Genomic DNA, 115,343 nt, shown 5'->3' on the forward strand with positions numbered 1-115,343 from the left:
GAAGCTCAAGACCACTCTGTCCAGGCATCCGAACATCTAAAATTAAGCACGATGGGCAATCAAAACGGGGCGATGATAAAAAATCATCCGCAGATGCGTACAAAACACTCACAATACCAACTGAATCTAATAAATCCGATAACGCTTCTCGTACCGAAATATCATCATCAACAATATAAACAATACTCTGGGGTAGGTTAGACATTACTGAACTCTTGAAAAAAGTGGCAGACGAAAGAGGAAGGTTGTTCCAGTTTTTTCAGAACAAAAAGCATGAATGTGGCCACCATGTGCTTCAATAATTGAACGACAAATTGCGAGCCCTAACCCAGTCCCGGTTTCGCGCGTTGTATGAAATGGTTCAAAGATATGATTGAGGGCATCTTCTGGGATACCGATGCCATTATCAGAGACACTGAGAGCGACGAAGTTTTTCTCCGACTTTTCTATTATAATAGAAATCTGCCCATTTAAACGGTTAGTTGCTTTAATGGCTGCAATCGCATTTATAATGAGGTTAATAAATACCTGTTGTATTTGAACTTCATCTACTGAGATAAGCGCGTCTTCACACTTATTGTTGATGGACACAGTGATACGATTTCTGAGTAAATCAGTATGAGTAATGTCGACAATTTTTTGAACAAGTGACGTTGGGTGAATAACTTGAAACTCTGGTGTAGAGCGCCGGGACATCTGACGAATGCGTTCAATAATATCAGCAGTGCGTGTGGCATCGGCTGTAATGCGGTTGAGAGCTGAACGAGCCCGTTCAATATTGGGTGGTGTCGTAGAAAGCCAGTTTAAAGCGGCAGTTGTGCTTGATGCGATACCGGTTAGAGGTTGTTTGATTTCATGGGCAATTGATGTGCTTAATTCACCCAGTGTGTTTACACGTGCGAGGTGAATAAGCTGTAAGCGTGCTTCATGTTCTGCCGCTATGGCTTTGAGCATGCGAGTGGCCATTAATGTTGTAGCGAAAATAGCCGTGATGCTCAGGGCCGTATTGATAATGCCTGAATGTAAATTTCCATGAGGCGTGATGCTCAGGCTGATAATGGTCATGGCGGCGCAAAGACCGGCAATCTGCCATAAGTGACGTGATGATAAAAATTGAGCACCAAGTAAAACGACGCTGACGTATAAAACGGCCGTCGCGATTTCAAAATTGGTAAAGCTATCAGCAAGAAAGATGAGGATTGAGAGCACAACGATGAGGCATCCTCGTGTCACGGTTGTGGAGCGTCTTTGCACCTGTGGAGCCTTACGCTGCGTATGGGTATGTCGCGGCAGGTGCAAAGACATGATCTTTCAGGAGTAGGGATTAAAAACGTGTACCAATGGTAAAGAGTGCTTGGCGTGGTGCTGTGCGTTGCATTGTCTGATAGTCGCCAGAGAATGGGAAGCCATCGACACCAAGAGTACCGATCATTTTCCGGTTTAAGACATTATAGACATCAAATCGAAAGGAAAGCGCGGGGACGGAGCCGTGGCGTAGTGTTTCGTAGGAGATGTATGCGCTGGTATTCCAATAATTGAAGCCCATTACGTCGTTTGTATATGAAAAAGGCTGCTCTAAATACACGGTACTCGTCGCACCGGCTTGGAGACGATTATAGTGAAATGTAGCGCCACTGATGAGAGAAATTCCTGGGTATCCTGGCTGTGCTTTTCCTTTGATTGGGAAGATAGTCCCTTCAACATTGAGGTCGGTATCATAAGAAAAGCGGCTTACCGAGAGGCTTTGGCTCAGGGTGATAAAGCGGCCGATAGGGAGACTGATCGAAGCATCACCCCCGACAATATGTGAACGGGAGACAGCACCAACCGTATTTTCAGGATCATGTAGGGTACCGACAGATGCTGAAAGCAGGCGGTTAAAAATGAGGCTGTAATAAGCATCTAAAGCGAGCATAAAACGGCCTGCGCGGTGGTGCCCGCCGACGGTTACGGTCACATCACGCTCGGGTTTAATTCCCTGTGTCGCGGCGTTATATGTGGCTTGGTCTGATGCCGTCCATGGAGAAGCGGAGTAACCAATATTCCCACGTGGGGAGACGCGGAAGCCGCTTTCTGTTTCAGACGCATCAAGGAAAACATCATTATTTGCATCAGGCCGCCAAAAGACTGAGAGATGCGGTAAGAACCAGTTACGAGCCCGGAGTTTGCCGTGTGGGGCATCATCGGCACCGGTGCCTCCTCCATAGGTCATGAAATTAACGGCTTTCATACCAAAGCCAATTGTGAGTGTTGGTAAGATCCGCCAATCATCGTGTAAGAAAATTTGTCGGGATGATGTGGTCCAGCGGGAGAAATTCGCCGTTTGAAATGTTGGGCCGTACACTGTGTAAGGGCCAACAGTTTTAAGTGGCTGTCCTTGTCCGAGGGCAGGCTCATTGTACCAAGAGGTGCCGGCACTTGAATTCGCCATTTCCTGCCAAAGTCCGGCAGAGAGAGTATGTTGGCCAATATGGTAGTCGAACTCTGCGGTGCCACCGAAGCGACGCGTTTGAGGGTGCCAGACTTGCTCAGAGAATGGAGCGCCTGTGAGTGAGGGCGTGGTTGGGTCTGCGAGGGAAGCGTGGGTGTCGCTGCTGGCGCCGTAGAATGTGACTGTGCCGCTCAGAGCATCGGTTGCTTGGAAGTGATGCTGGAGAGAACCGATTAAGTCTTGAGTGGTTTGTCCGCTATCATATGGAACGAGGTTGGCCATTTCGCCACAATTATAGGCACCACAATTTGAGTTGGCATTCTCGGGGAGGGCCATGCGGTAAGCGGCGGCATAGTTGGGGTACATATAATCAGCACGCCAGCCGAGATTTTTGAGCATACCGAAGGATTGGTCATTATAGCCCCAGATCTGCGCGGATGATGCGGAGAAAAATGCCGTTATATTGCCCCAGCCGAGGTCTTGAGTGGCTTTGATGTTGCCACGCATCATGTTTTGCGAGCCGCCGCCTTCATATTTATCTTTGGAAATGCGTTGAAAGCCCATCAAAATAGCGGGGCCATGCTCACCCAATTGGCCTGTATTGGCCGTTGCGGTGGTCACAAAGGTTTGGTTACTGCCGTAGGATTGGTGGATGGAGGCATTCGCCTTATCGGTGGGGTTGCTGAGCATATAACGGAGCTCTCCGCCATTATTGCTACTGGAGAATGTGCTCTCTCGGGATGTGCCGGGAGAGACGTAAATGGAGCCGATATTATCGGGGACCCCAATATTCAAAACAGTTGTACCAGTAAGGGTGCCAAACCCTGTGTCATTCAGAGGGATGTTTTCGAAGGTGATTCCAAGTTCGTTCATGTGGAAGCCCCGCATGAAGAGGCTCGCATCAGATTCATCGAGTCCATAAGAATCAGAGGATGTGTAAGAAACGCCTGGAGTGTTGGACAGTAAGGCGAGCGGGTTAGAGCCGGTGAGGACGTTCTTCCAGTTAGCAGATGTTAATAGGGTGCCATTGGCCCGGGTAGGGCGGTTGGTCGTGCGTTTGACCACGATGCTTTCTGGTGTTGAGGCAATATCATGATGTTTTGTGTTGTGGCTCTCTTTATGTGCTGCCAGAGCTTGTTGGCTTATGGCGGGTGCGGAGAGAACAAGAGAGGCCGCAATATGTGTGTAGAGGCGTTTTCGAAAAGAGAGAGGCTTCCATGCGCTCGAAAGGGCAGAGAGAGCATTCTGAGTGATGGAATAGAATGTATGATGTGTAAATGAGATAAGCATGTGGTGGTCTCCTCTTGGGGAGGGAAACACCACATCTCATGATATTCGATCAATCATGCATAAGTATAAGCACATATACTTTGGTATATGTGCTTTGTTGGCGGTGATTTATTCGAAGATATCTTTCAACGTTTTGGTCATAACGTCAAAATCGAGTGTCTTACCGAGCCAAATTTCAACACCGATTTGCCCTTGATTGACCAGCATGCCGAGGCCATCCAGCGTTGTGCAGCCTTTCTTATCGGCTTCACGCAGGAGGTGGGTTTTGGGAGGGTTAGGAATAACATCTGCGACGATCAGTTCTTTACGCAGGCTGTCTAGGTTAATAGGAGGCAGGGCTTCTGCATCGCCTAGGCCGATCGGGGTGGCATTAATGGCGATATCGATATCATTACCGATTGTATAATCGCCCTCCCACTTGCCTGCCGTCGCTTTGCAATCGGTGTTCTCATTAACGATTTTAGCGATTGTTTCGGCTTTTTTCGGGTCACGATTGATGATGGTGAGTGTTTTTGCACCAGCAAGTGCTGTTTCTACGGCGATAGCACGTGCTGCACCGCCTGCACCAAGCAAAAGAAGGTTTTTCCCTTTTGGATCCGTGACGGTTTTGAGGGATGCAAGAAAGCCTTTACCATCAGTATTATGGCCTGTTAGGCGGCCATCTTTGATGGATGTACAGTTTACAGCACCAATGATGCGGGCAGATTCAGCTACTTCATCCAAATGCTCTAAAATGGCGACTTTGTGTGGGATAGAGCAGTTGAAGCCTGCCCACCCCATAGCAACAGCGCCTTTAATGGCATCTTTGAGGTTTTCTGCCGGGACATCACAGTTGATGTAACGTGCGTTGAGGCCAGCCTTTTTATATCCGGCTTCAATCATCGCAACGGTAGGATTGTCGCCGCAGGGGGTAGAGAAAGAGCCCGTGAGAATGCTCAGAAAATCTTGATCACTCATGTGAACGACGTCCTTTAGGTTGCGTGTTGAAGAGGGATCACTGGGGGTTAGAACCCCACAGTGAATTGTCCACCCAGTACGAGTGCATTTTTAAAACGCGTTGTCGCGCCGGGATGTTCCAAATATTGTAGGTCAGCTTGAAGCGCAGCAGCTTTGTGAAGATGGATGCTGTAGAATGCTTCGTAGCTGTTTTCCCAGTTCTGTACGCCCCATACTTGCCCCCATTGGTTGGATAGGAAGGCGCGGTTTAGAGCGAGAGACGATTCTTGTTGTAGGGTTACACTCCGGCTCATTTGCATGTGTTGCATCATGATACCAACTTGATCACCGGGGCGGTGCCATGGGGTACCGCTCTCAATGAGAGCGAGCCATTCATGATCACGCATGGCGGTAATGGCACCAGATGAGTAACCAACGCCTCCGATGACAATGAGGCCGTTCGCGATGCCGGGGCCGTTGCGTACCAGCATTTGGTCAAACATAAACCATGCTGTTTTCATGCCCGCTAATTGGCGTGGGGCAAGACCTGACGCTTGGAACGAATTGCCGTATCGGTCTTCAAACAGTGCGGGGTAGGTTGAGTTATCGTACCATGCACCAATTTTATAGTTGCCGCGCAGCTTGTCAGGGCCAAATTCGGGCATCCACCCGATTTCAACTTGTGAGGTGACGTGGTTTAAGCCCATTCCATCTTGCAGCATGGCCCAGCCTGAAATGCCGCCATTGTAGCTATGGGGAGAAACGGCAAAAACGCCGCCTTCAATATAAGTTTGCTCTGTGGGGCGTACGCGAAGTACTCCACCGAGGTTACCTGATGGCCAGTCACGGCCGCCCGGATTGTATTTTCCTGGGGCAAAGTTACTACAGACGGAGACGTTCATGAAAGAACAGGCAAGGTAATCATACGCGAAGAAGCTGCCTGTTGGGATATCACCCAGAGACAGAATAATACGGTCGTTGAGAAAAGCTTTATCGGCGTAGAGCTCAACAAGGTGAGCGATGACGTTACCGCGTGCGCCGTAAATTTGTTCGGGGTTTGTGACAGAATCACCCAATGTGTGGCTGAAGCTATGGCCGTTACCATTGACGACGAGCAGATGTGTCCAAAACCCTGGGATGCCAGCCAGTTGCTGCCAGTCAATATCGACTTCACCGGCGACTTGCCCTGAGGGCACAGCTGATCGCGTACGGCCGCCTGTGACATTGCCCATGAACTCTTGGTTGAAAGTCAGGCTAGTGAAGATACCGTGCTTGACCATCCACGGTTGTGCCCCACCCCAATCACCGAATAGGTGAGGGTTCCCGTATAAGCTCGGGATGAGCGGTCCGACATTATAAGTGCCGGTCCCGTCCATAGCAAAAGCTCGGGCTTGGTAGAGGGAGGGGGTGTAGAGGTTATGTGCGGTTTCTGTTTGCGCGTGTGCTGTGGAGGGCAACGCGTAAGCACAGCCAAGGGCCATCATAGAAATGATGGCCGTAGAATAACGTCTGTGCTGAAGTTTTTTGTTCATTCGTTATGCCTGTTATGGCTTGGTTTTGAGGGCTTCTTGTACTGCCGCTTGTGCTAGGCGGGCATCGGTTTCCCCTTCGCCGCCGCTGAGGCCGAGGGCGCCGATGATGTGACCGTTGACGGTAATCGGGTAACCGCCGCCAGCAGGTAAAGCATTTGGCAGTGTTGCGATCATGAAGTTCCCTTTATTTAGGGCGTGTTCCATATCTACCGTAGGGCGGGAAAAGGAAAGAGCTGTTTTGGCTTTACGGATAGCAAGCTCGGTGCTGCCGAGCTGTGTGCCGTCCATACGTTGGAAAGCGACGAGGTTTCCACCTTCATCGACCACGGCAATGGCAACGCGTGCATGATCGTTTGTTGCTTCGGTATGTGCTTGGTTAATGAAGTGGAGGGCATTTTGAAGGTTCACGGCAGGCTCCTGTGCCATGGCCATTGGGCTGAGCATAAAAGCGCCAGCGAGACCAAGGGCGGCGGTTAAGTTGCGGGTGAAAGAAAGCGTCATCGTCATTATCCGTTCTTGTGGTCGGCAAGGATGGCATCGCCAGCGCGCAGGGAGAGCGCAGCCATGGTCAGGGTTGAGTTGACTGTGCCAGAAGCGGCCATAGTCGCGCCAGTTGCAAGGAACAGATTGGCGTGATCATGGGTGCGGAGCCATGAGTCGACGACGGAATCACGGGGGTCATGGCCCATTATTGTGCCGCCGGTGATGTGGTTGTTGGGCGTGAAATAAGGTGCAATTTCGATTTCAGTGCCGCCCATGGCTTTAGCAATATCGAGCAAGCGTTGACGCGAAATGGCGGCAGATTTGCGGACATATTCACCCACATCGTAGGTCACCTCTGGGTGTGGAATCCCCAGAGCGTCACGGTGGTCTTTCGACAAAACGAGGCGGTTTTCTGGGTTCGGCAGAACTTCATGGTTGGCGTAAAGGTCGACGCCATGTGCTGTGCGGCGGCGAATTTCTTCATCCAGCTTTTTACCAACGAGCCCCATGGAGAGGGCTTTCATACCCGCACGTGAGTTTTGCGCTGTGTTGTTATAGCCGATTTGGGTTGCGGCATATTCGGAGCGGAAATCACCATCACGGAAATTGGTGATGGAGCTCATTTGTACAGAGCCGCCACCGGCCCAGATGGGTTCAGCCGCTTGCAGGCTCATGCCCAAACCGGGGTGATCCATCATGTTCCGGCCAACTTGGTCGGACGAGTTGGCGATACCGTTCGGGTTGCGGCTATTGGCGGCCAGCAGGAGAAGTTTGGGGGTTTCGATACCATTGGCCGCGATGACAAATGTTTTTGCCGTTACGCGGTAGGAGTGTTTGTCTGGGTCATAGAAACGTAGTGCTGTGATCTTGTTCGCGGCATCTGTTTCAAAGGCATAAACAACAGCATTTGGGATGATGCGTGCGCCGTGTTTTTCAGCCTTCATGGCAGCATAGACGCCGTTATACATGGCCCCAATAGGGCAGATCGGCATGCAGTTATTATTGCCACAGCATTGTGGGCGGCCATCATAGGGGCGGCTGTTACGCCCTTGCGGCACGGGGGTGTTGTCAAAGCCCAGCTTTTTGACGATTTCCGTGAAGGTGCGGTCCCCATAACCATAAGGCATGGAGGTCATTGGCCAAGGTTGCTGACGAGGGGCGGAGGGAACGATCGTTTGATCATTCGGTCCCATGACGCCCATTTCGCACTCAGCGGCGTAATAATATGGCTCTAGATCGTCATAGCTTAAGGCATAATCACGGCCGACGCCGAATTGGCTGTGTAGGCGGAAATCATTAGGAAGGTAGCGCCAGCTTGAAGCTGCCCAGTGCCATGTCGTCCCGCCAACGCCTTTGATGATGCCTTGCTTATAGGCCGTACGATCGGGGCCTTTGACGATCAGGTATCCGTTATCCGGGAAGAAGTTGGTGTGTGGTGCCCATGGTACGCTTGGATATGGTGTTGCGTAATCATACTGGGATTTGTTGTCAGGCGGCATAGCGCGCCAGTTTTCAACAATTTGGTCACGGTCACGGCGTGGGCCAGCATCAAGTAGCAATACAGAGAGGCCGTTACGAGCCAGTTTGTGAGCCAGCATGGAGCCGCAAATACCTGCGCCAGCAATGACGACGTCTGCGGAAAGGTTTTGTTCAGTCATGGTAGTAGTTCCTTAAGTTCCGTTCAGACGCGGCGGCGGCGAAGGATTGTGCGCAGGGCGAAGACAACAATGATCAAGCCAATTAATCCGGCTGCTGCGAGGCTGATCATCACTTTCGGGTTTGCAAGCTGTGCAACCAGAACAGGTTTGCCACCTGAGCGGATCTGACGGACGAACTCTGGAGAGACGGTTGCTTGTGTGTTGCCAAAATGGCTGAGGACATAGTCGGCAATGTCCGCCACTTGAGCATCCGTTAGAGGTTGGACGAGTGAGTTATCGCCGAAGGCTGGCATGAGCACTTCATGGCTATCAATAGTGCGGTCAACGCCGAAGAGAATGCTGGCGACAAGGTCATTCGGGTTGAGTTGACCCGTTGTCGTATTGCCGACGAGGGAAGGGTATTGCCCGTCTGGTGTGCCACGGCCATTCGTTTGGTGGCAGCTGGCACAGGTTGATTCATACAGCGTGGCACCGTCGGTAATGCCGGCGAGTGTGCTGGTATTCCGCCGGGCATCGGCTGATGTAATGTCATACCCTGATGGGTGGCCGCCATGATTGAAGTTTGCGGCTGTTACACCGTTTTCATGGATGGGCGGGACCGAGCGAAGATAGGTGATAATCGCTGAGATGTCGCTATCAGGCAGATGCTGTAAGCTGTGCTCAACGGCTTCAGCCATAGGGCCAGCGGCGCGCGCGTGTGCTGTTTTGCCGGTTTTGAGGTATGTGAAGAGGTCTTCATCAGACCAGCCACCAATGCCGCTAATGGGGTCGCTTGTGATGTTTGGGGCACGCCATGGTCCAATATCAGCACCGGCGAGATACTGAGATTGTGTAGGAACCAGTAGCATGTTGCGGGGTGTATGACATTCCCCGCAATGCGCGAGTTGATCTACGAGGTAGCGGCCTCGGTTCCAGTCATCGCTGCGTGAGTGATTGAACACATAGGGTTTGTCACTGATGCTGGCGACGAGTTTCCAAAGGCTGAGAGACGCACGAATATTGAATGGGAAGGGCAGCTGTGTTTTTGGTGCGGGAGCATCAACAGCCGGGACTTCCGTCATGATGTAGGAATACAGAGATTTTATGTCTGCATCTGTCAGTTGGCTATACGCATCATAGGGCATCGCTGGGTACACATTGGCACCATCGGGACGTACGCCGTGGCGCATTAACGTGGTGAATTGTTCCAGCGTATAATTGCCGATGCCGTATTTTTTGGATGGGGTAATGTTGGTGGAGTAGATATTCCCCATTGGTGAGGCGATTGCATAGCCGCCAGCAAGGAATTTTCCATCTCGGCCATTTGTATGACACGCGGCGCAGTCTGCTGCGATGGCGAGATAGTGGCCGCGGCTGATGGAAGGATGTTTGGCTGACTCGGGTACCGGGGCTGCGGGCTGTGCGTATGCAACGGCCGTGGAGGCAAGCAAGGCCGCGCAGAATGCTACTGGCGCGATGGAGCGGAATGAGAAAGAGAACATGCTGGGTGAGCCCTTGCTTAAAATTTCGGCATAACGTCGACGGGGTTGGGCTCGGCCAGCCAGTAATTGGGGCCGTTATGCGCGTAGGTTGGGATCACCACGTTATCCCGTGAGGTTTGGTACATCAGGGCGCTACCAAATGCGTATACTTTGGCATTGGTGCCGCTCTCTAAAACGCCTGCGTACCAGCCTTTGATGATTTGCAAGACAAGTGGGCGCAGCGGGTCATTGGTGAATTGTGCATCGAAGGTTTCGATGTCTGGCGCATGGCTTTGAGCGATGCGGTTGTTCAGCGTGGTGATGTCTTGCTGGACGTGAGGGTGCAGTGCCTGCAGGCCACTTAAGAGTGCGGTGCCTGTTGCGAGGTTGAGATTGCTATGGCCTGTGACAAAGCGCGACAATGTCATGAATGCGTCAACGCCTGTTTGGTCTGTTGTTACCAACTCTTGGGCTATGGAGGTGCCTGATGCCCACCCATAGGCGGTGATAAGGGCTGCTCCGGAAGCGAGAGCAAGGCGCCGCCGCGTAAGTGTAAGTGCAGTATCAAGAGGTGATGGGCCAGACATGACGGCATTCCTTGTAGTAAGGCGTCGTTTTCAGAAGCATCACGTCGCGTAGCAAGAAGCTTTGTTGAGTGATGCAGGTTTTATGGTCGAGTAAATTTCATTTCTTTTTCTCTGTGAGAAATAAAAACAATGTGATGAGACGTTTGTCTTCAAAAAAATGTGTTTAATTTTATTTTATATTTGGAAATATTAGTGATTACCTGCACTTGTTTTTATTAATTACTATTCTCAACAAAAGCGATGTTGTTTTTATGAAAAAAAATTCAAAAATTGAAAGAAAATATTAATATGACATTTTTCAGTAAAATTACTTATAAAGTTAATATAAATTACTATTGAATGTATGTGTTTGTAACTATACCAATCCGATCCTGTTAAAAATTCGTACTATGTTCGCATAGTAATATAAAACATATAATGTTTTTGCGGTGGGGTCTTTATGGTTCGGTGTACTGCGCGTAATATTTCATGGAAAATATGGTCATATTCTTTGCCGTTGATGACTGCTTGTGCTGTGTCGGGCGGTGCGATGGCACAAACTGTTCCGCAAGAGGGGCACGTTAAGAAGCATGCAGCAGCGCGTTTAAAGCATCATACGGCTTTATCTTCAGGGAATGTACGTGCAGTTTCAGTTCAGCCCGCTGAGCGTACAGTACCGATTCAGGCTCTTCCGGTTGCGATGCGTGCGCCGGTCAAGTCTGTTGATCCTGAAATTGAGCAGATTCAGGTGCATGCGCAGCGCCAAGCGAGTGGTGCTGCGGCGCTTGATGAGCAGCGTCATAGTGTCGGTGTCTCAACGGTTATGTCACGCCAGCAGATTGAGCAGGCTCCGCAAACCAACTTATCCGATATTTTGACGCGTATGCCGGGGATCTCGGCGTATAGTAATATGAGTGGTGGTCAGGCTGCGACGGGTGAGACGCAGTACATGAGTATTCGTGGTTTGGATTCCAGTTATAACGCTTACACGTTGAATGGTGAACGTGTGGCGGCATCTGACCCTGCAACGCGCGCCGTGTCTTTTGATATGTTGGCGCCGTACGGCATCACATCCGTGAAGGTTTCAAAAAGTACCTCAGCGGATATGGATGGTGATGCGATTGGTGGTGCGATTGATATTCGTACACCAACGGCTTTTGATTTTACGGGCTCACTTACTCGGATTTCTCTGCAGGGCCAGATTAATGACCGTGCCTCTCAAATTGGGGTGCCGTTTGGTGGTGGTACTGGGCAGGTCGAGTTGGCGCGGCGTTTTGGTCATGACGGGCGCTTTGGCGTGTATATGACGGGCTATTATTCGGATAAAAGCGTTGCAGCGAGTGCAGTCGCGCCGAATAAAAGCTTGAAGGCAACCGCGCTGGGGGAGAACGGCCTGCCGCTTACGCAGGTTTCTGCAGTGTCCACCTCTCAGATGAAGTATGACATTTATACCAGCCGTTTGCGCCGTTACGGTGGTTCTTTGTCTTTGAATTACGCTGGCGATCATCAAGATTTTTACGCGCTTGGGACGTATGGCGCGTATAATACTAAGCAAGAAGACAATCAGGTCTCTTTGCGAGGTAATACGGGTCTTTATGGCGCTGATGGGCAATATCAAAGCCCGACGGCAACGCGCGGTCAGTATTTTGAGACGAATGATTCCAATCAGATGATGACTACACAAAAAATTGGTGGTGAGACACGGTTGGATCGTTGGACGATCGATTATGATTTGTTCAATAGCTACAGCGTTTTGGCGAGCCCTGACCAGGTAGAAGGCAGCATGTACGGGCCTTTCTATGCGACGGGTCCTTTCAAGTTCAATGTGTCCAACACGACGCTGCCGCGTGTGTCCGGCCCGGCGACGGGTGTTTCACAGCTTCTAAACCAAGATATTGATAAGTTTTATAAGACGCAGGGCCGTGACGCTCAGAGCATTGCGGATATGTATGGCGTTCATGCCGATGCGAATTATCGTTTTAAGAGTGATATCCTGAAGTCTATCGCTTTCGGGGTGAAGGTGAGTGAGACGGACCGCCAGTCCTATGCACACCCATTTTTCCATAGCGATAATAACTTTGTTTATAATGGTCCGTTCTTTGGTGGGCCAAAATATACATCAAGCAATCCGGGCGGCCCAATTATTAGCAATATCCCCGGTCAGCAGGTGGATGTTTTCGGTGGTGCGGCCGGTCCGCTGCGCTTGTTGAGCCGCGATTGGGTGCGTGCAACGACTGTTCCGTATAAATATCAAAATGACCCGAATGGCGCCGGTATTTATACCAAGAACGATTGGAACGCGAATACCAGCACGGGCACAGAGCGTATTTATGCAGGTTATGTTGCGCTGAATTTGCAGGCGGGGCCGGTCGATATTCATCCGGGATTCCGCTACGAATGGACTGATTTTGGCGGTACGCATTGGCAGAATAACGGCAACGGTACGGGTAACGTTGCGCGTATGCATCAGTCTTACGGCACGCCGCTGCCTTACTTGAATATTAATTGGCGCCCAACATCCATGAGTGTTCTGCGCTTTGGTGTGCGCCGGGCTTTCACACGTCCCGCTTTTGGTCTGGTGAATGGTGCGACAACGATTTCGTTGGATTCACAGACCAACGCGATCCAGTCGGTTTCTATGCCGAACCCGAATTTGCGTCCGACATCTGCAACGGTATTTGACTTCAGTGGTGAGCTTTATAACCATCATGAAGGCGTCGTATCAGCTGCGGTGTATTATAAGCGTATCCAGAAATACGTCTTTATGTCGGTGTCTGGAACAAGCAATAGCACCTCACTTGGTGGTGTTGTGCCGACGGGTTCTTATACGGATGGCAACACGCAATTCTCAATGCCGAATAATGGTGGCAATGCCACGCTGGAAGGTTTGGAGTTGAATGCTCAGCAGCGTTTAACGTTCCTGCCGGGTTGGCTGTCTGGTTTTGGTGTAAACGGGAATATCACGTTGCAGCATTCCAATGCGCAAAGCGGTCTGAAGGGGCATCCAGACACCGCGCTGCCGCGTGCGCCGGAGATGATGTATAATCTGGGTGTGTTCTATAATCGTGGTCCAGCGAAGTTTAACCTGAACTACAATTATGTGGGTACGCAGCTTTTGGGCTTGAACAGCAGCTTGCCTGATTATTACCTCCAGCCAACGCAGCGTTTGGATATGAGCGCACAATATGCTCTGGGTCATGGCATGACCGCGACGGTTGCGATGCAAAACCTGCTGAATACCCCGGCATTTTGGGAAACGGCAGGGAAGGGTAAGTCCTTCATGGCGTATGACGGTTCGGCCAATGGGTCTTTTGTGCAGACCGGTCGTATGTATCTCTTTGGATTGAACGGATCGTTCTAATGATGGGCCTGTCGTTGTTTTTTCGTAAAATTGCGGCAGGCGCCGTTATGGCAGTAGTTGTTGGTACAGCTACTGCGCATCCAATCATCGTATCTCATGGGGTGAAGCACTCCCCATGGGTTTTGACGCATGTTGAGATGGTTATGCGGCATGGTATTCGGTCGCCATTGCCGTGGCAGGTTCCGCATGATGCTGGTGTTATTGGTGGGTGGCCTGTTTGGGCTGTTCCGGCTGGTAATCTCACGCAGCATGGTGCGGAAGCTCTGCAAGAAGTCGGGCAATATGACCGGCTTTGGTTGGGGCAGGCTGGGGTATTGCCTAAGGCCGGGTGCCCGGATGCTGGGCGTGTGCAGATTATCGCGAATTCGGCTCAGCGGACGATTGCGAGTGCTGAGGCCTTTCGTGAAGGTTTGGTGCCGGGGTGTGACTTAAGTATTGAGCACTTTGCGCCGGGCCGGGTGGATGTACGATTTGCGCCATTGGATGCCGCGCCAGAACGTTTTGATATGCAGAAGATCGTCCCGCAATTGCCGGACCCGCAAGTCTTGTATGAGCGTGATAAAGCGGCTTTGCAGCTTTTGGGACAAGTGGTGCAGTGCGCGTCTGGCGTATGTAAGTTTATAGCTGCCCCGAGTACGGTGGTGCCCGATAAGACGGGGCATGGTTTAGCGTTGTCTGGTCCGGTTGCTGATGGAGCATCTCTCGCAGAGGCACTGATTTTGGCTTATGTGGATGGCCGTGAGACGGGCTGGGGGCAATTGACCCCGGAAAAGCTGGGACAGTTATCTGTTTTGCATGCCGACATGTTGGCGACGGTGAATCGTCCCAAAGTTCTGGCGAAGTTATTATCGAAAGATATGCGGGCTCAGCTTGTGCGCGATATGGTTGAGAGCTCAGCACAATCACCGGCTTTGCGGGTTTATGTAGGGCATGATGATACAATTGCACCGCTTTTGACCGCATTGGGTGTTCATGTGCAGGCACCGGGACAAGCGGAAGATGAGGTTCCGGTTGGGTCAGCGTTGATTTTGGCGCTGTATCACAATCAACGTACGAATATGGATGCGTATCGGGTATTTTTTCAGGCGCAATCTTTGGAAGGTTTGCGAAATTTAGGAGAGCAGGGTTTGCCGCAATTGCAGCCTCTTACGGTGCCGGAATGTCGTGATACGTTGGGGTTCTGTGCGCCGGCTGTGTTGATAAATCGCCTTAAAAGCGGCGAATGACGTGAATAAAGGGGCGTGGTGTATTTGGGAAGAGCGCCGCTTCGTGGTATGCGCTGCTGCATGTCACTGGAAAGAGCATCGCCATGTTTCTGGTGAGGCTGCAACGAGGACCGACACGCTATGACCGCCGCTCCGCTGATACTCGCCCTGCCTAAAGGACGTATTCTCAAGGCTTTAAAGCCTGTTCTGAAGCATACCGGGATTGAGCCGGACGCGGATTGTCTGGATGAAAGCAGCCGCCGCCTGCGTTTTGGGACATCAGACCCGAATTTAGATGTTGTCCGTGTGCGTTCATTCGATGTGGCGACGTTTGTGGCCTATGGTGGTGCGCATATCGGCGTATGTGGCTCTGATGTGCTGATGGAATTTGATTATCCAGATATTTATGCGCCGTTAGACTTGGGGATCGGTGGGTGCCGTATTTCCGTTGCACGCCCTAAAGATGTGGAAGAAGACCCGACGACAGGGTGCTCTCATCTCCGTGTGGCGACGAAATATCCGTCAATCGCGCGTCGCCATTTTGCATCCCAAGCGATTAATGCTGAAATTGTGCATCTGAACGGTGCTATGGAACTAGCGCCGACCTTAGACTTGGCGTCTGTCATTGTTGACTTGGTGGATACGGGCTCAACATTGCGGGCGAATGGCTTAGTCGAAACTGATGTCGTAGCGCAGGTGAGCAGTCGTTTGATTGTAAACCGGGTGGCGTGGAAGACGCGTCCGGAAGAGATTGGCGCTTTGATTGAACGTTTTCGTGCTGCACTGAATGAAGAAAAGGCGGTTTGAGATGCGCCATCTGAACAGTATGGATTCGGATTTCTCAGCTGATTTTTCGGCCCTTTTGCAGGGGCGCAGCAATGATGAGCGCAGCGTTGCGGAGCCCGTGCGTGCGATCCTTTCTGATGTCAAAGAACGTGGTGATGTCGCTGTGTGTGAATACACGGAGCGTTTTGATCGCTTGGCTTTAACGCCTGAGGCACTGCGTATTGATGCGGAGACGATCAAGGCAGAGGCCGCACGTGTGCCAGCGGAACTCATGGATGCTTTGAAGGTAGCTGCGCGCCGTATTGAAGCGTTTCATGAGGCACAAAAACCAACGGATCTCGATTTTACGGATTCAGAGAATGTACGGCTTGGTATGCGCTGGACGGCGTTGGATGCCGTTGGGCTGTATGTGCCGGGTGGCAAAGCGGCGTATCCGTCTTCTGTATTGATGAATGCCTTGCCTGCGCGTGTTGCGGGTGTGAAGCGTTTGGCGATGTGCGTGCCAACGCCTGATGGTGTGTTGAATCCGTTGGTTCTGGCGGCAGCACAGCTTTGCGGTGTTGAAGAAATTTATCGTATCGGGGGCGCGCAGGCTGTTGGGGCTATGGCGTATGGTACGCAGAGCATTGCGCCGGTGGATCGGATTGTTGGGCCGGGTAATGCTTTTGTGGCGGAAGCGAAGCGGCAGGTCTTTGGTCAGGTTGGGATCGATAGTATCGCTGGGCCGTCAGAAGTTGTTGTGGTTGCGGACGGACAGAACGACCCGCGTTTGGCGGCAGTGGACCTTCTGGCGCAAGCTGAACATGACGAGCAAGCGCAGGCGATTTTGATCACTACGGATGCAGTTTTTGGGGATGCCGTGATTGCGGCTGTAGCAAAAGAGCTAGAAACATTGCCGCGCGCGGCCATTGCTTCTCGGAGCTGGGACGATCATGGTGCGGTGATTGTGGTGCGTGATCTGGATGAAGCGGCGGAACTCGTGAACCGTTTGGCGCCTGAGCATCTGGAAGTGCTGTTGGATGAGCCGCGTGGTTTTAGCGCGCAGGTGCGTCATGCTGGGGCTATCTTCCTAGGGCGTTATTGCCCAGAAGCTGTGGGTGATTATGTCGGGGGGCCGAATCACGTCTTGCCGACGAGCCGTACTGCGCGTTTTGCATCAGGTTTGTCCGTCTTTGATTTTATCAAGCGCACAACGATGATTGAGACGAACGCAGATGGTCTAGGCCGGATCGGGCCTGCTGGTGTTGCCTTAGCGCATGCGGAAGGTTTGGATGCGCATGCTTTGAGCCTGTCACTGCGTTTGAAGTAAGATATGAGCATGTGATTTTCTGAAAAAATGGCACGCACTTCTGAAGTTTTGAACTTGGAAGTGCGTTTTGCTTGACCTTTTGGTCGTCAAGAAGCACATAGCACACTGGTTTTTTCGGCTTTTAGGCCGAGCTGCAGGGCAGGGGCCCTGTATTTTCCATCATGGACCGTACCCTCAGACAAGGACTAACATGTCGAAAGAAGATCTGATCGAATTTACTGGCACCGTTATGGAGCTGCTGCCGAACGCGATGTTCCGCGTAACGCTTGATAATGAACACACCATTTTGGCGCATACGAGCGGCAAGATGCGTAAGAACCGTATTCGTGTTCTCGCTGGTGACCGTGTGAACGTTGAAATGACGCCATATGACCTGACGAAGGGTCGTATTACCTTCCGCTTTAAATAATAGCGGGACGCGGCATGACCGATTCTTTAGCGCCGGAAACTGCGGATGTGCAGCGCCCGGCACTGGTTCTTGCGTCAGCTTCGCCACGCCGCCTTGATCTGTTGAAACAGATTGGCGTGTGCCCAGATCGGGTGCAGGCGGCAGATATTGATGAAGAACCACGCCCGCAGGAGTTGCCGCGTGTACTCGTCCGCCGTTTGGCGCAGACAAAGGCACTTTGCATTGCTGAGCAATGTGCAGATTCTGCTCTCATTCTTGGTGCAGATACGGTTGTTGCTGTGGGACGACGGATTCTGCCGAAAGCAGAAGACGAGAAGACAGCCCGTGCATGCCTGAAGTTGCTTTCTGGGCGGAGCCATCGCGTTTATACCGCGGTTGTGTTGAAGCCCAGTGCCGCCAATACGCATGGGGTTGCCTGTGAACGTTTGGTGGAAACATCGGTGGCGTTTCACCGCTTAACGGATCATCAAATTGATGCGTTGATTGCGCAAGGTGACTGGCGCGGCAAAGCTGGTGGTTACGCGATTCAGGGTGCAGCGGCGGCACATATTCGCCAAATTGGTGGCAGTTATTCTGGCGTTGTTGGTTTGCCGTTGTTTGAAACAGCGCAATTACTGCGTGGCCAACCGGGTTTGGCGGCAACTTGGATTGTATGATCGAGATACGTGCAGCCTGTTCACCAGGTGAGATGCGTATTGCTGTCATTGATACAGATTGTGCTGATGACGATGGTACCACATCAGGCTGGTTAGATGCTGCTATATGGCGGCCGGGTGCGCCAGATGGTGTGGGGGATGTGCATGTTGTGCGTGTACAGACCATTACGCCTGCTTTGGGGGGGATGTTTGTCCTTCTTGAAGGGGGCGTAACGGGTTTTATGCCGTGCCGAAAGCCTATTGAGCAGGGGCGTTTGGCCGTTGCTCAGGTTGTACGGGCGGCACAAAATAATAAAGGTTTGAGACTGCGTTTGATGGATCAGGCTGTGCCTGATGATGTGAATGCGCCTCACCGTGTGTCTTATGGCGCAACACCTTTGGAAGAGCTTGCGCAGCGTTATCCCGAGGCCCCTATCATTCTTGATAGCCAGAGTATGGGTGTGCGCTTGCCCGTGACGTTACGGAAGCGCTGCCATTATGTGCAGGCGGCGTTTGATGCCGAGCAAGAGGCTGTTTTTGATACGCTAGGAAGTAGCGATGCTTCGATTGGTGGTTTGACAGCATTATTTTCCTTTACGCCAGCCCTTGTTGCGATTGATTTAGATAGCGCAGGACATCCCGCTGGGGCGCAGCCGGATTTTGCGGGGAATGTAGCTGCGTTCCCGGCTTTGGCCCGTGAAATTCGGCTACGGAATGTCTCCGGTACTTTGCTTATTGATGCCGCTGGGGTGCGTACTAGGAAGAGACCTGCATTGGCAGGTTTTCTGAAAACGGCCCTGGCAACTGACATCATACAGCCAGAAGTGTTGGGTGCGACGCCTTCTGGACTTTTAGAGGTGGTACGGAAGCGTACGCGCCCGCCAATGCACGAGGTGATGCACTCTGCACATGGTAAGGCGCTGGCTATACTGCGTCAGATTCTGCGCGAAGGGCGGAAGGGTACACAACTGGTCGCGTCTATTTCGGTGGTGCGGGCTTTAGAGCGTGACCCTGATGCGCTTGAAGAGTGTATCTTACAGCGAGCTGCGTCCTTAGAGTTGGTTGTTGACCCTGAGCGCTCTGTTTCCCAGTGGAGTTTGGTATAAAATGGCGTGCCCTGTTTGTAAGCGTACAACAGAACAAGCTTTTCGTCCGTTTTGTTCGCAGCACTGTGCTGATGTCGATTTGGGGCGTTGGTTCACGGGGGAATACCGTGTTCCGTCCCTTCGTCAGGACAATGATGAAGAAATTGAAAATTCTTTTGGTAAAGAGGGTTGATCATCTGACGGGGATGGGCTAACTACCCCGTCACCGGTTGAAGTAACTCTTCAGACGGCCGGTGCCCAAGTAGCTCAGTTGGTAGAGCATGCGACTGAAAATCGCAGTGTCGGTGGTTCGATCCCGCCCTTGGGCACCATTTAAAAATCCATAAAAATTCTATAAGAAAATAAAACTGACTTCTTCGAAGTGCAGTGCAGAATGCGCTAAGTTTTCTTGTGCCCTGCAAACTATAGCTAAGGGGTTTGCTATTGTATTCGCGTATGATGGCGAAGACGGTTGGTACGCTGTGCATCGTGCAATCAATAATAGATAGATTTCCTCATGTGAGGGGGGCATAGAAAGCTCTGCAGATCTTTCTATGATGCGAAAGAAAAGCGACTGCTTGGGTTTTCACGCCCAAGCATGTTGAATAGTGATTTAGGATATTTGTTTTTTGGTGAGGCTGAAGCGCCCCGCTCCTGTGGCTGCGACTGCCAGTAAGCCGCCTGCAATGCTGATATTTTTATAGAAATGAATCATCATATCGTAGCGCATCATGCCACTCATCGTCCAAAAATGGTGACCGATGAAGCCTGTAGCGATTGTATAGACCGAGAGCAGGATGGCGACGGGCTCAACAAGAACGCCGAAGACAAGAGCAAGACCACCGCCTAACTCTGCCACGATTGCTATGATGGCGGAAAGAGTGGGGAGTGGTGCACCGGCGTGTATCATGTAACCAACTGCGCCGGAAAAGTCAGATATTTTTCCCCATCCCATGACAAGAAATAAAAGTGCAAGGCCAAGGCGGGCGATGAGCAAAAGTGTATCGCGGGGGAAGAAGGCGTTCATGTGATTGGTTCCTTTTAAGGGGCTGTATTGTTGTGTTGTCGTGACGATAACGGGCTTGCTGGCTATTAAAAATAGAAACTAAAGAAAAGCATCATTTCTTATTTTTATTATGTGATCCTTAAGGGAAGGGTACAGTTGAGAGTGTCACACTCTTTCCATTGTGGGAGTAGCTGCGTAGGACTGGTTTAAAGGATGAGGGTCTTGCGCAAGCAAGCTAAGAGGGAACGCTGAAGAGCCATAAGGTTTAGACGGCGGCTGTCCCCGCAACTGTGAACGGTGAGTGACCGCGATAATGCCACTGGTGTGTAAAGTGCTGGGAAGGTGCGGTTTTACGATGACCTGTGAGCCAGGAGACCTACCTTCATCATGGAACGCCATGAGGACTCAGCCGGGGTGTGCTGGGCAGGGATAAAAATTATGTTGTTAGGCCGAATGAGAGAGCCACGATTGCGGCGCCGCATTACTGGGCTCTATGGTGTTTTAATCAGTGCTAATGTGGCCGTATGGGTATGGGCTTTTATGGTATTTCGACATCAACCTTTGATGTTGGGTAATGCCGTGCTCGCTTATGGTTTTGGCTTACGACATGCAGTCGATGCAGACCATATCGCGTCTATTGATAATGTGACGCGCAAATTGGTGCAGTTGGGTAAGTGGCCATTAACGACGGGATTTTGGTTTGCGTTAGGACATTCAGCGATTGTGGTGATTGCGACCGTAGGCGCTGTTGTTCTTTCATCTTTGCTACAAAAGCACTTTGCGCATTTTCGTGATATTGGTGGTTTAATCAGTACAGTCGTATCAGCGGGTTTTTTGTTTATATTAGCGCTAACAAATATTTTTGTATTGCGTGGTATTTGGCGAATATATCGTCAATTCCGTGCTGGTGGCTCCTATGTTGAAGAAGATTTTAATGCACTTTTGAATGGACGAGGGCTGATAGCACGGTTGTTGCGGCCTCTTTTTCAATTGGTTACGCAGAGCTGGCATATGCTTTTGCTGGGTTTTTTATTTGGGCTCGGCTTTGATACAGCAACGGAAGTCTCTTTGCTGGGGTTATCAGCTAGTCAGGCTTCTCATGGTGTATCTTTGGGAACGGTTATGGTGTTTCCGGCTTTGTTTGCTGCGGGAATGTCTTTGATCGATACGACAGATGGTGTGCTGATGTTAGGGGCCTATCGATGGGCCTTTATCCACCCTATGCGAAAAATATATTACAATCTGACGATTACGCTCGTGTCTATTGTGGTTGCCTTATTCATTGGCTGTATTGAGGCACTACGTTTGATTGATGACTATTGTAATGGCCAAGGCTGGTTTTGGCGTATGATTTCTGGGTTAAGTGATAATTTTAATGATTTGGGATTTGTGATTATTGCGCTTTTTATCGCGGCATGGGGTGTTTCGATGATTATGTATCGTTACGCAGGTAGTGTGCAGAGAAACCTTCAGTAAGGTAAAAAAAGGGCGGTCTGTTCTGTAACAGACCGCCCCTTTCTTTAATTATTCATAGCATCAAAGAAATCATTGTTCGACTTGCTGTATTTGAGCTTGTCGAGCAAGAAGTCCATGGCATCCATCGTACCCATTGGGGCGAGGATGCGGCGCAAGACCCACATTTTGGAAAGATCGTTACGGTCGACCAGCATTTCTTCCTTACGTGTGCCAGACTTTGTGATGTCGATGGCAGGGAAGGTACGCTTGTCAGCCAACTTACGGTCAAGGATAAGCTCGGCGTTACCGGTGCCCTTGAACTCTTCGAAGATGACTTCATCCATGCGGGAGCCTGTGTCGATCAGCGCTGTTGCGATGATCGTCAGGGAGCCGCCTTCTTCAATGTTACGCGCCGCACCGAAGAAACGCTTTGGGCGTTGCAGGGCATTTGCGTCCACACCACCGGTTAAGACCTTACCGGATGATGGCACAACGGTGTTGTATGCACGAGCAAGGCGGGTGATGGAATCCAGAAGGATCACAACGTCACGCTTATGTTCGACCAAGCGCTTTGCCTTTTCCAGCACCATCTCGGTGACTTGGACGTGGCGTGTTGCTGGTTCGTCAAAGGTGGATGAGACGACTTCACCGCGGACAGAACGAGCCATATCCGTGACTTCTTCTGGGCGCTCATCAATGAGAAGAACGATCAAGAAAACGTCTGGGTGATTGGCGGAAATGGATGCTGCGATGCTTTGGAGCATCACGGTCTTACCCGTGCGGGGTGGTGCAACGATCAGTGCACGTTGGCCCATACCGATGGGAGTGACGAGGTCAATCACGCGCGGTGTGTAATCGCGTTGATCTTTTTTGCCGCGGCCACGGTTTTCTGTCGGTGCGGCCTCAGCTTGTTCGACTTCCATCTTCAAGCGGCGCTCAGGATAAAGCGGCGTCAGATTGTCGAAGTTGATACGGGTACGAACCGTTTCAGGGTCTTCGAAGTTGATGGAGTTGACTTTGAGCAGTGCGAAGTAGCGCTCACCGTCGCGTGGTGCGCGGATTTGACCTTCAACCGTATCACCTGGGCGTAGGCCAAAACGACGGACCTGAGCAGGTGAGATATAAATATCGTCAGGGCCTGGCAGGTAGTTTGCTTCTGGGCTGCGGAGGAATCCAAAGCCATCGGCTAGGATCTCAAGTGTACCTTCCCCGTAAATGGCTTGATCGCGTTCAGCCAAGGATTTGAGGATGGCAAACATGATGTCCTGCTTACGCATGGACGAAGCGTTTTCGATTTCCAGCTCTTCTGCATAGTCCAGAAGGTCTGCGGGTGATTTCTTTTTAAGTTCGGCGAGATGCATGCAGGATGCGCCTTGATTGGCCCTCTGGGCGTAACATAGGGGGGAAGGATGTGCCGTTTTGCGGCCGATTATGTCGGCTAGGGGTATCTTCTAGGGAGCTTTTACAAGAAAAGGGCCTAAAAGAGAGGAACATCCGCAAAAGAAGGGAGACTGTACGGCCTAGGCCGCTCGATCAGTCATGGGGACTTTATGAGGAGAGAGAATATTCTGTCAACCCCCAAGGCGTGGCTGGCCTTGGGGGAGGTTTTTGTTATTGGCGTAGCATAGCATCTGCTGTGCGTAGTGAGAGTGCCATAATGGCAAGAGCTGGGTTGGCTGCTGTTGCGCTGGGGAAGGTTGAGTGATCACTAATCCAAAGGTTAGGGATATCAAAGCTTTGACCATAAGGGGAAACAACGGCTTGATCTGCGTTGGTTCCCATACGAGCTGTTCCAATCATATGAGCGGCGCGGTCAAGGATGCGAATATCTTTGGCACCAGCAGCTTGCCAGAGAGAAGTGAGAAGTTTTGACGCATGTGCGTGCATGGCCAGTTCATTTGGGCCATAGCTATGCGTGATCAAAGGCTTGGGAATACCGAGCGCATCTTTCTCATCAGAAAGGACGACACGGTTATTGGGGTTGGGTATACAATCCCCATGGATACCAAGGCCTGCGCTACGATTATATTGTGCTAACGTTCTCGCCAATTCTGGACCACGGCGGGTGGTGCCGCGCGCGACGAGGCTTCCCCATGTGACGGGCATCATACCGAGAGATTGGATGAGGTAACCGCCCGCGAAATCGGCATCTTTAGGGCGCATCATGTCTTCGGTAATGGTGAGGGATGGGTACCCTCGGTTCGGGCGCAAATCTTCGTCAAAGACGCCCCAAGCCTGCGTTGAAATATGGGTCATGTAGTTTTCGCCAACCTGACCAGAGCGATTGGCGAGGCCATTATGCAGCAGCAAGCGTGCTGTTTCGACGGCTCCGGCAGAGAGTACTAATTGATCACAGTTTTGACGGATATCACGGCCTTTATGGCGATAAACGACTCCTGTGATATGGCCGCGCTGATCGGTTTCGAGAGTATGCACAACGCAGTCGGCACGGATTTCGGCCCCGTGGGCGACGGCGAGGGGAAGCCATGTGTTGTCTGGGGTGGATTTAGCGCCGTTGCGGCAGCCTTGATGGCAGGCGCCACAGTTGACGCAGGCTTCACGTGTGCCGAAATGGGGCTGGTCGATGGTATGTGTAATGAGGGCGGTGGGGCCATCAGCATGACGGATGCCGAGAGCATCGCATCCGTCACGCATTTTCAAAGCGGCGGAGTTCGCTGGTGGGGGAGCGTAGTGGTAGTGGCGCGTGGGGTCCCAAGGGTAATGTTCGGGGCCTGATACGCCAATAAAAGCTTCGACTTTTTCGATGTAAGGCAGAAGCTCATTGTATTGAAAAGGCCAGTCGACACTCATGCCGGTTTCGGTATGGAGCATCATGTCACGAGGGTCTGGACGTGGCATGAACGCGCCATAATGCAGGAGGGAGCCTCCAACCCCGGTGCCGCTATTATTGCCGCCAAAGGCTTGTGGATTTATGCCGCCGGAAAGGCGTTCATTGAGCCAATAGAGTTCCCGAGCCTCGATTTCATCTGGTGTATAATCAGAGGCATTAAAGTGCGGGCCAGCTTCAAGAACTATGACGCGCTTTCCCGCTTGTGCCAGTCGCGCAGCGAGAGGGGCGCCACCAGCACCGCTGCCGATGATGACAACATCAGCCGTTTCAGTCACGGGATAGGTCTTCATGATGAGCGCTCTTGGGGTTGGGGGGCTGTGAGGGGTGTCGAGGGGATAGGTTCAAAAGCTTCAGCCGTGTCAGGGGTAACGTTGTGAAAGCCGGTGAGCGTGTCGTCGTCACCATTGAGATAGGCTGAAATGCCGAGTGCTTGTTGGGCATGAGGATGCGCGAGAAAGGCTTCGATGACGTCGGCGCGGAAGTCACTGGACCAACGCTGCATTTGGAAAGCCGTTAAGCGCTGCGGTGCTTCGCTGCCAATTTGACCATCCGTAATGCTGTCTAACAATAGGCCAAGTTGATCTAGTGAAAGTGCGTGTGGGGACACGCCGAATTTATTGTGGGTATGCTCGGCTATTGTGAGGAGCGCATATTCCCAAGCGCATGCATCGGAGGGAAGCTCAGCGAAGCGCCAGCCATCGCGGGGGCCGGTTAAGGCGCGGTCGATAGCGTGTGGGAGATCAATCACCTCAGTAGGTGAAAGTAACTCATCTTGTGGTAATAAAGCCGGTACCAGCGCTGTGAGTGTGTCATAAGCTGCGGGCGAGAGAGTGCGCGCTATGGGTGTTTGGGGCGCGGTGCGGCGTGCTTGTAAAATACTACGGGTGCGGCTGGAAATCCTGTCGGATTGTAAAATCTTAGGGGGAGCAGCGTGTGTGGTCATGACGGCCTCATCTCTGGGTCCTGCTTTAAAACTCATGCGGACGTGAAGGTTCCTAGTTTCCGCAGGTCCGTAAGATGCGATATTGTCTTTAACGCAGAGCGTGTAAACCGTTGAACAGACTGAAAAGCGTCCATTTCGAGGTGAAATGGCAGGTAAGGAGTTGAACATGGCCGTCGAGATTAGAGTGCCAGCACTGGGTGAAAGTTTGACGACAGCGAGCGTTGCCCGGTGGGTTAAAAAGGCCGGGGACTATGTTCAGCTTGATGATGTGATTTTGGAATTGGAAACTGACAAGGTTTCTGTCGAGGTCGTGGCGCCTAGTGCAGGCGTACTGGCGGAGTGTTTGCCAGAAGGCACGGAAGTGGAGATTGGTGGCCTTTTGGGGCTGGTGGATGAAACAGCGCAAGCTCCCGTTCCTATGGAGACTGCTGAGGTGAAGGCGCAGCCCGCAGCGGAAGCGCAGACAGTGTCTGAGGATGCTCTGGCTGCACCGCGTTTTGAGCGTGCAGTGAAGTCACCAGAGCCTGTTGTGGTTCAGCCTAAGGTTGCCGCACCTAAAGCGCCAGCGCAGCAGGCGCGGGAGCGCCGCGTGCCGATGTCACGTTTGCGCCAGACCATCGCGACGAATCTGAAGGCAGCACAAAATAACGCTGCGATTCTCACAACCTTCAATGAAATTGATATGTCGGCGGCCAAAGCGATGCGGGCGCAATATCGAGATGACTTTGAAAAACGGCATAATGGTACGCGTTTGGGCTTTATGTCCTTTTTCGCGCGGGCTGTTGTGGTTGCGTTGAAAGACTTTCCGGCCATTAACGCGCAGATTGAAGGGGATGAAATCGTTTATCGCGATTTTGTGAACTTAGGCATTGCTGTGGGTACAGAGCGCGGTCTGGTTGTACCAGTTCTGCATGATGCAGATGCGATGAGCTTTGCAGAGCTTGAGCGTGGCATTGCCGATTATGGCACGCGTGCGCGCAAAGGCGGGTTGCGTCTGGAAGAATTGGCGCAAGGGACATTCTCCATTACGAATGGCGGTATCTTTGGGTCTTTGCTGTCCACGCCTATTCTCAATGCACCACAATCAGGCATTTTGGGGATGCATGCGATTCAGGACCGCCCTGTCGCGCGTGATGGACAGGTTGTGATCCGCCCTATGATGTATGTTGCGCTGTCTTATGATCACCGGATTGTGGATGGTCGAGAAGCGGTGAGTTTCTTGGTGCGTGTGAAGCAGTTGGTGGAAGACCCTCGGCGTTTGCTGTTGGATCTTTAAGGCGGTTGATGCGTTATTGCGGGGTTGAGGCTTTTACAGTCTCAACTCTATGTCGAGCGTTGGTGCAGTTGGGCGGTTGTTAGGGCGTCTTTCTTGTATTCGTTCGGTTGTTTAGGACTTGTTGTTGAAGCCCAGGGACACTGTTTTTCTGATGACGTTTGCTCCGTTTTTCCAAAATATGCGCCGTGGCATGGTTGTTGCGACGATGTCTTGTGTGCTGGTTGGTTGTGCACATGGCGGTCAAGCGGAGCCTGTGTCGGATGGACAAAAGGCTGTTGTCCCAGTTGTGGCTTCACCGGCGGCGCCCCCTCAGCCGCCAAGCAAGCCGACCCCTCCGCCTGTTGTCATTCCGCCATTGCCGATTGTTAATGATGTAGAAGCGCGCCGTGTGGCGCATGGTCTACAGAAGGAAATGCGTCAGAAAATCGCGCGTTTCACACCCTATACACCTGCACGACGCGCAACATTTGTACAAATGGCGCAAAGTGCCATTGAGCAGGCAGGTAAAAAAATTGACCGCCCTCAAGTGGTGATGGTTGTGGACCGTGCTGAGAGTGTGCAGCGGGTTGATTTTCTTTTGGCACTGCCAGACGCTGCGTGGGAGTCCATTGGGGGAACTCCCGTTTCCACTGGAACAACAGCGCGTAAATATTATTATATTACGCCGACGGGTGTGTATCAGAATACGATAGATCGTCTTGGTTATCGTGCTGAAGGTACGAAAAATAAGTTTGGTATTCGTGGGATTGGTGCGAAAGGCTCACGCGTATGGGACCTTGGTTGGCATACGGCAATGAAGGGCTGGCTGCCGAAGCATGAAACGGGCCAAATCCGTTTGGAAATCCATGCGACAGACCCGCAGTTTTTGGAATGGCGTCTGGGGCATTCGGCTTCAGAGGGGTGTATCCGTATTCCGGCAGCGCTTAATCAGATCATGGATCATGATGGTTTAATTGACGCTTTGTATGAGCAGGCGGCTAGCTATGATAAGCGTTTTGCTGCGTTGTTGTTGAAAGATCGGGCGCCTTTGTCCATCGCGGGGGATTTGATTGTCGTGATTGATTCCGGGCCGGGAACGGAGCCGAAAATTGATCCGCTGGCAGACAAACGCGAGCTTCCGTAAACACTCGTGAAGATTGTGTGACAACACTTAAAAATATTTTAACGACGTACTGATTTCCGCTAGAAAGCCCGCAATATTGCACTAAATATTGGCGGGTTTTTTTGATGTCTGATGTTCGGCGTTCTTTAGCGTTTCGTGCGGCATGTCTGGCCGGAACGATTTTGTTATCTGTTGCGGGTGAAGCCTATGGCGCCGACACGGTAGAGCCGACAAAAGCTGAAAAGCCAGCGCTTAAACAAGAGCAGAAACCGGCCGTTGAAAAAATTACGGTGATGGGCCGTGCGGCACGTATTGCGCCAGCTTCTGTACCGTTGAATATTACGCAACCGACCTCTGTGATTCAGGCGGGTTTCTTACGCAATAACATCGTGCCGTTGGCCAGTGTGGATGATATTATCCGCTTTCAGCCGAGTGTTTTCTCTCAGAACCCGAATGGCCCGGGTATGGGGAAGGCGGAAACCATGAGCCTTCGTGGCTTCCAAGATGGTCAATATAATATGACGTATGACGGTATTCCATTCGGGAATGCGTCTGACCTTCATCACACAACATCGTCATTATTTATCGCGCATTTTTTGGATCAGGCGCAGATTGATCGTGGCCCGGGTACGGCATCAACCATTGGTAATGCGACCTTTGGTGGAACGATTGGTTTCCGTTCGCGTGATCCTTCACAAAAAGCGGGCGTGACGCTGTACGGGACTTATGGAAGCTTCGCGACGCGCGCTGGTGGCGTGATGTTGGAGAGCGGTAAGACGCGTTTAGGGCGTGCTGTGTTAGACCTTCAGCATGAAGATACGAATGGGTATCTGACGGGTTCGGGTGAGCGTCGCAGCAATATTCTGTTCAAGGATGTTGCAGAATTAGCGCCCGAAACCACACTCACCGTACAGATGACCTATAACCGCGAGTGGCAGAATACAACGCAGGGTGCGACCCTCGCGGATTATCAGTCTTTTGGGAATAATTACGGCCTCTGTAATGACCCTGCGCGGCAGTGTTATGCTGGTTATCAGCCAAGCACATACGCAGCCGATTTTGACTATATTGGTATTAAGAGCCGTTTGAATTCTTGGTTAACCTTTGAAAACCAACTCTACACGAATGGTTTTGAGCATTCTTATACGGAAAGCACGGACCCAAGCCAACGTAGTCTCGCTGCCAATGGTGTGACGCTGTATAATGCGGCGGGTAAAAAAATCGCGACTTATGCGAATGATATTCCCGGAAAATACGCAGATGCTGCCATGCGTGCTTTCGGTGATACGCTGCGGTTTAAAGCACATACGGCCTATGGCGATGCGCTGGTGGGCATTTGGGCGGATGTGCAAAAGGATCGCCGCTATACGTATGCGGTGAATTTGAGCAAGAATTCTGCTCCCGTTATTGGGAAAACGGGTTCGGCTTATAGCTATGATATTAGCGATCTGAACACATCGTTGCAGCCGTATTTTGAGTTGGATTTGCATCCTTGGCATGGCGCGACAATTACGCCGGGGATTAAGTACACGTCGTTCCAGCGTGATTACGATGCGGCTGTGAATAAGGGAACGAAGGCTCCGTTGGATGCCGCGCAGAGCTATCATTCATGGCAGCCTTCGATTGCGATCAATCAGCGTTTGATGAAAAACTGGAGTGCTTACGCGCAGATCGCACGTGGTTTCCGTGCGCCGCCAATGGCTGTTTTCCAAGCCGGGTCGTTGGGGAGTATCAAGCCTGAAACCACACTGAATTATCAGGTTGGCTCCGTGTATCACGGACGGAACTGGATGCTGTCTGTGGATGGTTATTATATTGATTTTGATAATTATATTGCGCAGGCTCAAATTAATGTTCCCGGCCAGATTGGGACGATGTCCACTTATGTGAACAGCAGTGGTGCGATCTATAAGGGGCTTGAGGCTGAGGGGCAGTATGCCTTGGGGTGGGGCTTCTCGCTCTATGGGAATTATAGCGTGAATGATGCGACGTATAAAAACACGCGCGTTCATGTTGCCTCGACGCCTGCGTCTTTGGCGTCAGCAGGTTTGTTGTTTGAAGATCCGCGCGGTGCGTATTTCTCTCTCATGGGGAAATTTGTCGGGCCAAGCTGGGGTCTGGATAGTTTAGCAAAAAGCTCTGGTGCGACCGTGTTTGCAAACCAATATCGGATTAGCAGCAATGCTACGGCTGATTTGGCTTTGGGTTGGCGTATTCATAATATTGGCGGGTATTTGCGGGATGTAACGCCGAGCCTAAAAATTTCTAACTTGTTTAATAGCCATGCGGTGAGTGCTTTTGCCGGCAACCAAAATGTAGGTAATGCACCGTTGTATTGGCGTTTGGCGGGGCGTAGCGTGTTCTTCAACTTAACAGCGACATATCCATAATGATAAATCATGTAGTTCGTATTGCTGTAGTCGCAGGGTGTATCTTCGGGGCTGTTCTGTCATCAGCCTCGGTAGCACGCGCTGAAGTGCAGCAGGATGGTGTGCTAGAGAAAGTCGTTTTTCTTGCACGACATGGTGTGCGCAGCCCGACGAAACCAATTGCAGATTTACGGGAGATGACAGGTTTTAACTGGCCAGATTGGCCGGTGCAGCCGGGTGAGATGACCCCGCATGGTGAACAAGCTTTGGCCGCGATGGTGAAGGCAGTACATGCGCGGTATGTGGAACAAGGTATTCTTCCGGCCGGTGCCTGTGGTGAGGTTGCGCAGAATGTTGTCGTATGGGCAGATGCTGCTGACCACCGCACGCAGCGTACGGGGCAAATTTGGGCTGAGCATATTGCGCCATCTTGTGGCGTGGTAGCGCATTGGGCGAGTAGCGCGCAAAATCCGATTTTTAACGGCTTGTCTGTGCATGATATTTCGTCTGCGGAGCACATGGCGATTTTGCATGATTTTATCACGCTCTCATCACGCCCCATTCCAGCGAGTGTACTGTCAGGTTTAGCGTCTTTACAAAGTTGGGTCGCACCGGGTGGTTGTACTGTTGGGCATAAATCTAAAGCCTGTCTCCAAGCTCCTGTTTCTTTGGAGTGGAAAGATGGAAAACCGCGTCTAAAAGGGGGGATCGCTACTGCGGGAACGTTGGCTGAAAATCTTCTTTTGATGCAGACAGAAGGTTTTTCTGAAAAGGATTTCGGCTCAGAAGGGCGCGATGTTGAACATGGTCTTCAGCGTGTTTTGCCTGTGCATGAGTATGAAAGTAGCTTACTACGCCGTGCTCCTGCTTATGCGCGTGTAAGAAATGGTCAAATGGCTGATGCTATTCAGGCATTTTTATCAGACCATGTTGTATCGAATATTCCTGATGTTACATCGCAGACGCGTATTTTGGTCTTGGCAGGGCATGACTCCAACCAAGATGCTATGATGGCGCTGTTTGGTGTATCTTGGAGCTTTAGGGATCAGCCAGATAGTACCGCCCCTGATACGGTGATGGCTTTTGAGCGCTGGCGCCGGCCCAATGGACGGGAAGAGGTGGTCATTCGTGTGTATCATCAATCTGTTGCTCAATTACGCAACGCGCAGGAGCCTGACTTGAAAAATGGCGGCATTGTTTTGCACCAGAAGCATTCATGACCTGCCTTGATGTGTAGGTATTTGTTTTGATGTGAACACGTATAGTTGACCGCTATGCGTGGCTTTATCTGGCAATAGGTGCGCCAATAAGGACTGATGTGTCAGAACCCGTTTTGCGTTTAATGCAAAACGGGTTCTTCATATGCAACGAGCCCTTCCTCTGCGGGAGGAAGAATAGATCGAAAGCGTTCTTGTATCGTGTTTTTATGAAATGTGCTGCGTAGTAGGGTGCGTGATGCTGTAATATGCGCTTTCGCTACACTAGGCTTGAGGTGGGCTAGAATACTGTGTGTAAAGTCTTCGGCTGTGTGAGCAATGGCGCGTGAGAGAGTGGGATGATCCTCAGGGATGATACCTTCTGCTGCGATGGGTGTCATAATGATCGGGACACCGAAGGACCATGATTCGAGGACTTTTCCTTTGATGCCGGCTCCAAAACGGAGAGGCGCTACGCAGAGTGTTACATCATGAAGTGCTGTGCCGATATCAGGGACATAGCCAATAATTTCTACGTTGTTTTGTGGCAGCATATGAAGAGCGTGAGGCATGGCGCTGCCGATTAAGCGGCATGTTAGGTTGGGTAAGTGTTTTAACAGACGCGGCAGTATATCGAGGATGAGCCATTTGGCTGCATCCAAATTTGGTGCATGTGCGAAATGAGCAATAAATGCGATGACAGGGCGCGTGGTTGAAGGGGCTTTGGCGCGTCTGTGGATTGGGACATCCCATGGAATCGTGATGGGGTGTGCGGTAGGTACTTGGCGTTGTAAATATTTCGTTTCAACATCAGAATGTGTTATGGTGGTATCTGCCAACCACGCGCACATATTTTCTCGGATTTCTAAGCGTTGGGCTACACGCAGGAGTTCTGGTCGGGCTTCAACGCTGGACTGACGCTGTAAGCGGCGGGAGGCGAGGTCCGCAATGCTCCAGATGAGTGTGGCCGTTGGTGCGAATGCGCGTGTGAGGGCTGAGTAGCTCTCAGCATTATTCAGGCGATGGAGATAGACGGCTTCGAGACCATCACCTAAGCGTTTTAAGGCTTCTTCTGGCCCTGTAAAAATAGGCGGCATTAGGCAGGTAATGCCGAGGGTAGAGAGGCGTAAATGGTCTTCTTCTGAAGAAGGAAGGCGTGAGGCGATAAAACAGCATTCATAGCCGAGACTTTGTATGGCGCGGATATGAGAGAGCAGGGCGACCGATCCGGCATCTCGTGACGGGTCAGGGGCTTGGTCATCAATGATAAGAATACAAGGTGCGGAGTGTGTATTCGGTGTCTGAAATAGACGCTTGGCACGGCGTGAAAGATCTTTTTCAGCACGTGCTGTTACCGTCGCTGCGGCTTGATCGCGCAGTGTGTTGGATTGTTCCGTTAGGAAAGCGAGGGTTTGTTGTCGCTCTGTCTCATTATGAATATTGTTGATGGTATTAGCGATATAATGGCGTAATTCGGTGGTGAGCGTGGTGGCGCGAGGAAGAAGAGCGGGCTCCAAAAAGGGTGTTGTACCGTGATGCAGCTGGAGGCTGTAATCCTGTAGAGGGTCCAAAGGGGGGGTGAAATTATGCTCAAAACCGTAACGGCCATGACCGAGGCCGGCTTCTCGCAGGTCGTGGCGGAAGCTATTGGCTGGGATGCGCTGTGTGGCTTGGCCATTGATATAAAGCGTTAACCATACGGTACGATGCGGGTTTAGATTATCTCGTACCCAACCGGCTATTTTATGGCGGTTTGCCAAGTCTATGCAGCCTTCTAGGGCGCTGGGTAGGGGAGGAATAATGAGCGGCGTATTGAGCAGTGGACGTTGTGTTTCGGCCTCTTGAATGTCGATGTGACAGCCTTCATGAGGGGGCGGATCAGGCCAGAGCCAATGAAATGCACAATGGCCTGCACGACCTTGGGCTGTGAGATCTGAACGAAATTGGGTAGCCGTAATTTCATCGATGACGGTGCCATTTTGTAGGATGCTGAGGCGAATAGCGCGCTCAGGGCTGGCGGGGTCCATAGCCCAGCCAGCAAGCGCATCACGGGTGCAGAGGTCAAGATAGCCCGTAAGGGGGTCAGTCACGCGGAAATATTACCTTATCGGGAGTGTGTTACGCTGTCTTTTGATGTGAGAGGAGTGCAGCTTCCATGAGAGTGGTGTGGATGCGGGCAAGTTCGGGGCCACTTTCAAGGCGTGGAGCGCAATATTCAGCAGGCTTTGAAGTGATATGTGGGTACTGTTCGGCATAATGATGGGCATTATGGAACATGCCGCGTGATCCGTCATCGATAAAGCTTTCTGAGGCAGCACCTTCCGCGAGGAGAAGGTCATGGTTCTCAAGTTCAATATGAATATACGTAATTGTGCTTTCGGGGCGTGTGATTTGGTGAATAGAGTGATTATTGACCAGATGTAGGGCGGGGATCAGGTATCCGTCTAAGAACATGGCATGTAATGGTGAGACGGTGAGATCTCTGTGGGGCAAGCCATTACCGAGTGAGCCTGCCTTGAAGCGTACGGGTAAAATATCACGGTTACCAAAGGCAAAAAGAGGATCATAAGCGCGGCGGCCAATCCAATGCACTCGGCGTTCTTGGCCGCTGGCTGTGAGGATCAGATCACCGATAGCAAGGTCCTCGACGGGGCGTTCGCCTGTTGGGGTCATGATGCGCGTGCCGGGGCAGTAGCAGGGTGTGCCGATGACGAGATCTACGCCATTACCAGAAGGGGCATTAGTAAAAGAGAAAGGGGTGTTGGCGTTGGGTAGGGCAATTTCGTTGATGATGGTGCCGTTTGATAAGACGTCGAGCACTGTATTGGTGTTTTGTTGAGCAGCAGCCAGAGATGTTGTCAGGGCTGCACCCTGTACCGTGGGAGCGGTGGTTGATTGAGAGACGACAACGCCTGAAATGCCCGAGAGTGTTGCACCAGCACCTTGCAACTGGATGGTCGTGTTGGGATCAAGAGACACGTTGCCTAAAATATTGGCATTTTTTGTGAGTATGACTGTGGCACCGCTACTAGCCGTTAAATTGGTGACGGTTGTGTTGTTCCCGACGATAAGTTGTGTGCCGGAAACGAGCGATATATTCGTGAGAGTGCCACCGTTATCGACGATGGTGGCGAGGGCTGTAGGGCCTTGTTGGTAATATTGGTTGTTTTGTTGAACCCAGCCATTAAGGGTTGTGATGTTGTTCGCTGTTCCGCCTTCTATGTCTAATGTACCGCCAGAAGTGATGGATGCAGTGTTCAGTGTGCCGCCGCTGAGAACGGTTTGAGTGCCGCCGGAGGTGACACTTTGATAGTACATTACGTTGCCAATATTAACGATGGCACCGTTGATGGTGACGTTATCGGATATGGCGCCATTTTGGATGATAGAGCTGCCGAAGGTACCGATTGTTGTATTGCTGGCATAAGAGCCTGATTGGAGTATTTGGCTTGCTGTGCTGTATGAATAATAAAATGTACTACCCATCCCCATGCCGCCTTCAAAATTAGCGCCAGAGATCGTGGTATTTAGGGCTGCGCCTCCAGAGAGAACTGTTTGTGAAGATGGAACAGCTATTGTTGGTAGACCGGGGGAATCTGTTTCGTACGTTCCGCCAATACCGCTAATCACGCTACCGGACACGGCGGATCCGGCTGAAATAATGAGTGTGCCTGATGTGACAATCGGTGTGGAGACAAGGCCGTTCACCAAGGGAGTGGTCACGCTCCCAGATACGACACCACCAGCATAGACGTTATAAACTGCGCCGGTCTCTGGGTTGGTGAAGGTTGGTGTGCCCTGTTTGTTGAAATTGGTTATGAGGTCAATGCCGCCGGTGGACGTTGTAAGAAATTGGTATGGCGTGGTGAGATTGGGAATAGCGAGTGTATTGAGAACGCCGCCGCTGGAGAGAATTTCAAGGACGGGTGTATTTTGCGTGAACGTTTGACCTTGTGCATTGGTGATGACACCACCAGACGAAATAACTTGGCCGCTGAGTGCGGAGGCATTTGTAGCACCAGCAAGAGATAAGACGGCACCGGGGTCTAGGGAGAGGCCATCGAGCAGGTTTGCACCGCTATTGAGTATGAGTGTTGCGCCGCTATTTACGGTTAGATTATGGGCTGTTGTATTGGAGCCAAGTCTGAGCGTATTGCCGGAGTTAAGGGTAGCTGATGTTAAGCTGCCGTTATTATCAATAATGGTTCCGCTGCCAGAAGAGACAGTAATAGCGCTCGCTGTTCCCCCTTCAATATCAAGAGTGCCAGAACTCACTGTAATGCTATTGGCTGTGCCGCCGCTGGAGACAATTTGCATGCCGCCGGTGAGGATTACGTTATCGGTGATTGCTCCGTTATAGACGGTGGACTGACCATTCGTGCCGATTATGGTTGCGCTGGCATAGGCGCCGCTTTGTAGTGTTTGGAAGGCAGAATCTTGAGGGGTTGTTGCTGGGTTTCCGGTGCCGGATAATGTCGTGTTGAGTGCAGCGCCGCCTGAAAGAACGTTTTGTTTTGCGTCGATTTCGAGGGGAATTTGCATGAATGTTTTGTTTGGCATTGCGTCAAGAGATGTTCCGGTGATGGTCGAACCGGAGATGGCGCTGCCTGAAGAAATCGTTTGCAATCCGGGGGTAACGTATTGGCTTCCAGGGTTTCCACCGATAGTGCCGGCAATCGTACCGCCGCCTGAAACAGTGTAGGAGGATCCGGTTTCGGGTGCGATAAATGTGCTTGATGAGGAGGCCGGCATGGGTTTAGGTCCTCTATTATAGAGTATTTACGGTTTTACATGTTCAATTTTGGGCATAATAATTATTGTAAAATATATCTTTTCGTTAGTTAATAAAACGTCAAAATATTTTTCGTAATTAATGAAATTTATTATTTCTCGGATGGACTAAAAAGTTCCACTAAATCTGTTAAATGCCCAATATCATGAAGTGACAGACCGGCAGGTGGCTTTGTACGGGCAGAGCCGGCGGCAATTCGGCGTGGGAGTATGGCTGCGTTAAAGCCGAGCTTGGCTGTTTCTTTTAAACGTAAGTCGGACTGGGACACTTGGCGTACTTCTCCAGAGAGGCCAACCTCTCCGAAATAGGCTGCAGTGGGTGATGTTGGTGTGCCTGTTGCAGCAGAAATGAGGGCTGCAGCAACGGCCATATCTGCGGCGGGTTCGTTGACGCGCATGCCGCCGGCAATGTTCAGGTGTACGTCCATTGCTGCTAGTTTAAGGCCGCAGCGCGCGTCCAAAACAGCGAGGAGCATATTAAGGCGGGCCGTATCCCAGCCGACTACAGCGCGGCGCGGTGCACCATCTCCCGCTTTGGGTGAGAGAAGGGCCTGAATTTCCAGAAGAACGGGGCGTGTACCTTCTAATCCAGCAAAGACTGCTGATCCTGCAATATTGCCGCGTCGTTCTGCTAAGAAGAGGGCTGACGGATTAGGGACTTCGTTCAGTCCCGTATCTGTCATGGCAAAAACACCAATTTCATCGGTGGCTCCGAAACGGTTTTTTGCAGCGCGGAGAATACGGAATTGGTGCCCGCGATCGCCTTCAAAATACATTACGGCATCGACCATATGTTCCAGAACGCGTGGGCCAGCTAATGCGCCTTCTTTGGTCACGTGACCAATGAGGATTAATGCAAAGCCAAGCGTTTTGGCGAGGCGGATAAGCTCAAAGGCGCAAGCGCGAACTTGGGCTACGGAGCCCGGTGCGCTTTCGATATTTTCCAGCCACATGGTTTGGATGGAATCAATGACGACAACGGTATGTTTGCGTTCGTGCTCAAGGGAGCCAACGATTTCGCCTACATTTATGGAGGCTGCGAGGTCTAGAGAATCCAATGTTTTGGGGTTTTGGTCTAAGCCTAAACGCTGGGCACGGATGCGGATTTGGTCCACCGCTTCTTCCCCAGAGACATATAAAACACGATGGCCGCTTTGTGCGAGGGCACATGTGGTTTGCAGCATGAGGGTTGATTTGCCGATGCCGGGGTCACCGCCGACCAGCACGACGGAGGCCGGGACAAGGCCGCCCCCTAAAACGCGGTCAAGTTCTGCAATGGATGTGCTGATGCGTGGGGGAGGCTTTACTTCACCATCAAGACGCACGGTGTTGAGGCGCCCTGAGCGGAGGTTGCCTGTTTTGCGTGCCGTAGGTTCGGCTGTCTCTTCGACGAGTGAATTCCACTCACCGCAGGCATCGCATTTACCGGCCCATTTTGGGGTGGTGGTGCCGCAGGATTGGCAAACGTAACGAGAGGAAGCTTTGCGTGCCATTGCGGGAGTCTTTTGGGTAAAGGGTTAGGCTTTTGAACGCAAAATCGCACGTGCTAATGTGCGCGATACGACCATAATGACGACCATGCCGACCGCAGGTACGAGAATGCCTGGGTGGGTTTGCATGTAGCGCAAAAGCAAAAACAGCATGGGAATGGCGATCACATAGCTGAGCAGCATACGATAGATGAGCGGCCGCGTGAAAAGTGGGGGACGGTTCCGTTGAGGGATCACTTGCGTGGCTCCATATTGATCGGGCCTTCACGGCGGCCATGTGTGAACTGATCAACCATTGCGTTGCCGGAGTTCATCAGTTCCGTTGCTTTGCCTTTCCAGACGAGTTTGCCTTGGTACAGCATGGCGGCATCGGTACCGATGCGCTGTGCGGAGGCCATATCATGAGTGATGGCAATAGCGGTTGAGCCAAGTTTTTGGACGCAGTCGACGATTAATCCATCAATCACGGCACCCATAATGGGATCAAGGCCTGTGGTAGGTTCATCAAAGAACAAAATATCGGGGCGCCCCGCGATGGCGCGGGCGAGGCCTACGCGCTTTTGCATACCACCGGAGAGTTCAGATGGAGCCAGTGCACCAATAGACGGAGCGAGGCCGACTTGTTCCAGTAAAGGTTCTGCGAGGGTGCGCGCTTGGGATTTGGATGGCTTAGGTCCGCTGCCCGGATGGTGCTTGGCGCGGAGGCCAAAGCCAATATTGTCGGCAACGCTCATGCTGTCGAACAGGGCGGCATTTTGGAAGAGCATGCCAATCTGGCGGCGGAGGACTTCACGTCGTGCACGTGACGCTGTGAGGATGTTCTCACCATCAATTTCGATGCTGCCGCTATCGGGTTCAATGAGGCCCAAAATACAGCGCAGAAGCACAGACTTCCCGGAACCTGACCCGCCAATAATGACCATGGAGGTGCGCGGCATGACATCAAGGTCAATGCCATCAAGCACAGTCTTAGAACCAAAGGCTTTGGAGAGGCCCCGGATGCGAATTTTTGGGCTCTGGCTCACAGGGTCACTCATTGTGAAAAGAAGAGGTCGGTCAGGAGATAGTCAAATAAGAAGAGCAGAATAGAGGCCCCGACAACAGCCGCCGTTGTGGCTGACCCTACGCCTTCAGCACCGCCACGGCTGTTATAGCCGTGATAGCAGCCCAATAAGGAAATCAGGAAACCAAACGTCGCAGCTTTAGCGAGGCCGACGACCACATCAATGGTCTTCAGTGCGCTAAGGGTTGCGAGGATATAGGATGACGGAGAGAATCCGAGCTTGGCAACAGAAACTGTGAAGCCACCGAGAACACCTAAAATATCGGCGATGAGCACTAAGCAGGGGAGTGCTAATGTGCCGGCCAAAAGACGTGGCGTGACCAGATATTTCATGGGGTTGGTAGAGAGTGTACTGAGGGCGTCGATCTGATCGGTGACGCGCATCGTGCCGATTTCAGCGGACATGGCAGCGCCCACGCGCCCTGCCACCATTAGGCCAGCGAGAACGGGGCCGAGTTCACGCGTTACGGCTAGTACGACGATCCCTGCAATAGCGCTTTGTACATGGTATTGTCCGAACCCTGTATAGGATTGCAGAGCAATCACAGCACCAGAGAACAGAGCTGTCAGCGCCACGACCGGTAGCGAGAAGAATCCGATTTCTAGCAGGCTCGTCAAAAAGACGCGGCCATAGAATGGCGGGCGCACGAGGTGCGACAGACCTTCAAGGGCGAAAAGGGCCAAAGCGCCAGCATGGCGGATCAACCCTAGGACGGCGCGACCAATGGCCGCGATGAGTTCGATAACGGCGTTCACTCTTCAGCCCCTACCTTGCCTTTTGGTCCACGTCAAAGTTCTGTGATCTCTGTATCAGTTATGTGACGGTGTTGCGGATATGTTTGGAGTGGGTGTGGGCTGCTCAGTTTGTGGGGCTGGGGGGGTGACAACGGGAGTGTTGGGGAGTGGTAAATCTGCATGAGGGCGCAAGGAGGGCGGTGGTGTGATGGTGGGCTCTGTTGGCGCTACAGGCAGGCGTGGTGATGTAGTGATCATACCGGAGGGAGCTGCTGGCGCGGGTGTTATCGGTGCGGTTGGTGCTGATTGTGGTGGTGCCGGGGGCGCTACCATTGGCGGCGGTGCAGCTGTGGCGGTTGGTGGTATGGGTGCTGAAGGAGCCGGAGCTGTGACTGTGGCAGTGGTTTGTGGTGGTTTGGCGGGAGGAGGAGTAGGCGTAGGTGTCGCCGCTGGTGGCATTGCGGTTTGTGAGGGTGGAGTATCCCCGACATGCACGGTGCCCGTCCCAGAGCGTACGACGGGTCCATTGACCTGTGCGACATCAACAGTGCCTGTGCCGTTAGCGGTAATTGTGGCGAGTGATGCGCTGCTGGCTAACGCGGCGGAGGCATTATCTGCTGTGACGAGGGTAAGGGCTTCAATCGTGCCTTGAGCGACGTTGAGTGTCGCGCTGTTTGTGAGTTGTGCGGAAAAGGCCGTGAGATTCGCATGGTCTGCGGTGAAGCTCGTATTGCCGGATGCAACGATTTGGGCAGCACGGTCCAGCGTACCGATATGCACGCTGGATGTGCCGCGCATGCTCAGGTCGAGTGATTGGATATTGTCGGCTGTTAAGGCGTTGGAATCTAAGCTGGCGTCCAAAGATGCAAGCTTTCCAGTGATGGTGAAGCGTGTATCGTGGCTGTCATGGATAGAAATGCCGGTAATCGGGGAGACGCTAATGGTCAGGCGGCCAGCAGGAGCACAACTGCGTGTGGAGACTGTGATGCGGCTCTCGGCTTCGTCTTTTCCGGTTCGGAGCATCACTTGCGTGGCATTGCTGCTGTCGAGCGTTGCGCCATCCTTCATGGATGGGTCCACAATGATATGCACGGTGCCAGAGCATGGAACGGTAAGGTCTAGGTCCTCTCCAGACATGGTGATGTGTGCGGCATAAGCTGGGAAAGATGCAGCGCTGGCGAGGAGGCTTGTAACCAGTAAGGTGCGTATAAGCGGACGGATAACAGGCCGCAGGTGTGTTGTTATGTGGCGTGTCGTGCGGGATGTCATCCTACGCTCCTTGCGTACCGCTCGTGTGAGGCCAGTTGGTATGGTTGTGGCCGAGTATTTTGTCCAATGAATTTAGCATGAGCGCTCCGTGCTGTCAGGCGGGAGGTTTTTGTATAAAATCACTAAAATAAACGGTAATACCATATTATATCGTTGAAATTGATGGTGTGACGTCTTATGTCTGCCTCAGTCATTGTCGTGCTCTGCGGTGTTCGCCATGCATGACGTTGGATTGGGTGGCGCTTATGTCTCTTTCCCCAACCGAACTGAAAGCCCTTCTGGCTACGCCAGAAGAGGATGTCTTAGTGCGTGTTCTGGCTGAGTTTCGGGGGCGCGTGGCGGTGATTTCGTCTTTTGGTGCTGAGTCGGCAGTGTTGCTGGACTTGGTGGCGCAAAGAGATGCGTCGATACCGGTTTTTTTCTTGGACACGCAAAGACATTTTGCTGAGACATTAGCGTATCGTCATACGCTGACGCAGGCGCTGTCTTTGCAAGATGTGCGCGTGATTGGACCGTCCGCGCTGCAATTACAGACGAGGGACCCGCAGGATCAGCTTGCGGCATTTGATCCTGATGCATGTTGTGCATTGCGGAAAGTGGAACCGCTGGATAGCGTTCTTCCGGAGTTTGATTTGTGGCTGACGGGGCGTAAGCGCAGTCAGGCAAAGACACGGGCGGCTTTGCCTGTTGTGGATGTACAGCCTGATGGGCGGGTGAAGATTAACCCGTTGGCAGGTTGGGGGCCGGAACGAGTGGAAGCGGTGATGCGTACGCGTGGTTTGCCGCGTCATCCACTTGTGGCTCAAGGGTATACGTCAATCGGTTGTGCGCCTTGTACGCGTGCGATTGGCGAAGGTGAGGATGCGCGGGCCGGTCGTTGGGCTGGTCTGGCAAAAACGGAATGTGGCATTCATCGCCCGAGTTAAGGGGATGAAGGTGTCATGCAGACGGAGACCAGAATGACCTCGGGCATATCTCAGGCAACGCCTCGTGTTATGGATGATCTTGACCAGTTGGAAGCGCAAAGCATTTTTGTTTTGCGTGAGGCGTATCGGAAATTAAAGCCGCTTTCCTTGCTGTGGTCTTTGGGTAAAGACAGCAATGTGATGGTGTGGTTGGCGCGGAAAGCCTTTATGGGGCGTGTGCCTTTTCCGGTGATGCATGTGGATACGGGGAAGAAGTTCCCGGAAATGTATGCATTCCGTGAAGAATACGCCAAGAAGTGGGATCTGGATTTGATCCTTGGTGATTGCCCGCCTGTTGAAGAGATTGACCCATCTCTGCCGCCCGCTGCGCGCTCTGCTGCGCGTAAAACTGCTGGCCTGGCTAAAATGATCGATAAGCACAAGCTGCGTGGTGTGATCGCGGGTATTCGCCGTGATGAGCAGGCCACGCGCGCGAAGGAGCGAGTGTTTAGCCCGCGTGGTGCGGGGCATCGTTGGGATGTGCGTAATCAGCCGCCGGAGTTCTGGGATCAATATGCGACGCCGTATGAGGACGGCATGCATATTCGTGTTCATCCGCTGTTATCATGGCGTGAGATCGATATTTGGCGCTATATTGAGCGCGAGAATATTCCGCTTGTTGATTTGTATTTTGCCAAGGGTGGCAAGCGTTACCGCTCATTGGGTGACCAAGACATTACCAGTCCGGTTGAGAGCAATGCGTCCACTGTGGCGGAAGTGATTGCTGAGTTGGAAAACAGCAAGACATCCGAACGTGCAGGCCGGGCAATGGATCATGAATCAGAAGACGCGTTTGAGCGCCTGCGTGTGGCGGGGTATCTGTAAAAATGGGTGATACAATCGTGAATCAAACGCTGGAACAGGCTTACCGTGCGGCTGCAACACCGATTGTGATCGTGGGGCATGTGGACCATGGCAAGTCCACGCTGATTGGCCGTTTGCTCTATGACACGGATAGTTTGCAAGACGGTAAGCTGGCGCAGATTGTGGAGAGCAGCCGCAAGCGTGGCCTCGCGGTGGAGTGGAGCTTCCTGCTGGACTCCTTGCAGATTGAGCGTGACCAAGGGGTGACGGTTGATTCCACACGGATTCCGTTCCGTTTGGGGAGCCGTGAGTTTGTGATTGTGGATGCGCCGGGCCACCGTCAGTTTCTGCGGAACATGATTACGGGTGCGGCAGATGCGGAAGCGGCTGTGCTCGTCGTGGATGCCAAGGAAGGCGCGCAAGAACAGACGCGTCGCCATGCGCTTTTGCTGCGTTTGATCGGCATTCGTCATGTGATCGTGCTGTTGAACAAAGCCGATATGCTTGGTTTTGATGAAGCGCAGATTGTGCAGGCGGAAAGCGATGTTCGTCAGCTTTTAGGGCGTTTGGAAATTTCCGTAGAAGCTGTGGTACCTGCTTCTGCGCGTGATGGTGATAATATTGCCAGCCGTTCCGAGCGCTCTGCTTGGTATAAGGGCCCAACACTGGTGGAAGCGCTGTCGAATGTGCAGCCACCCGCACCACGTTTGGCGTTGCCGTTCCGTATGCCGGTGCAAGATGTGTATCGTTTTGATGGTGTGCGTTATGTTGCCGGTCGGATTGAGCGGGGTACTGTGCGTCAAGGCGATAAGCTCGCGATTGGCGTGCAGGGGCAAGTGGCAACCGTTGCGGAAGTGTGCCGTTGGCATGCGCCGGAGCATTCTGTGGCGGGAGCAGGTGAGTCTATTGCGCTGCGTTTAGAGCCAGACTTGGTGCCTGATCGTGGGGATTTATTGTTCCCTGCCGGGCAGAGCGAGAATGCGCCGATTAAATCGGCACGGCTGCGCACGCGTCTGTTCTGGCTGCGTGGGGAGCCTTTGCGTGTGGGCGAAAGCTTTACCTTGCGTTTAGCTACAGCAGAGCATGATGTCACCGTGGCGTCGATTGATGCTGTAGTGGATCTGGATGATCTAAGCATGGGGCCGGGTGATACGGCTCAGCCTGATGGTTTTGCGGAAGTCACGCTTGCGGCCTCACATGCGCTGTTATTTGATGCGTTTACGCCGGGCCTAGGTGATGGGCGTGGCGTTTTGGTGGATCGCTTCCAGCGTATTGTAGGCGGCGCTCCATTGATCGGTGGAGCGGAATTGGATGAGGGGGCTTTGGCCATTCATCCGACGGCAAGCCGTGTATCTGCTGAGGCACAACAGCGTGCCCGCGGGCACCGTAGTGCAGTGTTCTGGCTGACGGGTCTGCCCGGTTCCGGCAAGAGCACAGTGGCGCGTTCTGCTGAGTTGGCTTTGACGGAGCAGGGCGTACAAGCAACCGTTCTGGATGGTGATACGCTGCGTGCTGGTTTGTGCAGTGACTTAGGTTTCTCACCAGAAGACCGCCGAGAGAATATTCGCCGTGCCGCGCATGTGGCGAAGATTTTAGCGGAGAGTGGTCAGGTTGTGGTGGTTGCGCTGGTCTCCCCATTGCGGGAAGATCGGGAGCAGGCACGACACATCATCGGTGAAGGTTTCCACGAGGTCTTTGTGGATACGCCATTGGAGACGTGTGAAACGCGGGACCCGAAGGGTCTCTATGCAGCCGCACGTTCGGGGAAGATTGCGGAGTTCACGGGGGTTTCTGCTCCGTATGAAGCACCTTTGGAGCCTGAGCTTCGTTTGGCTGCGGATTTGAATGAAGAAGAAGCGAGCGGTAGTCTGACAGGCTATGTGCTGCGGGCCGTGCAGCCGTAAAAATCACATCAGGGGTACAGTGTATTCTGTGCCCCTGAGTGTTTGACATAAACGTGGTTTTGGTAACGTCCACACGCTTTGTGTGGAGATATGAATGTATAGGCCAGTGGCATGGTGATCTGGCCTTTATTGTGAAAAATGCGCCACATTTTTCAACGCAGTCTTGTGATCTAGTGTTGGGTGATTTCTTTTTAGACTTTGCGTAAAAATTCAGCTTTCAGCATGTAGCTGCCAGCTTCAACAGCATGATCACCACTGCGTAGGCGAATATTTTTGATTTTTGTGCCGACTTTGAGGGCGTTTGATCCCCCTTTCACTTTGAGATCTTTAATGATCATCACGGTATCCCCATCAGCAAGAGGAGTGCCGTTTGAATCACGGATGATGTCTTCATCAGGGGTTGTCTCTGCGATATCTGCAGGCCATTCATAGCCGCAAATATTACAGACATGATGAGGGCCTTGAAGGTGGTTATCTTCAAGGGTGCATTGCGGGCAAGCGGGTGTTGTTGTGCTCATACTGGTTGTGTGTAAGCGGTGAGCGCGTGGGAGACAATATATTCGATTTCGAAACAATTTAGGCATATAAGAAGGGTACTCTTTCATTTGAGAATATGATGATGCACCTGAAAAAATGTTTCTTAATCGCATTAATGTGTGCGCTGCCCTATCAGGCGGTTTATGCGGCTGATAATAGCGTCCTCCAGAAAATGTTTGATGACGATCAAGCTGCACGCAACGCGGAAGATATCAATTGGAAGGTACTGAATGTTCAGGATGAGCAACGTCGCGTTAGGCTGACGGCGCTCTTGAAAGCCGGTGAACTGAAAACGGGGCGTGATTATTATAACGCGGCCTTATATTGAGCAGCATGGGCACAAACCAGAAGATTATTTGCGGGCGCATTGTCTTGCCGTAACCGCGCTAATGTTGGGATATAAGCCTGCACGTTGGATCAGTGCTGCGACGTTGGATCGTTATTTGGTTTTTACCGGGCACGCACAAATTTACGGCACTCAATCATCGGGGAAGGTGCCGCAAGACCCGACGGCGGAGATGGAAATGTCCCAAGAGCCTTATGACCGTTCGGTGCTGACGGATGATATGCGGCGGATGTCAGGTGTGCCGGGTATTCCAGAACAAGAACGGAATATGAAAGCGGGTATTTACCATCAGTCTTTGGATGACTGATGACGCGTTGCGAGCAAGGCTGTGTCTGGAGCAGGTGCGAATGACCTGCTCCAGAAGAGCGGGGTTATGTTGCTTTCTTACGGGGTGCGACCAGCCTAAAAAGTGGGCCGGTGAGTGTGGTGGAAATTACGGCCAAGATCATTAGTGATGCGAAGGCAAATTCTGACAACATACCTTGCGCGTGCAAAATGGTTGCTGCCACAATTTCCATTAACCCCTTACATTGTAAGAGTGTTCCTACGCTTAAGGACTGACGCAGGGTCAGGCCTTTGGTGGGAGGGAAAAGGCAGACAGCGGCAATTTTGGTGATGATTGAAACCGCGACCAACGCCAGAGATGCAACGACGGATGGCCACGTCAGGGCGTCACCATCAATCTTCAGGCCACTATGACCGAAGAACATTGGTGCCAGCCAAATCAAGGAGAAGGTGCCAACTTGTGCGATTGGCAGACGGCGTGCCCATGAAGGCGGCATAATCGCGCCAGCAAAATAAGCGCCGATTAACTCATGAAGTCCTAACTGCATACTCGCCCATGATCCGGCGGCAAGATACACGGGAACAGTCACCCAGATGAGCCATGATGGTGGGTTACGGAGATGGCGTGAAGCCCAGTTGCCGCCAGCCGCCAAGGCAATGAGCAATAGGACGGCTAAGCCTTCAAGGCCAGTCCAGCCATGGAGGGCAGCGCTACCGCGTGCAGCAAACTGTAGTACAGCAAGGCCAACCCACAGCGTTGCGTCATCAATGACCGCGAGTTTAAGCGCTAATTGTCCTAGGGGTTTTTGAGCAGGTTTTAATTCACGGACTACACCGATCAACACCGGTAAGGCACTGACAGCAATACATAAGCCAATGGATGCGGCTGCAATGAGAGGCGTTGCGTGTGGTGGGTGCCAGCCCGGTAAGGGGAGTAGGTAGGTCAGCGCAAAAATGGAACCAATGATGAAGGGGCCACCTAAGGCGACAAAAGCACCGCCAATCAAGCGCCCAAGAGTGGGGGCAGGGAGTTCATCGCTGGCAAGCGTACCGGCGGGCTGTTGCCACATTTCCAGTCCTGCCGTGAAGGCGAGAACAAGGACGGCGACCCATCCGATATCATTTCCATAGGTCGATGGAATACCAAGTGTTTTTACTGGCACATGCCAGACGGCCATGAGTATTCCGACCAATATAGGTAAGACCGCAATCGGTAATGCGCGCTTTGTTCCTCGCCACAGAATCCATGGCAGTAGAACAAATAGGGCAGCATCAGCGATCAGAGCGGCAACATTATGCATTGAATCTTTCCAGTTGCTCGTTTGAACTCCGAGCTTATGAGAAATTTCCCTGTATATGCAAACTATAGGAGTGGAAGGTTGTATTTTATTGTGAAAGGTATGGCCGTTTAGGGCGTATCATGATTCCCACAGCAAGAGCGAGGTAGCAGGAGAGAGCGCCGAGGGTGATGGCCCATCGTGGTCCGAATGTGTCTGCTACCCATCCGGCGATTGGCGCACCGATGGGCGTTCCTCCGAGTACAACCCCGATGCGAAGCGCGATGACACGGCCACGATATGCGGGTTCTGTAGCCAACTGCATGAGCGTATTAGAGGTGTTGGTGAAGAGTAAGGCGGCAATGCCGATGCTGATAATGGTGATGCCAAAAAGCCAGTAAGTGGGGGCGAGTGCGGCGGCAGTACAACTCAGGCCGAGCAATCCGGCGGAAAGAAGGAGGCTATGGTAGCGGTCTTTTTGGTTAAAGCCGCTCAGTGCTGCTCCGATGACGGAGCCAACTGCCATGATGGATGATAGCAGGCCATAACGCCCTGCACTGGCGTGAAAGACATGGACGGCCATGGTGGCTACAAAAAGGGACATGTTCAGCGCAAAAGTACCGATCAGCGCGAGCATAATGAGCGTGGAGCGCAGTTCGTTTTTGCGCCATGCGTAGCGTAGGCCATCTAAAAAACGTTGGCTTTGGATCGATGAACGGCTGGTGTTGCGTTTTGTGCGCAGTAGAAATAACGAGCCGAGGACCGCAAAAAATGAAGCGCCGTTGATGAGAAAGGTCCAGCCTGTGCTTGTGGCACTGATGATCGCTCCCCCGACGGCAGGACCTATAAAGCGGGCTGCATTAAACGAAATGGAATTAAAAGATACTGCTGCAGGCAAGGCTGTATCGCCTACGAGGTCCCCAATAAAGACTTGGCGCACAGGCGCATCAAATGATGCTGCTGTGCCGAAGAGAAAGGTGAGGATGTATAGTCCCCAACGATCAATGTGGTGGGTGATAGTGAGGACGCCAATGCACAGTGCAAGAACTGCCATTGTGCTCTGTGTGATGATCAGAAGGCGCCGCCTGTCATAGCGGTCCGCCAAAGTGCCGGTCCATGGCAGGAAGAGAATGGGTGAGACAAATTGGAGGGCGATGACCGTTCCCAAAAGGGATGCGCTGTGGTGGGGAAGCTCCGTGAGTGCCAGCCAGTCTTGCCCCGTACGCTGGACCCATGTGCCAATATTGGACACGAAGGTCCCGGCTGCCCAGAGGGCATAATCCCGCTGTTTAAAAAGCAGTAATTGCTGCGGTGTATGGCGTTGTTTGCAGGGGGACCGCTGCAAAATGCGGAGCATGGCGTGCGTGTCCTTTAGTCTTTTACAGGTACATCAGCACCGATGGGTTCGCGGGGCTAGTGCATCATAGTGCGGGGCAGAGGGAAAGGCTGGTGGCGTCTTTTGGTGGTGCTACGCGCGAAAATGTGAGGTGATTTCTGTATCTGGAGCGCTAAAGATGACACCATAGATAGTGATTCGCCACTCGGCGGAGGGTTCAAACATGACAAAAACACTCGATATTTCCCGGAAATTAAGTGGAGATTCGCTCAGTACGTTTATTGCGACGATTTCAGCGACAGGCGGTTTGTTGTTTGGGTATGATACCGGCATCATTTCCTCTGCTTTGCTACAAATACGGGCGCAATTTCATCTCAGCACGTTGGGTGCAGAGATTGTGACATCGACGATTATTCTCGGTGCATTGGTAGGTTGTCTTGGAGCCGGACCTATTTCGGATCGGTTCGGTCGGCGCAAAACAATCATGCTGGCGGCCGCTTTGTTTATCGTGGGCACGATCGGTGCAGCCGCTGCGACGACCGTGCAGGTTTTGTCCCTCTCGCGTCTTGTGCTCGGCTTGGCGATTGGTGCAGCCTCTCAGATTGTGCCGATTTATATTGCGGAGATTTCACCCGCGCATCGGCGTGGGCGCTTGGTTGTGGCGTTCCAGCTTGCGGTGGTGATGGGCGTAACCTTTTCGTTTTTAACGGGATATGCGCTGCAACATGCGAGTTGGCGTTGGATGTTTGGCATTGGGATGTTGCCAGCAGTTGTGCTGTTTGTCGGTATGGCTTTTCTGCCCAATAGCCCGCGCTGGCTTGCGATGCAGGGGCGCCATGATGAAGCGTTAGAGGTCTTGCTGCGTGTGCGCAGTTCATCAGATATCGCGCATGACGAATTGCATGATATTGTTTCCCATCAGGAGAAACAGGCACCGTGGTCTGAGCTCAAGAAACCATGGGTGCGCCCGGCTTTGGTTGCCTCGGTTGGGATTGCGCTTTTGTGCCAACTCACGGGCATTAATGCGATTATGTACTATGCACCAACCATTTTTGCCGGTGCGGGTTTTGGTGAGTCCACAGCACTTTTGACGTCTGTTGCGGTTGGTTTGGCTATGGTCGGGGCCACTTTTTTTGGTGGTTGGGCTGTGGACCGCTGGGGCCGTCGGACGTTGATTCTGCGTATGCTGCCGGGTGCTGCCGTTTCGCTTGTTGTGTTGGGGTTGATGTTCTCGCTGCATTTGACCCATGGCTGGGGCGCGTGGGTCATGGTGCTATCGCTCATGGGCTATACGGTGTTTAATACTGGCAGCTTGTCGGTAGCGATTTGGCTCGTGGGTGCGGAGGTTTATCCGCTGTCGTGCCGGAGCAAGGGCATGAGCTTAGTGGCGGGAAGCCATTGGGGTGCCGATTTGTTGATTTCATTAACGACATTGACCCTCGTGCGTGAGCTTGGGGCAGATATGACGTTCTGGCTGTATGCGGCAGTGAATGCGTTCGCTGTATGGTTTGTGCTGCGTTATGTGCCCGAAACCAAGGGTTATTCTCTTGAGGAGTTAGAGGCGCGGCTGCGGAATGGTACGTTTGCCCCTGTTGATCGTGCACGGCATTCCGGCCGGCTTCGGGCGCATAGCCCAAATACCGGCACGGACCATGTTCATGGGCGGCCGACTGAGCTGTAATCGAACCCAGCGTCCCGCATGATACGGGCGCTCCAGATGTTGCGAAGGTCAACAATCACGCGCCCTTGCATAGTGTCTTTCAAGCGTTCCGGGTCTAGGGCTCGGAACATATTCCATTCGGTTAAAACGACCAACGCATCGGCTCCCTGAGCGGCATCGAGCGCATCGGTGCAATAATGCAGTTCTGCCGGTAGGAGTGGTTTAGCGGCGGTCATGCCTTCGGGGTCAAAGACACGCAAGGTTGCGCCTTGTTCATGCAGAGTCTGGATAATGGGTAGTGAGGCTGCCTCACGCATGTCATCGGTATCAGGCTTAAAGGTAAGGCCAAGAACAGCAATGGTTTTACCACGGACGGAACCGCCAGAACGGGCGATGATCCGTTCGGCCATGTCCACTTTGCGGCGTTCATTAATGCGGACGGTCGTGTCGACGAGTTGAGCTGGGGCCCCTGCATCTTTGGCAATGGCGCTGAGGGCGCGGGTATCTTTGGGGAAACAGGAGCCGCCATATCCTGGGCCAGGATTCAAGAAGCGTTTTCCAATCCGCTGATCTAACCCCATGCCGCGTGCGACATCATGAATATTACCGCCGACTTTTTCGCAAAGGTCAGCCATTTCATTGATGAAGGTGACTTTCATCGCCAAAAAGGCATTAGCGGCATATTTCGTGAGCTCGGCTGTTTCCAAGTCTGTCAGGACAATGGGAGCCTCAATGAGCGACAGCGGACGATAAAGACGGCGCATCAGTTCGGTGGCGCGGGCGCCTTTATCGTCTGTATCATGGTTGATGCCGATGATAACGCGATCGGGGCGCATGAAGTCCCCAATGGCATTGCCTTCTCGGAGAAATTCCGGGTTGGAGGCGACGTCAAAGGAGAGTTCTGGTCGTGTCTCCTTCAAAATACGGGCAACTTCACGCCCGGTACCGACAGGAACTGTCGATTTCGTGACGATTAGGAGGTCTTTTTTAGCAGCCAATGCGATTTCGCGCGTAGCCGCGTAGACGTAGGTGAGGTCAGCATGGCCGTCACCACGACGGGTTGGTGTGCCAACAGCGATGAAAACGGCGTCAGCGTCAGCAATGGCACTGGTGAGGTCATTGCCAAAAGTTAGGCGGCCGGCTTGGGTATTGCTGGCGACGATTGTATCGAGGCCGGGTTCAAAAATGGGAATACGGCCTTCACGCAAAGCCGCGAGTTTCTTTTCGTCGCGTTCAACGATGGTAACATCTGTACCGAATTCGGCGAAACATGCCCCCGAGACGAGCCCGACATAACCGCCGCCGATCATAGCGATACGCATAAAGAAATCTCTCCGTCAGTCCTACTCTTAGTCCATAGCCGACCGATGGATGGGGGGAAACCCATTGGGAATATTAAGGTTTTTTGCGGGGGGATTGGTCGCGGAGGGGCAGCTTCTTTTTCTTGGAGAAAAGAAGCAAAAGACTTTTTGAAAATTTGGGATGGAATTGAGTTTGGCAGCAGGTTTTTGTAAAAAAATGGCCCAACCTCTCCGTAAAGAGGCTGGGCTGTATGCCGTGTTATTAGTTGAACGGCATGTAACGCAGGGACATCATGACCATGTTGTCATCCGTGTGAGGACGACCGCCAACACCAGAGAATGAGTCGACATAGGTGTAAGAGTACTGACCACCGATACGCACTGTACCGTAGTCACCCTTCATGTAGTCATACCAGAAACCTGCGGTGGCTTGAGCAACTGTACGCACGTTGCTGCTTGCTGCACAGAGGGTAGACATTTCGGTGTTGCAGCCTGTCATGTTGGCGAGTGGGCTGCCATAACCGTAAGCCTTACCGCCAGATGTGAAGGCTTCACGTGATGTTACGCGTTCTGCACCGGCATAACCGTAAAGCTTAAGAGCTTTTGTTGGGTTTCCGTAAACGCCGAACAGGATATTCGCTTCAGGCAGAGCCTTTGGTGCGCCTGTTGGGCTGAAGGTGAAGTCGGGGATATTGGACGTGCCGTAACGGCCCAAGCCAACGCCCGCTAAGCCAGACGCTTGGAAATACAGCTTTTTGTCGATGATTGGCAGGATCATACCGCCGCCACCGCCACCTGCGATGGTAGTATGGTTCTGGCCTGCACCAGTTGCGCTGACGCGGTCGTGGAAGAAGCGCAGCAAGCCGGTGAGTTCGTAGTGACCCCAGCCTGGATCAGCTGCAAATTTAGTAATGACGTCAGGCGCAATATCTGTAGCGTACCATGTGTCCGGATTGTTCACGTTTGTGCCGGTGACACGGTATGTGACGTTGCTTTGCAGCGGTGTGCCAGCTGGAACGGAAGATGGGTTTTCCAGCGACAGAGCAACGTGGTAGCGGCTGTTATCGAAGCCCTTTACGATACGGACTTGGCTGTTACGCGTCCAGTTAAAGCCGGGAACGTATTGTGCTTCGATGGTGAGCGGGATTTGCTCATCACGTGCTGACAGACCTTTGTTGTACAACGTGATGAGGGACCAGCTTTGACCACCAAGAATTTGTAGGTCGTCCGCCTTATCTTTTAACTCACCGTAGAATACGCGTGAGCGTAGAACGTAGGAGTTAGATTGACGGGAGTTTGAAGCAGAACCGGCGCCTTGGAAGTCTGTTTCGACGTAACCATCGGCTTCGAGTTTCGGTGTGATCATGCCTTCCACCAAGGCGGCCAAACGGCTCTGACGTTCAGTCTGGTGGAATTCGGTCATGTTATAAGTTGAGCTATTGCCCCACGGAATGGCGTTGTAGCCTGTGGAGATATCGGAGCCCGTGTTGCGTGAGCGCCAGATTCCAGCGGCTTCAGCAAAGCCACCCAGCGTGATGCGCACACCGCCGACTTGAATTTGGCCACGGCGCAGGGGGCCATAGAGGCTGGAATGAGCGGCAGGGGTGCCGGTAATTTCACCATACGGCGTGCCAGCGGTACGGGCAGGTGCCAGTGTTGGCTGTGCGACAGCCCAGCTACCTTTGCCGTTTTGGCCAATCATAGTGGAGCGGGTGCCGTAAGGGTTATTTTCGGCATCTTCACGCTGATGTGCCAGCACGGCACGTGCACGTTTTACTTCTTCAGCATGCTCTTTTTTCATTGAGCTCAGCTGTGCCTGCATGGCGCGGATCTGGCGCTCCATGACTTCCATTTGATCAGCTGCATGAGCGCGTGGCGTTAGGCCGCCCAGAAGAGCTAGGGCAGAAGTGGCAAGAAGCGTACTTGTCCGGCGGAGTGAGTGTGTCATTGCCGCGTGTGATTCCTTCGCATCGGGTAGGGGTGCGGGTTCTTTCGGCGGAGTATCTGATTTCGTGAATAGCGCACCGCGAAGGTTTCATGGCAAGTATATGACATATTTATTACAAAAAGAGCATTTTTCGCACTTTTCTGGGTTATTTCGCCTGTGAAATTATTTTTAAAAATGACAAAAAACTGATGCTTTATCGTTGTGTGTGACTGAAATACAACTATTTCATAAGCTTGTCATGAAACTATCATGGAACTGCATCTGTTGTGGAAAACCCTCCCGGGCTAGACAGATGCACGTTTTCAAAATGTTCGACCGAGGGGTCCCCATGATTAAGAGCAAAATTGCGCTTTTGGGCTTTGCCGCTATGACAGCGCTTGGTGCATTCTCCGCACAAGCAGCAGACATCACAGGTGCAGGTTCCAGCTTTGCTGCGCCGATTTATGGTGCATGGGGCCAGGCTGCGAAAAGCCAAGTTGGCGTAACGGTTAATTACCAGAGCGTTGGTTCAAGTGCTGGGCAGGATCAGGTTATTGCACGGACCGTTGATTTCGGTGCGTCTGATAAGCCGATGGCTGCTGAGCGTCTGGCGAAGGAACATCTGTTCCAGTTCCCAACGGTGATGAGCGGTATCGTTGTTGTTGCTAACGTACCAGGTGTAAAGCCGGGTTCATTACATCTTGATGGCCCGACGATTGCGGCATTGTTTGATGGTGAGATCAGCACCTGGAATGATGATCGTATTAAAGCTCTGAACCCAGGCGTTGATCTGCCAGATACGGATGTTGCTCCGGTGCACCGTGCAGATGGTTCGGGCACGAGCTTTGTCTTTACGTCTTATTTGTCTCAAGTGTCTCCTGAGTGGAAGCAGAAGCTTGGTGCTGGTACGTCCATCGCATGGCCGGGCGGTTCAGGCGCGCGTGGTAATGACGGCATTGCGGCTATGGTGAAGCAGACGGAAGGTGGCATTGGGTATGTTGAATACTCTTATGCCGCTCAAAATCATCTGAACATTGCGCAAATCCGCAATCATGCGGGCAAGTTTGTTGCTCCGTCTCTGAAGGGCTTTGTCGAAGCAGCACAATCTGCTGATTGGACTGGGGCTTCTAACTATGCGGTGAATTTGCTGGATACGGCAGGTGCAGGTGCATGGCCAATCGTGACGGCAACATTTGTGCTGGTTCCTACGAATCCAACAAATGCGGATAATGCCGCGGCTGTTCGTAAGTTCTTCACCTTTGGTTTTGAACATGGCGATGCTGATAATGTTCGCCTTGAATATGTTGGTTTGCCAGCCTCTGTGAAGCAGAGCGTATTGGCGCACTGGCCACAATAATCACTCTTTTCCTTTGAGTGTTTGCTAGAAAAGCGGGTTCCGAGAGGGGCCCGCTTTTTTTTGTATTGGAGGAGAAGAATGTGATTCTGCGCAGAGTTTGTGCATTATTTTTGAGTGCTCTCTTTTGGCCTTATGCCGTGTTGGCGGACGGCGTGCCATTAAGCTCAGAGGAGGCTGCTGCTGAGGCTCGGATGGAACCTCATGGTGTTGTGGGGGAGTTCACTATGGCTGTCTGCGGGACAGGTCATGTAAATGGGTCTGTCTTTTTGGATTCCCGTGAGAATTACAGGGACCAGAGAACGCTTATTATTGAGATTCCAGATGCGGTTGTGCAGCGTGCGGGACTGACACCGGAGCAGGTGCAGGGGCGCTATTTAGGGCGGCGTATCCGTGTGAGCGGATGGGCGCGGCGTGTACCGATCGATGTTTATGATAACCGTGGGAATGTTATACGGATTTATGATCAGATTCAGGTGCATCTGAGCGCATTGGATGCCGTACAGTTGGAAGGCCTGCAGCGTGATGATTCAGCTTGTCATGCTGAAAAAGCGCCGATGGTGTCATAAAGACCATCGGCGCTGCTCTAAAAACTGAAATCAGATTGTTTATACGGCGTTAGGCTTGTGGTTTCCGGGAGTTTGCCTTGGCGACTTGCTTGCCCCATTCCACGAGCTCTTTTGAACAATCGGCACGGTCCAGACGGCACTCAATGAGGGTTGGGCCGCGTGTATGTTTTTGAGCTTCTGCGATCGCGGCTTTAAGCTCGGCGCCTGTTGTGGCTGTCAGGCCGAGGGCCTTTCCACCGCGCAGTGAACCGTCTTCTGCGCCGGTGCCGCCATTGAAGGCATCCATCAGCTTCGCGTAGTTCCAGTTTTGGATGTAGTTATATGGCCCGTCATGGATTTTGATTTCGATGACATAGCCAAAATTATTGATCAGGAAGATGATGACCGGCACTTCGTAACGGATCATCTGAGCGACTTCCTGAGCCGTCAGTTGGAAAGAACCATCGCCAACCATAAGCACATGTTTGCGCTCCGGTGCAGCAACAGCACTACCGAAGACGGATGGAACACTCCAGCCGATATGGCCCCATTGCATTTCAGATTCGACGCGTGCGCCTTCTGGCAGGGTCATGCGTGTTGCGTTGAACCAAGAATCGCCTGTTTCAGCAAAGAGCGTGGTGTCACCATCGACCAGGGCGTTGATCTGACGTGTCAGTTCATCGTTGGTCAGCTTGGCGTCTGGTGCGGCAGGGGCAATTGTCAGAGGTGTATAAGAATCTTTGGCTGAAGCGGGCTTGGATGGTGCTTTTGCGGCCAAAGCGCTGACAAAGGCTTTGAGTGGGACGCTGGCGAATTGTTGGTTATCGACAGTGACACTCTCTGGGTTCACTTCGATGACGTTTTCGCCACGGATCAGTTTGCGCCAGCCGACCGATGCGTAATCATTCCAGACGGGGCCGAGTGTGATGACGCCATCTGCGCCTTCAACAATCTTCTCAGTGCCTTCGCTGCTGACTTCGCCCCAATAGACGCCTCGGTATAGAGGGTGTGCTTCTGAGAAGAGGCCCTTTGCTGCGCTCATTACGGTGACGGCGCAGCCGAGGCGTTCTGCCAGTGTGACGGTTTCTTCGAGTGCTTCGGCTGATTTGAGTTTGTTGCCGACCAGAATGACCACCTTCTCGCGTTTTTCGAGGAACGCCAAGCTGGCATCTAGAGCGGCGTTCAGGCTGGTGTCATCAACGGGTTGGCCAGAGAAAAGTGCCGAAATTGGGCCGGGGCGTACGCAAGGGGATGCTGCGATGTTGCAGGCAATTTCAAGGTAGGCAGGTTTCTTCTCGCGTAGGGCCGTGCGGATGACGTGGTCGATCTGTGCCGGTGCATTTTCGGGAGAAACGATGATTTCAGCTGCAACGGTAACGTGCCGCACCATCTCGCGCTGATAGGAGTAATCTGTCAGGCCGATTGTGTGGTGAAGAACGTGGCCGGAACCGTGATCATTGGTGTTTGGCGCGCCGGAAACAAGGATAACGGGCAGGTTCTCAGCGTAAGCGCCGCCGATGCCGTTCATGGCAGAAATTGCGCCGACGCTGAAGGTCACGATGGCGCAGGCTGCACCGTTGGAACGCGCATAGCCTTCAGCAGAGAAGCTGCAGTTTAGCTCGTTACAGCTATAGATTTGTTCCGTACCGCCGTGCTCGATCAGTTGGTCGAGCAGCACCAGGTTATAGTCCCCGGCAACAGCGAAGTGATGCTTGAGCCCGATTTGGGTCAGTCGTTCGGCGAGGTAATGTCCGACGGTGAACGTCATAATCTTCAGTGCCTCATTGACCGCGCGGGCGTAGCCGTAAAACATGACAAGCATGTTCCGGCGGGCGACACGGCGGGGAAGCGCGACAAGCCGTCAGGATCGGCGGCGCCATCTGCGCGGGGTTGAAAATGAAGGGCGCGAATAGAGCAGTCGAAGGGCTTTGGGGATTGTTCCGTAATGGGGCTGTAAACCAGCATCGCCCTGTTGTGCTCCTTCAATAAAGACCGCGTTTCGCGCTCATGAACACTCTAAGCGTTAAGGCCGTTATAAAGAACGACCTATGTCAAAACTTAACGGCAACGTGATGAGGATACAAAATAGGAGAAACCATTCACAAAAATAAAATTAATCGGTTTCACTAAACTTTTTGCATTTTGTAAGCGTTATCCCAACAGAACAGCAAGAGGTGTGGTGATGGTAGATCGTAACATTATCCGTACGACGGCGGGGGCCCCTTGGGGGAGCAACCAAGACAGCAAAACCGCAGGTTCCCGCGGTCCTCTGCTGTTAGAGAATTATCAATTGCTCGAAAAATTGGCGCATCAAAACCGTGAGCGTATTCCAGAACGAACGGTCCATGCGAAAGGTTCCGGCGCTTTTGGCACCTTTACGGTGACGCAGGATATTACGCGGTATAGCTGTGCTTCAATTTTTGCAGAGGTCGGTAAGAAAACGGATGTTTTGACGCGTTTCTCCACGGTTGCAGGTGAACGTGGTGCTGCGGATGCTGAGCGTGACGTGCGCGGTTTCTCCATGAAGTTCTACACGGATGACGGAAACTGGGACTTGGTGGGGAATAACACGCCGGTTTTCTTCCTGCGTGACCCGATTAAGTTCCCGGATTTTATCCATACGCAAAAACGCCACCCGCGGACGAATATGCGCTCTGCAACGGCAATGTGGGATTTCTGGTCTTTAAGTCCGGAGAGCCTGCATCAAGTGGCGATTCTGTTCTCTGATCGTGGCTTGCCGCAGGGTTACCGGCATATGCATGGCTTTGGTAGCCATACGTTCTCTTTGTGGAATCGCAAAGGGGAGCGTTTTTGGGTGAAGTTCCACTTTAAGACCCAGCAAGGCATTCGTAATTGGACGAATGAAGAAGCTGCGGATGTTGTGGCCGCAAACCGTGAGAGTGCGCAGGAAGATCTTTATAACGCGATTGAAAATGGCGATTTCCCGCGTTGGAAAGTCTATATTCAGGTGATGGAAGAGGAAGAAGCAGAACGTGTTTCTTTCAACCCGTTTGACGTGACGAAGGTATGGTCACAGTCGGATTATCCATTGCAAGAAATCGGTGTGATGGAGTTGAACCGTAATGCGGTGAATTACTTCGCAGAGATTGAGCAGTCCTCTTTCTCACCATCCAATGTGGTGCCGGGGATTGGTTTCTCACCGGATCGTATGTTGCAAGGCCGTTTGTTTGCTTACGCGGATGCTCACCGTTACCGTGTTGGTACGCATTATGAAGCTCTGCCTGTGAACCGTCCGAAAGTGGCTGTGAAGAATTACCATCTTGATGGGCCGATGCGTTTTGATGCGCCAGAGCCGGGTGATGGTGGTTATTATGAGCCGAACTCTTTTTCGGGGCCGGTAGAAGATCCATCCGCAGTTGAGCCACCGCTGAAGATTAATGGTGATGCTGCATATTATGAGCACCGTGCGGATGGCGATGACTTTGCACAGCCTCGTGCTCTGTTTCACCTGTTCAATGCAGAAGAAAAAGCACGTTTCTATGCGAACTTCGCGGGTGCAATGGCGGGTGTTCCGTCTGAGATTGTGGAGCGTCAGCTGGCATTGTTCCGCAAGGCTGACCCGGAATGGGAAGACGGTGTGCGTAAGGCTTTAGCCGCAGCGTAACACTGGGAGCTTGGGGCAGCTCGTGAGGGGTGCCCCAATGTTCTAATAGTATGCAACACCGCACCTGAGCTGATGGGCTAAGGCGCGGTGTTTTTGTTTTAGCGCGGACGAATAGCGGAGACTTGGTGTCCAATATGCCCGCCACCTGCCAGTGTTCTGCGGCGGTGGCTGAAAAATCGCTGGTCAGTTAGGGTATCGACGTTGAGGCTGCTGACCGTTATGGCACCCGCCGCGCGGAGTCGAGCTGAGCAGTAGCCGGATAAATCAAAGAGAAAATGGCCATCACGCGGTGCGGTGCGGAAGAAGAGAGGGCCGCGTTCTGGGTCTTGTGTGCATACGGCGTCATACATATCGGGGCCGGTTTCATAGACAGAGCCGCCGATACACGGGCCGACGGTTGCGTGAATATCTTCGGCGCCGATCGCTTTCATGGCTGAGATAACAGCTTCAATGACGCCGCCAACTGCACCGCGCCATCCGGCATGTGCTGCGCCGACAATATGTCCATCACCAGAGGAGAGCAGCAGTGGGCCGCAATCCGCTGTGATCGTGCTGATGCCAATTTCGGGACAATCCGTGACGAGAGCATCTCCTTCAGGGCCGCGTCCTGTGGGCCAGAGGGGAGTATCGGAACGGATTGTGTGGACGATGGCACTGTGGGTTTGCTTGAGGCCTAGAAAACGGGCGGGTTGAACGCCAAGTGTACGCGCGATTCGGGATCGGTTTTCAGTGATATTTTCGGGTGCATCGACCGAAGATAATGAACCATTGAGGCTATCAAACGGTGCGGGAGAGACGCCGCCTAAGCGTGTAAAGAAACCATGAGGCACGGCGAGGTGCTCATCACGCAGGAACAGTTCTGGTGCGATGAGTGTATCAGGCATGGGCTGTGCTCCGGCCTGAACGGCGCCAAGCGTAAATCATGATGCTGATCCCTGCGAGTGCCATGGGGATGCATAGGAGTTGGCCCATTGTGGTGCCGCCGGGGAGGAAGCCAATATTCGCATCCGGTTCACGGAAAAATTCACAGAAGCTGCGGGCGAAGGCGTAGCCTAGGAGAAAGAGCCCGGAAAGGAAGCCTGTCCGTTGACGGAGTTTCTCTTGCCCAGCAGCTACGAGCATAACCAGCAGTAATAGGACGCCTTCGGTCAGGGCTTCATACAGTTCTGATGGATGTCGAGCGATGGGACCACCAGTAGGGAAGATCATGGCCCATGGTAAGTTTTCCGGCGCGGGGCGCCCCCAGAGTTCACCATTAATGAAGTTGGCACAGCGGCCGAGGCCTAATCCGATGGGGACGACGGGTGCGATACGGTCAGCAAAGGCGAAAAAGTTAATTTTCCGCTTCCATGTAAACCACACCAGCATGAGGATGACGCCCAATGCGCCACCGTGGAAGGACATTCCGCCTTGCCATGTTTTGAGAATTTCGATGGGGTGGGTCAGGTAAAAATCTGGACGATAAAATAAGACATAGCCCAGTCGGCCACCCAGTAAGACGCCGAGAATGCCGTAAAAGAGAAAGTCATCAACCAAAGCGTTGTCAGCGACGCTTGGTGAAAGGCGGCAGAGGCGCTTTGCCAAGGGGAGTGCTAAAATAAAAGAGACCATATAGGCCAGCGCATACCAGCGGACGGATAAGGGGCCGATATGAAAGGCGACCGGGTCAAAACCGGGAAACAGGAGCGGGTGACTCATGAGGTAAAGGGCTCCAGCAGGGGTGGCCTTATGGGATAAAGCGATGACCAATAAGGGAATGCCAGCCGTGACGCTGACGGTACTTCCTGTATAGTCGTTCTATCGCTACGAACCAAGCAATGCGGACTCGGCCTTTTGTGGTTTTCGGGTATGGGTGTTGTGTTTAGGAGTTGCACGAATGTCGATTAAGGCTCGTTTTTTTGATGATATTGCTGGGCTTGCTGGCAATGCTTTTTCTGCGGCGAATGGTGTGCGTGAAGAAATTCATGCAATTGTACGGGCACGCGTTGATGAAGTTCTGAATGGTTTAGATCTTGTGCGTCGTGACGAGTTTGACGCTATTCAGGAAATGGCAGGGCGTGCACGTTTAGCGCAAGAAGAGGCTGAAGCACGGTTGGCCGGGTTGGAAGAGCGACTGGCGCGTTTAGAAGCTGTGCAGAAGGTTGAGCCATCTGCAGAAGGCTGAATGGTCTTTTACTGAGCGTGTGCTCTATAGATTTAAAAAGGCCTCCCAAGTTCTGGGAGGCCTTTTTTATTGGAGGTGTTAGCGTGGGGCGAAGAGGCCAAGGTCAAGGTGGTGGCCGTTTGAGTAATTGAGGCCAGTGATGCGCCCATACTCTGTGATGTCTATTCCGGTAGGCGCGAGTGCTTGGCGGAAAGCGGCTTCGTCTTTGTGATCAATGAGTACGAGGCTGCATTGTTTATGCTCCGCTAGGTAACGCGCTGCGGGTTGAGGGCCTAAAAGCTGCGTATTGGGGCCGGACAGGAAAACAAGGCTGGGCTCAGAATAGGATGTTGAGATGAGTGTGCTGTCTGCGCAGGGTTGGACGGTGTGAAACAGTTCTGCCGCGCGTGGTGCAAGGCGAATTGTTTGTAGATTTGGGATCACAGCCAAGAATAGTCCGGCTTGTGTCAGAATGGCGGCTCCCATGACGCAGAAGAGGGCCTGACGGCGTTCGTGTTTGAGAATGAACCAAATCGCGAGCAGCATGAGGGGGAAAGCGCCGCTGAAGCCGATGAGGACACGGATTGAGAGTTTATGCTCAAGATGTGCAAGCAGAATGGTGCCTGCAGCACAGAAGGCGAGGCCTATAGCAGCCCATACGGTTCCGTAGAGGCCTGCCAGTACCGTGCCAATGCGGTTGAGTTTTTCACGTTGCCAGAGGGTCAGTGATGCTGCGGTCAGAATGGCGATCGCAGGATAGGTTGGTAGAACGTAATGGGGCAGTTTGGTAGCGATGAGCTCAAACACCAGCCAGTGAGGTAGAATCCAACTGAGAAGAAAGCGGACTTCTGGAAGGGCGCGATGCCGCCAGATGGCAGGGAGTGCTAAAGCGGCAAAGAGTGACCCCGGCCAGAAGGCGATGGCAAAAACGGCTAAGTGGTAGCCTGGGAATAAGCCGTGAGACTCCTGAGCATGTCCGACTTTTCCAAGGAAGTTGTGACCCACAGCAAGAGAAAAGAATTGGCCATGGCTGAGGGTATTGATCGCGATGCACCATGGCAGAACGACTGCGAGCATAAGCAGCCAGCCCCATGAAGGGCGCATGCGTTTGAAAAGGTTAGGCTGGGTTGAGCGCTCGTTAGTGAAACGCTCTGAAAGCCAGAAGGCGAGGGGGGTGCCGAAGGCTGGAATCAGGACCACTGGCCCCTTGAGCATGAGGCCGACGCCGCACGCTAGCCAATAGAGAAGGGCTGTTTTGAGGGGGGTGGGGCGTGCGTTTTCGCGGTCTTTAAAGGCGTGTAGGAGTGCGGCTTGAACCGTGAGAATATTGAGAAGTAGGACGGTATCGATGGTGGCCATGCGGCTTTCGGCCACGAATAGAGTGGACACCATGAGCAAGCCAGCCGCGAGCAGCCCGGTTATGCCACCAAATAATGTGCTGCCAATCCATGCCGTGAGAGGAACCGCCACGGATGCAGCTATGAGGCTGGGAATACGGTAAGGCCATGTTTGGCGCAGCACATCGGGGCCAAATACATCTTCTGCGAGCGCTGTTGCGGTAGATTCGAGCCAATAAATGCCCGCAGGTTGAAGGTAACGTGGTTTGTCTTGGAAGCGGACATCAACGTAGTTGTGAGAGAGCAGCATTTGCTCTGATGCTTCCATATAGCGTGGCTCATCCCGGTCTAATGGGGGAAGAGACATACGCCCGGGAAGGGCCAAGATGAAGGTCATCAGGCCAAGAGAAATGTAATGGCGGAGTGTTAATGTCATGAAGGCATGTCCAAGTTCACCAGTGGATTCTCTGGTTCAGTCACGCAAAAAAATGGCAGCGAGAACGCTGCCATAATGAGCGGTTTTAGTGCTCGATTGTGCGTGACGGGAGGTGGGTCCGATTTTGGAGCCACATAACGCCGAGAAGGTCACGAATACCGACAAGGGCGCGGTTTAGGTTCGTATATTTTGATTGGCCATGTAGACGGGAACGGTGTTGCACTTCATGGCAGATGAGTGGTGCGCCGTAATGGCCTAACAAAGCGGGTAAAAAGCGATGAACGCCCTCAAACTGAGGGATACGCAAGAACATTGCCCGCGAGAAAAGCTTGAGTGGTGCGCCAGTATCTGGGCAGCCGTCATTCAAGAGTTTGACACGCAGGCCGTTCGCAAATTTTGTGGCGATACGGCGTGAGAGGCGATCACTACGTTTGCGGCGTACACCAACGACGAGAGCGGGTGTGCCTTCGGCCTTTTGAGCGAGAGCAAGCATAGTGATGATTGCAGAAGGGTCATCTTGGCCGTCACCATCAATGGTGGCAATCCATTCCCCTTTTGCAGCTTCGATGCCAGTGCGTAGCGCGGCAGATTTTCCAAGGCGCTTAGGATGGCTGATGATACGAAGCTGAGGCAGGAAGGAGGCGCGGGCCTCAAGAAGTTTCTGCACCGTGCTGTCTGTACTGCCGTCATCTACTGCGACAACCTCACATGCTGGGAGGTGCTCAAGTGTTGCGGCGATTTCCTGACAGACGGGGAGAATATTGTCGGCCTCGTTTAACACCGCCATGACAATGCTGATCGTGAGAGAGCTTTGCGTCATAGGGGGGACCGTAGAAGAGGGCGAAGACCCGGGTGACATTGAAGAATTCTCCCGGGTCTTGGCTGTTGTCATTGTTTAGGCAGCCGCTTTGCGGAGCGATGCTGGCAGAGCAGCAAGGCTTTGATCAACAAGTGATGCGGCAGCTTCTGGGTTTGATGCCAGATGTGATGCGACGACATCACGGGCAGCAGAAATAGCAATGGCCGTAGCACGGTCGCGTACTTCACGCAGAGCAGCACGCTCTGCAGCTTCGATACGGTCACGAGCTTGTGTTTCGTAACGTTCAGCAGCGTCTTGAGCGTCCTGACGGGCGCGTTCAGCCACAGCAGCGGCTTCAGCTTCCGAACGGGCGATCATCTGCTTTGTTTCTTCGAGAGTTTTTTCCCGTTCGCGCGTTGCGTCTTCGAGCATTTGCTCGGCTTCGCGGCGCAGGCGGGATGCTTCATCGAGGTCTGCACGGACGCGGTCTGCACGTGCATCAAGCGTTTGCGTGATGACAGCCCAGAGTTTGCGTCCGAAAATCACGAAGAAAAGGACGAAGGCCAGTGCGGTCCAGAAACGTGGTTCGTGGAACATCATGTCCTCCTTCAGGCTTGTGCCCGTGCGATGGCTTCGGAAATAGCCGAACCCTGTGCTGTGCTTGCGTCGGTACCGATCAGGCGACCAACAACGGTTTGAGCCGTGTGGGTTGCGATTTCTGGCAGGCTTGCAAGAGCAGCGTTACGAGATTGGGCGATACGTTCCTCGGCCTGAGCGATCTCGGCCTCTAAACGCGTTGCGGCTGCTTGGGCATGGGCCTCGGCAGTGGCGCGAGCCTCATTTTGGATACGCTCGACATTGGCACGTGCCTGTGCGGCAGCGTCATGACGTGCTTTCTGAAGCTCAGCGCTGGCCGCATCAGCTTCTGCCTTGGCGCGCCGTGCAACGTCCAGATCGTTCTGGATGCGGTTACGGCGGTTTGTCAGAACCCGTTCAACCTTTGGAAGGGCTGAGCGGCTAAGGACGAGGTAGAAGCCAATGAAGATGGCGGCACCCCAGACGACCTGTCCAATGACGAAATGGTCATTGAAGCGGAGCTGGGGCATGCCCGCAGCCACAGCTTGGCCCGGCACGGCCGCCAGCATAGCGGCGAACAGGAAAAAGCGTGGCATGCGGTTCATTGTGACCCTCAGGAGAACAGGATCAGGAATGCGATCAGCAGGGCGAACAGTGCAACAGCTTCTGTCAGTGCGAAGCCGAGCATGCCGAGACCGAACACGTTTGCACGTGATGCAGGGTTGCGGCCGATCGTGCTGACCAGCGTTGAGAAGATGTTGCCGATACCGACGCCGACACCTGCCAGAGCGATAACTGCCAGACCGGCGCCGATTTCACGAGCTGCTTGAACGTCCATGTTAGAGTTTCCTTAGAAGGCGGTTGGAAGAGAAACGAATATGCTGAGGTTATTGTGCGCTAGAATTAGTGCTCAACAGCCTCGCGCAGGTAGATGCAGGTGAGGATCGCGAAGACATATGCCTGCAACAGGCCTACCAGCAACTCAAGAGCCATCAGTGCGATGTTGAACACCACGGGAGCGATGGCAATGACGTGACCTACGACGCCCAGACCAGCAAGCATGATTGTGAAGGAGGCAAAGACCTCAAACAACACGTGACCGGCTACCATGTTGGCAAACAGTCGGATCGACAGGCTGACAGGACGTGACAGGAAGGAGATGATCTCGATCGGGACAATCAATGGTGCCAGCCAGACGGGAACGCCGTCCGGCAGGAAGTGCTTGAAGTAGCCCAAACCTTGGTGGCGCAGAGCGACGACCAGTGACAACAAGAAGACCCCAACTGCTAACGCCAACGTCACAGCAATGTGGCTGGTGTATGTGAAGCAGAAAGGGATAAGACCGAGATAGTTACCCGTCAGAATGAAGAAGAAGAGCGCAAAGATGAACGGGAAAAAAGCTGTTCCCTTTTCACCAATAGTGCTGAGGGCGAGGTCATGGACAAAGTCATATCCAAGTTCAGCCGCAGCTTGTAGACGCCCGGGGACAACCGCTGCAGGGCGCATCCCGATGTAAAGGAAGCCGAGGACCAGTACGACAGCGATGATCATAAAGAGCGGCGACTGCGAAAAATGCAGACTTTCACCGAGCGTACCGAGAACCGGTTTCAGCTCGAATTGTCCGAGCGCGTCAATCGTCGATCCGGCAGCCACGCTGGCTTCTCCCGTTATTAGTGGGGCCTGCCAGGAGGGCTGGCCCATTTAAAACTCGCCAAGCATTTATCATGCCGGCACCACATCCAAGCAGGGCAAAAATCATGATGAACACGACTTTGTACCCCAGCCAACAACCGAGAGCGTACCCGATCGCTACTCCGACGGCTAGACCAGCGGCGAGTTCTGTTCCTAATCGCATGGCAACGCTGAACTCAGAAAGCGTTTTGTTACCATCGGATGAGGAGGATGCACCCGCCTTTTTAGACCGTTTTTTGGGAGAAAGTTTTTCATCCGCGCGGGCAAGCCGTTTGGTGAAGCTTTCTTCCTTTTCGGAAGGACGGTGAACCACGTTAATTGAACCCTCTTAGTCCAGCACGTGTGGTTTTGTCAGGAAGAAGATCTTCCGAACGCTAACCTACGTATCGGGCTTGCTACCGACGACTCCTTGCGGTGTCAATGCGAAGTATCAAACCTGCGTGTTTCAACTGACCAAACGTAGGCGTCTACGGCGGCCTTTTGCTCCGCCCTCGCCATTGTTTTTCTCAATTCCGTGTGCGGCTGTGTCTTGTGTGCCACCGCGGATATCGAGGGGGAGCATAGGGGCGGGGTCCTCTTTCTCTACTGAGAGTTGAGGTGCATCAGGCAAGGGGTGGTTGAGATAGGCTTCTGACAGGGTTCGGAACGCGTAATCCACCATAGAGGATGCATAGCTCATATTCGGGTCACCTTCGACCGTACCGGCAGCCCCAAAGCGTGTGTAAGCGAATCGTTCAACAAAGGCCCCTAAAGGTGCGCCGTGTTGCAGCCCGATACTTACGGCTTGCCCCAGGCATTCCATCAGGCCGCGCGCCATGGCACTTTCGCGCGCAGGTACGAGATTGATTTCGCCGAGTGAGCCGTCATCGAACTCACTGGTGCGCATGAAGAGGCTGTGACCACCAATAGCAGTACGTTGGGTGAAGCCGCGTTGCCGATTCGGCAGGGGACGACGTACACCGCGCTCCAGCTTGGCGCGCATGCGCGCATATTCTGGCTCAGGCAATTCCGGCATGAAATCCGTCAAACCCTGCAGGGCATGATGCATACGTTCATGCGCTTCGGGACTTGTTGGCGGCAAAGGGTTGGTGCCGGAAAGTGCCAACGCTAAAGCGGAGTGAGGTTGTAAGCCGCGGTGTTCCAAACGGTTGAGTGTGGCTTGCCGTAAACGCCCATCTTCGCGGGTGGGAGAAAAGATGGGGGTTAGGCCGCAGGCTTCAACATCCAGTAAACCATCAACAGGGCCTGGGCTGGAAAAGCCGGTTTGGATTGGGGCGAGAGTGAGCGCATCATGATGCGCTGCGGCCTCTGGCAGGGAGCGGGCTGCAAAATCACGCAATCCGCTTAATGGAGAGTCTGGGATAGCGGGGCCGGTGAGTAAGGTGCCTGCCCGGGCAATGGTGGTGGTGAGTGCTGCTAGGGCTTGGGCTGCCGCACGGCCATCATCGCTATCATAATCAAGGCCAATGGCAGCCAAGAAGGCATCCAGATCGGTTAGTAGGATGAGGCCGGCTGGGTCTTTGGGGGCGATTTCTGGAGTATCAAAGAGGGGTAGAGCGCCGCTACGTTCTGATGCCTGATCCCCCTGAAGCCGGCGCAGCGCGTCACAGACAACCGCTAAGGAGGTGACAAAATGCTCTCCGGCGAATGCTCCATCTTCAACAAAGGCGGAGAGACGCAGGACAAAACCGGGTGTTCCCTCAGGATCGCGCTGCCATATGGCAGCATTTGGGGCGATTTGTCGCAGTAATAAGAGGCATGACAATGCCTGCCCGAGGGGAGGCATATTCGCTGGGGTGCCGGGAAGGGGCAGGCATGCATCAACCGTATCAACCCAGCGCGCAGCTTCAGTCGCTAGGCGTACGGGGCCTTCTCCCGGTGCGAGGCACGCAAGCGCTTCCGCAGCGGCATCATCCCATGCGGTGGGGAGAGTGACGGCACGGGTAGCGCTGTCATCAGGATCGGTGGTGACCTGAAGCGTCCTCATCCGGACGCCGGTCCAGTGGAGGCGGGCTGTCATGTAAGGAAGTTTACGCCTCTGTTTGGTGATGGCGAAAGCTGGAAAAAGGGCCTGAAACCCGGAACAATACCCGTAAAGATGGGGATATGGGGGATAACATTTTTCTTGGCCTGCACCATGTACGAGATGTGTGGAATTGGACGGCGAGGCAGGAAGCCGCTAGACGGTAGTGAGATGATTTTTTTGCCCCTGCTCGTAGTGTTGCGACAGGGTTTCTAGGGTGCAGTGTCTATGAATACAGCAGCAACGGGACGTAGTAGCTCTTTGGCGAGTAAAGAGTTTATCACCGGGTGTGGTGTGCTCGTTTTGCTGGTGGTCGTGCTGGTGGTGGCCGTGATGGGTAACCGCTCCAGTGATGATACGGGGTACCCCGTACATGCGGCGTTTAGCCAAATTGATGGATTGGACGTTGGGTCTGATGTCCGTTTGGCTGGTATTACGGTTGGGCATGTAACAGCAGAAACGGTTGATCCAAAAACGTTTCAAGCACAGGTGACGTTTAGTGTTGCGCCTAACGTAAAGCTGCCTGTTGATACGGCGGCTATTATTACGTCAGACAGTTTGTTGGGTGGTAAATATATTGCGCTTTCTCCCGGCGGGTCAGACCATAGTGTTCAGGCGGGCGGCGTTATGACGGAAACGCAGGGCTCTATTAGTCTTGAGCAACTGCTGAGCAAATTTATCTTCTCCGTGACGGATACTCTCCAAAAGGCCAAGAGTGCGGATAAACCTGCGAGTTCTGCTGCGCCGGCGCATGGTGGTTTGTCTGACGAGCCATAAGCGTTCTCATGAGATGGGGCACTGAGCATGATATGGCAGGATAAAGAAGGCGAGCCTCTCTCTTGTGTTGAGAAGTTACGTGTTCTGCGGGAGAATGACGCAGAGTTGCGCCAGGTGCTTCAGGATGCGTTTGAAGACGGAATTCTGATGGGGGCAACTGCAGAGTCTATGCTGCGCTCTTTTCAAGAGGCTTTGCGGGGTTTGAAAGACCCCACAGTGACGTTTGCGGCGAGCGATGAAGGGAAGAGTAGAACATGATTCGGCGTTCGCTGGTCGCTCTGAGTGCGATGACATTAGGCATGATGTGTGCAGCGCATGCGGCTGTTGGGGTGACACCGCCTGCTATGTATGCTCCGCAATTGTGGCAGGGGCGCAGTGAAGCAGTGTTGCATGTGTTGAATCGGCTTGATGCTCACCTTGAAACCATTTCAGTCCCTGTTGGCAGCACTGTGACGTATCGGACGTTGTCCATCGCGGTAGAATCTTGTGTGAGCCGTCCCCCAAGCTTGGCGGCAGATGCCGGGGCATTACTGCATTTACGTGATTCAGGTGATACGACCCGCCCGCCATTTGATGGTTGGATGATGGCGAATGAGCCGGGTATCGCCGTCTATGGTAGTCCGCTTTACGATGTGCGGGTTGTGTCTTGTGGCGGCGTTTCTGTTGCGCCGAATCCGGGGCCACTTCCTGTTCCACCGAAGCCTGTTTTGCCGGGTGGCGATGCGCCAGAGGTTGCCGGGGATGGTGGTGGTGCTCCTGTGCCTCTGGCACCGGATGCGCAGGCGCCTATCCCGTTGGCGCCGCCGGATAATGCAGCCACAAGTTTGGTGCCATCTGCACCGCCTGTGCAGCCCCAACAGAAAGCTGCTCCTTCAGATCTCGCGCCGCCGGAAGCGGTGGATCCGGGTTTGCAGTGATAAGAGTGATGGCGGATATGCGTGTTTGTGTGGTGCGCATATTTGTTTCTTGAGACATTTAGTAAAGCACCCGAAAGGGCCCTTTCATGACGCTTTTCCGTCGGAACCGTCCAGATAATGCGAACCGCGTAGGGTGGCTATTTTTAGCGGCCGGTTTAGTTGCGCTTGGCGTGGCATGGTCTGCAGAACATTGGCTTGGCCTTGTACCGTGCGAGCTCTGTTTGTGGGAACGGTGGCCGTGGCGTGTGCTGAGCGTTATTGGTTTTATTCTGCTGGCGGTGCCGCGCCGTTATGCTCCGCCTGTTGCTTATTTAGGGTTGGCGTGTGTGACCGTGAGTGTCGGTTTGGCGGTCTTACATACGGGGGTTGAGTATCATTGGTGGCCGAGCCCGGCAGCGGAATGCCGTGCGCCGGTTTTCCATGGCGGGGATTTCCGTGCATGGATGGCGAGCTTGCCTCAGCGCCCGAGTAAGCCATGTGATTCCCCAGACTATTTGTTGGGTCTACCTGTCTCAATGACGGAGTGGGGTGGCGTATATGCTTGTGTTGTTGGGGTTTTAGGGTTGTTGGGGACGTCGCGCCTTTTGCGTCAATTGCGCTAGTTCTGCGTGCAACATCGCTGCTGAGATTGTGTAGAGGGGCCTTTCTTTATGGGTGTATTCCATTCTCTGTACCATCAGGGGTTTGCGCGTGTTGCCGCGTGTACATTGCCGGTGACGTTGGCGGATCCAGCGGATAACGCGGAACGCACGGCCGATATTGTGCAGCGTTGTGACCGTGAAGGAGTGGCTGTTGTTGTTTTTCCCGAATTGGGGCTCACGGGATATACGCTGGATGATTTGCGCTTTCAGGATGTAGTTTTGGAGGCGGCGCGGGATGCATTGAAAGCATTTTGTGCGCGTGTTGAGGCTTGTAAAACGGTTGCGGTTTTAGGGCTGCCATGGGTGGTGGGTGAGCGCCTGTATAACGTTGCTGCGGTTGTGCAGCGCGGGCGAGTTCTTGGATTTGTCCCCAAAACGTATTTGCCGCGTTATCGTGAGTTTTATGAGCCACGGCATTTTACGTCTGGTCGTCATGTGTCCACGACGGTGTTGTGGAATGGTGAGGAGGTTCCGTTTGGGGCGGACCTCTTATTCCGGGCGCATGATGTGCCGGATTTGGTGTTCGGCGTAGAAATTTGTGAGGATTTGTGGGTTGCGAACCCGCCAAGTGGCGCGTTGGCGCAGGCCGGGGCGCGTATTATTCTGAATCCTTCGGCTTCACCTGTAACGGTGGGCCGCACGGATGATCGTATGTTGCTGTGCCAGTCTCAATCCATGCGGACTTTAACGGCGTATGTGTATGCGGCCGCTGGGGAAGGGGAATCGACGACTGATCTCGCTTGGGATGGGCAAGTGACGATTCATGAGGCTGGACGTTTACTTGCAGAATCGGAGCGTTTTCCGCAGGGGGAGCGTTTGGTGATGGCGGATGTCGACCTTGCTTTGCTGCGGCAAGAGCGCATGCGGGTTGGACAGTTCGGAGATGGTGCAGAGCGCTTCCGTGTGGTGGAGTTTGCTCTAGAACCTTCACTAGACGATTTAGGCCTTTTACGAACGGTGGAGCGTTTTCCGTTTGTCCCGGATTCGTTTCAGACATTGGCGCGTGATTGTTATGAGGCATGGACGATACAGGTCAGTGCTTTGCGGCGACGTTTGGAAGCGAGTCGTTCAGCCTGTGCGGTGATTGGTGTCTCTGGCGGTTTGGACAGTACGTTGGCGTTGTTGGTGGCTGTACGTGCGGCGGATGAGCTTGGCTGGTCACGAAATCAGGTGCGTGCTTATACGATGCCGGGTTTTGGAACGGGCGTTGAAAGCCTGGGGTATGCGCATCGTTTGATGGCAGCCCTTGGTGTACAGGCGGAGGAGCTGGATATTCGCCCGACGGCGCGCACAATGCTGAGTGGTATTGGCCACCCCTATGCGCGTGGGGAGTCTGTTCATGATGTGACGTTTGAAAATGTTCAGGCGGGTTTGCGGACGGATTTTCTGTTCCGTTTGGCGAATCATCATCATGGGATTGTCGTGGGGACTGGCGACCTATCGGAACTTGCTTTGGGATGGTGCACGTATGGTGTGGGTGATCAGATGGCGCATTACAATGTCAATGCAGGTTTGCCCAAAACGTTGATACAGCATGTGATCCGTTGGATTGCTCGTGAAGGCAAGCTTGGTACGGATCTACCAGAGATTTTGAACACTATTGTCAGTGCAGAAATATCGCCTGAGCTGGTGCCGGATTCTGGGCAAGGGGTACAGAGTACTGAGTCCTTTATCGGGCCCTATGCTTTGCAGGATTTTACGCTGTATTATGTGTTGCGCTACGGGTTTAAGCCGTCACGTATTGCGTTTATGGCGGAGAAGGCTTGGTCAGATCTGGGGGTTGGACAGTGGCCTGTTCATTATCCAGAGGATCAACGTAAGGCGTATACTTTGGCGGATATTCGCCATTGGATGACGGTTTTTATGCGGCGCTTTTTTGCGACGAGTCAGTTCAAGCGTTCTGCGATGCCGAATGGCCCCAAAATTGTTGCGGGTGGTTCATTGTCTCCTCGTGGGGATTGGCGGGCACCATCGGATGGAAATGCACGTATATGGCTTGAGGATATTGAGCAGAATATTCCACAGGCTTAAGGTATGTGTTGGGTCGCTTTTTGCCGCTTTAGCTGTAGCGGTATGATGCAATGAGTGTTTTTGGTGTGGGACTGAGTCTTCGAAGAACCGCAGGCGTTTAACAGCCTGCAGTTCTTGTTCTCTGTGTGATGGACGTATTATTGCCGTTGTTTGGCGGCAGAGACGGAAAGGCGTATCCACGGATGGCGCTGCTGGACGAAGTTCACGATTTTTTCTTTTCGGTTCGTCACTTCGGTTGAAGTATTGGTCATCGCGCCAGCATGGTGGCGATATTCTGCGAGAACGTCTGGAACATGTTTTCCGGCAAAACCGTGTTCTGCAAAGCTGCACCAGAGGTCAAAATCTTCCCAGCCCATAGCGTCGCGGGAGACGTAATATCCTCCCACGGCAGCCCATGCCCATTTTGTGACGAGCGCCATGGCGTCAATTTGGTTTCCGGAGATCAGGGCAAAGGGGTTGTAGCTGAGATTGCTGAGGGAGAGCGGGGTACCGGGTGGTTGTGGGAAATCCGGGTCATAGTCAGCAATGACAGGTCCGTGTTCGTTGAAGCACTCAATGGTAGGATAAGAGAAGGCGGTATCATGCTCCATGGCATCAGCAAGTGTGCTGCATGCATTTGGGCGGAGGCGATTATCAGCATCCAGGTGTAAAATATAGGGCGTTTCGGCGGCATCCATGCCGATATTGCGGGCACCGCCAAGGCCAGCATTCTCACAAGAACGACGCAAGACCAGGCGGTTAAAGCGTGTTGTCTTGCGTTCCATCCACAAACGAATAATTTCTGGTGACCCATCTGTGGAGCCGTCATCGACGACAATCAGATCCAGAAGGTCTTCTGTTTGCTCTTCAACAGATGTGAGGGCCTCCAAAAGGTAGTCTGCATAATTATAAGAGGTGATGACGACAGTAACGCGGGCTTCACCAAGGCAGTCATTGTAGAAGAGTGTTTCACTATCAGGGATGACGGGGAGTTCTGGGCGGCCGCGTAATGCTTCGGCAAAGTGTAGTTCACCGGCGAGGGCTGCTTGGCTTTCGCTCTCCATAGAAAGGATAGCGCGTTTCATGCGGCGTGATTGGGCTACAGGACCGAAGTTATAGAGAACGTCATGGTAAGCATTGCGCGCAAGATTGATGCGCTGGGTGGGGTTTTCGATAAGTGCGATTAAGGCTTCACGCCATTCTTCGATGCTATCCGCAAAAAGGCCGGTTTCACCCTCGCGGACGATGCGGAGGAAAGGCCCTGTGCGCGCTACGATGGATGCGGCCCCGGCGAGCGAGGCTTCTAGGAATTTGACTTCGCTTTTAGCATTGCAAAAGACGTTGTCGGATTCGAGTGGAGCAATAGAAATATCGAATCGTGCAAATTCATAGGAAAGTTCTGATAGAGGAGTCATGTCTCGCCATTCAATTTGATTTGCAACGGCGATAAGTTCAGGAAATTCCTCGATAAGTAGAACTGGTTTTTTATTTTCTTTTTCTTGGAATAGAACGAGTCGAACATTTGGGTAGATGTGTAATATCTCAGCAAGGGCTTTTGAGGCGCGTGCGAAATCACGTTGATGGGTACGTGACCCAGTTGCATAGCCGATTCGAATGATGTCGAGGGAACTTGGCTCTCTGTTCGGTTCCCCGCGGAGGCGAAGGTGGCTACGTGAACGGCTGAGAGTTTCGTTATTATAGACGTTTGGCAGGAGGTGAACATTGGGGCGTAGAGCATGCATCTCTGTTGCGAGTTCTTGGGTTGTGACGGAGCCGTGGTCACAGCGCGCAAGAGTTCTGCGCATCTCAGAGAAAGTTCTTTCTATTTTTTCTTCTGTTGACCCTATAGATCTGATTCCATCAATTATATTTATTCGTGCGTAGTGCGGTACAAATACTATGTCGTCAGTATCAAATACTGTTTTTACGTTTTCTTTTTTGCATAAATCTAATATTGTACTAACATGACCGCTGAATTCTACACGCCATAGAAAAGCGATATCTGCCCATTGAATGTCAGTATATGAAATGGATGCACAGGGGAGTACGCGGGATTCGTATCCCGCATCAATGCAAGCTTGTGCATTGCGGGTACACCTATATTCTGTTCCTGGGGTATTTGGTTCCCCAGATATAAACAATACGCGTAGTTTTTTTATCTCATTTTTGTATTTGTATTCAATTTTTGGATTTTTATTAAAATAATTGAATATTTTTGTTTTGTATTGTTTTTTTATGGTATTTTTAATTGATATTAATTCGCCTTCTTTTGTTTTTATCTGTTCTTTTAATTCTTTTATTTTTTCTTGAAGGTTTTTATTATTTAATTTTTCTGAAAATGATATTGATTGTAATTTTATAAACTCATCATTTATAAATGCGTCGTTTTTTTCTATTATTTTTTTTGTGATTTTGAATTTTTTATTGTCTTCATTATGTATTTCTTCATTAATTATTTTATTTTTTGTGGTGTTTTTGAAGGGTGTGGAATCCATTTTTCGCTCGGTTATTTTGTTTAAGGTGTTGTGTTGTTTTTGACATATTTTTTTTTATTTAAAAGTGTTTTATTCATTCTCTGTGCAAAAGGCAGAAACTCTTGCTCCTGTAATGCTTTTTGTGTATGGCAGTGAGAGTGCCTAATGTGTTGTCTAAGGCGGTAACGCCGTTTGCTTTTGCGAGTATTTAGAGTTGACTTTGACTTTATGTCCGCAAAAGACTGATCGGTGATTGCGTCGTGAGGCAACGTTTGATTATAGTCAGCGTCACTCATTAAAACGGGGTGGTCATTCGGCCGCCAGTGTACGCAATCTTAGTTTTCGAGGAGTACTAAGTTATGGCGGTCGTCACAGTCCAAGGGGCTTCGCAACAAGCCTTTTCAGTCACCGTAGATGGTGCACGTGCTCAGGCACTGGCCAATCAGTATGCAGCAGGTGTTGGCGGTATCTCTGCTGCGAATGGTTCGTCAGTACTAGATCTTGTTCCAGGTTCTACGACGAGCGTGTCTGCGCAGCACGGTCTCGTGTCTGCTGGTGGTAATTACAGCATCGGTGGCTCACTTTCTAACATTACGGTTGGCTCCTATGGTCCAACAGATACGTTGAACTCAGCCGTTACGATCGATTTGACGAAAAGCACAGCATCTGGCGTCAATATTTTGGCTGGTGACTGGGCTGGAGCAACGGTTCTCGCCGGTAGCCAGAGTGGTATCTTCGTTGGCGGTATTGGGAACAACGTGTTCTCAGGCGCAAGCGCAAGCGGCAACTGGAACATTGCTACGGGTTCAGGCAATGACACCATTAACGCCACAAATGGTAACAACACCATTGCTGATGGCGTTGGGAACAACCTGATTACGCTGGGTAGCGGTGTAAACTCGGTTTTGTCCGAAGGTCAGGATACGATCACGGGTACATCTGGCACCAATACGGTTACGCTGATCGGTGGTAGCTCTCAGGTTTCTCTGGGTGCAAACAGCACCATCATTGATGGTGCAAGCAACAATAACGTTACGTTCGGTACCAACAGCTATGTAGCAGCAGGCAGCGCGAGCTCCTACTTCTCAACAGGCAGCGTTTCAACGGTTGTCGGTGGCTTGGGTGATACGGTTTCCGCGACGGGTAACCTGCAGGTTGTACGTGGTACAGCTAACAACATCAGCGTTTCTGGCGCTCTGTCCTTCCTGAACGGTACGGGCAGCACGACGATCTCTGCTGGTACGTCAACGATCTTCGGTGCAGGCGCTCTGAATGCACAGTTGACCGGTTCCGGAACGAGCCTGTTCATCGGTAACGAAGGCAACGAAACGATCTCTGCTGCGAGCACCACGGGCGTTCTGCATGCCTTTGCTGGTACGGGCAATGAGACGCTTATCGGTGGCAACGGTGCGGATACGCTGGTTGGTGGTACGGGTAACGCAACGCTGACCGGTGGTACGGGTGCTGCTAACTTGTTTGCTCTGAACAAGGGTAGCGCTGGTGGTAACTACACCATCACTGACTTTGGTAGCGCAGCTGGTAACCTTATGGCTCTGTACCAGTATGGTCTGCAGAACAATAACGGCCTGCAGAGCGTTCTTCAGAATGCTACGGTTGCTGGTGGCAACACCACAATTCAGCTGAGTGACAGCTCTAAGATCACGTTTGTTGGCGTGACAAACCTGAAGGCAAGCAACTTTACACTGAGCTAATATTCCAGCTTAGGTGATGCTTCATGAGAAAGCCCGGTCTTGTGCCGGGCTTTTTCTTTGCTCGGTGGTGTAAGGTGGTACTAGGCATTGACGCGGATTTTTCAAACACGAGCTATAGAAAACGGGTCTCAGAGTGAGGCGGAAGAAGATAGAGCGTATTTTTCAAGCTCTATACGTTTGCAAGGGCGGCGGTTTGATGACCTTATCAATGAGCGTGACCGCTTAAGGTTAGAGTTAGCGCAGCTTCGTGCATCACGCTCGTGGAAAATCACGTTTCCGATACGTTGTGTGAGTGGCTTACGGCATGGGCGTTTTCCAAATGGTAAAACTCTCCGCGAGTATGGGGATGAATTTTTTTCTCTTAAAAGCCGCCAGAAAATTGAATACATATTTGATAAATTAATAAATTTAACGCGTCGAAAAAAAGAGATAATTTGTAGAGGTGGTATTGATTGGAATTCTAATCAAAGAATAGTTTCTAAATTATCGCCGTTATTTTTGATAATATCTGAGCTCGCTATTGTTCAATGTGCGAAATATCGAGTTTGGCAGAAAAAAGATATTCTTGAACGTTTGGGGTGGCGGGTTGAGGTTGTTGATTGGCGCGATCAAGCCAAGGTGATGTCTGCACTTCAGGTCTGTACGCGTGTGATTTTTTACCGTGTTCCGGGGTTTGATGCGGTTCTGGCACAGATTGCTGAAGCGCATCGATTAGCGTTGTCGCCACGATGGGAAGTTGATGATCTTATTTTTGATCTTCAGGAATATAGACAGAATGGGAATGTAGAAACGCTCCCCAAGGCAGAGCAAGATTTACTGTTTTTTGGGGTAGGTCTTTTTCGCAAGGCGATGCTGGCGTGCGGTGAAGGGTTGGCGTCCACAGAAGCATTGGCGCAAGCCATGCGTGATGCAGGGCTTCGTAATGTCGGGCTTATTGAGAATGCATTAGACCTTGATACGCTGAACATTGTTCAGGCTTTGCCCCCGAAGAAAAAACGGGATGATTCTGAGGCTGTCTGGGTGTGTTATGGCTCAGGCACCAATACGCATGATGCAGATTTTCGCCAAGCGGAGCAGGGCCTGCTTGCGGCGATGGAGCGTGATGAACGCTTGTGTTTGCGCGTTGTCGGGCCTGTTCAGATCTCGCAGAGTTTTGAGCGGTTTGGTGCTCGTATTGAACGATTACCGATGCGCCCTTATGCAGAATATCTGAATGTTTTATCAATGAGCGATATTAGTATCGCGCCGTTGCAAGAAACACTTTTCAATGACTGCAAAAGCAATATTAAATTTGTTGAGGCCTCTATTGTAGAGGTTGCGAGTATTTGTTCGCCGCGTGGCCCATTTCGTTCCGTTATAGTGTCGGGCGAGAATGGTATTTTAGCGGTGACGGATGATGAGTGGTGTCAGGCGTTTTTACGTCTCGCTGAGGACGGAGCTTGGCGCAGTGCTTTGGCGCAACGTGCTAAGCAGGATGTGTTGGCGCGCTACCATCCAGATAAGGTAGCAGAGTGTCAGGTCAAGCCGCTCTATGGTGTGCCGTCCGTGCTGGAGCGTCAGGCTTTACGCGTTTTGGCGGTGAATGTTTATTATAAGCCGTATTCTTTTGGTGGCGCGACTATTGTGGCGGAAGAGTTGGTCCGGGGACTGAAGGCCCGAGGGGTGGACGTTTCAGTCGTGACGTCTCGACCGGATGAGGCAGGGCGATCACCGGGAAGTTTGCGCTATACCGTCGATGACGTGCCTGTTTTGGCGATGACAATTCCGGAAACCAGTGATCGTTTTGGTTGGATTGATAATCCGTCGAATGCACCGCATTTTGAAGCGTGGTTAGAAGCGTTTAAGCCAGATGTAGTGCATATTCATTCTGTGCAGGGTTTGGGCTTGTCTTTACTCCGTGCCTGTGAGGTGCATGGTGTTCCGTATGTGGTGACATTGCACGATGCATGGTGGCTGTGTGAGCGCCAGTTCATGGTTAAAGCAGATGGCCAGTATTGCTTCCAGACGGATATTGATTTGGATGTATGCCGTAAGTGTCAGTCTGACACAGTGTATTTGGCAGATCGTCAGCGGCTGATGATGCACGCTTTGGAGCGGGCGTCTTTGCTGCTTTGTCCTTCTGAGATGCAGCGGCAGTTGTATATTGCGAATGGGATTTCGGCCGATCGGATTGTGGTTAATCGCAATGGTTTTGCGTGGCCGCAACGTCCGCGCAAAATGCGTCGCCCGGGTGAAGGGGTGCGTTTTGCATATGTTGGAGGTACGGAAGATATTAAGGGGTATAAGCTGCTGAAGAAGGCGGCTGAGGGGATTGATGTTGGCGGGTGGAGCCTGACACTGGTCGATAACAAGCGGAATCTTGGTTATCAGTCGATCCGTGATGATGAATGGACGATACGTGGAACGCTGAAGGTTGTGCCGGGATATGCTCAGTCGGAGTTGGACGCGTTTTATGATGAGGTGGATGTGTTGTTGTTCCCCTCTCAATGGAAAGAGAGTTATGGCCTGACCGTGCGTGAAGCATTGGCGCGGGATGTATGGGTTGTGACGACGGCGCCGGGTGGGCAGTCGGAAGACGTTGTTGAAGGCGTGAATGGGACTTATTTGCCCATTGATGGGCGGTCAGAGTCGTTGGCTGCGGCCATGCGTATGTTGATGGCGGAACCTTCACGCTTTGATGAGTATGTTAACCCGTTGAAAGAGACTTTGTGTACGTTTGAAGCCCAAAGTGATGACTTGTTAGAGCATCTGACGCGTGTTTCTGGGCGGTAAGCGCTTTGAATGAACGATCGGTTTACTGTGTGAATGAGGGTGACTGGTCGTTTGTATGTTTAAGATAGTATGAGGTGGCGCAAGGCCTGCCAGCGGTTTTGGCTGGCGAGGACTTGGACAGCACGAGCACGTAGCCGGGGGCGAGGCGCTGTGATCCGGCGCGGTGTGTTGTTGAGGTAGTGCTCAATCCACTCAGGTGCAAAGAAGCCAGGTTGAGGCTTAGATGCTTGGGCAAGGTAGGTGCGCCATTTATGTGCATCGGCGATACCGCTGGGATTATCGCGCAGGAGTTCGGTTTTAATGAAGGGAGCGTGTCCTGAAAGCAGGACATTGCGCCAGTCTGTATGCATCGGGTTGGCCGCGAGTAATTTGGCAAGGCCGCGTTGGCTCGACCAGCATGCCGCTAGGTTCCATCCTGCATGACGCATAGCGAGGCCAAGGCCTAACTCACCATGTAAAACGATCTCGTCTTTGCTCATGCTGTGAAAGGGTTGTGTAAAGATGCGTTGGAGCGCGGGATGTTTGAAGGCGTCTCGGCTTATGGTGAGAAACCATGATTGCAGGTGTTGGGTTACCGCTTCAGAGCGCACCATGCCCCAGACAGGCAGGGATTTTTTACGCATGGTTTCGATGATGGGGGGAAGGGGCTGAATGGCGCCAAAGACGCTGTCATTAGCGAGAAGAATTTCAGAGGCGTGCTGTACGCAGCCTGTGTTTATCAGATCTTGCCAAGCGCCAAAATCGAGGCCCCGATTGAGGCGTGGGTACAGCCGTGCAGGAATGGGAGTAGGCCCTTGTGCAAAGCTTTCTTGAAGGGTGATGAGGCCCGGATCATCATGTGGTTGAAGACTAGAAACCGCAATGTGAATCTCAAACCCAGCTTGGTGGATGTTGTGTAGGAGGTGGCGGGTATGCGGCGCTAAGGTTGGGGAGAGGTCAAAATAAGCAAATAGGCAGACAGGACGGAGCATAAGACCCACAAGGTTGGAGCGGTGCGTCTGCCTATAACAGCGAAGGTGTGTAGTGGTGGCAAGCCTGATCGTGGATCAGGCTGTGCCAATGGCTGTTTTGATGAGGCTTTCTTGTTGCCATGTATGCAATTGAGCCAGTCCTGTTGCCGGGGAGGCTGCGCTGGCACGGCCGATATAGACGGGGCGTTGAACGGGAAGCTTCATTTCTGTGAGCACGCGTTCAATGCGGCGGTCAACGAAATGCCATGCCCCATTATTTTGGGGTTCTTCTTGGCACCAGAGGACCTCTTGCGCATTCGGGTAGCGGGTGAGTTCCTGTTGTAACTCACGGCCGGGGAACGGGTAGAGTTGCTCTAAGCGGATGAGGGCGACATTGTCTTTTTGTGCGCTCCGGCGTTCGGCCAAGAGGTCATAAAAAACTTTACCTGTGCAAAGGATGATCTTTGTCGCGTCCGCGTTATAGTCAGGGTCTGGGAGGACGGGGTGAAAGCGGGTTTGTGGGCCCATATCTTCCAATGGGGACACGGTTTCTTTGTGGCGTAGGAGCGATTTTGGGGTGAATACCACCAAGGGCTTGCGGCACCGCCGGGCGATTTGTCGGCGCAAGGCGTGGAAGTAGTTCGCGGGGGTGGAGATATTGCAGACGCGCAGATTATTCTCGGCGCAGAGCTGCAAAATACGTTCGGGTCGTGCTGATGAGTGCTCTGGACCACCACCTTCATAGCCATGCGGTAGCAGGAGTACGAGACCAGAGGTCCGCAGCCACTTTGTCTCCCCTGAGGCAATGAACTGATCTAGAATAATTTGAGCGCCGTTTACGAAGTCCCCAAACTGCGCTTCCCATACGACGAGTGCGTCTGGGTTGCCGAGGGAGTAGCCATATTCAAAGCCTAGAACCGCGTATTCCGAGAGGGGTGAGTTCCAAAAATGGAGCGGTGCTTGGTGGGGAGCCAGATTAGCGAGAGGTGTTTCCTCTCGTCCGGTTTCTTGGTCGATCAAGACAGCATGGCGCTGGGAGAAGGTACCACGGCGGCTATCTTGCCCGGAAAGGCGTACAGGGTGCCCGTCCATAGAGAGCGTACCAAAAGCCAGAGCTTCACAGCTTGCCCAGTCGAGTGGTTTGCCTGCAGCGATAGCATCTCCGCGTGCAAGGATTTGCCGGGCAAGGCGTGGGTGGATCGTTAGGCCTTCAGGAATTGTGGATAATCCATCAGCGGCAAGACGTAAGCGCTTTAGGGGGACGCCGGTCATGGGTTGGATGCGTTCGGGCTCATCCTCAAGGCGTGTGGGGTTTTGTGGTGTATCAAGCCATTCCGTAGGGTCGGGGCGATAATCTGGAGCGGCGCTATAAGCGGTTTCGAGGATGCTTTGCGCGTTATTCCAAAGTGTTTCGATGTGCGCTTCTGACATGATGCCGCGTTGGATGAGTGAATCGGCATAGAGACGACGCACAGAGGAGCGGGCGCGGATAGCACGCACCATGGTGGGTTGTGTGAAAGCGGGTTCGTCCGTTTCGTTATGGCCGAAGCGGCGATAGCACACGATGTCGAGGACAATGTCAGACTGGAAGGCTTTACGCCATTCATAGGCGAGTGCGGCTGCGCGGAACACGGCTTCTGGATCATCACCATTGACGTGCAGGATGGGTGCTTCGATGGACTTGGCAATATCGGTGCCGCGTGTACCGGAGAAGCCATCTTCAGGGACGGTGGTGAAGCCGATCTGGTTATTGATGATCAGATGGATGGTGCCGCCCGTCCGGTAGCCAGCGAGTTGAGAGAGCATGAGTGTTTCATACACCACACCTTGGCCGGCAAAGGCCGCATCCCCATGCACAAGTACGCCAAGGTGCTTATCACCGCGTGTTGTGCTGTGGCGGTGGTGGTGTCGTGGGTTGGTATTTTGGTCTTGATCCGCGCGAATACGCCCTAAAACAACCGGGTTAATGGCTTCAAGATGAGAAGGGTTTGGCAGGAGAGACACACGAATATCGTGGCCCTGCCGTGTGATGGTTGTGGCGGTGCCAAGGTGATATTTTACGTCCCCTGAGCCATCAATGTCTTCGGGTTTGAAAGAGCCACCACGGAATTCATTGAAGATGGCTTCAAAAGGCTTCCGTAGAACATTGGCCATGACATTGAGCCGCCCGCGATGCGGCATACCGATGGACATGGAGTCTGTTTGATCATCAGCCGCATGCTCAAGGATAGCGCGTAGGGCAACGACGAGGCTTTCTCCGCCTTCTAAGCCGAAGCGGCGCATGGCTTTAAAGCGTTTTTGGCAGAAGGTTTCAAAGCCTTCTGCGGCGGTCAGTGCAGAGAGAATGAACTCGGTGGCGGGTGTAGTGGGCTGTGGTTGCTCAAACCGTTCAATCCACCATTGGCGTTTATCCGGGTCTTGGATATGCATGAACTCAACGGCGAGCGTACCACAATAAGCGCGCTGAAGGGCGGCACGTAGGGTTGGGTTTGCCCCTTCTGGGGTGAGTTCTGCAGGGGGACGATGATTGGTCAGGCCAAGCGGGTCGAGTTGTGCCATGACATGCCCGCGTTGGCGGTAGGCCGCGCGCAGGGCATCATCATGGCTGGTGCTGACGGTATTGTGTGTGGTCGTACTGGAGGAGACAGGAAGGCCGAGGCCCAATGTGCTGAAGAGGTCCGCAAAGGTTGGGTCAACCGTATGTGGGTCTTCTAACCATTGTTCATGGAGGGCCGTCAGATAGGCTAGATTGGCGCTGCTGATGGCGTCCTGATCGTCGCCCATGGGAAATCTCCTGTCGTTTTAGCTGTGCAAACTAACGTATTTTTACGGTCCGTGAAACCGTAAGGTCACACATGGGAATGTGAGGGTTGCATGGGAAGCTCTTGCCACTGATGGGGTGTGGGGGTAGCGTCATGCGCGCTATGACCAGTGTTCCGCTCAATTATGAAGCCCTGAAGCGTGTGCCCGTTGCGGAGAAGCCTTTCCCGCATGCTGTGGTGCCTCATTTCATCGGCAATGATGATCTTGCAGCGCTTGTGAAAGAGCTGCCGCCGATGGCGTCAGGGGGCTCTTTCCCGCCGGAAGCCTTGTCGTTAACGCCGCGTGTGCAGGCGTTGATTGCTGCGTTGGAGGGGCCAGAATTGAAAGCTCTGGTGGCAGAGAAATTTGCCATTGATGTGGCTGATGCTCCGTCCATGCTGACCATGCGCGGGCGGACGCGTGAGAAGGATGGCCGGATCCATTGTGATTCGACGGCGAAGTTGGTGACAATTTTGCTGTATCTGAACCCACGGAGTGAAGATTGGTCATCTCATGAAGGGTGTCTGCGCCTTTTGAAGGGGCCAGATGATATTGAAGATTATGATGTTGAAGTAACGCCTGCGGAAGGTACATTGGTGATCTTCCCGAATGGTCCGACGGCTTGGCATGGACATCGCCAGTTTGTTGGTACGCGTTATTCGATACAGCTCAATTATATGGCGGCGAGCAAGAAGGCTCGTTATGAGTTGAGGCGTCATCGCCTTTCGTCATTGGTCAAGCGTCTGCCGCTTGTCGGTTAATTAGGGCAGGAACGGATTAAAGATTATGGGTTATCGGGTTGCGGTTGTTGGTGCCACGGGCGCGGTTGGTCGTGAGATTCTGAAGATTCTGGCGGAGCGTGACTTTCCGGTGGACGAGATTGCCGCTCTGGCATCACCGCGTTCCGCTGGGCGTGAGGTTTCGTTTGGTGATAAAAAGGTTCTGAAGGTTCAGAACCTTGAAACCTTTGATTTTAAGGGCTGGGATATTGCTTTGTTCTCCCCCGGAGCAAAGGTATCTTCTGTTCATGCGCCGCGTGCGGCGGCTGCGGGCTGTGTGGTAATTGATAATACGTCCCATTTCCGTATGGAGCCGGGTATTCCGCTGGTTGTGCCGGAAGTGAATGCGAAGGCTCTGCGGAAAGCGCGCAAGAATATTATTGCCAACCCGAACTGTTCAACGGCGCAGATGGTTGTGGCGTTGAAGCCTCTGCATGATCTGTTTGGAATTAAGCGTCTTGTGGTGTCCACTTACCAAGCCGTGTCCGGTGCGGGTAAGGATGGCATGGATGAGCTCTTTACGCAGACAAAGGGTTCTTTCGTAAGCGATCCGCCGACAGTGGCACAGTTTACGAAGCAAATTGCGTTTAACGTGATTCCGCATATTGATCGCTTTATGGATGACGGTTCCACGAAAGAAGAGTGGAAGATGGCCGTTGAAACGCGCAAGATTTTGGACCCAGATATTAAAGTTCTGGCGACGTGTGTGCGTGTTCCTGTCTTTATTGGTCACTCTGAAGCGATCAGCATTGAGTGTGAAAAGCCGGTTGATCTGCGTGCTGCGCGTGAGGCTTTGCGTAAAGCTCCGGGCGTTATTCTGCGTGATGTGCGTGAGGACGGCGGTTATGTCACGCCGTTGGAGTGTGTGGGTGAAGATGCCACCTATGTTTCACGTTTGCGCATTGACCCAACGGTAGAGAATGGCTTGGCCTTGTGGTGTGTGTCGGACAATTTGCGTAAGGGTGCGGCACTGAACTCTGTGCAAATTGCTGAGAGTTTGGTGGAGCAAGAGTTGCTGGGTGGTGTTTTAACGGCTCCACTACCGCCAGAAGAAGACGATGAAGATGGTGATGATGACGCTTAAAATGCCCTGAGGTATTGCGTCATGAGTGTAAGAAAACCCGGCTTTGTCCGGGTTTTTTTTATGCTTAAATTAAGCATCTGTTTACCTTTCGCGTGCACAGTGAGGCTAGGACGAATGGCACGTTGAAGGTTACCACCATGTGTATGCGGTTAGAGCAGAAAGGGATTGATCGGCATACGGCTCGTCAGTGTGCAGGGTGCTCTGACGTATGAATGCTCTTTTGACAAATTTGCGCCAATTAGGGTTGCCGCGTCTTGCCGCGTTGGGTGGTGTGGGAGTGGCGCTAATGGTGCTTTTGGGTGTTCTGGTTATGCATGGCGGGACATCTGCGGATGGTCTGTTGTACCGAGATTTGGACCCGCGCGAGGCAGGTGAAATCGTAGAGCAACTCTCCAAAGCGCATATTACCTACCGTCTGGAAGATCAGGGTGGTGCTATTTTCGTTCCACAGGAACAGGTGGCCTCTGCTCGGTTATTACTGGCGCGGAGTGGGCTGCCGTCTGGTGGGTCTGTCGGGTACGAAATTTTCGATAAAGGTAATAATTTTACAGCAACCCAGTTTGAGCAGACGATTAATGAGACCCGCGCTCTGGAAGGGGAGTTGGAGCGTTCCATCCGGTTGATTCATGGTGTGCATGGTGCCCGCGTGCATTTGGTTTTGCGGCATCGTGAGATGTTTTCCACCGATGAGCAGGGTGCGCAGGCGAGTATTCTCTTGTCGATGGACGGTGCACGACGCCTCGATGATGAGAGTGTGAATGCCGTGGTTAATCTGGTCTCGTCTGCGGTTCCCGGTTTGGAAACACGGAATATTTCCCTGATCGATAATCGTGGGCATGTTTTGTTGAAGCAAGGCGTGGGGAGTGCTCAGGGCGGCGATACGCCAGAAGCACAAAAACAGGCATTAGAACAGCGTGTGTCTCGCGCTGTAGAAGATATGCTTGGGGCGTCATTAGGTATGGGGCATGTGCGCGCTGAAACGACGGTTCAGATGAATAGTGATCGTGTGCATGAAACCCAAGAGAGCTATGACCCTGATGAACAAGTGCTGCGTTCACAGCAAACGCGTAGTGAAAAGAATAGCAATAATCAGGGTGCATCGAATACGAGTGTTGGGAATAATTTGCCGAACGCGGGCTCTACCCAGTCAGAGACGGGTACGCAAAGCACGCGCCAAGAGCAGACCAATAATTATGAGATTGGTCATAAGGTAAGAACTTTAGTGCAAGATGAACCGCGTTTAGCACGGTTAAGTGTGGCGGTTATGGTTGATGGCGTAACGGCTAAAGATAGTAAAGGGCAGGTAACATGGACGCCCCGCTCTACAGAAGAATTGAACCGTCTGACGGCTCTTACGAAAAGCGCTATTGGCTTTGATGAGGCACGTGGTGATGTGGTGACGGTTATGTCGATGCAATTTGCCAATATCGAGGTGGCTTCGGCGCCGGAAAATACGGGCGTTATGGCGCGTTTTATGGGGCATGCAGGCATGATGGAACTGGCACGGTTTGGTATTTTTGCGGTGTGCTTAGTGTTGGTTCTGTTCTTTGTGGTGCGACCACTCTTACGCCCGGTGCAGAAGGAGCAGTTGGCCGCTACGGCTTTAGAAAGTCGTTCTGAAACGGCATTGGGGTTGCCTGTTTCGGAGGGAGCGCAAGCTGCTTTGCCAGCTACGGTACCCCAGCAGCGTGAGGAAGAAATGGTGGCGATGGATGGTGTCACGGGGCAGATCAAGGCCTCTTCCATTCAGCGGGTCAGTGAATTGGTAGAAAGCAACCCGACAGAAAGCATTGCTTTGATGCGCAATTGGTTGCTGCCACAGCATGAGAAGGCTTGAAGAGCATGGCTGTTGAACGCACGTTGAGTGGACCACAAAAAGCCGCTGTATTGATGATGACACTTGGTGAAGAAAAATGTGCTCGTCTCTTTGAACAGATGCATGAAGAAGAAATTCGTGAAGTGTCAGCGGCAATGTCCCAATTGGGTATTGTGTCTGCGGATGCAGTAGAGCGTGTGTGTAGCGAGTTTAGTGAGGGGTTGGGGTCCGCTGAGACGCTTGTCGGGGATTTGGAAACAACTGAACGCTTGCTGAAGAGGGCGCTTCCTGCAGGACGCGCTGTTTCGATTATGGAAGAAATTCGCGGTCCTGCGGGGCGCACTATGTGGGATAAATTAGGGAATATCTCTGAAGTTGTACTGGCAAACTATTTGCGGAATGAATACCCGCAAACAGTGGCTGTAGTGTTGAGCCGTATTCAAGCAGCACATTCAGCCAAAGTTCTAGCGTTATTACCGGAAGATTTTGCGCTGGATGTGATGACGCGGATGTTGAAGTTAGAGAACGTGCAGAAAGGTGTTCTGCAAAGTGTTGAAAAAACACTGCGTTCTGAGTTCGTCGCGAATTTGCCGCGTGGTTCGCATAGAAACAGTCATGAAGTCTTGGCAGATATTTTTAATAATTTTGATAGGCGTCTTGAGGGGCGGTTCATGGGTGCCTTGGAAGATCACAGTCCAGAAGATGCTGAGTGTGTGCGTGGCTTGATGTTCACCTTTGAAGAACTGGTGAATATTCCAACTGATGGTTTGGTTACGCTGTATAATGCTGTGCCACGTGAACATATTCCAGTTGCGTTGAAAGGGGCCAGTGATGGCCTGAAAAATGCATTTTTTAAGACTATGTCCGAGCGGTCTGCTCGTATTTTGCGAGATGAAATAGAGGCACTTGGTCCGATGCGGATTAAGGATGTGGATGCCGCACAAAATGAAGTCATGATCGTTGCAAAAGCTTTGCTTGATCGTGGTGAAATTGAAGTGATGGATCAACATGATGTCGAAAATGAAATGATATAGAGGCAGAGAGAAGATTATGATGCCTTCTGCTCATATATCACTCTTTTCAGAGGATTTTGACCCGCCCGTACCTGTGCCCGATGATGCATGTCATGCTGTATCTGAGGTGGAAGAAACCCCGGTTAAGCATTTTACAGAAGCAGAATATGCTGCGGCACGTCAGGAAGGGTTTGAGGAAGGTGTGCGCTTCGGGAGGGAGCATGCAGCCGCAGAGCATGAGTTGCAGCGCTGTGCTTTTGAACGTTCTGTAAATGCGTGTGTGGCCTCCATTCAGGTGGAGGTTCAGGAGCATATTTCTGCGGCGGTTGAGCAGGCTGCGGTGACTTTGGTTGAAATGACTGCGCGCTTGTTTCCGGCATTGCTTGCAGAGTACGGCAAAGAGGAGTGGCAATTGGTGATGGACAGGCTGCTTCCCCTTTTAAAAAACGTGCCCAATGTTGAGTGTTTAATGCCGGTAGGAGAAGGGGCACTTTTGCAGGCATTATGTGAACGGCAAGGTGTGGAATTTCTCAAATGTACCGAAAGCGATGGGCTCGCGTCGGGAGATTTTAAAGTGTCGTGGCAGGGTGGAGAAGCCGTGCGTGATGCGCAGGGAGTGCTGCACTCTTTGCAGAATGTTTTGAGCAAGTGTTTGAGCAAAAAAGGAGAATAATGTGATGGATACGTTGAATATGCATATGGAAAAGCAAGAAGAAAGTGCAGCGAATGCAGCATCTGAAGCGCCGCGCTTTGCGCATGATTTGGAGGCTATTTATGACGTTCCAGTCACGGTTAGTGCTGTTTTGGGGCGTACGTCTATGCAGGTCAGCCAGCTTTTGCGTTTAGGGCGAGGTGCTGTGGTGGAGCTGGATCGGAAAATTGGGGACCCAATTGATATTATGGTGAACAACCGCTTGATTGCGCGTGGGGAGGTCGTGATGGTTGACGACTCTCGTTTGGGGGTAACGATGACGGAAATTGTTAAATCTGAAAAATCAAAACTGTAAGGTTTTAACCATATATTAAAGCATTGATGGGATTGTCGTTCTGCAGGTGCGGTGGTGCGCGTGTAGAGGAGGCAATTGATGAGTGACCATAGTGTAAAGCCGTCAATGCTTGCGCGTTTGCCATCATTGGGCGTAGCCATGCCCAACCTGCCCGTGCCAGGGTGGATAAAAAAGGGAACACATTTTGTTCCCGGAACGGATGTTGGTTTAGCGCTTGCGGTTGCCGCTCTTTTATCTGTGCTTGTACTGCCGTTACCGACGTTTATTTTGGATGTCGGTTTAGCTTTGTCGGTGACGGCATCTGTTTTGGTGTTAATGGTCGCGTTGTTTTTGCAGCGCCCATTGGATTTTACGTCTTTCCCGACATTACTTTTGCTCACAACATTGTTGCGTTTGTCGTTGGAAGTCGCGACGACCCGCCTCATCCTCAGTCATGGTTATGAAGGCACCTATGCTGCCGGGCATGTTGTCGCGGCTTTTGGTGGTTTCTTGATGGGCGGAGATGTCCTTATCGGGGCTATTTTGTTCACCATTCTTTTGGTGGTGAATTTTATGGTCATTACCAAAGGGTCTGGGCGTATTGCAGAAGTGGCAGCGCGTTTTACGTTGGATGCAATGCCAGGCAAGCAAATGGCTATTGATGCGGAACTGTCATCAGGGGCGATTAGCGATAAAGTAGCCCGGAAAAGGCGCGGTGAATTAGAAGAATTAAGCGGTTTTTATGGTGCCATGGATGGTGCTGCAAAATTCGTACGTGGTGACGCGATAGCGAGTTTGATTATTACGGCGATTAATATTGTCGGTGGTTTGGCGATCGGTGTTGGGCGCCATTCAATGTCTGTGTTGGATGCGACATCAGCGTTCACAACATTGACCATTGGTGATGGTCTTGTGTCTCAAATTCCCGCACTGTTGGTTTCAACGGCCTCTGGTATTGTGGTGACGAAAGGCGGTACAGAAGGCGCTGCAGATGTGACGTTGGTGCGGCAGTTGGGCGGCAACCCTAAGCCTTTGGCGCTGGCGGCTGGTTCTGCTTTGGTGCTGGCACTGATGCCGGGGTTGCCTGCATTGCCGTTTCTTGCGTTGGCTGCTTTGGCTGGAGGAGGAGCATGGTGGCGTTTACGTTCTCCTTTGGCAGAGGTAGAGGATGGTGAAGACGTACCCGTGACGCCAGATGCTGCTCAGAATACTGAAGCACCTATTTCGGAAACATTACGTGTTGATCTGTTGAAATTGGAGTTGGGCTTTAATCTTCTGTCCATAGCGGGTGGAGAAAATGCACGCTTAACTGAACAGATTAAGGTGTTGCGCCGTACGATTGCTGCGGAGATGGGGTTTGTGCTGCCGCCTGTACGAATACAGGATAATTTGCAGCTTGATGCGGATGCTTATTGCGTCAAAATCAAAGAAATTTCTGTCGGGCAAGGAGGTTTGAAAGTTCATCATTTGTTGGCCATGGACCCTAAGGGTGGTGTGCCGGATTTGGTGGGTGAAGATACAAAAGAACCGGCTTTTGGCTTGGCTGCACGTTGGATTGACCAGGGGCAGAGAGAGGCTGCGTTGATACGTGGCTATACAGTGGTTGACCCTGCAAGTGTGATGATCACGCATTTAACGGAGTTGGTGCGTGAGAATATGTCGGAACTCCTCTCTTATACTGAGACGCAGAAGTTACTCGATGAATTGCCGCGTGAGCAGCAAAAGCTGGTCGTAGATTTGGTGCCGTCCCAAGTGTCTGTGAGCGTTATTCAGCGTGTTTTGCAGAGCCTTTTGGCTGAGCGGATTTCTATTCGTGATCTGGCCGGCATTTTGGAGGCCTTGCAAGAAGGGTGTGGCTTGGGGCTGAAAACGGTTCCGGCTTTAACAGCGCACACACGTATGCGCCTTGCCCGGCAGATTAGCGCCGCTGTAGCTGGGCCTCAGGGGTATATTCCTGTGGTGACGTTGAGCCCAGATTGGGAGATTCGTCTTTCCGAAAATATGGCTGGCCCTGCGGATGACCGCCAATTGGCTTTGCCCCCGACTGCTCTTAACGAACTGGTCATGAAGTTGCGTCAAGCTCTGGAAACGGCCTTAGGGCAAGGGGAGAACCCAGTTTTGCTTGTAGCGGGTGGTTTCCGGCGGCCGTTGCGGATGGTGATTGAGCGGATACGGCCAGCCACAATGGTTTTGTCCCAATCTGAAATTTCGAGCCGAGCGAAAATTCGCACGGTTGGGGTGGTGTCATGATGTGTGACGGAAAGCAGGAGGCGTTGTGCGCGTAAAACTTATACGAGAAGCATCTATGCCGGCTGCAATGTCCGTTGTGCGACGTGAGTTTGGTGAGGATGCTTTGATCCTAGGCACACGCTCATTGCGGGGTGGTGGAGTTGAGGTGACGGTTGCGCGTGATGATGTGGAGGATGAGCCCGCGCCATTACGCCCCGTTGCGGTAGAGGCTCAGTCATTTGATGCTGAAGATGATGTCTTTACGGGGGTATCACTGCAAAAATGGCATGGGTTTACTATGCCGGGCCTTGAAGAGGCTGAAACCCCTGAGCAGGAAGTGATGATACTTGGTCATCAGGTCCGTATGGGGACTTTGGACTTGGCACGTGGTGCACCGCCTTTGGTGGTTTGTGGTGTGCCGGGTAGTGGTAAGACACTCGCGGTCACACGCTTGGCGACACGTATGGTGCTGGCTGGTCGTGATCCTCTTGTCGTGACGATGGATACAGAGCGCTCTGGTGCTTTTGAGCAGTTATCGGCTTGTATGGATATTTTGGGGGTGGAACTACGTGCCGTCGAGACGCCAGACGCACTAAAGACTCTTCATGCGCGTGAGGGGCAGCGGCGTATGATGCTGGTGGATACGTTTGGCGTATCGCCTTGGGATGCGGCGCTGATGAGCCGGTTGGTGCAGATTAAAAAGGCCGTTCATGCTGATTTGGCAGTCGTACACCCCGCAGGGGGGCATGTGGACGAGACATGTGACACGTTGGCCGCGTTCCAGCGTATAGGGGCTAATAATCTTATTGTTTCGAAAACGGATTGTACGCGCCGAATGGGAGATGTCGTGCAAGCTTCTTTGCAGGGCTTGTCTATGGTGGAAGTGAGTTCCGGGCGGGGGGTCATTGATGGTTTGCGTCCTGTAACGCCTAAAATTTTACGCGATGTTTTATTGGATATGCAAAGGCGTGCGCCGGCCGCCGGGCGAAAGATGAATATGATGAAGCCGAAAAGTCGTGAGAGCCTTATGGTTCAACCCCATACGGGACGAGCAGAGGGGTTACGGGTGGGGCGCTCTGTTGTGCCCAAAAATGCAGAAATTTTGGCGCGGCATATGTTGGCACAGGGGCGAGTGTAATGAGTGAAGCAATGATGCAGCACGCTAAACACGATAAAATTTTATCGCTTATGAGCATGGAAAATGGTGTGCGGCTTTCGGATGGAGAGCGCACACGGGTTATTGCGGTGGCATCCGGTAAGGGAGGGGTGGGTAAGACGTGGATGTCGGTTTCACTCGCGCATGAGTTGGCGCGTGCTGGCCGTCGGGTTTTGATTGTTGATGGTGACTTTAGCTTGGCGAATGTGGATTTGCAGCTTGGTTTGGCGCCACGTTATGATCTGGTGGATCTTCTATCTGGAAAATGCCGCTTGGAAGACGCAATCCAAACGTATGAATCTGGTGCGGTAACGCGGGATAAAAAGACATTGAGGTTTGATGTGTTGCCAGGGCGTTCGGGCTTGTCGGCGGGGGCAGGGCTGGAACGTGGGAGTGCAGATAGGCTGTTGTTATCGCTGCGTTTGTTGCGTCGTTATGATGTGATTGTTTTGGATTTATGCGCGGGCATTGATGCTGTGACGCGTCATTTATCCGCCGTGGCGGACCGATTGGTTGCGGTGACAACGGAAGAGCCTACAGCACTGGCTGATGTCTATGCTGTGATGAAGCTTTATGCGCGGGATCGGCGGGCAGCGGGGGGAAATATCGATGATTGTCAGGTGGTGATTAATCAGGCTGCAAGCCATCGCAGTGGGCGTAAGACGTTTGAAAAACTCTTTATGGCGTGTCGTTCTTTCTTGAAGTGGGAGCCTGAACTGGCCGGGTGTATCCGGAAGGATAGCCGGGTGCCGGGTGCTATTCGGCAGCAGCGGAGTGTGGTGGAAAATTATCGCCTTTCACCTGCATCTGTGGATATTGGTCGTTTGACGGATACGTTGCTGAAAAGTTTAGCCATTGAGCGGGTTTCTGAAAGACGGGATTTACGCACAGGCTGAGCATCGCGTATCAGTAGCGGTACTGAAACCCATAGGGGCATGATGATGCGTATCGCACTGATCCAGATGACGCCGGGCACGGAACGGGCAGAGAATATCGCTCAAGCTCAGCGTTTGGTTGCGGAAGCAGTGACACAAGGGCAGGCTGAACTTGTGGTCCTGCCAGAAGTGTGGAGCTGTTTGGGTGGAGTGCGCGATACAAAATTGGCGGCATCTGAGCCTTTGCCAACTGCCGGAGAGGTCGGTGGTGTGCTGTATGAAGCTCTGCGTGAGATGGCACAACAGCACGGAGTTTGGGTGCATGGTGGTTCTATCGGTGAGCGTGTGGAGCAGGATGGCAATACGCGTCTTGCGAATACGACATTGGTGTTTGCACCAAATGGGCAAGAAGCGGCGCGATACCGAAAAATCCATCTTTTTGATGTCGTGACACCGAATGGTGAGGGGTACCGTGAGAGCGATACTTACGTTGCCGGTGATGAAGTAACGACGGTTGATATTGCGGGTGTCCCTACGGGTTTAGCTATTTGTTACGATATGCGTTTTGCGGAGCTGTTCTTGGCGCTGCGTGCAGCAGATGTAAAAATGGTTCTTCTTCCTGCGGCCTTTACGCAGCAAACGGGCGAAGCGCATTGGGAAGTTCTTCTTCGGGCTCGTGCGATTGAGATGCAGGCGTGGGTTGTCGCGTGCGGCACGACGGGGTGGTACACGGAATCTGATGGGACACAACGCCAGACTTATGGGCATTCGCTTATTGTGAGTCCGTGGGGAGATGTTGTGTTAAAACTAGGCAGTGAACCCGGTTGGGGTGTTGCTGAAGTGGATGTGTCTTTGGTGGAAAAGACCCGCCAGCGGATGCAAGTGCAAGAGAATCGCCGGTTGATTTGATATCGTCATGAAAATTGCTTTTCGGGCGTCTAGCGCTCCCCCCGCACAGGAAGCGCTAGGCCGTTTTGTTGCGCGTTATGGTGATGCCTCTTTGGAGGATGCTGAGGTCGTTGTTTGCCTCGGTGGTGATGGGTTTATGTTGGAAACGCTTCATACGGTGATGGGGCGTGATGTGTCTGTGTACGGCATGAATTACGGCACGGTTGGCTTCCTCATGAATGCACCGCATGAGGATGAACTGATGGAGTGCTTGGACCGCGCACAGCCCTCGGTTTTACACCCTTTGCGCATGACGGCTCGTACGGCTTCTGGTGAAGTGTCAGAAGCTTTGGCGTTTAATGATGTCTTTCTATTCCGGCAGACACGGCAGACATCGCATATTCGTATTGAAGTGGATGGGCGCACACGCTTGGAGGAGTTGGTGTGTGATGGCATCATCGTTGCGACCCCTGCGGGTTCAACGGCGTATAATTTATCCGCGCATGGTCCGATTGTCCCGTTGAGTGCGAATATTTTGCCATTGACCCCGATTTCTGCGTTTCGCCCTCGGCGGTGGCGTGGAGCGCTATTACCGTCGACAGCGGTGGTGCGGTTTACGTTGTTGGATACAGAGAAAAGGCCAACGGCTGCCGTAGCGGATTCAACGGAAATACGTGATGTGGTGGAGGTGACGGTGTGTGAAGATCGTTCCTATCATGCGCGTGTCTTGTTTGATCCGGATCACGGCTTGTCAGAGCGGATTATTGTCGAACAATTTGCAGGGTAAGGGGTCTTTACGAAGGAGTGCTCTGTGCTCGTCTATCTCAGGTGGACAGTTCTGAACCGGAGTGCATGGCCGCTTTGGTTTGGGGCGCGCAGGCTTCAAGCATTGTCCGTGTTGTGATGTGTTGAGGCTATATGAGGTGGGCAGTGCATCACCTTAGTTGAAATTGGTGGTGATGCACGTGCCGTTACCGCTCAAAGAATGGGCGTGAGGAGTGGCTTACCGTCAAAATGGGCCACGAGGTTATCAATCATAAGGTTGCCCATTGCTGTACGTGTTTCCACGGTAGCGGAGGCTTGGTGGGCTTGTAGGACGGTGTTTCGGAGGGACAAGAATGCTGGGTTAATGGTCGGCTCGTTTTGGAATACATCAAGCCCAGCCCCAGCAATGATATTCTTTTGAAGTGCATCAAGCAGGGCGGCTTCATCCACAACAGTGCCGCGTGCAATATTGATCAGGATACCGTTTGATCCCAAGGCTTTGAGCACGTCAGCATTAATCATATTGGCGGAGCGTGGCCCGCCTGATACGGCGAGGATCAAGACATCGGCCCATTGAGCAAGATCGAGCAGGTTGGGCTCAAAGCGTAGCGTGCTTTCTGGGCGGGGGCGTGAATTGAAATAGGCGAGTTCGACCCCAAAGGCAGTTGCACGGTGGGCGATGGCTTGGCCAATATTACCGAAACCTACAATGCCGACTTTGCGCCCTCGAACGGTACGGGCGAGGGGCGGTTGTTGGGTGCTCCATTGGCCGCTGCGTACGAAATCATCATTGTGAACGGTGTTGCGGAGGGTGGATAGCATGAGGCTAAGTGCCATATCCGCGACATCATCGGTCAGTGTGCCCAGTGTGGTGGCAACGCGGATATTTCTGGCCTGTGCTGCGGCGAGATCAATTTGATCCGTACCGACGCCGTTAACAGAAATAATTTCTAGATTTGGCAGAAGATCCATGATGGCCAAAGGCAGGCCAGAGCCTCCGCCTGTGGCGACTCCACGGATTCGAGGAGCGATAGTGGATAACTCTTGCGGAGTCGTAAATTGATGGGTGGTAAAGAGCGTTTTGAGGCGTGTGTCAATGGGGGCAGGGAAGGAATCAATGAGGAGGAGATCAGCGTTCGTGGACATTGTATGTCTCCGTGAGGGGGCAGGCTATTGAATCAGCGGTCTAAAGTGCGGGTGGCGAGCATTTTGCAAGCAAATTCCACCTCTTTCCATACGGTGTCGAAGCCAGAATCGGGTCCGTAATAGGGATCTTCGACGTCATTTCCTTCGCGTCCGGGGTAGTGATCCAGCATGAGAGAGAGTTCGGCAGTCGCGTCATGCGGGCGCATTTTGCGTAGGGCAAAAAGGTGTGATTGGTCGAGTGCTATGATGTGGGTAAATCTGTGGAAATCTTCTGGATGAACAGCGCGCGCTCGGAGTTTTGAGGCATTCAATGCGTGTTTGTGGGCTACGCGTTGTGCGCGTGGATCAGGTGGATCACCGATGTGCCAATGCCCAGTGCCTGCGGAGTCGATATCCAGTGTGAGGCCACGTTTTTCAGCCTCATGGCGCATAGCGACTTCGGCGAGGGGGGAGCGGCAGATGTTACCGGTACAGACAAAGAGAAAGCTGGGCATGGTGTTTTCCAGTGAATGTCTTGGTCAGGATGTCAGCCAGATGAAGAAGGACATTGTTGCGATTGAACTCAGCGTTCCGAAGAACAGAATGGATGCAACCTCACGCTCAAGAACCTGAAAGCGCATGGCCAGAATAACATTGATGGAGGCGCTGGGAATGGCCATCGTCAACACAGTTTCGCGCATTGGCATATGGGGGAGGTGCCACATACGGGCAATGGCGTAGATAAGGCCCGGAATAACGAGGTTTTTTGCAAAGATGACAAGGCCAACCAAAGGGCTGAAGCGGACCTGCCGTGTAAAGAGCACCACGCCAGATGCGAAAAGGGCGGCTCCTCCCGTTGTATGACCTAGCAGCAAAAGCGAACCTTTGAGGAAAGGGGGAAGAGAGAACCCAACACAGACAAGGGTGAGCGCCAGCATAGGTACCCAGACCACGGGTTCGCGGAAGGCATGTTTGAGTTGGGCGATGAGTGGGCTTTTTGTACTGGCTGCTGTTGTAGGTTTGGTATTTTGCAGCAGAATGAAAGAAAGCGGCATTTGTACGAGGTTCATGGCCAGTGCTCCGACGGAAATGGGGACGGCGCTGGCGGGGCCAAATAACTGCCCTAATACAGGGATGCCGATGAATGGGACGGATGGCCCAGTTGTAGCCATGGCGATCATCGCGGCTTCGCGGCGTGGAAAGCGGAAAATACCGTGTAAGACGCCAAAGATCAGCCCATACCCGCCAATCATGGCGAAGCAGATCAACACGGCGATAGGGCCTGCGGTCATCACTTCAGCGCGTGGCGTGCTGAGGATGGAGGCGAGGAGCTCAATCGGTAGAGCATAGAGCATGACCAAGCGCGTTAGAACGCTGGCTTGTACGGCATCAAAATCACGTCTGTAAGCAGCGTAATAGCCGAGGGCGAGTGTGACGAGGATAGGCAGAATGGACTGCACAATGGTTATGAAGAGAGAGGACGCGCTCGGCATCGGGCAAATCACCATTTTTCAATAGAGAATGCCGTATATGGCCCGATTGAAAGGGAGGGCATCGGCATTATGATAGGAATGATCTTCCTTATCATTCTTCTGCGCTTCGTCTATCCCTAAGAGTGAGAGCGCGGTTTTTGTATCTTGTGCGTGATGGTGCGCGTTGTGATGCTGTGCTGGAAAAGAAGGACACCAAAATGCACGCATTATTGAATGCTGTTTGTACCGTTTTGTTGGTTGCGGCGGGGTTGGTTACGGCTGTTATTGCTGTTGTGGAAGCGGCATGTCGCGGCGCGCTCGTTCATTTTGGTGTAGCGCCAGAATTACAGACACTTGTGCTTTTAGGGCTGTTCTTCTTTTTGCTTTACGGTGTCTTACGTCTTTTCGGGCGCATACTGGCATTTTTGCTGATCGTGGCTCTTGTGCTGTATATTTTGCAGGATTTCTCTTTGCTGCCAGCGGTGCATCACGCGGCAATGGTCACGCAGGGCCATTTGGAAAGGCTGTAAGGCCCTATCAGGTGTAAGTCACGGCGATTGCGCGGAGAGTGGCGCGGCTTTTCGGTTCGCGCCCATGTCACTGTAGCCTCTAAAATCGGTGGTGTTCTTCCCCATTGAATAGCGGGTCGTTCTGCGCCACATCTTTACATTATGAGCACAGCGCACAGCACAACCACTCCGCCCACGCCTCGGCGTGATCCGCACAGCATTACTCAATTAGGGCGCACGCGCGTTGATGAGTTTGCTTGGATGAAGGATGAAAACTGGCAACAGGTTCTGCGGGACCCGAAAGTCCTGCGGGAGGATATTGCCACGCATCTGCGGGCTGAAAATGCTTATGCAGAAGCGGTTTTGAAGGATACGGAAAGCCTTCAAAAGACCCTTTTGGACGAAATGATAGGGCGTATCCCACCCGATGAATCATCGGTACCCACGCCGGATGGTGTGTGGGAGTATTACACCCGTTTTGAAAAAGATGCGCAGCATCCTTTGCGTGTTCGTAGGCCACGGGGTGGTGGAGCGGAAGAAACCCTGCTGGACGTTGAAGCGCGTGCGAAGGATTTCCCCTATTACGCGCTGGCGGCTGCGGTGCATTCTCCAAATCATCGCTATTATGTCTTTGCTGAAGATGTGCAGGGATCTGAGGTGTATCGGATTCAGGTGCGTGATTTAGCGACGGGTGAGTTGTGTGCGCCGCCGGTTGAGAGCACGACGGGGAGCTTCACGCTTTCACCGGATAGTCAGTGGCTGTTTTGGATTTTCCGTGATGATCATGGGCGTCCGTCGCGTATCTATCGCCGTCCGTTATTGGGTGGTGAGGATGTTTTGGTGTTTGAAGAAACCGATTCAGGTTTCTTCCTTAGTATCGGGACGAGTGCTTCACGTAAGTGGATCGTGATTGAGCGTGGTGATCATGACACGAATGAAACGCTATTGATCCCGGCGGAGCATCCAGAGCGTGCGCCTGTTGTGGCTGCGCCTTTGGTGCGTGGGGAGCGTTATACGCTCACGCATTGGAATGATCATTTCGTGGTGCTGACCAACCGCGATGGTGCGGTTGATTTCCAACTGATGATCACGCCGGATACCGCGACTGACCGCCCGAATTGGCAAAGCTTCGTGCCCTATAAGGTCGGGCATTATGTGCTTGAGGCCACGGCGTCACAGGGGTATTTGGCTTGGGCCGAACGGTGTGATGGCAACATCAATCTCTATGTCGTGCCGCAAGGCGTGGCAGGTGATGTCCGCGCAGAAGCAACATCTATCCGTATGGATGAACCCGCTTATGATCTGACGCTGCTGGGTTTCCCGGAATACACACACTCCGTGCTGCGCTATGTGTACCAATCACCCACGCGCCCGGCTCACTGGTATGATTATGATGTCAAAACGGGCGAGCGTATTTTGCAGAAGGTGAGAGATGTGCCGTCAGGGCATGATCCGGAGCATTACGAAACACGTCGTCTCTTCGCTACTGCCTCGGACGGGGAGCAGGTGCCTGTAACGGTATTGATGAAGCGTGGGCAGGTTCTAGATGGTTCTGCTCCATTGCTGCTTTACGGGTACGGTTCTTACGGTATCTCGATGGATGCAACGTTCTCCGTATCGGCCTTTAGTTTGGTGGATCGTGGTTGGGTCTATGCGATCGCGCATATTCGCGGTGGTGCGGAAAAGGGCTGGAGTTGGTTCCTCGACGGTCGTGCTGAGAAAAAGACCAATACGTTCACAGATTTTATTGCCTCTGCTGAGCATTTGGTTGCGCAAGGTTATGGGCAGGCCGGGCGTATTGTGGCGCATGGTGGTTCAGCCGGTGGGCTGTTGATGGGTGCTGTGGCCAATATGGCGCCGGAGTTGTTTGCAGGCGTTGCGGCTCAGGTGCCGTTTGTCGATATGCTGAATACGATGTCGGATGTGTCCTTGCCGTTGACGCCGCCGGAGTGGCCGGAATGGGGAAATCCGTTGGAAGATGAGGCGGCATATGACCGCATCGCCAGTTATTCGCCTTATGACAACATCACCGCGAAGCCTTACCCAGCTATTCTCGCCATGGGCGGCTTGTCTGACCCGCGTGTGACCTATTGGGAGCCAGCGAAATGGATTGCGCGTTTGCGTGATGTGGCTTTCGGCGGTCCGTTCTTGTGTCGTATTAATATGGACGCTGGGCATGGCGGCTCTTCAGGGCGTTATAAACGCTTAGAGGAAGTGGCGCTGGTGCAGGCTTTTGCCATTTGGGCTGTGGAGCGATCGGCCGCTTAATTGGGTATGGATTGTGAAAACCCACTCTCTGCATTTTGTCAGAGAGTGGGTTTTTTTATGCCTAATTTATTGAGCAATAGGTGAGCAAATTGAGCTCACGGGTTGGTCATTCATGACGGCTTGTGTGAAGGCTGCGGAATCCGCCAAAGATGCATTGACGCTCTGTGAGTGGTTTAGCCCACGATAGAGGTGTGCTTGTACTGTCGTACCCGCCGCGCAGGCCGCTTTGACGAGGCCAAGCTGAGCTTGGGTCGGGACGTCTTGATCGGCGCTGCCTGTGCCGACAAAGAGCGGCTGCTTGAGGTGCAATGTTGGGTATGACAGCGATACAAAAGCGGGAGCTAATGCTTGCGGCAGTGTGGGTTGGAACGCGCTTTGGCGTGTTAGCCCTTCTTTTGCGACTTCGTCTTCTAGTCCTGTGAGGCAGGTTTCTGAGGCGGCGTGATAAGCATTCATGGCAGCTGGGGTGAACGCTGCTTCCGGGTGGAAGTTAGGGCTAAGGCCGCCCAGAGAGGCGCCAATCAACAAGATATAAGAGACGAGAGGGTCTTGTCCCGGTGCTGGTGTGGGCGCGCCTTGTGGGGCGGGCTGTACCAGCGCCATGGCCATTTGTGGGGTGATGAACGGAATACCCGTTGTCACGGTGCCGCGGATGTTCAGATCAGGGCTGTAAGCCGGCGCAAAAGCGGCGGAAGCAAAGGCTGCACCTGCGCCTTGAGAATGCCCAACGATTAGAATTTTGTTTTGAAGGTTCTTAAGGCCGGAGAGAGAGGCACGGACGGCGTCAAGAACACTATACGCTTCTGCGCGTGTGTTCAGATAGGGGTGCATACCCGGGCCACCAAGGCCCTGATAATCGGTGGCGACAATGGCAAAGCCGCGGTTCAGCCATGCTGTGAGATATGTGGTGTCGCGTTTGCTATGCGCATTGAGAGATGGCGCACAGGAATCGTTGAGGCCAACGGTCCCATGTGCCCATGCAACGATAGGCCAACCACCCTTTGGTGCAGGGCCATTTGGGAAAATGACTTCGCCTGTAACGGGTACGGTGCCGTGACCGGTAACGCCGTTGGTAGCAGTATAGGTGATGCGGAATGCAGAACCAGCTTCAGGCAGGCTCAGCGGGGCAGCCAGCGTGCTGCTGGAGAGCAATGTACCGGCTTTAGGAGCGCTAGTGACATGTGCACCATGGGTAGGTTTTGTTTGGCTTGCGTGGGAGAGGGGGGCTGCCAAAAGAGCAACGCTGGCTAAAAGGCCCAAAGAAAGATGACGCATACATAATGCTCCTACCGGGGCGGAGCCATTATGCTCCGCCACATCAAAAGTTTGGGCATCATGTTGTGCGTGACGCTGCGCGTAAACTAGCGCCATGCAACGTCATGATATTGTCATATGGCGCAGAACTCAGGGGGTTGAGAAATCATGCGGTAGCGCGTGGCAGGCTGCTGCGAGTTGAGGGTGTTTTGGATCAGGGGTGCGACAAATGGTTTGGGCATCCGTACCGCAGATTGTTGTGACATCTTCCATAGCGGAGGAAGCAACGTCACGTGCAACGCCAATATCCTGGTTGCGGTCGTTCGATTCTTCCTTGCTGAGCTGTTCGTCAGCGTCATGCATGGTCTTAAGTGCACTATAGCACGAGTCGCTCACTTCATCTTGGCGGATTTGCAGGACCTGTAAGATTTTATTTACGACGACCCCTTGCATATTAATGGACGGATCATCGTCGTTTGTGGGGGCGCTATTTCCCGCAGCATGGGCAGAAAACGGCAGAATAAGGGAGGCGGTCAGCAGAAGTGCCGCTTTGGCGGAGCGCGTCATCATCTGTGTATGATCGTTATAAATGCTGGGAAGAGCAAGAGGGGGGCGGCACTCTGTTGCATCTCGTCACAGAGAAGAGGATTTAGGGGGATATATACGTTTTTCAGGGTGTTTATGCGGGTAATACTTGACTCTCGTGAGACGCATCGGTAAGCGAAGCCATTCTTTTTACGGGCGTATCGTCCCGTTCCGCACGACCCTTAGGGGTTTCACCGTCGAGAGCCTGGAAGTACCATGAAGATCCGTAACAGCCTGAAGTCCGCCAAGGTCCGCGATAAGGACTGCCGTGTTGTCCGCCGTCGTGGCCGCGTGTACGTCATCAACAAGAAGAACCCGCGCATGAAGGCTCGTCAGGGCTAATTACGGCTGGGCCGTCTTTCATGATGAATCGGCTTATGACGAAACGGCGCGGGCTTTCAGCTTGCGCCGTTTTGCTATGTGGGGTGGGGGCTTCCATAGCTGCTCCTGCGCATCAGGGTACTCCGTCCTTAGGGCATACGGATGCCGCAGCGGCTGTATCGGCACATGCAGATGTTAAGGCTGCTCACCACAAGCCGTTGACGAGTGTTGAGCGTCTGCGCTTGCTTGAAGAGCGTATAGCCAAGGCGAGCGTTGAAGAGGCTCCTCCCTTGCGGGAAGAGGCTGAGGCCCTGCGTATGAGGGGGCTCAAAGGCGGTACGCGCCTTTTAATATTTGAAGCTCAAGCTGCAGCAGATAAACATCAGTTTCAGGCCGCTGAAGAGAGTGACACAGCGGCTTTAGCGTTGCAGGGCGATCAACCAATGGTGCGTAGGGCACGAGCTGCGATTCGTGCTGGTGCCGGGGATTTTGATGGTGCTGTTGAAGACCTGTCGGCCTGTTTGGCTGTAGATCCGGGGGATACAAAAGCGCTGTATGTTCTGGCGAACCTAGAGCTGGAGCGGCATCAGCCGCAAATTGCAAGTGATGTGCTAAAACTTCTGAAGCAGCGTGACCCATCTTTTCCTGGTGTGGTACCCCCGCTTCCCACCATGGAGCGATTTCAAAAACAAGTGGAACTGCAGTTGGATGGCCAACCGGACTAAGGCTCAGATCTTTGAGCCCCTTGTGTTCGCCTTATTATGCCCCAATCTGTTCGTATAGTTTTGAGATTGAACAGGAGTGTGGCGTATGAATGCGAAGACAAAAGGGGCTGCTTGTTCTGCAGTCGATAAAACAGGTAAGTCATGCTGTAAGCGTCTAGGTGGTGTATTACGCTGTGCTGGCCGCGGGCGTGAAGTGGCGATGACGGGCCTGACGTTCATGGCGTCTTTCGGCCCGAAGCGGTTTCGGCCGCATTGCCAGCAGGCTCTAGCGGTGATTTCCGTTGCTATTACGGCGGTAGAGTTTTTTAAGAACCGTCGACAAGGTTAAGAAAAAGGCGTGGTCCAGAGATGGGCCACGCCTTTTTGATGTTTTATGCGCTTTTAGGTATTGCCAGATACGCCAAGGCGCAGCGGCTTCTATGTGGCCATGATGTACTGGCCACATAGAAAAGCTAAGCGTTGTTTTTAGCGGCCGTCAAAGAAATCCCGGACTTTTGCAAAGAAGCCTGAGCTTTCTGGGCTGGCTTTGGTGTGGTCACCACCGGCTTCTTGTTCAAACTCTTCCAGAAGCTCTTTTTGACGCTTACTGAGGTGCTGCGGTGTTTCAACGGATACTTGGATATACATATCCCCGCGTGCCGTAGAGCGCAGTACTGAGAAGCCCTTGCCGCGGAGGCGGAAGGTTTCGCCCGTTTGCGTGCCTGCTGGGATACGTACACGTGAGCGTGTGCCATCGATGACAGGGACTTCAATTTCTGTACCCAATGCCGCTTGGGTCATCCGCAGGGGGACGCGGCAATAGATGTTCGCGCCTTCACGTTGGAAAATCTGGTGCGAGGCTACGCTGATATGGATGTACAGGTCACCTGGCGCAACACCTTCGCCACCGGCCTCACCTTCACCAGACATGCGCATGCGCGTGCCATCTTCTACACCGGCAGGGATATCCACTTGCAGGGTTTTGGTCTTGGCTTGGGTGCCGCTGCCATGGCAGGTCTTGCAAGGATTACGCACGGTACGGCCTGAGCCGTTACAGGTTGGGCAAGGGCGCTCAACTAAGAAGAAGCCCTGCTGTGCTCGCACTTTCCCTGCACCGTGACAGGTGCCACAGGTTTGGCTTCCGCCGCTCGCATCTGCCGAGCCAGAACCGTTACAGCTCTCACATGAGACGCGGGTTTGGACGTCAATAGACTTTTTAACGCCGCTATAGGCTTCCGTCAGGGTGAGTTCGACCTCAACCTGTACGTCAGCGCCGGTACGACGTCCGCCACCACCGCGGCGACCGCCCATCATGTCACCGAACATCTGGTCGAAAATATCGCCCAGACCGCCTGCGCCAGCACCAAAGCCGCCGAACCCGGCACCGCCACCACCGCCCATGCCGCCTTCAAACGCAGCATGACCGTATTGGTCATAGGCGGCGCGCTTTTGCGGGTCTTTAAGGACGTCGTAGGCTTCGTTGATTTCTTTGAATTTTTGCTCTGCCGTTTCGTCGCCCGGATTGCGGTCTGGGTGAAACTGCATTGCTTTTTTGCGGTAGGCTTTTTTCAAGTCCGCATCGGATGCACCGCGTGCGGCGCCTAGAACTTCGTAATAATCGGCTTGGGTGGCCATGGGGTCGGTTCCTGGTATCGGCCCGCTTGGGCAGGACTTAAAACAAGAACGGCGCCCATCCCCTTTTGAGGAACGGGCGCCCGTCGGAAAAACTGCCCGGGAGAGGGGTTATACTCCCCCGGAGACGTTATACCCGATTAGTGCTTCTTGTGTTCTGAGACGTCTTCGAAGTCAGCGTCGACAACGTTGTCGTCCTTCGCTGCGCCTTCTGCGCCGCCAGCTTCCTGAGAGGCTTGCTCAGCTTGATAGATGGCCTGGCCGACCTTCATAGCTGCTTGCGTCAGCTTTTCACTGGCAGCCTTGATGGCGTCCGCGTTGTCACCGCTCAGCGCTTCACGTGCTTCAGCAATAGCGGCTTCAGCTTCGGTCTTGTCCGCTGCAGGAACCTTGTCACCGCCTTCAGAGATGGACTTCTCCGTCTGGTGGATCATGCTTTCCGTGCTGTTGCGCAGGTCAACCAGTTCACGTTTGGCCTTGTCCGCCGTTGCGTTTGCTTCAGCTTCTTGCACCATACGGTCAATATCGGAGTCAGACAGGCCGCCTGATGCTTCGATCTTGATTTGCTGTTCTTTACCGGTCGCCTTGTCTTTCGCCGTAACGTTCACGAGGCCGTTTGCGTCGATGTCGAAGGTGACCTCGATTTGTGGAACGCCGCGAGGTGCCGGAGCAATACCTTGCAGGTCAAAGTTACCAAGCAGCTTGTTATCAGCTGCCATCTCGCGCTCACCTTGGAAGACGCGGATGGTAACAGCTGGTTGGTTGTCTTCAGCCGTTGAGAAGGTCTGGCTCTTCTTCGTCGGGATCGTCGTGTTACGGTCGATCAGACGTGTGAAGACACCGCCCAGTGTTTCAATGCCCAGTGACAGCGGCGTTACGTCGAGGAGCAGAACGTCCTTAACGTCGCCCTTCAGGACAGCGCCCTGAACAGCCGCGCCGATAGCGACGACTTCGTCTGGGTTCACGTTACGAGCTGGCTCTTTGCCAAAGAATTCCTTAACGGATTCGATGACCTTCGGCATACGCGTCATACCACCGACGAGGATAACTTCGTCGATTTCGCTCGGGGACACACCTGCGTCCTTCAGAGCCGCGCGGCAAGGCGTCAGTGTACGTTGAACCAGATCGTCAACCAAGCTTTCCAGCTTTGCACGAGACAGACCAACAACGAGATGCTTTGGACCCGTTGCATCAGCCGTGATGAACGGCAGGTTGATTTCGGTTGCCTTGGAAGAAGACAGCTCGATCTTTGCCTTTTCAGCGGCTTCCTTCAGGCGTTGCAGCGCGAGTTTATCGCCGCGCAGGTCAATGCCTTGCTCTTTCTTGAATTCATCAGCGAGGAAGTCGATGATGCGGTTGTCGAAGTCTTCACCGCCCAAGAACGTATCACCGTTCGTTGACTTCACTTCGATCACGCCGTCAGAGATCTCAAGGATGGAGACGTCGAACGTACCACCGCCCAAGTCATAAACAGCAACCGTGCCGGAATCGCGCTTGCCATGGCCGTAAGCCAGAGCGGCAGCGGTTGGCTCGTTGATGATACGCAGCACTTCGAGGCCAGCAATCTTGCCCGCATCACGCGTTGCTTGGCGTTGTGCGTCGTTAAAGTATGCTGGAACCGTGATCACCGCTTGCGTGACGGTTTCACCCAGATGTGCTTCAGCCGTTTCCTTCATCTTGCCCAGAACGAAGGCAGAGATTTGTGAAGGAGCGTATTTTTCGCCGCGAGCTTCAACCCATGCGTCGCCATTGTCGCCCTTAACGATGCCGTAAGGAACCATGTCCTTGTCTTTAGCAACGGTTGGGTCGTCATAACGGCGGCCGATGAGGCGCTTTACAGCGTACAGAGTGTTCGTTGGGTTTGTAACAGCTTGACGCTTTGCAGATTGACCAACCAGACGCTCACCGCTCTCGGTGAAAGCAACCATAGATGGCGTGGTGCGTGCACCTTCGCTGTTTTCGATGACGCGGTTTTCTTCGCCTTCGCGGACCGACACGCAGGAGTTGGTCGTGCCAAGGTCAATACCGATAACTTTGCTCATGTTCTGTCCTTTCAGCGGCCTGGCCCGGCCCATATTGGCACCGGAGACAGGCCCTTTGTGACTGTCACACTGCATAAGGCTATAAGCCCCACACAGCTTTCAGGGTGAAACTTAGGCAGGGTGAGCCGCGCTTGCAAGGCCCTCTCTAAGACAACCAGATGAAAAAACGTTGGAAATTGTGTTTGTTTGCTCTGTGATCCCTTTCTCTTGGGAGCGGAATCGTTCACTCTTATGGGCATCATGCAGAGATTTTCGTTTTTCCGTCCGGTTTTGTTGGGAATGCTGTCTGTTCTGGCGGCGTGTGGTCCGATAGGGCCTGCGCATTTGCAGAATGATCAGTTGGAGTATTCGCGCGCACTTGGGGAAACGCAAAAGCGTGAAATGCTGCTGAACATCGTACGTTTGCGTTATGCGGATCCGCCGACATTCTTGGACACGACGCAGGTCATTGCGGGTTATAGTTTAACGCGGAGTGTGTCTGGCGGGTTTTATGCCTATCCAGCAACGGCGGTGAGCAATTATCTGAGTGGTTCGGGGTCTCTAACGTCCGGCGAGAGCCCGACCTTTACCTATCAGCCAGTGACGGGTGAACAATACGCAGAAAATATTGTGCGTCCTATTTCCCCAACGGTCATTATGCCGCTGAGCTTAGGCGGGCTGCCGATTGATGTGTTGTTGCGGTTAACGGCGCAATCCATTGATGGTTTATCGAATGTGCGGGGGTTAGGGGCTGGGCCGTTCGGTGGTGGCTCAGTGCGGTTCTATCTTTTGTTGCATGATTTGCGGCAGTTGCAGTTGGCTGGAGCGATGACCATTCGTATTACGAATGATACGCCGCAAGACAGTAAGAATCCGGATGCTAAAAAAGAGAGTGGTTCGGGCGGTGGGGCAGAGCATGCTTATCTGGTGCTTTCGGCCACGTCTGACAGTAATCTTCTAGCGATTCAGGCAGAAGTACGCCGTTTGGTGCATTTGGACCCGCAAGCTGAAGAAGCAGAGATTGTTTATGGCCCGTATCCGAAGCATCCGGGGCAAGTGGCAATTTTGACACGCTCTATGCTCGCGATGTTGACGCAACTTGCGTATGAAGTGGAAGTCCCCGAAGAGGATATTCGTAGTGGACGGACACCGCCGACCATCGGGCAAGTAGGGATTGATAGCCGCCCAGAAGTGGCAATTCATTCAGGGCCAGATGCACCTGACCGCCGTTATGCAGCGATTCAGTATAATGACATTTGGTACTGGATTGATGAGAAAGACTTTCAAAGCAAATTGGCCTTTACCATGGTTCAGGTGTTGAGTGCGCTGGCGGCAACCAATCATGCGGCGGGGGCTGTTGTAACCATTCCTGCTGGTTAAAGGACTACGGCGTGATATTTCCGTCACGTTTGGTGAGGTTTGTGTTTCTTTTTTCTGTTTGATGTCGTGGGTTTCGTCGCGCCGTGGAGTGTGATGTGCTAAGGCGCGCAAGCTAGGTTCTCGTGTTGGCTTAGAGGTTTTAGTCTCCCTTTCATTCTGTAGGGTTTGCCGCGCAATTTCATTATGATTAAAGGTTCCTCCATTCGGGCTAGGCGCCCTGTCATACTGCAAGTTCTGCCAGCGCTCGGTACGGGCGGTTTAGAACGTGGAGCCGTAGAAATTGCGGCGGCTATTCAAAAGGCTGGCGGGGAAGCCGTTGTTGCTGCACATCCGGGAGCTTTGTTGGTGCAGTTGCATCATGCCGGAGCGGATTATGTTGAGCTGGATTTGCGCAAAAAATCGTTATGGACGGTTTTGCGTGGGGCGCGGGCTTTAGAACGTATTATTCGTGAATATGGGGTGGATGTTGTGCATGCCCGCTCTCGTATTCCGGCATGGGCTGCGTGGCTGGCTTGTCGCCGCACGGGAACACCCATGATTACGACGTGGCATGGGACGCATAACGCCACTTGGTGGGGGAAACGGCTTTATAATTCTGTTTTGGTTCGTGGAACGCGGGTCATTGCCATTTCACGCTATATTGCTGGGCGTATGGTAGAAGAATACGGCGTATCTTCTGAAAAATTACGGATTATTCCGCGCGGCGCAGACCCCGTCCGTTTCGACCCGGCAGTGGTGTCTGGGGAGCGGATTCAGAATTTGGCTAGTGCGTGGGATTTGCCTCATGGAGCCCGTGTTATTCTGATGCCTGCGCGTTTGACGCGTTGGAAAGGGCAGGGTGTGTTGGTTGAAGCCTTGGCGCGATTGCGCCGGTTACTGCCTTCTGGTTGGGTCTGTGTTTTTATCGGCCCGGAAACGGACACGAATTTTGCGTCATGGTTGGGTAAGCGGGTGACCGCGCTGGAATTGCGTAGCTGGGTGCGATTTGCAGGGACTTGCTCTGACATGGCAGCGGCATATGCCTTGGCTGATGTGGTGGTTGCACCGTCTTTGCGGCCAGAGCCTTTTGGGCGAACGGTTGTAGAAGCACAGCTTATGGGCAAGCCGGTGGTGGGTACGGCGCAAGGCGCGATGATGGAAACGATTTTGCCGGATGAAACCGGTGTGGTTGTGCCGCCTTATGATGAAGAGGCTTTGGCAGTCGTTCTGGAGCGTTTGTTAACGACGGAAGCGGATACGCTGGCTTATTTAGCAGAGAATGCACGTGCGCATGTTTTGCGTGATTATACGACGCGGAAAATGCAGGCAGCGACGTTGGGTGTATACGATGAAGTGCTAGGTACGGCGCTGCGTCAGAAGTTTGAAGGAGAGTGTCTTGGGCGATGAGGTGAAGGCGGCGAATGCGTCGGAGAAAACAGAAGGCACTGAAGATCAACAGCATGTGACAAGTCGTGTGCAGCAAGCGCAGGAAGAGCGGCGTTTAAGGGAGGCAAAGGCGTTACGGGCTAATTTAATGCGCCGGAAACAGCAACAGCGTACCCGCCCAGAATGAGCACTGCGCGGCATGGGAGTGTTTTGTCCCTACAAGAATTAGCGCTTACCTTTATTACGTGCTTGTGGGGTGGGACGTTTCTTGTGCTGCACATTGCGATGCAGCATTGTGGACCTTTGTTTTTCGTTGGTATCCGCTTTCTCCTCGCCGCAGTGATGGTTGCGCTGTTAGCCGGTAAAAGCATGCTTTGTTTGCAGCGCCGCGAAGTGTGGGCTGGAGTTTTTATCGGTATCGCATTGGCTCTGGGCTACGCACTGCAATGTATGGGGCTGGAGAGTATTACGTCCAGTCGTTCGGCATTTTTGACGGCGTTGTATGTGCCATTAGTGCCGTTATTCCAGTGGGTGTTACTGCGTAAGAAACCGCATTTAATGAACTTTATTGGGATTGGTTGCGCTTTCGTGGGGTTGGTTGTGATAGCAGGGCCAGCAGCGCTTCAATTGTCTTTAAGTCATGGCGACGCCATGACGGTTTTCGCGGCTTTAGCCATTGCGTTGGAAATTGTTTTTATCAGTCTATTTGCCCAAGGTGTGGATAGTCGCCGTGTTACGGTCATGCAACTTGCTGCGGGCGGGTGTGTGTCTGTGTTGCTTATGCCTGTCGTTGGGGAGGCGGTGCCGACATTTTCTTGGGTTTGGTTGGTGTGTGCGTTCGGCTTAGCGTTACTGAGTGCGCTTGTGCAACTGATCATGAACTGGGCACAAAAATCTGTCTCTCCGGCTAAGGCAACGGTGATTTATGCAGGTGAGCCTGTTTGGGGTGGCCTAGTGGGGTGGTTGGCTGGAGATGTTTTAGGAGTGAACACTTTGCTCGGTGCTGCGTTGATTGTGGCTGGTGTCATCATCAGTGAATTAAAGCCGCGTCGGGGTGGGAAAGTGCCGATGACGTCCTCTTCTGCGTAGAGAACGTCTTGTCACGCATTGCACCGTGGGCACGGTATCGCTAGAGCAGGGAAGAGACCCCTGCTGAAGGATAATAACAATGCCAATCATGCCTGATACTTGGATCCGCCAGATGGCGACGGAACGCGGGATGATTGAGCCTTTTGTTGAAGCGCAGAAGCGTGAAGGTGTTATTTCTTACGGGCTGTCGTCCTACGGGTATGATGCGCGTGTTGCGGATGAGTTCCGTATTTTTACGGATGTAGACAGCGCGATTGTTGATCCGAAGAACTTTACGCAGAACAGTTTTGTGACGCGCCATGGCGATATTACGATTCCGCCGAATAGTTTTGCGCTGGCGCATACGGTCGAATATTTCCGGATTCCACGTGATACGTTGGTCGTGTGTTTAGGAAAGTCGACCTATGCTCGCTGTGGTATTATTGTAAATGTGACACCGCTTGAACCCGAATGGGAGGGGCAGGTGACCATTGAAATCAGTAATACGACGCCACTTCCCGCGCGTATTTATGCCAATGAAGGTATTTGCCAGTTCTTGTTCTTCCAGGGCGCGAGCCCATGTGAAGTGAGCTATGCTGATCGTGCTGGTAAATATATGCGCCAATCTGGTGTAACCACTCCCCGCCTTTAATTTTTTCTTCGCTCTCGAGGATCGTAGATCATGGACCGTTTTATTATTCGTGGCGGTAAACGCCTTGAGGGCGAAATTGAAATCGCCGGGGCAAAGAATTCTGGCTTGAAGCTGATGGTGGCAGGTTTGCTCTGCCCTGAGCGTCTGGTTCTGTCGAATGTGCCGCAAATTGCGGATATTCGGACCATGTGTGATTTGCTTCAACGCTTGGGGCTGACGGTTGAGCCATGTGGGCCACGTACGTTGTCCATCGGTGGCGAGATTGCCTCGATTGAAGCGCCGTATGATGTCGTCTCTAAGATGCGTGCGTCTATCTTGGTTTTGGGGCCTCTTTTGGCACGTCGCCGTGAAGCACGCGTGTCTTTGCCGGGTGGCTGTGCCATTGGTACGCGGCCTGTTGATTTGCACTTGAAGGGCTTGGAAGTCCTCGGGGCGAAAATTGACCTTGAAGGCGGTTATATTAATGCCTCTGCGCCAGATGGTTTAAAGGGGGGCCGGATTATTCTGCCTTTCGCGAGTGTGGGCGCGACGGAAAATCTGTTGATGGCAGCAACTTTGGCGGATGGCCGCACGGAAATTGTGAATGCCGCACGTGAGCCAGAGATTGAAGACCTAGCGAATTGCTTAAATGCGATGGGGGCTAAGGTCACGGGGGCTGGGTCAGGTACGCTGGTGATTGAGGGCGTTAAGGCGCTGCATGGCGCAGAATATGCTGTGATGCCAGACCGGATTGAGTGCGGGACTTATGCTTGTGCTGCGGGTATTACGGGCGGTGATCTGTTGCTGGTTGGTGGCCGTGCTCAAGATTTGGGTGCTGTGATCCGTACGTTAGAAGAGACGGGTGTACAGGTGATTGAAGAGGCGCGTGGTTTGCGTGTGCGCCGCACCGGGCCGTTGCGTGGTGTAGATATTGTGACGGAGCCTTATCCGGGTTTCCCGACGGATATGCAGGCGCAGTTCATGGCAATGTTGGCGGTTGCGGAAGGTGCCTCGACGATCACGGAAACGATTTTTGAAAATCGTTTCATGCATGTGCCTGAGTTGAATCGTATGGGTGCGCAGATTAAGCCGCAGGGTCGTTCAGTGATCATTCGTGGTGTTGAACGTTTGTCTGGCGCGCCTGTGATGGCGACAGATCTGCGGGCATCATTTTCGTTGATTCTGGCAGGTTTGGCGGCTGAGGGCGAAACGCAATTAGGCGATATTCATCATCTGGACCGAGGTTATGAAGGTGTGGACCGTAAGCTTGCGGCATGTGGTGCCGATATTGAACGTGTCACGCTGAAGGATTGAGTGAGATGAGTGCGCCAGCACAGCGTTTAACGTTGGAAGATTTGGTCAGTTCTGTGGAGGCCGTGGTTTCGACAGAGAACGATTTTATTGCGAATATGGCCAATGTTTCAGCGCTTATTTTTGAAGCGTTGTCTGATGTGAATTGGGCAGGGTTTTATATCTTGAGGGGCCAAGAATTGGTTCTGGGGCCGTTCCAAGGGCGTATGGCGTGTACACGTATTCCAGTAGGGCGTGGCGTTTGCGGTGTCGCGGCTGAACAACGTGTGACGCAACGTGTGGACGATGTACACGCTTTTCCGGGGCATATTGCGTGTGATGCGGCTTCGGCGTCAGAAATTGTGGTGCCATTATTTTCTGACGGAGTACTTATTGGTGTTTTGGATATTGATAGCCCTGTGAAAGCCCGCTTTGGCGTGGATGAACAGGTTATTGTGGAGCAGGTCGCGGCTCTGGTCGGGCAGTGTTACCGGGTTAGGTAGTCTATACGTCGCGTCTTTTGTCGTATGTCTGATGGCGTAGATATAAAAAACCCCCGCTTCTCAGGAGAGAGGCGGGGGTTTTTGTGAAATGATGGTCTTAGAATGTTGCGTTGATACGGCCGTAGTAATAGCCGCCAGCCATCGGAACTTGTGCGGATGACGTGTCATACAGAGCTGCGCCGTATTGGCTCAGGACTTGTGGCAGCTTGCGTGGGCGAATGTTGAAGATGTTGTTCGCACCGACTGCGAAGTGCCAGTGTTCATCGGCGCGGTAGCCAACTTCAAGATCGGTCAGCCAGCGTGGTGTGTTGTTGAATTGTGCAAAGCAGGTGTTGGAGTAACGGAGTGCTTTGCCGGTTGCACCACATGTTGCTGAGGCTGGGGTCCAGTCTTGGTAGGTCATCATGTCTGTGGTTTGACCATAGCGTGTTTGGCGCAGGTTCACGTCCCATGAGCCGACAGTGTAGTAGGCGTTAAGGATGAGTTTGCTGCGTGGGTAGCTGGTGGTCAGGTAACCAATGGTTTGTGCATTGAGCAGGGATTGGCCGTTGCTATCCGTGCCAGCGTGATGCAGGCGTGTACGATTGAGGTCCAACGAAGCGGTCAGCATCACGTTGCCGTATTTATGCAGGCGCAGCATGTAGTCTGTTTTGATGTCCAGACCTTGTGTACGTGTGCTTGCAACATTGCCGAAGTAATAGGCAGAAATATTGGAGAGATCCATGCTGCCGAGCGGGAGGGCGTAGCCCATTGCTTGGATGGCATTGACCGCTGCTTGCCCTTTGGTGGTGCCGCCTTGTGCGATACGGTCCCGCAGGTTGATTTGGTACACATCGGCTTCAACATGCCAGCCTTTAAGGGGCTCGGTGACGATACCACCGCTTGCGCTGACATCACGTTCAGGCTTCAGTGGGCTTGCGCCGAGTAGGCGTGCCGCGCTGGAGTTGACGGGCAGGAGACCACTCGCTTGGGTGGGGTTCACGTTCATGGTGCTGTAGTGCTGTTCCGCGAGGGTTGGTGCGCGGAAGCCAGTGCTGATCGTACCACGAACGGCCAAGCGTGGGGTGACATCGTAGCGGGTTGAGACCTTGCCGTTTTGGGTATTCCCAAAGTCGGTATAGTGCTCGACGCGCCCTGCGAAATCGAGGTCCCACTGTTTGAGTGGGTGGAAATCAGCGTCTGCATACCCAGCCCAGACGTCACGGCTCCAATTACCTGCGCTTTGTGGGCGTAGGCCAGCATAGCCTTGTGTGCCGCCGACTTCATAAGAAGCGGGGTTGCCAGCGGTGATTTGGTACATATCGAGGTGGTGTTCGCCACCAAAGGCGAAGACAACCGGGACGCTGTTCATAAGTGTGAAGTGACGGCGCAGGTCTAGATTGTTGGTCCATTGTGCACTGCGATAGCTGAGGGCGCGTACATCCGTGGGGGACCAGCCACAGCCTAGGCTGGAGATATTGGCAACGTTCCCGTTGTTACAGGTTGATCCGAGCATTCCTGTATTAACGGTATTTTTGGTGCCGATGGTGTCTTCATCAGCGCCGTAAACAGTGCTGAGATCCCAATCAAAGCCAAAGAGGTTTTGTCCCTTTAAGCCCAGTGTTGCGGCATAGTCGTTTTCTTCGATCGTTTCGGTCGGAGAGAAGCCGTAGGGGTATAATGTGGGTGCAACGGTTGGTACGCGATAGTTTTGAATCGCCTCTGCGTGGCGGTGCGCGTACGTAATTTGTCCGTAGAAGTCGACGTTTTCGGCGATTTTTTTGCCAAAATCGATGCCGAGATTCTCACGTGTTTCTTCGGGTGTGCTTGTGATCTTATTGGAGTTGGTTGGCACTTTAATGGCATTAGCCACTACGCCGGTATAATAGCCATTTGTGTTGGCGCCTGTGGGCCAATATCCGAGCAGGCGGTGGTCTTTCGCATCACCGAAGAAATGGTCGGTGTGGTAGACTTGCCCACTGAGATGCAAGTACCCATCGGTTCCAAGTTTCATACCGCCATCGGCATTGACCTGATACTGCCAGCCATCCCCATTATAGGCATTAGCCCCGGTTTGGGCGGACATGTTCAGGCCGTGGTCTTGTTTTTTGGTGATGATATTGACAACGCCAGCGATGGCGTCTGAGCCGTACATTGCCGCAGCGCCGTCTTCAAGCACTTCAATATGATCAATCATATTGGCCGGGATCATATTCAGATCGACCGGTGTGGCTCCAAATTGTGGGCCAGAGTTTTGGACAATATTGCCTGTCACGTGGCGGCGTTTGCCATCCACAAGGATCAGTACTTGGTTTGGGTTTAAGCCACGCATTTGGATGGATGAGGTGAGCGAGGCGGTGTCCGAACCTTTAGCGGCTACGTTGATGGACGTGTATGTTTTGGTGAGCGCATCGGCCAAATTCATTTGACCTGAGCGACGGAGTGTAGCGGCGCTCACAACACTAATCGGGCTAGTACTTTCTCGTGCGTGGCGGTTGCTAGCATGTGTTCCCGTGATGATCATGACCTCACTGCCACCATTTTGGATGGCGTGTGGACGCGGCTTTTGAGGCGCTGTTACAGCTTTTGCAGGGGTAGGACGCTTATTGCTGCTGGGGGCAGGTTTTGCGTGTGCAAAGCTTGAAGAAATCGCCAAGAGTGCGGTTGTGGTGAGGCATAAAGATCGGACCGGGAACATCAATTCAGGACTCTCCGTAGTTGTTCATAGTGATTTTGAACTTATTTTTACAGAGACTCGTACCGGTAACGGTTTGTTTCGTAAAGAGACTATTAACGGAAGGATATGTTTTTATTGCCTTGAGAATGTGTTTTTATGTTTCACTACGGGGTATTAAAAAGAAACATAAAGTCTCCTTTCTGAGCATCGGCGGATCAGAAGGAGACTGTGAAGTAATTGATTTTATACTGTAATTAGTGAGATAAATTCTGATACGTCAGAGCAGATCGTGATGAATGAGCGGGTTTCAGGGGCAACGAATCCTTGTTCAACGGCATCATCCAAT

Annotated in this window: 101 protein-coding genes, 1 tRNA gene and 1 riboswitch (1 of these 103 running past the window's edge); of the genes, 54 read left to right on the top strand and 48 right to left on the bottom strand. The window is 52.7% G+C overall.

The features are described from left to right. From KB213_RS08880 to KB213_RS08920, 9 genes are all read right to left on the bottom strand, one after another. Positions 1-205: response regulator transcription factor (locus tag KB213_RS08880; RefSeq protein ID WP_249110428.1), on the bottom strand; the 205-nt coding region annotated here is incomplete at its 3' end. Next, positions 205-1,209, bottom strand: coding sequence for a sensor histidine kinase (locus KB213_RS08885; protein ID WP_211682326.1), 1,005 nt, complete (start codon positions 1,207-1,209; stop codon positions 205-207). The genes KB213_RS08885 and KB213_RS08880, both read right to left, overlap by 1 nt. A gap of 115 nt (positions 1,210-1,324) precedes the next feature. Then, positions 1,325-3,721, bottom strand: coding sequence for a TonB-dependent receptor (locus tag KB213_RS08890; RefSeq protein ID WP_211682328.1), 2,397 nt, complete (start codon positions 3,719-3,721; stop codon positions 1,325-1,327). Between the two features lie 108 nt (positions 3,722-3,829). Continuing rightward, positions 3,830-4,678, bottom strand: a complete 849-nt coding sequence (aroE, locus tag KB213_RS08895; RefSeq protein ID WP_068171830.1) for a shikimate dehydrogenase — start codon at positions 4,676-4,678, stop codon at positions 3,830-3,832. A 47-nt stretch (positions 4,679-4,725) separates the two neighbouring features. Next, positions 4,726-6,141 (bottom strand): carbohydrate porin, encoded by a 1,416-nt coding sequence (locus KB213_RS08900; protein WP_249110446.1) that lies wholly within the window; start codon positions 6,139-6,141, stop codon positions 4,726-4,728. A gap of 60 nt (positions 6,142-6,201) precedes the next feature. Next, a complete protein-coding gene (locus tag KB213_RS08905) occupies positions 6,202-6,690 on the bottom strand; it encodes a GlcG/HbpS family heme-binding protein (RefSeq protein ID WP_249110430.1) in 489 nt (162 codons plus the stop codon). 5 nt (positions 6,691-6,695) lie between these two features. Next, a complete protein-coding gene (locus KB213_RS08910; protein ID WP_068171836.1) occupies positions 6,696-8,330 on the bottom strand; it encodes a GMC family oxidoreductase in 1,635 nt (544 codons plus the stop codon). Positions 8,331-8,353: 23 nt separating this feature from the next. Beyond that, positions 8,354-9,811 carry a c-type cytochrome gene (locus KB213_RS08915; RefSeq protein ID WP_211682333.1) on the bottom strand — a complete coding sequence of 486 codons (1,458 nt, stop codon included), beginning with the start codon at positions 9,809-9,811 and terminating at the stop codon, positions 8,354-8,356. 17 nt (positions 9,812-9,828) lie between these two features. Next, positions 9,829-10,377 carry a sugar dehydrogenase complex small subunit gene (locus tag KB213_RS08920; protein ID WP_211682335.1) on the bottom strand — a complete coding sequence of 183 codons (549 nt, stop codon included), beginning with the start codon at positions 10,375-10,377 and terminating at the stop codon, positions 9,829-9,831. Between the two features lie 439 nt (positions 10,378-10,816). Here KB213_RS08920 and KB213_RS08925 point away from each other — a divergent pair, with 439 nt between their 5' ends. The 9 genes from KB213_RS08925 (at position 10,817) to KB213_RS08965 (ending at position 19,478) form a co-directional block, all read left to right on the top strand. Next, positions 10,817-13,717, top strand: a complete 2,901-nt coding sequence (locus KB213_RS08925; protein ID WP_211682337.1) for a TonB-dependent receptor — start codon at positions 10,817-10,819, stop codon at positions 13,715-13,717. After that, positions 13,717-14,943, top strand: a complete 1,227-nt coding sequence (locus KB213_RS08930) for a histidine-type phosphatase (RefSeq protein ID WP_211682339.1) — start codon at positions 13,717-13,719, stop codon at positions 14,941-14,943. The genes KB213_RS08925 and KB213_RS08930 overlap by 1 nt, the downstream gene beginning before the upstream one ends. Before the next feature lie 120 nt (positions 14,944-15,063). Continuing rightward, the gene (hisG, locus tag KB213_RS08935; RefSeq protein WP_211682341.1) at positions 15,064-15,729 is read left to right on the top strand and encodes an ATP phosphoribosyltransferase; all 666 of its coding nucleotides are present in this window, start codon (positions 15,064-15,066) and stop codon (positions 15,727-15,729) included. 1 nt (position 15,730) lies between these two features. Then, positions 15,731-17,017 (top strand): histidinol dehydrogenase, encoded by a 1,287-nt coding sequence (gene hisD, locus KB213_RS08940; protein ID WP_211682343.1) that lies wholly within the window; start codon positions 15,731-15,733, stop codon positions 17,015-17,017. Between the two features lie 190 nt (positions 17,018-17,207). After that, positions 17,208-17,426: a translation initiation factor IF-1 gene (infA, locus tag KB213_RS08945; protein ID WP_068171861.1), complete on the top strand. Its 219-nt coding sequence runs from the start codon at positions 17,208-17,210 to the stop codon at positions 17,424-17,426. Between the two features lie 14 nt (positions 17,427-17,440). Further along, a complete protein-coding gene (locus KB213_RS08950; protein WP_211682345.1) occupies positions 17,441-18,082 on the top strand; it encodes a Maf family protein in 642 nt (213 codons plus the stop codon). Further along, on the top strand, positions 18,079-19,167 hold the full coding sequence (locus KB213_RS08955) for a ribonuclease E/G (protein WP_211682348.1): 1,089 nt from the start codon (positions 18,079-18,081) through the stop codon (positions 19,165-19,167). The genes KB213_RS08950 and KB213_RS08955 overlap by 4 nt, the downstream gene beginning before the upstream one ends. A gap of 1 nt (position 19,168) precedes the next feature. Next, positions 19,169-19,339, top strand: a complete 171-nt coding sequence (locus KB213_RS08960; protein ID WP_068171870.1) for a DNA gyrase inhibitor YacG — start codon at positions 19,169-19,171, stop codon at positions 19,337-19,339. Positions 19,340-19,402: 63 nt separating this feature from the next. Then, positions 19,403-19,478, top strand: a tRNA-Phe gene (locus KB213_RS08965). Positions 19,479-19,759: 281 nt separating this feature from the next. Here KB213_RS08965 and KB213_RS08970 read toward each other — a convergent pair. Further along, entirely contained in the window at positions 19,760-20,173 is a 414-nt protein-coding gene (locus KB213_RS08970; RefSeq protein ID WP_211682350.1) for a DoxX family protein, read from the bottom strand. A 179-nt stretch (positions 20,174-20,352) separates the two neighbouring features. After that, a riboswitch (cobalamin riboswitch) is annotated at positions 20,353-20,550 on the top strand. 142 nt (positions 20,551-20,692) lie between these two features. Here KB213_RS08970 and KB213_RS08975 point away from each other — a divergent pair. Then, positions 20,693-21,628 carry a HoxN/HupN/NixA family nickel/cobalt transporter gene (locus KB213_RS08975; RefSeq protein ID WP_249110432.1) on the top strand — a complete coding sequence of 312 codons (936 nt, stop codon included), beginning with the start codon at positions 20,693-20,695 and terminating at the stop codon, positions 21,626-21,628. Between the two features lie 44 nt (positions 21,629-21,672). Here the strand turns inward: KB213_RS08975 and rho are convergent, their stop codons facing one another. The 3 genes from rho to KB213_RS08990 form a co-directional block, all read right to left on the bottom strand. Next, positions 21,673-22,968: a transcription termination factor Rho gene (gene rho, locus KB213_RS08980; RefSeq protein ID WP_068171876.1), complete on the bottom strand. Its 1,296-nt coding sequence runs from the start codon at positions 22,966-22,968 to the stop codon at positions 21,673-21,675. A gap of 250 nt (positions 22,969-23,218) precedes the next feature. Then, a complete protein-coding gene (locus tag KB213_RS08985) occupies positions 23,219-24,748 on the bottom strand; it encodes a GMC family oxidoreductase (RefSeq protein WP_211682354.1) in 1,530 nt (509 codons plus the stop codon). Then, positions 24,745-25,401 carry a gluconate 2-dehydrogenase subunit 3 family protein gene (locus KB213_RS08990; RefSeq protein WP_211682356.1) on the bottom strand — a complete coding sequence of 219 codons (657 nt, stop codon included), beginning with the start codon at positions 25,399-25,401 and terminating at the stop codon, positions 24,745-24,747. The genes KB213_RS08985 and KB213_RS08990 overlap by 4 nt, the downstream gene beginning before the upstream one ends. Positions 25,402-25,567: 166 nt before the next feature. On the opposite strand from KB213_RS08990, the gene sucB reads away from it, so the two are divergent. The 4 genes from sucB (at position 25,568) to KB213_RS09010 (ending at position 31,368) form a co-directional block, all read left to right on the top strand. Continuing rightward, the gene (gene sucB / locus KB213_RS08995) at positions 25,568-26,677 is read left to right on the top strand and encodes a dihydrolipoyllysine-residue succinyltransferase (RefSeq protein ID WP_211682358.1); all 1,110 of its coding nucleotides are present in this window, start codon (positions 25,568-25,570) and stop codon (positions 26,675-26,677) included. A gap of 151 nt (positions 26,678-26,828) precedes the next feature. Next, positions 26,829-27,800: a L,D-transpeptidase gene (locus KB213_RS09000; protein WP_249110434.1), complete on the top strand. Its 972-nt coding sequence runs from the start codon at positions 26,829-26,831 to the stop codon at positions 27,798-27,800. Positions 27,801-27,904: 104 nt separating this feature from the next. After that, complete coding sequence (locus KB213_RS09005; protein ID WP_211682360.1) at positions 27,905-30,169, top strand: TonB-dependent receptor; 2,265 nt, start codon at positions 27,905-27,907, stop codon at positions 30,167-30,169. After that, entirely contained in the window at positions 30,169-31,368 is a 1,200-nt protein-coding gene (locus KB213_RS09010) for a histidine-type phosphatase (protein ID WP_211682362.1), read from the top strand. Before KB213_RS09005 ends, KB213_RS09010 begins: the two co-directional genes overlap by 1 nt. A 119-nt stretch (positions 31,369-31,487) precedes the next feature. Here the strand turns inward: KB213_RS09010 and KB213_RS13105 are convergent, their stop codons facing one another. The 7 genes from KB213_RS13105 to KB213_RS09045 form a co-directional block, all read right to left on the bottom strand. Beyond that, positions 31,488-33,434 carry a glycosyltransferase gene (locus KB213_RS13105; RefSeq protein ID WP_211682364.1) on the bottom strand — a complete coding sequence of 649 codons (1,947 nt, stop codon included), beginning with the start codon at positions 33,432-33,434 and terminating at the stop codon, positions 31,488-31,490. A gap of 28 nt (positions 33,435-33,462) precedes the next feature. Beyond that, the gene (locus KB213_RS09020; RefSeq protein ID WP_211682366.1) at positions 33,463-36,096 is read right to left on the bottom strand and encodes a Hint domain-containing protein; all 2,634 of its coding nucleotides are present in this window, start codon (positions 36,094-36,096) and stop codon (positions 33,463-33,465) included. A 131-nt stretch (positions 36,097-36,227) separates the two neighbouring features. After that, positions 36,228-37,628, bottom strand: coding sequence for a DNA repair protein RadA (radA, locus tag KB213_RS09025; RefSeq protein WP_211682368.1), 1,401 nt, complete (start codon positions 37,626-37,628; stop codon positions 36,228-36,230). A 24-nt stretch (positions 37,629-37,652) separates the two neighbouring features. Next, entirely contained in the window at positions 37,653-37,862 is a 210-nt protein-coding gene (locus tag KB213_RS09030; protein ID WP_211682370.1) for a hypothetical protein, read from the bottom strand. Further along, a complete protein-coding gene (locus KB213_RS09035; protein WP_211682372.1) occupies positions 37,859-38,662 on the bottom strand; it encodes an ABC transporter ATP-binding protein in 804 nt (267 codons plus the stop codon). The genes KB213_RS09030 and KB213_RS09035 overlap by 4 nt, the downstream gene beginning before the upstream one ends. Beyond that, positions 38,659-39,444 (bottom strand): MlaE family ABC transporter permease, encoded by a 786-nt coding sequence (locus tag KB213_RS09040; RefSeq protein WP_068171905.1) that lies wholly within the window; start codon positions 39,442-39,444, stop codon positions 38,659-38,661. The genes KB213_RS09035 and KB213_RS09040 overlap by 4 nt, the downstream gene beginning before the upstream one ends. A 54-nt stretch (positions 39,445-39,498) precedes the next feature. Next, the gene (locus KB213_RS09045; RefSeq protein ID WP_211682374.1) at positions 39,499-40,692 is read right to left on the bottom strand and encodes a hypothetical protein; all 1,194 of its coding nucleotides are present in this window, start codon (positions 40,690-40,692) and stop codon (positions 39,499-39,501) included. Between the two features lie 245 nt (positions 40,693-40,937). On the opposite strand from KB213_RS09045, the gene KB213_RS09050 reads away from it, so the two are divergent. The 3 genes from KB213_RS09050 to cysC all read left to right on the top strand — a co-directional run bounded on the left by KB213_RS09050 (position 40,938) and on the right by cysC (position 44,365). Further along, a complete protein-coding gene (locus KB213_RS09050; protein ID WP_211682484.1) occupies positions 40,938-41,618 on the top strand; it encodes a phosphoadenylyl-sulfate reductase in 681 nt (226 codons plus the stop codon). Positions 41,619-41,687: 69 nt separating this feature from the next. Further along, positions 41,688-42,482 (top strand): sulfate adenylyltransferase subunit CysD, encoded by a 795-nt coding sequence (gene cysD / locus KB213_RS09055; RefSeq protein WP_068171978.1) that lies wholly within the window; start codon positions 41,688-41,690, stop codon positions 42,480-42,482. Positions 42,483-42,484: 2 nt separating this feature from the next. Further along, complete coding sequence (gene cysC / locus KB213_RS09060; protein WP_211682376.1) at positions 42,485-44,365, top strand: adenylyl-sulfate kinase; 1,881 nt, start codon at positions 42,485-42,487, stop codon at positions 44,363-44,365. 191 nt (positions 44,366-44,556) lie between these two features. On the opposite strand, the gene KB213_RS09065 is transcribed toward cysC, so the two are convergent. Beyond that, positions 44,557-44,883: a zinc ribbon domain-containing protein YjdM gene (locus tag KB213_RS09065; protein WP_211682378.1), complete on the bottom strand. Its 327-nt coding sequence runs from the start codon at positions 44,881-44,883 to the stop codon at positions 44,557-44,559. 191 nt (positions 44,884-45,074) lie between these two features. Here KB213_RS09065 and KB213_RS09070 point away from each other — a divergent pair, with 191 nt between their 5' ends. Continuing rightward, the gene (locus tag KB213_RS09070) at positions 45,075-45,230 is read left to right on the top strand and encodes a hypothetical protein (protein ID WP_211682381.1); all 156 of its coding nucleotides are present in this window, start codon (positions 45,075-45,077) and stop codon (positions 45,228-45,230) included. Next, positions 45,202-45,555, top strand: coding sequence for a hypothetical protein (locus KB213_RS09075; RefSeq protein WP_211682383.1), 354 nt, complete (start codon positions 45,202-45,204; stop codon positions 45,553-45,555). The genes KB213_RS09070 and KB213_RS09075 overlap by 29 nt, the downstream gene beginning before the upstream one ends. 64 nt (positions 45,556-45,619) lie before the next feature. Here the strand turns inward: KB213_RS09075 and KB213_RS09080 are convergent, their stop codons facing one another. Together KB213_RS09080 and KB213_RS09085 are read right to left on the bottom strand one after the other, a co-directional pair. Next, on the bottom strand, positions 45,620-46,834 hold the full coding sequence (locus tag KB213_RS09080) for a cation:proton antiporter (RefSeq protein ID WP_211682385.1): 1,215 nt from the start codon (positions 46,832-46,834) through the stop codon (positions 45,620-45,622). Positions 46,835-46,919: 85 nt separating this feature from the next. After that, complete coding sequence (locus tag KB213_RS09085) at positions 46,920-48,167, bottom strand: MFS transporter (RefSeq protein ID WP_211682387.1); 1,248 nt, start codon at positions 48,165-48,167, stop codon at positions 46,920-46,922. Positions 48,168-48,369: 202 nt separating this feature from the next. Between KB213_RS09085 and KB213_RS09090 the strand changes: the two genes are divergently transcribed. Then, on the top strand, positions 48,370-49,827 hold the full coding sequence (locus KB213_RS09090; RefSeq protein WP_211682389.1) for a sugar porter family MFS transporter: 1,458 nt from the start codon (positions 48,370-48,372) through the stop codon (positions 49,825-49,827). Here KB213_RS09090 and KB213_RS09095 read toward each other — a convergent pair. Then, positions 49,803-51,128: a UDP-glucose dehydrogenase family protein gene (locus KB213_RS09095; RefSeq protein WP_211682391.1), complete on the bottom strand. Its 1,326-nt coding sequence runs from the start codon at positions 51,126-51,128 to the stop codon at positions 49,803-49,805. The two genes, KB213_RS09090 and KB213_RS09095, sit on opposite strands and share 25 nt — an antisense overlap. A gap of 241 nt (positions 51,129-51,369) precedes the next feature. After that, a complete protein-coding gene (locus KB213_RS09100) occupies positions 51,370-53,055 on the bottom strand; it encodes a hypothetical protein (protein ID WP_249110436.1) in 1,686 nt (561 codons plus the stop codon). A gap of 328 nt (positions 53,056-53,383) precedes the next feature. On the opposite strand from KB213_RS09100, the gene pstS reads away from it, so the two are divergent. Both pstS and KB213_RS09110 read left to right on the top strand, forming a co-directional pair. Next, positions 53,384-54,391 (top strand): phosphate ABC transporter substrate-binding protein PstS, encoded by a 1,008-nt coding sequence (gene pstS, locus KB213_RS09105; protein ID WP_211682393.1) that lies wholly within the window; start codon positions 53,384-53,386, stop codon positions 54,389-54,391. Between the two features lie 80 nt (positions 54,392-54,471). Further along, positions 54,472-54,957: a hypothetical protein gene (locus KB213_RS09110; protein ID WP_211682396.1), complete on the top strand. Its 486-nt coding sequence runs from the start codon at positions 54,472-54,474 to the stop codon at positions 54,955-54,957. A gap of 49 nt (positions 54,958-55,006) precedes the next feature. Here KB213_RS09110 and KB213_RS09115 read toward each other — a convergent pair whose 3' ends face one another. Continuing rightward, the gene (locus KB213_RS09115; protein ID WP_211682488.1) at positions 55,007-56,704 is read right to left on the bottom strand and encodes an alpha-keto acid decarboxylase family protein; all 1,698 of its coding nucleotides are present in this window, start codon (positions 56,702-56,704) and stop codon (positions 55,007-55,009) included. Between the two features lie 414 nt (positions 56,705-57,118). Between KB213_RS09115 and KB213_RS09120 the strand changes: the two genes are divergently transcribed. Beyond that, the gene (locus KB213_RS09120) at positions 57,119-58,561 is read left to right on the top strand and encodes a catalase (protein WP_211682398.1); all 1,443 of its coding nucleotides are present in this window, start codon (positions 57,119-57,121) and stop codon (positions 58,559-58,561) included. A 98-nt stretch (positions 58,562-58,659) separates the two neighbouring features. Here the strand turns inward: KB213_RS09120 and KB213_RS09125 are convergent, their stop codons facing one another. Together KB213_RS09125 and lgt are read right to left on the bottom strand one after the other, a co-directional pair. Next, a complete protein-coding gene (locus KB213_RS09125; protein WP_211682400.1) occupies positions 58,660-59,445 on the bottom strand; it encodes a polyphenol oxidase family protein in 786 nt (261 codons plus the stop codon). Beyond that, positions 59,438-60,259 carry a prolipoprotein diacylglyceryl transferase gene (lgt, locus tag KB213_RS09130; RefSeq protein ID WP_211682402.1) on the bottom strand — a complete coding sequence of 274 codons (822 nt, stop codon included), beginning with the start codon at positions 60,257-60,259 and terminating at the stop codon, positions 59,438-59,440. The genes KB213_RS09125 and lgt overlap by 8 nt, the downstream gene beginning before the upstream one ends. 178 nt (positions 60,260-60,437) lie before the next feature. Between lgt and KB213_RS09135 the strand changes: the two genes are divergently transcribed. Further along, positions 60,438-60,725: an accessory factor UbiK family protein gene (locus KB213_RS09135; RefSeq protein ID WP_068171952.1), complete on the top strand. Its 288-nt coding sequence runs from the start codon at positions 60,438-60,440 to the stop codon at positions 60,723-60,725. Between the two features lie 78 nt (positions 60,726-60,803). On the opposite strand, the gene KB213_RS09140 is transcribed toward KB213_RS09135, so the two are convergent. The 8 genes from KB213_RS09140 to KB213_RS09175 form a co-directional block, all read right to left on the bottom strand. Then, positions 60,804-62,477, bottom strand: coding sequence for an ArnT family glycosyltransferase (locus KB213_RS09140; RefSeq protein ID WP_211682404.1), 1,674 nt, complete (start codon positions 62,475-62,477; stop codon positions 60,804-60,806). Between the two features lie 85 nt (positions 62,478-62,562). Next, positions 62,563-63,297 (bottom strand): glycosyltransferase family 2 protein, encoded by a 735-nt coding sequence (locus tag KB213_RS09145; RefSeq protein WP_211682406.1) that lies wholly within the window; start codon positions 63,295-63,297, stop codon positions 62,563-62,565. A 75-nt stretch (positions 63,298-63,372) separates the two neighbouring features. Further along, positions 63,373-63,873: a F0F1 ATP synthase subunit B family protein gene (locus KB213_RS09150; RefSeq protein ID WP_211682490.1), complete on the bottom strand. Its 501-nt coding sequence runs from the start codon at positions 63,871-63,873 to the stop codon at positions 63,373-63,375. An 11-nt stretch (positions 63,874-63,884) separates the two neighbouring features. Continuing rightward, entirely contained in the window at positions 63,885-64,457 is a 573-nt protein-coding gene (locus KB213_RS09155) for a F0F1 ATP synthase subunit B family protein (protein ID WP_068171960.1), read from the bottom strand. An 8-nt stretch (positions 64,458-64,465) separates the two neighbouring features. Continuing rightward, a complete protein-coding gene (locus KB213_RS09160) occupies positions 64,466-64,690 on the bottom strand; it encodes an ATP synthase subunit C family protein (protein ID WP_068171963.1) in 225 nt (74 codons plus the stop codon). Positions 64,691-64,755: 65 nt separating this feature from the next. Then, positions 64,756-65,505, bottom strand: coding sequence for a F0F1 ATP synthase subunit A (locus tag KB213_RS09165; protein WP_211682408.1), 750 nt, complete (start codon positions 65,503-65,505; stop codon positions 64,756-64,758). Next, the gene (locus KB213_RS13110) at positions 65,483-65,857 is read right to left on the bottom strand and encodes an AtpZ/AtpI family protein (protein WP_211682410.1); all 375 of its coding nucleotides are present in this window, start codon (positions 65,855-65,857) and stop codon (positions 65,483-65,485) included. The genes KB213_RS09165 and KB213_RS13110 overlap by 23 nt, the downstream gene beginning before the upstream one ends. A 132-nt stretch (positions 65,858-65,989) precedes the next feature. Next, entirely contained in the window at positions 65,990-67,564 is a 1,575-nt protein-coding gene (locus KB213_RS09175; RefSeq protein ID WP_211682412.1) for a TSCPD domain-containing protein, read from the bottom strand. A gap of 225 nt (positions 67,565-67,789) precedes the next feature. Here KB213_RS09175 and mlaD point away from each other — a divergent pair, with 225 nt between their 5' ends. The 5 genes from mlaD to KB213_RS09200 all read left to right on the top strand — a co-directional run bounded on the left by mlaD (position 67,790) and on the right by KB213_RS09200 (position 71,933). Beyond that, on the top strand, positions 67,790-68,344 hold the full coding sequence (mlaD, locus tag KB213_RS09180) for an outer membrane lipid asymmetry maintenance protein MlaD (RefSeq protein ID WP_408903737.1): 555 nt from the start codon (positions 67,790-67,792) through the stop codon (positions 68,342-68,344). A 27-nt stretch (positions 68,345-68,371) separates the two neighbouring features. Continuing rightward, complete coding sequence (locus KB213_RS09185) at positions 68,372-68,602, top strand: hypothetical protein (RefSeq protein WP_211682416.1); 231 nt, start codon at positions 68,372-68,374, stop codon at positions 68,600-68,602. Further along, on the top strand, positions 68,599-69,261 hold the full coding sequence (locus tag KB213_RS09190) for a DUF2155 domain-containing protein (RefSeq protein ID WP_211682418.1): 663 nt from the start codon (positions 68,599-68,601) through the stop codon (positions 69,259-69,261). The genes KB213_RS09185 and KB213_RS09190 overlap by 4 nt, the downstream gene beginning before the upstream one ends. A gap of 86 nt (positions 69,262-69,347) precedes the next feature. After that, complete coding sequence (locus KB213_RS09195; protein WP_211682420.1) at positions 69,348-69,863, top strand: disulfide bond formation protein B; 516 nt, start codon at positions 69,348-69,350, stop codon at positions 69,861-69,863. A gap of 48 nt (positions 69,864-69,911) precedes the next feature. After that, the gene (locus KB213_RS09200; protein WP_211682423.1) at positions 69,912-71,933 is read left to right on the top strand and encodes an NAD(+) synthase; all 2,022 of its coding nucleotides are present in this window, start codon (positions 69,912-69,914) and stop codon (positions 71,931-71,933) included. A 137-nt stretch (positions 71,934-72,070) separates the two neighbouring features. Here KB213_RS09200 and KB213_RS09205 read toward each other — a convergent pair whose 3' ends face one another. Further along, positions 72,071-74,407, bottom strand: a complete 2,337-nt coding sequence (locus KB213_RS09205) for a glycosyltransferase (protein ID WP_211682425.1) — start codon at positions 74,405-74,407, stop codon at positions 72,071-72,073. A gap of 338 nt (positions 74,408-74,745) precedes the next feature. Between KB213_RS09205 and KB213_RS09210 the strand changes: the two genes are divergently transcribed. Together KB213_RS09210 and KB213_RS09215 are read left to right on the top strand one after the other, a co-directional pair. Further along, entirely contained in the window at positions 74,746-76,098 is a 1,353-nt protein-coding gene (locus tag KB213_RS09210) for a beta strand repeat-containing protein (protein ID WP_211682427.1), read from the top strand. Positions 76,099-76,596: 498 nt separating this feature from the next. After that, positions 76,597-78,870 (top strand): glycosyltransferase, encoded by a 2,274-nt coding sequence (locus KB213_RS09215; protein WP_249110441.1) that lies wholly within the window; start codon positions 76,597-76,599, stop codon positions 78,868-78,870. 59 nt (positions 78,871-78,929) lie between these two features. Here the strand turns inward: KB213_RS09215 and KB213_RS09220 are convergent, their stop codons facing one another. After that, on the bottom strand, positions 78,930-79,841 hold the full coding sequence (locus KB213_RS09220) for a rhamnan synthesis F family protein (RefSeq protein ID WP_211682431.1): 912 nt from the start codon (positions 79,839-79,841) through the stop codon (positions 78,930-78,932). 75 nt (positions 79,842-79,916) lie between these two features. Next, positions 79,917-82,604, bottom strand: coding sequence for a 2-oxoglutarate dehydrogenase E1 component (locus KB213_RS09225; protein WP_211682433.1), 2,688 nt, complete (start codon positions 82,602-82,604; stop codon positions 79,917-79,919). Between the two features lie 131 nt (positions 82,605-82,735). On the opposite strand from KB213_RS09225, the gene KB213_RS09230 reads away from it, so the two are divergent. From KB213_RS09230 to KB213_RS09280, 11 genes are all read left to right on the top strand, one after another. Continuing rightward, complete coding sequence (locus KB213_RS09230; protein ID WP_408903738.1) at positions 82,736-83,383, top strand: 2OG-Fe(II) oxygenase family protein; 648 nt, start codon at positions 82,736-82,738, stop codon at positions 83,381-83,383. Between the two features lie 25 nt (positions 83,384-83,408). Then, positions 83,409-84,485 (top strand): aspartate-semialdehyde dehydrogenase, encoded by a 1,077-nt coding sequence (locus tag KB213_RS09235; protein WP_211682435.1) that lies wholly within the window; start codon positions 83,409-83,411, stop codon positions 84,483-84,485. A 208-nt stretch (positions 84,486-84,693) separates the two neighbouring features. Then, positions 84,694-86,322 (top strand): flagellar basal-body MS-ring/collar protein FliF, encoded by a 1,629-nt coding sequence (gene fliF / locus KB213_RS09240; RefSeq protein WP_211682437.1) that lies wholly within the window; start codon positions 84,694-84,696, stop codon positions 86,320-86,322. Positions 86,323-86,327: 5 nt separating this feature from the next. Beyond that, the gene (locus KB213_RS09245; protein WP_211682439.1) at positions 86,328-87,335 is read left to right on the top strand and encodes a flagellar motor switch protein FliG; all 1,008 of its coding nucleotides are present in this window, start codon (positions 86,328-86,330) and stop codon (positions 87,333-87,335) included. A gap of 16 nt (positions 87,336-87,351) precedes the next feature. Next, complete coding sequence (locus tag KB213_RS09250) at positions 87,352-87,987, top strand: FliH/SctL family protein (protein ID WP_211682441.1); 636 nt, start codon at positions 87,352-87,354, stop codon at positions 87,985-87,987. A gap of 25 nt (positions 87,988-88,012) precedes the next feature. Continuing rightward, entirely contained in the window at positions 88,013-88,321 is a 309-nt protein-coding gene (gene fliN, locus KB213_RS09255) for a flagellar motor switch protein FliN (RefSeq protein ID WP_249110450.1), read from the top strand. A gap of 138 nt (positions 88,322-88,459) precedes the next feature. Then, positions 88,460-90,550: a flagellar biosynthesis protein FlhA gene (flhA, locus tag KB213_RS09260; protein ID WP_249110451.1), complete on the top strand. Its 2,091-nt coding sequence runs from the start codon at positions 88,460-88,462 to the stop codon at positions 90,548-90,550. A gap of 25 nt (positions 90,551-90,575) precedes the next feature. Then, entirely contained in the window at positions 90,576-91,667 is a 1,092-nt protein-coding gene (locus KB213_RS12855; protein ID WP_211682447.1) for a flagellar biosynthesis protein FlhF, read from the top strand. Next, entirely contained in the window at positions 91,667-92,581 is a 915-nt protein-coding gene (locus tag KB213_RS09270) for an AAA family ATPase (RefSeq protein ID WP_211682449.1), read from the top strand. Before KB213_RS12855 ends, KB213_RS09270 begins: the two co-directional genes overlap by 1 nt. A gap of 45 nt (positions 92,582-92,626) precedes the next feature. After that, on the top strand, positions 92,627-93,469 hold the full coding sequence (locus KB213_RS09275) for a carbon-nitrogen hydrolase family protein (RefSeq protein WP_211682494.1): 843 nt from the start codon (positions 92,627-92,629) through the stop codon (positions 93,467-93,469). Between the two features lie 7 nt (positions 93,470-93,476). Then, positions 93,477-94,235 (top strand): NAD kinase, encoded by a 759-nt coding sequence (locus KB213_RS09280; RefSeq protein ID WP_211682451.1) that lies wholly within the window; start codon positions 93,477-93,479, stop codon positions 94,233-94,235. 191 nt (positions 94,236-94,426) lie between these two features. On the opposite strand, the gene KB213_RS09285 is transcribed toward KB213_RS09280, so the two are convergent. From KB213_RS09285 to KB213_RS09295, 3 genes are read right to left on the bottom strand one after another with little or no spacing between them, the layout of a single operon-like run. Further along, positions 94,427-95,359, bottom strand: a complete 933-nt coding sequence (locus KB213_RS09285) for a 2-hydroxyacid dehydrogenase (protein ID WP_211682453.1) — start codon at positions 95,357-95,359, stop codon at positions 94,427-94,429. A 32-nt stretch (positions 95,360-95,391) separates the two neighbouring features. Further along, positions 95,392-95,853 carry a low molecular weight protein-tyrosine-phosphatase gene (locus KB213_RS09290; protein WP_211682455.1) on the bottom strand — a complete coding sequence of 154 codons (462 nt, stop codon included), beginning with the start codon at positions 95,851-95,853 and terminating at the stop codon, positions 95,392-95,394. 24 nt (positions 95,854-95,877) lie between these two features. Continuing rightward, on the bottom strand, positions 95,878-96,831 hold the full coding sequence (locus tag KB213_RS09295; RefSeq protein WP_068172895.1) for an AEC family transporter: 954 nt from the start codon (positions 96,829-96,831) through the stop codon (positions 95,878-95,880). 137 nt (positions 96,832-96,968) lie between these two features. On the opposite strand from KB213_RS09295, the gene KB213_RS09300 reads away from it, so the two are divergent. Then, the gene (locus tag KB213_RS09300; protein WP_211682457.1) at positions 96,969-97,340 is read left to right on the top strand and encodes a hypothetical protein; all 372 of its coding nucleotides are present in this window, start codon (positions 96,969-96,971) and stop codon (positions 97,338-97,340) included. Positions 97,341-97,481: 141 nt separating this feature from the next. Further along, positions 97,482-99,587: a S9 family peptidase gene (locus tag KB213_RS09305; RefSeq protein ID WP_211682459.1), complete on the top strand. Its 2,106-nt coding sequence runs from the start codon at positions 97,482-97,484 to the stop codon at positions 99,585-99,587. Positions 99,588-99,653: 66 nt separating this feature from the next. On the opposite strand, the gene KB213_RS09310 is transcribed toward KB213_RS09305, so the two are convergent. Further along, entirely contained in the window at positions 99,654-100,862 is a 1,209-nt protein-coding gene (locus tag KB213_RS09310; protein ID WP_211682496.1) for a lipase family protein, read from the bottom strand. Between the two features lie 129 nt (positions 100,863-100,991). Next, a complete protein-coding gene (locus tag KB213_RS09315; protein ID WP_211682460.1) occupies positions 100,992-101,411 on the bottom strand; it encodes a hypothetical protein in 420 nt (139 codons plus the stop codon). Between the two features lie 231 nt (positions 101,412-101,642). Here KB213_RS09315 and ykgO point away from each other — a divergent pair, with 231 nt between their 5' ends. The 3 genes from ykgO to KB213_RS09330 all read left to right on the top strand — a co-directional run bounded on the left by ykgO (position 101,643) and on the right by KB213_RS09330 (position 102,800). Further along, positions 101,643-101,768 (top strand): type B 50S ribosomal protein L36, encoded by a 126-nt coding sequence (gene ykgO / locus KB213_RS09320; RefSeq protein ID WP_003625637.1) that lies wholly within the window; start codon positions 101,643-101,645, stop codon positions 101,766-101,768. Between the two features lie 35 nt (positions 101,769-101,803). Next, a complete protein-coding gene (locus KB213_RS09325; protein ID WP_211682462.1) occupies positions 101,804-102,472 on the top strand; it encodes a tetratricopeptide repeat protein in 669 nt (222 codons plus the stop codon). Positions 102,473-102,557: 85 nt separating this feature from the next. Next, positions 102,558-102,800, top strand: a complete 243-nt coding sequence (locus KB213_RS09330) for a hypothetical protein (protein ID WP_068173429.1) — start codon at positions 102,558-102,560, stop codon at positions 102,798-102,800. 137 nt (positions 102,801-102,937) lie between these two features. On the opposite strand, the gene dnaJ is transcribed toward KB213_RS09330, so the two are convergent. Next, positions 102,938-104,086: a molecular chaperone DnaJ gene (gene dnaJ, locus KB213_RS09335; RefSeq protein WP_211682464.1), complete on the bottom strand. Its 1,149-nt coding sequence runs from the start codon at positions 104,084-104,086 to the stop codon at positions 102,938-102,940. 137 nt (positions 104,087-104,223) lie between these two features. After that, positions 104,224-106,125 (bottom strand): molecular chaperone DnaK, encoded by a 1,902-nt coding sequence (gene dnaK, locus KB213_RS09340; protein WP_068173427.1) that lies wholly within the window; start codon positions 106,123-106,125, stop codon positions 104,224-104,226. A 240-nt stretch (positions 106,126-106,365) separates the two neighbouring features. On the opposite strand from dnaK, the gene KB213_RS09345 reads away from it, so the two are divergent. The 7 genes from KB213_RS09345 to KB213_RS09375 all read left to right on the top strand — a co-directional run bounded on the left by KB213_RS09345 (position 106,366) and on the right by KB213_RS09375 (position 112,341). After that, positions 106,366-107,484: a hypothetical protein gene (locus tag KB213_RS09345; RefSeq protein WP_249110444.1), complete on the top strand. Its 1,119-nt coding sequence runs from the start codon at positions 106,366-106,368 to the stop codon at positions 107,482-107,484. Between the two features lie 183 nt (positions 107,485-107,667). Continuing rightward, positions 107,668-108,870: a glycosyltransferase family 4 protein gene (locus KB213_RS09350; protein ID WP_211682466.1), complete on the top strand. Its 1,203-nt coding sequence runs from the start codon at positions 107,668-107,670 to the stop codon at positions 108,868-108,870. Then, positions 108,860-109,036: a hypothetical protein gene (locus tag KB213_RS09355; RefSeq protein WP_157070947.1), complete on the top strand. Its 177-nt coding sequence runs from the start codon at positions 108,860-108,862 to the stop codon at positions 109,034-109,036. The genes KB213_RS09350 and KB213_RS09355 overlap by 11 nt, the downstream gene beginning before the upstream one ends. Further along, positions 109,033-109,938, top strand: a complete 906-nt coding sequence (locus KB213_RS09360) for a DMT family transporter (RefSeq protein ID WP_211682468.1) — start codon at positions 109,033-109,035, stop codon at positions 109,936-109,938. The genes KB213_RS09355 and KB213_RS09360 overlap by 4 nt, the downstream gene beginning before the upstream one ends. A gap of 79 nt (positions 109,939-110,017) precedes the next feature. After that, the gene (dcd, locus tag KB213_RS09365; RefSeq protein ID WP_068173414.1) at positions 110,018-110,569 is read left to right on the top strand and encodes a dCTP deaminase; all 552 of its coding nucleotides are present in this window, start codon (positions 110,018-110,020) and stop codon (positions 110,567-110,569) included. Between the two features lie 30 nt (positions 110,570-110,599). Then, positions 110,600-111,862 carry a UDP-N-acetylglucosamine 1-carboxyvinyltransferase gene (gene murA / locus KB213_RS09370; protein ID WP_211682470.1) on the top strand — a complete coding sequence of 421 codons (1,263 nt, stop codon included), beginning with the start codon at positions 110,600-110,602 and terminating at the stop codon, positions 111,860-111,862. Positions 111,863-111,867: 5 nt separating this feature from the next. Then, positions 111,868-112,341, top strand: a complete 474-nt coding sequence (locus KB213_RS09375) for a GAF domain-containing protein (protein ID WP_211682472.1) — start codon at positions 111,868-111,870, stop codon at positions 112,339-112,341. A gap of 97 nt (positions 112,342-112,438) precedes the next feature. Here KB213_RS09375 and KB213_RS09380 read toward each other — a convergent pair whose 3' ends face one another. Continuing rightward, positions 112,439-115,018 carry a TonB-dependent receptor plug domain-containing protein gene (locus KB213_RS09380; RefSeq protein WP_211682498.1) on the bottom strand — a complete coding sequence of 860 codons (2,580 nt, stop codon included), beginning with the start codon at positions 115,016-115,018 and terminating at the stop codon, positions 112,439-112,441. A gap of 222 nt (positions 115,019-115,240) precedes the next feature. After that, a protein-coding gene (locus tag KB213_RS09385; protein WP_211682473.1) for an LOG family protein crosses the window boundary here: on the bottom strand, positions 115,241-115,343 show its 3' end. 440 nt of this gene lie beyond the right edge of the window; only the last 103 of its 543 coding nucleotides appear in the window; its start codon lies off the right edge, out of view; the stop codon is at positions 115,241-115,243.

The sequence above is a fragment of the Neokomagataea anthophila genome, assembly GCF_018122595.1.
Classification (GTDB): Bacteria; Pseudomonadota; Alphaproteobacteria; order Acetobacterales; family Acetobacteraceae; genus Gluconobacter; species Gluconobacter anthophilus.

What these genes read in the sequence shown, in the direction of transcription:
- KB213_RS08890 (WP_211682328.1), bottom strand. Translation starts at nt 3,721, where the DNA reads ATGCTTATCTCATTTACACATCATACATTCTATTCCATCACTCAGAAT.
- aroE (WP_068171830.1), bottom strand. Translation starts at nt 4,678, where the DNA reads ATGAGTGATCAAGATTTTCTGAGCATTCTCACGGGCTCTTTCTCTACC.
- KB213_RS08900 (WP_249110446.1), bottom strand. Translation starts at nt 6,141, where the DNA reads ATGATGGCCCTTGGCTGTGCTTACGCGTTGCCCTCCACAGCACACGCG.
- KB213_RS08905 (WP_249110430.1), bottom strand. Translation starts at nt 6,690, where the DNA reads ATGACGCTTTCTTTCACCCGCAACTTAACCGCCGCCCTTGGTCTCGCT.
- KB213_RS08910 (WP_068171836.1), bottom strand. Translation starts at nt 8,330, where the DNA reads ATGACTGAACAAAACCTTTCCGCAGACGTCGTCATTGCTGGCGCAGGT.
- KB213_RS08915 (WP_211682333.1), bottom strand. Translation starts at nt 9,811, where the DNA reads ATGTTCTCTTTCTCATTCCGCTCCATCGCGCCAGTAGCATTCTGCGCG.
- KB213_RS08920 (WP_211682335.1), bottom strand. Translation starts at nt 10,377, where the DNA reads ATGTCTGGCCCATCACCTCTTGATACTGCACTTACACTTACGCGGCGG.
- KB213_RS08925 (WP_211682337.1), top strand. Translation starts at nt 10,817, where the DNA reads ATGGTTCGGTGTACTGCGCGTAATATTTCATGGAAAATATGGTCATAT.
- KB213_RS08930 (WP_211682339.1), top strand. Translation starts at nt 13,717, where the DNA reads ATGATGGGCCTGTCGTTGTTTTTTCGTAAAATTGCGGCAGGCGCCGTT.
- hisG (WP_211682341.1), top strand. Translation starts at nt 15,064, where the DNA reads ATGACCGCCGCTCCGCTGATACTCGCCCTGCCTAAAGGACGTATTCTC.
- hisD (WP_211682343.1), top strand. Translation starts at nt 15,731, where the DNA reads ATGCGCCATCTGAACAGTATGGATTCGGATTTCTCAGCTGATTTTTCG.
- infA (WP_068171861.1), top strand. Translation starts at nt 17,208, where the DNA reads ATGTCGAAAGAAGATCTGATCGAATTTACTGGCACCGTTATGGAGCTG.
- KB213_RS08950 (WP_211682345.1), top strand. Translation starts at nt 17,441, where the DNA reads ATGACCGATTCTTTAGCGCCGGAAACTGCGGATGTGCAGCGCCCGGCA.
- KB213_RS08955 (WP_211682348.1), top strand. Translation starts at nt 18,079, where the DNA reads ATGATCGAGATACGTGCAGCCTGTTCACCAGGTGAGATGCGTATTGCT.
- KB213_RS08960 (WP_068171870.1), top strand. Translation starts at nt 19,169, where the DNA reads ATGGCGTGCCCTGTTTGTAAGCGTACAACAGAACAAGCTTTTCGTCCG.
- KB213_RS08970 (WP_211682350.1), bottom strand. Translation starts at nt 20,173, where the DNA reads ATGAACGCCTTCTTCCCCCGCGATACACTTTTGCTCATCGCCCGCCTT.
- KB213_RS08975 (WP_249110432.1), top strand. Translation starts at nt 20,693, where the DNA reads ATGGTATTTCGACATCAACCTTTGATGTTGGGTAATGCCGTGCTCGCT.
- rho (WP_068171876.1), bottom strand. Translation starts at nt 22,968, where the DNA reads ATGCATCTCGCCGAACTTAAAAAGAAATCACCCGCAGACCTTCTGGAC.
- KB213_RS08985 (WP_211682354.1), bottom strand. Translation starts at nt 24,748, where the DNA reads ATGAAGACCTATCCCGTGACTGAAACGGCTGATGTTGTCATCATCGGC.
- KB213_RS08990 (WP_211682356.1), bottom strand. Translation starts at nt 25,401, where the DNA reads ATGACCACACACGCTGCTCCCCCTAAGATTTTACAATCCGACAGGATT.
- sucB (WP_211682358.1), top strand. Translation starts at nt 25,568, where the DNA reads ATGGCCGTCGAGATTAGAGTGCCAGCACTGGGTGAAAGTTTGACGACA.
- KB213_RS09000 (WP_249110434.1), top strand. Translation starts at nt 26,829, where the DNA reads ATGACGTTTGCTCCGTTTTTCCAAAATATGCGCCGTGGCATGGTTGTT.
- KB213_RS09005 (WP_211682360.1), top strand. Translation starts at nt 27,905, where the DNA reads ATGTCTGATGTTCGGCGTTCTTTAGCGTTTCGTGCGGCATGTCTGGCC.
- KB213_RS09010 (WP_211682362.1), top strand. Translation starts at nt 30,169, where the DNA reads ATGATAAATCATGTAGTTCGTATTGCTGTAGTCGCAGGGTGTATCTTC.
- KB213_RS09020 (WP_211682366.1), bottom strand. Translation starts at nt 36,096, where the DNA reads ATGCCGGCCTCCTCATCAAGCACATTTATCGCACCCGAAACCGGATCC.
- radA (WP_211682368.1), bottom strand. Translation starts at nt 37,628, where the DNA reads ATGGCACGCAAAGCTTCCTCTCGTTACGTTTGCCAATCCTGCGGCACC.
- KB213_RS09035 (WP_211682372.1), bottom strand. Translation starts at nt 38,662, where the DNA reads ATGAGTGACCCTGTGAGCCAGAGCCCAAAAATTCGCATCCGGGGCCTC.
- KB213_RS09045 (WP_211682374.1), bottom strand. Translation starts at nt 40,692, where the DNA reads ATGACATCCCGCACGACACGCCACATAACAACACACCTGCGGCCTGTT.
- KB213_RS09050 (WP_211682484.1), top strand. Translation starts at nt 40,938, where the DNA reads ATGTCTCTTTCCCCAACCGAACTGAAAGCCCTTCTGGCTACGCCAGAA.
- cysD (WP_068171978.1), top strand. Translation starts at nt 41,688, where the DNA reads ATGGATGATCTTGACCAGTTGGAAGCGCAAAGCATTTTTGTTTTGCGT.
- cysC (WP_211682376.1), top strand. Translation starts at nt 42,485, where the DNA reads ATGGGTGATACAATCGTGAATCAAACGCTGGAACAGGCTTACCGTGCG.
- KB213_RS09065 (WP_211682378.1), bottom strand. Translation starts at nt 44,883, where the DNA reads ATGAGCACAACAACACCCGCTTGCCCGCAATGCACCCTTGAAGATAAC.
- KB213_RS09070 (WP_211682381.1), top strand. Translation starts at nt 45,075, where the DNA reads ATGTTTGATGACGATCAAGCTGCACGCAACGCGGAAGATATCAATTGG.
- KB213_RS09080 (WP_211682385.1), bottom strand. Translation starts at nt 46,834, where the DNA reads ATGCATAATGTTGCCGCTCTGATCGCTGATGCTGCCCTATTTGTTCTA.
- KB213_RS09085 (WP_211682387.1), bottom strand. Translation starts at nt 48,167, where the DNA reads ATGCTCCGCATTTTGCAGCGGTCCCCCTGCAAACAACGCCATACACCG.
- KB213_RS09090 (WP_211682389.1), top strand. Translation starts at nt 48,370, where the DNA reads ATGACAAAAACACTCGATATTTCCCGGAAATTAAGTGGAGATTCGCTC.
- KB213_RS09095 (WP_211682391.1), bottom strand. Translation starts at nt 51,128, where the DNA reads ATGCGTATCGCTATGATCGGCGGCGGTTATGTCGGGCTCGTCTCGGGG.
- KB213_RS09100 (WP_249110436.1), bottom strand. Translation starts at nt 53,055, where the DNA reads ATGACACACTCACTCCGCCGGACAAGTACGCTTCTTGCCACTTCTGCC.
- pstS (WP_211682393.1), top strand. Translation starts at nt 53,384, where the DNA reads ATGATTAAGAGCAAAATTGCGCTTTTGGGCTTTGCCGCTATGACAGCG.
- KB213_RS09115 (WP_211682488.1), bottom strand. Translation starts at nt 56,704, where the DNA reads ATGACGTTCACCGTCGGACATTACCTCGCCGAACGACTGACCCAAATC.
- KB213_RS09120 (WP_211682398.1), top strand. Translation starts at nt 57,119, where the DNA reads ATGGTAGATCGTAACATTATCCGTACGACGGCGGGGGCCCCTTGGGGG.
- KB213_RS09125 (WP_211682400.1), bottom strand. Translation starts at nt 59,445, where the DNA reads ATGCCTGATACACTCATCGCACCAGAACTGTTCCTGCGTGATGAGCAC.
- lgt (WP_211682402.1), bottom strand. Translation starts at nt 60,259, where the DNA reads ATGAGTCACCCGCTCCTGTTTCCCGGTTTTGACCCGGTCGCCTTTCAT.
- KB213_RS09135 (WP_068171952.1), top strand. Translation starts at nt 60,438, where the DNA reads ATGTCGATTAAGGCTCGTTTTTTTGATGATATTGCTGGGCTTGCTGGC.
- KB213_RS09140 (WP_211682404.1), bottom strand. Translation starts at nt 62,477, where the DNA reads ATGACATTAACACTCCGCCATTACATTTCTCTTGGCCTGATGACCTTC.
- KB213_RS09145 (WP_211682406.1), bottom strand. Translation starts at nt 63,297, where the DNA reads ATGACGCAAAGCTCTCTCACGATCAGCATTGTCATGGCGGTGTTAAAC.
- KB213_RS09150 (WP_211682490.1), bottom strand. Translation starts at nt 63,873, where the DNA reads ATGTTCCACGAACCACGTTTCTGGACCGCACTGGCCTTCGTCCTTTTC.
- KB213_RS09155 (WP_068171960.1), bottom strand. Translation starts at nt 64,457, where the DNA reads ATGAACCGCATGCCACGCTTTTTCCTGTTCGCCGCTATGCTGGCGGCC.
- KB213_RS09160 (WP_068171963.1), bottom strand. Translation starts at nt 64,690, where the DNA reads ATGGACGTTCAAGCAGCTCGTGAAATCGGCGCCGGTCTGGCAGTTATC.
- KB213_RS09175 (WP_211682412.1), bottom strand. Translation starts at nt 67,564, where the DNA reads ATGACAGCCCGCCTCCACTGGACCGGCGTCCGGATGAGGACGCTTCAG.
- KB213_RS09185 (WP_211682416.1), top strand. Translation starts at nt 68,372, where the DNA reads ATGATATGGCAGGATAAAGAAGGCGAGCCTCTCTCTTGTGTTGAGAAG.
- KB213_RS09190 (WP_211682418.1), top strand. Translation starts at nt 68,599, where the DNA reads ATGATTCGGCGTTCGCTGGTCGCTCTGAGTGCGATGACATTAGGCATG.
- KB213_RS09195 (WP_211682420.1), top strand. Translation starts at nt 69,348, where the DNA reads ATGACGCTTTTCCGTCGGAACCGTCCAGATAATGCGAACCGCGTAGGG.
- KB213_RS09200 (WP_211682423.1), top strand. Translation starts at nt 69,912, where the DNA reads ATGGGTGTATTCCATTCTCTGTACCATCAGGGGTTTGCGCGTGTTGCC.
- KB213_RS09205 (WP_211682425.1), bottom strand. Translation starts at nt 74,407, where the DNA reads ATGGATTCCACACCCTTCAAAAACACCACAAAAAATAAAATAATTAAT.
- KB213_RS09210 (WP_211682427.1), top strand. Translation starts at nt 74,746, where the DNA reads ATGGCGGTCGTCACAGTCCAAGGGGCTTCGCAACAAGCCTTTTCAGTC.
- KB213_RS09220 (WP_211682431.1), bottom strand. Translation starts at nt 79,841, where the DNA reads ATGCTCCGTCCTGTCTGCCTATTTGCTTATTTTGACCTCTCCCCAACC.
- KB213_RS09225 (WP_211682433.1), bottom strand. Translation starts at nt 82,604, where the DNA reads ATGGGCGACGATCAGGACGCCATCAGCAGCGCCAATCTAGCCTATCTG.
- KB213_RS09230 (WP_408903738.1), top strand. Translation starts at nt 82,736, where the DNA reads ATGCGCGCTATGACCAGTGTTCCGCTCAATTATGAAGCCCTGAAGCGT.
- KB213_RS09235 (WP_211682435.1), top strand. Translation starts at nt 83,409, where the DNA reads ATGGGTTATCGGGTTGCGGTTGTTGGTGCCACGGGCGCGGTTGGTCGT.
- fliF (WP_211682437.1), top strand. Translation starts at nt 84,694, where the DNA reads ATGAATGCTCTTTTGACAAATTTGCGCCAATTAGGGTTGCCGCGTCTT.
- KB213_RS09245 (WP_211682439.1), top strand. Translation starts at nt 86,328, where the DNA reads ATGGCTGTTGAACGCACGTTGAGTGGACCACAAAAAGCCGCTGTATTG.
- KB213_RS09250 (WP_211682441.1), top strand. Translation starts at nt 87,352, where the DNA reads ATGATGCCTTCTGCTCATATATCACTCTTTTCAGAGGATTTTGACCCG.
- fliN (WP_249110450.1), top strand. Translation starts at nt 88,013, where the DNA reads ATGGAAAAGCAAGAAGAAAGTGCAGCGAATGCAGCATCTGAAGCGCCG.
- flhA (WP_249110451.1), top strand. Translation starts at nt 88,460, where the DNA reads ATGCCCAACCTGCCCGTGCCAGGGTGGATAAAAAAGGGAACACATTTT.
- KB213_RS09270 (WP_211682449.1), top strand. Translation starts at nt 91,667, where the DNA reads ATGAGTGAAGCAATGATGCAGCACGCTAAACACGATAAAATTTTATCG.
- KB213_RS09275 (WP_211682494.1), top strand. Translation starts at nt 92,627, where the DNA reads ATGCGTATCGCACTGATCCAGATGACGCCGGGCACGGAACGGGCAGAG.
- KB213_RS09280 (WP_211682451.1), top strand. Translation starts at nt 93,477, where the DNA reads ATGAAAATTGCTTTTCGGGCGTCTAGCGCTCCCCCCGCACAGGAAGCG.
- KB213_RS09285 (WP_211682453.1), bottom strand. Translation starts at nt 95,359, where the DNA reads ATGTCCACGAACGCTGATCTCCTCCTCATTGATTCCTTCCCTGCCCCC.
- KB213_RS09290 (WP_211682455.1), bottom strand. Translation starts at nt 95,853, where the DNA reads ATGCCCAGCTTTCTCTTTGTCTGTACCGGTAACATCTGCCGCTCCCCC.
- KB213_RS09295 (WP_068172895.1), bottom strand. Translation starts at nt 96,831, where the DNA reads ATGCCGAGCGCGTCCTCTCTCTTCATAACCATTGTGCAGTCCATTCTG.
- KB213_RS09305 (WP_211682459.1), top strand. Translation starts at nt 97,482, where the DNA reads ATGAGCACAGCGCACAGCACAACCACTCCGCCCACGCCTCGGCGTGAT.
- KB213_RS09310 (WP_211682496.1), bottom strand. Translation starts at nt 100,862, where the DNA reads ATGCGTCATCTTTCTTTGGGCCTTTTAGCCAGCGTTGCTCTTTTGGCA.
- KB213_RS09315 (WP_211682460.1), bottom strand. Translation starts at nt 101,411, where the DNA reads ATGATGACGCGCTCCGCCAAAGCGGCACTTCTGCTGACCGCCTCCCTT.
- ykgO (WP_003625637.1), top strand. Translation starts at nt 101,643, where the DNA reads ATGAAGATCCGTAACAGCCTGAAGTCCGCCAAGGTCCGCGATAAGGAC.
- KB213_RS09325 (WP_211682462.1), top strand. Translation starts at nt 101,804, where the DNA reads ATGACGAAACGGCGCGGGCTTTCAGCTTGCGCCGTTTTGCTATGTGGG.
- KB213_RS09330 (WP_068173429.1), top strand. Translation starts at nt 102,558, where the DNA reads ATGAATGCGAAGACAAAAGGGGCTGCTTGTTCTGCAGTCGATAAAACA.
- dnaJ (WP_211682464.1), bottom strand. Translation starts at nt 104,086, where the DNA reads ATGGCCACCCAAGCCGATTATTACGAAGTTCTAGGCGCCGCACGCGGT.
- dnaK (WP_068173427.1), bottom strand. Translation starts at nt 106,125, where the DNA reads ATGAGCAAAGTTATCGGTATTGACCTTGGCACGACCAACTCCTGCGTG.
- KB213_RS09345 (WP_249110444.1), top strand. Translation starts at nt 106,366, where the DNA reads ATGCAGAGATTTTCGTTTTTCCGTCCGGTTTTGTTGGGAATGCTGTCT.
- KB213_RS09350 (WP_211682466.1), top strand. Translation starts at nt 107,668, where the DNA reads ATGATTAAAGGTTCCTCCATTCGGGCTAGGCGCCCTGTCATACTGCAA.
- KB213_RS09360 (WP_211682468.1), top strand. Translation starts at nt 109,033, where the DNA reads ATGAGCACTGCGCGGCATGGGAGTGTTTTGTCCCTACAAGAATTAGCG.
- dcd (WP_068173414.1), top strand. Translation starts at nt 110,018, where the DNA reads ATGCCAATCATGCCTGATACTTGGATCCGCCAGATGGCGACGGAACGC.
- murA (WP_211682470.1), top strand. Translation starts at nt 110,600, where the DNA reads ATGGACCGTTTTATTATTCGTGGCGGTAAACGCCTTGAGGGCGAAATT.
- KB213_RS09375 (WP_211682472.1), top strand. Translation starts at nt 111,868, where the DNA reads ATGAGTGCGCCAGCACAGCGTTTAACGTTGGAAGATTTGGTCAGTTCT.
- KB213_RS09380 (WP_211682498.1), bottom strand. Translation starts at nt 115,018, where the DNA reads ATGTTCCCGGTCCGATCTTTATGCCTCACCACAACCGCACTCTTGGCG.